The sequence below is a fragment of the Paenibacillus sp. FSL R7-0179 genome (assembly GCF_038002265.1).
Lineage (GTDB): Bacteria > Bacillota > Bacilli > Paenibacillales > Paenibacillaceae > Paenibacillus_AQ.
Genome location: NZ_JBBOCC010000001.1, coordinates 1094835 through 1209062, shown reverse-complemented (window position 1 = coordinate 1209062; position 114228 = coordinate 1094835). Strand labels below are relative to the sequence as shown.

Here is a 114228-nt window from a genome sequence, read left to right as displayed (position 1 = left end):
AGAGAACTTCAGCACCCATAGTCTGTGCATAGAACTGAATAGCCTCCTGCGTGCGTCCCTCCAGGGTGATGTAGGGAGTAAGTTTGACTGTCATTGATTGTTCCTCCTTAAATTCGGAATGGTGTCGCTTATGCGATTCATTAGTATAGACGTTCCGGCCGCGGCAGAATCATCGGTGCTCCGGCAATCCGAAGCGAATAAATAATTCAGCATCTATAAAATGATGAACATGCGCGATCTTCCCCCCGCTCAGCTCAAGCACATGAATCGCCCACGGGACCAGCAATCCGTCTTCTCCTGAGGGAACATACTGGGCAACGGCAGGCCGGTTCCCGTTCACCCGGACCGGTATCAACCGCGAGCCCACACAGTGACTGCGTGTGATCTGGTAGAAGGCCGCGAGATCCGCGCCGCCTTGCACCCACATCGTAAATGGCGGCATCGACAGGCTGCCGTTCTCCTGGAATAAGGCGAGTAGCGCCGCAATATTGTATTGTTCAAAAGCCTCCACGTACCGGGTAATCAGTCCTTCGTCCACTTCATCATCGTCAGCCTGCAAGGCCTCGGACCGGAGCTGTGCCTTCGCCATGGTTGCCCGTGCCCGCTGCATTGCGCTGTTCACTGCAGCCACGGTCATCTCCAGTGCCCCGGCGGTCTCGGCTGCCGACCACCGGAAGACCTCCTGCAGAATCAACACGGCACGCTGGCGGGGCGGCAGCAGCTGAAGCAGTGCAATGAAGGACAGCCGGAGGGTCTCTCTGCTGACCAGGATATTTCCCGGGTCATCCACATAGCCCGGAGCGGGCCAGATCCAGGAATGCTGAGGCAGGCTCTCCCGAGGCTCCGTAATGGCAGCGGCCGGTTCCGAGAGATCCATCGGCAGCGCCCTTCGCTTGGCGCTTCTCAGCCGGTCCAGACAGACATTGGTGGCAATCCGGTACATCCAGGCCCTGCGTGAGGCCTGCTGCCTCATCTGCTCCTGGTGCTTCCAGGCCCGGATCATAGTATCCTGGACGGCATCCTCCGCCTCGAAGATAGAACCCATCATCCGGTAACAATACCCGGTTAGCTCGGAGCGCATATCCTCCAGCCCGTTCAGAGTCTCGGGGGTCGCAGGGGTCTCATAGTTATGATTCATTTCAGACAGCCTCTCCTTCATGATCCGTCCAGCTCTCCCTCCATGAACTGTATGAGGTAATGTTCAGGCTGCTCAAGGAATTCCGGGAAGCTGCACAGATCTGCATACGTCTGATGCTCCACATCATAACAGCCGAGCTGCCCCTTCTTCTGCGGATTCCAGACCAGCACCAGACCGGAATAATTGTCGATATCGGCAGACAGGCGCAGCAGCTTGCGCCGGCCAGCCTTCATCTCTATCGTGTCAGTGAAGCTGAAGAAGTCAATGTACCCAATCTCATACTCATTGGGGACCAGCGTCAGGCGCAGCTCGTCCCCGGTAAGGAATTGGACCAGTTCATCCGGCAGTTTATATTTGGCCAGCTCCGCTTTCTTGTTCGCTGCATTATGGACATCCGGCGGTTCCAGCGATTTCAGGTATTCCGCCATGGCGGTATGCTTGCTGCTGACCGCAATCGTATACGGCCGCTCACCGTCCTTCTCCGTAATCAATATGTCCGCACCGCGCTCAACCAGGAAGCGGACCATGTTCATATTCCCCATCCGGGCAGCCACCGTCAGCGGTGTCGCCCCGTAAGGATAGACCATATCCGGCTTGTTATAGTTAATATCTACTCCTTGTTCCAGCAGATAGGTAAGCGTCTTCAGATCATGGTCCGAGACGGCTTGCCGCAGCACGGCACCAGCATGTTGCCGGATGTCCAGACCCAGCTCATGGATCAGCGGGATATTCTTCTTGTTGCCGTAGTACGCCTGTGAATAGGCACCTGATCCTGTCCGGCTGAGCAGGTCCAGCTTCGCGCCCTGTGCAGCAAGGTAGCGGACGATATCCTCCTTGCCATAACGAATCGCCCGCAGGAAGGCCGGATTCTGGCGGACATTCAGCTTCGCGCCATGCTCCACCAGTAGCTTCACCACCCCGGTCTGCTGCGTAATAATCGCCAGGTCTAGCGGACTGATCGTGGTACGCTTGCTAAGCTCCAGCTCCGCTTCGATATCCCAGCCCGCAGCAATCGCGGCCTGCAAGGCCGAAACATCCCCCTGATAGATCTGCAGCGCCCGCTCCGGCAGTACCTCGAATTTCCCTATGTCCTTCAGGACAATCATCCGCACTCCTCCTTATTCTTCACTCCTATGAATACAATTCGCATCCCTTCGACAGAAGCCACGCTTTCGTCTTGGCGAATACCTGCCCGGCTGTCTGTTCATAGAAAATGGCTACCTCCTGCCCACCCGCCAGATTCAAGCGGATATAGCCCCCCAGCTCCCGATAGAACAGGTAGCAGACGTAAGGATTCACAATGAAGAGATCCGGCGGATGGTCCGCCCGGTACAGGTCCGCCAGCTCTGTAAGCGTCAGCTGGCCCGCTCCCGGCGGCATCCGCAGGAAGATATGCTCGCGGGTTCCCGTCCAAGGCTCATAATAGACACTCTCCTCCTGGCTACGCCCATACATCCGGCGGTAGATGCCGTCCAGAATCAGGGCATAGCCAACGGCCTCTTCCTCTTCCCCGGCCGGCAGCGGAATCGCTTGAATCTGCTCCGCATGACGTGGCAGCCACAGCAGCCCGTTCACCCCCGGATGGACTGCCAGGAAATCACCGTCCACGGTGGTCCCGATAGCTGTACACTCCCCGATCTGCTGTTCCGTTATAGGACTGTCTTGATCATGCTCCCATAACCCGTATCCGGCAAAAGGCCGCAGCACCTCCGGGTCAGGAGCCTGCACATTCATCCAGCCCCGATACGTCCCTTCGCCGTACTGCTGCAAGAACTGGAGGTACGCTGGCGGATACAGAACGGTGTTCTCTGCTTCGAGCTGCTGCCTGTGATGCTCTGACAACCTCTTGGGCTCAGATACAATATACATTCGTCATTCCCCCGGCTTCCTGCGTGAGTTATTCATCAATAATCTTATTCTGCTGCTTCCGCCAGCCAGGCCTGCATCGCCGGAAATTCTGCCCGGTTCAGCCGCAGGGCAATGTCCGTATTCCCCTCATCCGGCGGCATCACTTCGGCAAGCACGCATACGTCCTCACGCGGCTGATTGAGTGCGAACAGCCCCTCAGCATCCAGTAGCCGCATCGCCAGCTCCATGGCCTCCAGCCGCAGCCCGAACTCATGATTCCCTGCGTCAGCCTCCAACACTGCAATGGACGGACGCGCCTGGAAGGACTGCTTGACCTCATCGAAATGCTCATCCCCGAAGCAGCAATAAGGCGAATCGGCATAAGACCATTTGATTAGCCCGGCGATTTCTGCTGCTGGTATGCTGCTGCCTTCTGCCTGTCTGGCCGCCTCCTGCTCCAGGGCTTCCCGCGACCAGGCGGAGAGGCTTGGCGCGTGTCCCTCGCCCGTTGTATATAACGTACAGTAATAGTAACGCTCCCCATTCGCAAAAAGCTCGCGGAACGCCCTCCGGGCCGCCTCCGCAATCTCCGCCGCCAACCGTTCTATTTCCTGCGCTGTATTCATGGCTGTCCTCCCTCTAACTGGCTGCTCCACTAAGGAATTCTAGGAGAACGCTCATCAATCAGCTGCTCCAGGAATCCGGCGAATGTCGGGGCGTATTCCTCGATCAGATCATTCATCAGGTCATAACGCATGACCGGAAATTCTCCCTGTTCATCGGGGGAAGAGGTGTCGAAGTAATACAGCTCATCGCTATCCGGCACGAACAGATCCATGCGATGCGGAAACCGGGCTACCCACCAATCCTCCGCCAGGTTCAGCCTGTGGATATACAGCAGATCCCAGTCGGTATACTCCCTATCCTCAGGAGCAACCAGCGTCAGAATTTGCCCGTCCCCCAGGCTCCCACCCCCATAACGGGTCAGCCACCAGCGGTAAGACGGCGGCAGCTTGAAGCCTAATTCCTCCTCAGCTTCGGCAATCCAGCTCTCCTCGGCCTCATGACCCGGAAACCACCGGATCGGGGAAGGCTTGCTTAATAACTCGGTCAGACGCTCATACATACGTTGTCTCCTCTCTTCCTGATAAGGGATGATTATAGGTTGTCAGGATGAACAGCAGCTGGCGCATCGTCATTCATGCGCAGCAGGATATACTCAATCTCCTCCAGCGGCAGCTTCAAGGTCCGGCTAACCTCATGGAGTCCCATCTCGCGGGAGAGGAGGAGGCGTGCCTGGTGGATTTTCCCTTCCAGCCAGTTATTGGCCAGCATCCAGCATTTCACCCGTTCCAGCAGCTCAGCTTGGGCAGTCTTACCGGCATGCTTGGTATACTTGGCAAGGGATTCTGCCAGATAGCTGTACAGGTGAATGCCCAAGGCCTCGCGCTGCTCATTCTTGGACATGCGCTGGTACAACTCGTAGCTTAGGCTGAGATCCAGATAGAGGGTATGATCCCCGCTGTCAAAACGTCTGAACGTTCTCCGCCCATAGCTATCAGGCAATACCCGGAACACCACAAAGATAGCATAGGGAAACTCGCATGTATTTGCCAGTTCCTCTAACGGCATCAATTCATCTCTAAGTACACCCACACAGGTTCCATGGGTATCCAGCGTAAAACCCAGTTGCATATTAGCACCCCTCCCCCCGCGCTTAAGACATGCTTGAATTATTTCCCCCTTCTATAGGCGTCTGCCAGTTGGACCAGATACCAGACGGCCGCACCGGTCAGGGCCGCGAACAGCAGATTAATACAGCCGAATACAAGAAATAACTTGGCTTTGCCCGGCCCGATCCGCACAGCAGCAATAAGCTGGAGAATCGCAGGGAGCAGGAACATCAGCCAGGAGACGGTGATCAGCTTTTCGGTCTTGAAGCTCCACCATACCGCACTGCATGATAGAGCCAGCACGCCCCAGGTACACGCCAACTTCAGCGCCATCTGTTCCCCTCCCTTTCATGGATAATCCAATAGATCAGCTAGGCCCTGGCTGCCTATGGATCACGAGTCCGTATTGTCTGACCATCCAGGAGTTGCTTAAATCTTCAGCCGCCGCATGGCTTATGCGTGCAGAGGGCTTCTGTTCCTCCATCGCCTCCGGGTCTTGCGCGGAGAAGCGGAGAGGCTTGGTCATTTTTTGAATAGAGCCGGTAATTAGAAATCCCCTCATTTCTCGCAAAAAAACCAAAGCTCTCCGTATCCGGCAGAACCGGCATCGAATAGATGAAGAAGGGGCGCACCCCGCTCTCTTTTCCCGCAGCTGTATAATATTGATAGAAGGCGCGATACGACTCCACCACCTGATTCTGATCATGCTCTGTATGGGTATAATTGGTTAAATAATACCGCATCTGCGTGGGCTCCAGAAGCTCTACAACTCTCTTAAGCTCCCCGGGTGTGATGAAGAAGCGCAGCTTGTAGAATCCGCTGTTTTTTAGCATCTTCTTCTACCATTCATACGTAACAAAGCGCGCTCTGAGCGTCTCTTCATACGGTAACCATTCCGCATCGCACCATAGAGACATTCCAGTAATTTCAGACAGGCGCTCCACCGCTTGCTCCGGGCCCGTAAGGCTGATGAATGCGCCGAAGCTCTCATCTTCAGTCTGCATCCCGAGCACCCGCTGGATATATTCGTCTGCTATACGCTCTTCCCGCAGCTGTTCAATTTCCTCCCGGGTCCACGGCTCACAGAAGATTCGTTCGGCCTGGATCTCCCCCTGCTCAAAGAACGACAGCTCGAAGATCTCCTCATTCATATATGCCACCGTCATCACCGGCTCCTGTAGCAGCCCGGACAACGTTCTGCCTGCCTTTTTCACCGTACCCCATACGAAATAATCGTGAAGCACGCTGATCCAGCCCTCATTACTTTGGCTTACATAGATAACGGCCTTACGCTCCGGTGTGTCAGGATAACCCAGTACTTTGCCATGCTTCCCGGTCAGCTCCTGTAAGGCTTGAAGCGTCTTCTCCAGGTCACCTGACTTGATATGCAGATTTGCAAACGATCTTCCCACGGATGGATGGCCTCCTTTAATGGCTTGTCTATAGTGACTTGACATACTAACATATAAACTAGATTTCATTTATTTTACCAAATTAATGCAAGGAGGAGCTACCTTGAACAAGAAATTCCTCTTGGCCAGATGGCAGGACGACCAGCTCTCTGAAGTGAACCGCTGTCTAGCTGCGATTTCAGGTAAACATAATCTCCATCAAAAGGACCGTTCCTTTCCCATCTCCCCTTATGGACAGACGCAAACAGGACTCAAGGATTACCGGGGAGTTACTCTGACCGAGAGCATACAGTACCTCACTCTACAGGATATTGATTTCTCTTACTCACGTTTCGAGGATGCGGCAACCTTGAACACCTCAACGCTCACCCGTTGTTGGCTGGATGGTGTAAGACTGGACAACAGATTCGTGACCCATACCTTCAATCACTGTTCCTTCCGGGGAGCGAAGCTGAATGGTGCCAGAATGAGCAAGACGTTCCAGGATTGTGATTTCACAGACTGCAACTTAAGCAAAGTGATCGCAAATGATGTGTCCTTCACCCGCTGCCGCTTTGATGGCGCTAACTTCCGCAGTGCCTTATTGTTGTATTGCCGGTTCGAGGAATGCAGCTTTGAGGGGGCGCTGTTTCAAAACGGGTCGGTCGCCGGAAGCCGCTTTGCGGGAGACGCCCGCTTACTCCCTGAGTGGGGAAATACGATACTGGATCATGTTAAATTTGAGGATTGACCACCCCGTCTCCTTTTCTATCATTGGAATGGTCACTTTTGTCATTTTATCTTCTCTTTAATAATGTCTATCATACTTCTCCCAGTAGCTATAATAGCCTCCTCTGCCGGGCGCGGGTTCCATCCCAGAAGACGTTTGGCCTTCTGATTACTCGTTGACATATCCTGGCCCAGAAGAGTAGCTATCATTCTTAGCTTGGGATTGAACAGCGCCGCGGCGCGGACAAGCAGATTGGGCATTTCCCTCGTAGGCACTTGTTCTGCGTCCTGCCCCAGGTGCTTCCGCAGAATCCGGGCTACCTCCAGCGTAGAGAGATTCTCGGCGCTGGAAGCGATGAACCGTTCCCCGCTGGCTTCGGGACGCACCATAGCCAGAATATGCAGTGCGGCTACGTCCCGGACATCCACATAATCGGAATAGATCTTGGGGACCGACTTCAGCTTGCCCTCCAGCATGTTGCGGACAATCTCATTAGAGTGAGAGTAATCCTTGCCCAGAATGGGTCCCATCACACCGACGGGATTGACTGCAGACAGCTCCAGCCCTCTGCCTTCATGGCGGATGAACTCCCAGGCTGCCTGTTCAGCGAGGGTCTTGGATTTTTGATAGGGATGGATGTTCGCGTCTGTATTGGACCAGTCCTCTTCAGTATAAGAGCCTGCATGCTGCTTATGTCCCACTCCAATGGCTCCGAAGGCAGAGGTTAGGACCACACGTTTGACCCCGGCCTCGCGCGCTGCTCTTAGCACCCGCAGAACCCCCTCACGCGCCGGCTGAATCATTTCATTCTCGTCTTTATATATCCGATTAGGCGTTGGAGAAGCTACATGAATCACATAATCCGCCTCCTTCACCGCCTGATTCCAGTTCTTATCCGAAGTCAGATCAGCCTCTATAAACGACAAGTCCTCTATATTAGCCCCGCCGCCCGCCAACACCATGGCCTTCACTTCATCCTGTCTGCCCATAGACCGCAGAGTAGCCCGAACACGATAATCCTTCTCCAGTAATTGCACAATAATATGCACAGCGATGAATCCTGAGCCTCCGGTCACCAGCACTACAGGCTTGTTATGCTCTCCCATAATCAATATCTCCTCCGGTAGACGTTACACTTGTAACGTGTTTTACCCTATAATAAGGCTGGACCTTATCGCTATCAAGCCGTTAACAGGCATGTGTGACAGAATGGAGGAACTGTAATGGCAGCCACCGATCATGCACAATTGATCAAAAAAGACACCCGGGAATGGATCACGATTGCCCTGCTGGAGCTGCTGCGGACGAAAAAAATGTCAGAGGTGACCATCTCGGAGCTTGTCAAAAAAGCCGGGGTCAGCCGGATGGCCTTCTACCGGAATTATGACAGCCTTGAGCAGGTCGTGACCGGATACTATGAGCCTAAGTTTGCCGATATCTTCTATAAAATCGCCCACAAACCGAATCACGAGCAAAAGATAACGGATCTGACCCGCTTTTTCCAAACCTTCTCCGCTGATTTCCGCCTGGCGATTGAAGGCAATTTCACAGGGCTGCTGTATCAGATCTTCAAGCACCATATTGCACAGTTCTACGATGAGCTGATTCCGTTTCCAGACTGGAACGGGGCAAGGCGAGAGTATTGGATTCATTTCATGAGCGCCGGCGTATTTGAGATCTGGATCATGTGGATCAGGAATGGCCAGCAAGAGACCCTGGAGGAGATATCCGCGCTTATCCGGCTTTTTCACAAATAATTATCATCCATTCTAGCCATAATAATGCAGATTCGCGCATCCCATACAAAGGAGCAGTTGATTGTGAAAAAGCTATGGTTAACGGTGTTTACTCTTGGGCTCGTCTTCAGTCTGGCCCAAGCTGCGGTTCCGGTACAGGCGCTCGCGGCCGCAAAGAAGGAAGCTGCCTGCATAAGCCCGCAAGTGGTGCAGCTGAGAAGCGAGATGCAGCAGGTGTGGATTGACCACACCATTTGGACGCACAACTATATTGTCAGCGCCCTCTACAATAACCCGGACCAGAAGGATGTCCTGGAGCGGCTGCTCAGGAATCAGGAGGACATCGGCAATGTCTTGGGGCGTTATTACGGGGAAGCGAACGGCAGCAAGCTGGCCGGACTGCTGAAGGAGCATATTCAGATCGCCGGACAGATTGTCGCGGCCGCCCAGAAGGGCAATGCGGGAGAGGTACAGAAGCTCCAGGCCGACTGGCACCGGAACGCCGATAAGATTGCCCGCTTCCTGAGCGGATTGAACCCGAACTGGCCCGTGAAACAGGTGCAGGATATGCTGTACGAGCATCTTCAGCTTGTCACGGACATCGTGCTTGATATCCTCAAGGCAGACTATCCCGCTTCCATTGCTGCAACCGACAAGAATGAGGTCCATATGATACATTTTGCCGACCTGTTGACTGAGGGGATTGTGAAACAGTTCCCGGAGAAATTTTAGGGAAGCAAATAGGCTTTTCACCATCTCGCAAAGGAGGGTGAAAAGCCTTTTTATTGCGGTCAAAAGATCTTTTTCAGCAAACTGATCCTTTCTTAAAGTGTGAAGCCAAAGGAACACTTATATAATAATCATTTAAGTTTTCTTCACTCATTGCTCGACCACGACCCGGTTATCCGAAGATTCTGTAAAGGAAGGAGCCGGCAAATCACGCTCATAGCTTTGCTCGTGCCCTCTGAGCTTCTTAGCCCGGTACTGCAATCTCCAGCCAATGCGATAAATTTCAGTCTTATAGCGGTTGTATTCACTCTGTTCCAAAGTGGTTCTCTCCCTCCGAATTTATATTACATATGTAAGTAGGGAAATTTCGAGAGGAAAACAACAACCAAATAAGAACATTTGTTCCTGTATATTATACCATTTTTTTATATTTAGTGAAATGGTTGTGAAACAAGAAGGTCAGTTTCCCTATCCTAAAAGCATAAATTGAGGAAGGAATGAATACATGAAGATTGAAGATGTGGTACCTTTGATAACCAATGTAGGTTTTCCGGTCACACTCTGCTTTATTTTGATTCGTTATGTGCTGGATACCATAGGGGAGAAGTTAGAAAAATTGGATACTTCGTTGCATTTACTCACTCAAGCAATTCAGTCCTTGGAGGAACAAGAAAAAACAGGGGATATCAAAGCGGTACGTAAATAGGCGCATTGGTTCAACAGACTTAGGGAGCTGCGTTAGCCGCAACTCCCCTAAGAAAAAACCATTTTTTAATTATTATTTATATTCACAGACACAGTGCTGTAAATGCTTGATTTTAAATTTATACCACTGCTAGATTTATGGAGAAGTTAGTAATTGTTCGAGCATATCCGAAAATGACTTATAGTCGAGCTTACTTACTATAGAATAATTTTGAATCGTTTCTTTCTTACTTTTATCATAAACGTAAACATATTTTTCATTAAGGAATGCGACACGGAAGAGGAGCTTTTGATTTTCTTTTGAATAGATAAACACATCATACTCAGAGGCAGCATCTACTTTATCAAAATTAGATGTTTTCTTTAATTTGAGATTAGACATTGGTTGAAACACTTTTCGAATCTGATTTTGATCAATGACAGTTACATCTTTACTTGGGACCGAATCTGTTTTAAGAGGTATTCGGATAATTTGAAGAGTAACGTTTGTATCATCAATCTTATTGAGTACCGCTTTATCCATAGTTGTAGATAAGCTCATAAAAAAATAAATCCCATAAATAATAATTCCAATAATTACAATTCCCGCTATTATCCAGTTTGACTTACGCTCCTTCATTACAATTCACTTCCTTTTCTAGTATTAATATACTGCTCCACAATCGCCACTTTCCAACTATATACTAATTCAATGAAAAATAGATGCTTTAAATTCATTTCTAGGCTCAATATAGAAGTTACGATAATACGGGACAAAGAGAACCTGATACAATAAGTATCAGGTTCTCTTTGTTAAATAATCTTATACTATTTCCCAACCACTGCCTGAATGTGCTCTCTCGATAACCCCTTTTCCAGAAACAAAACGAATAATTGTACCATTTTGTAAAGAGAATTCAAGGAATGGGAAACGAATTTGAAAAAGGTCGTACCTAGTCAACGGCTGCAAAGTCCGGGCCATTTCAGTCATTGCGGATACCCCATTCTGAATAACTTTCCCTGTATCATTCCCTACTCCACCAAACAAGCTTGCTACAAGACTTGCCACTCCAACAGCAACTCCGGCAGGCGTACTAGTAACAAAAATAAGTCCAAGAATTGTAGCTGAAAATCCACCAAGCGCACCGCTCAAGGATACTGTATCAGCCGAGGAATCACCTCAATGCCCATAAACATAGGAGTAGTTTTGTGCGTCACGCATTTGTTGTAGTTGAGAAAGACTAACCGTTACAGAAGCTGCATATTCACGACTTGTTGCCATAAAGAATCTACCTCCAGATTAATATTTTTTTGAGAATCCAAGGCGCCTTGTTTTGTTTCTCACTTATAGGGATATTTTTTATAACGTTTAACAACTCTTAATCTTTACTTTTTAAGTCTAGAACTCTCTGGAGTCACGCCCAAGCCTCAACGAATTCTTAAAAAACACAGATCCAATAGATCCACGATGCGTGTTCCGTAACACACACAACAAAAAGGCTTTTCTACTCCCCTCAGAAGAGGGAACGCGAAAAGCCTGTTTCTGTGTTTAATGTCTGCGCGCTTCAATAAATCTTCCCCAGCAGTTCGGTAACTTCCTCCAGGGTAAGGCCGAAGGACTTGTAATACTGAATGTCGCTCCCCATCTGCTTCAGGACCATCTCGTTACGAATCCGCAGCATCTCCTCCGGCGTGAATTCGGCGACAAAGCAGCCTTTGCCGGTTACCGTGTTGATCAGCCCGCTCCGCTCCAGCTCCTCCCAGGCCTTCTTCACCGTGATGACACTGACACCAAGTTCCAGCGCGGCCTGGCGGATCGGCGGCAGACAGTAGCCGCTCTCCAGCTCCCCCTGGAGAATCTGCGCGCTGATCTGTTCATGCAGCTGCTGATAGATCGGCTTCTCGGAGGTGCTGGATATCGTTACATTCATAGAATCTCCACTTTCAGGAATCTCTTCGCCGCAATCCGGTAGGCCAGCAGGTTACAGGCAATGAAGATCAGGACGCCGCCGGCCAGAATGGAGAGCTGCAGCCCTGTCCGGTCCAGCCCGGAGCCGTAGAACAGGCTATGCAGCCAAGCATTCTGGATACCAGCCCACTGGACCGCAGCAGCGAACAGGACGGCTGCAACGGTCGATGCCGTGGTCGCTAGACCATACTTATAAGCTGACTTATAGTATATCGGAATGAAGATGAGATTGAAAAGCGCCATCATAATGAAGCACATACCCCAGAAGCCCATATGCGGCGCAAAGAAGAAATATTGCATCTTCGGGTATAGCTGAAAGGTAAATATACTGGCAATCATGGCGACCAGCAGATGCATCAGCTCCAGAATGACAAGTACAGTGACTCTGGACTTCACAATATCGCTCTTGGTCACAGGCAGTATGGTGCTGAACATCAGATCATTCTGGCTTTTGAAGCCGCCGAACATGTTCGGTACCGTGATGAAGCAGAAGTACAGCGGGACCAGGAAATAGAGCCAGCCGGGAATCAGCATAAGGCCGCCCATCAGGAAGGGCAAGACGAAGAACCAGGGATTAACGCCTAACTTCAAATCCTTCAGCACCAGATTATACATATACACCCTCCTTTTTGGCAAAGTAGATCATGATGTCATCCAGAGTCGGGATGGCCGTGTTAAGTGTCCAAGCAGAATCAATATCCCGGGTATGGATCAATCCGGTGAAGCCGAAGGAGTTGGTTTTGTAAGAAATCAGGCGGTCCTTCACCCTGCTCAGGTCAGCCTCGCTCCCGCTAATCAGGCGGTAGGATTCCTTGAACTCATTTTTCTCGCTACTTGCCACAATCTGCCCTTGTTCAATGAAGGTGATGTAGTCGGCACAGCGTTCCAGGTCGGAGGTAATATGGGTGGAGAACAGAATGCTAAGCTCCCCGCTGACAATAAGCTCCTGGAAAATATCGAGCAGATCATCCCGGGAGACCGGATCGAGTCCGCTGGTCGGCTCATCCAGAATGAGCAGCTTGGCGCCATGCGACAGAGCGAGAGTCAGGCTGTACTTAACCTTCATGCCGGTGGACAGCTCAGCGATCTTCTTGTTCTCGTCCAGCTTAAACCGGCTCAGATACTTGTAATATGTGTCATTATTCCAGTTCTTATAGAACTTCTTCGTGATTCCCGTCAGCGTCTTGATCCGGCTGCGGGTGTAGAAGTTAATATCGCCGAAGGCACAGCCGATGTCCTGCTTCAGCTCCATCTCGTGCTCTGCGATGTTCTTGCCAAGAATGTGAATCTCGCCGCTGTCCATCTGAATCATATTTAGAATGGATTTGATCGTCGTTGTTTTGCCGGCGCCGTTCACGCCGATGAAGCCCATAATATATCCCTGCTCCAGTTGAAAAGATACGTCTTTGAGCTGAAAATTCGAATATCTCTTATTTAAGTGTCTAATATCCAAGGCCAGCATAACAACCCTCCCCAATAAATTGTGTATTCCGTGTATACACAATGTATCATGGAGATTTCACAAAGTCAACGGTTCAGTGAAGATTAGGCTGCCGCCTCCGCAGGCTTCTCCTTCGGCTCGCGCCGGAAGAACGGCTTGCCCTTGGACCAGTTAATGAACGGCTGCTCGATGAGATAATACGAGAGAGTCGCCACTGCGTAAGAGATGACCACAACAGACATACTGATGCCCAGCCAGCGCCACACATCCCTGACCCCGGAATAATGGAAATCCTGAATGCCGTACTTCTCGATTAAGGTAATGAACAGATAGTGCCATATGTACAGGCCAAATGACACTTTGGCCGTATACCGGAAAAAGCGGTTATCCAGCACACGTCCGGCGTATCGGCTGAACGGTGCCGAGAACAGCACGATTCCGAACAATATGGCATAGACCGGGAACATATACGGCTGCTGCTGGAGACTGAAGTCGAATTCACCTGCGTGGCGCATCCGCCAGATCAGGAGACCGGCAAGGCCCAGAGCAAGTACTGCAGCCGCATCGAACACACCCAGCTTGCTGAGCCGCTGCATTCTGGAGCGGTGCTGGAGCAAGGCATTCGTAATGCCTGCGGCCAGAATGCCGATGGTGAAGTGGCCGAAGAAGCCGACCGGATTGTAATTCGGCATCCAGAATTTCGCGCCGCCAACCTGGCCGTAGTCCCAGCCCCGGCCCTGCTCGCCCGGCGTGAGCCACTGATGAATGAGCGCATTGGCGGCCAGCACCAGACCGAAGACGGCGACCCAGAACAGGACCGCCTTACCGAAGGAATGCCGCTTGCCGAGCATGAATAACACTGCCATGAAGAGTGGCATCAGCAGATAGCAGATGACCTCGAAGCTGATGGACCAGAGCGGTCCGTTCAAGTCGGAGGGGAAGAACGTGGTGTAGTGGAAGCCCGAGGTGAAGGTGAAGGCTGCTGCAATCCGCCGCCCCAAGTACTCCATCGGAATGTCCAGCCTCCAGGTCAGGAGCAGACACACCAGCAGTGACACGTAGAAGCCTGGCATGATTCTCGCGGCACGGCGCAGAGTGTACGTCCGCAGGCTCGGATACGGCCCGTTACCGAGATACGCACTCCAGAAGGGGAACGACAGCAGGAAACCGCTTAACAGAAAAAACAGACTGACCCCGCTGTTCCCCAGAAGCAGCACGGATTGCAGCTCCTGGAGCCAGGGTTTTTGTGCGGGCATGGTCAGCTTTTGCGACAAGTGATGCAGGATGACTGACAGGCAGGCGATCGCACGAACGCCATCCGCTCCTGTCAGCCGGGTATTGCCCAGACGAATCGTTGACATCAGCTCAAATTCCTCTTTTCATGAGTGAATTCCTGAATATATCGCGCAGACCGGTCTCAGGTACTCTATCTTTCCATATATCAAGGCCAAATCCTTCAACGATTCAAGGCGTCAACGCATAAAATTTTTCAAACCGTGTTTTCTATTCTATTATTGTGAATTATTTGTATTATTGGAGGTTTTAATATAAACAACCGCCGACATTGAGCATAACCGCCTTCGTAAGATAAATGTAGTATAATACACGATAGGTGACGGCCATATGTCACCGTTTCATACCCACATCCAGAAAGAGGGAAGCGGATGGACAAGGTCGAACGGCTGATTACCATCATCATGATTCTGCTCAAAAAAGACATTGTGCCCAGCAGTGAATTCGCCCAATTATTCGGCGTGTCCAAACGGACGATTCTCCGCGATATGGAGACGCTCAGTCTGGCGCACATTCCTATATACACTACTCCCGGCGTGCAGGGCGGCTACGGCATTATGGAAGAATACAAGATGGACAAGCGGCTGCTGAGCAGCTCTGACCTGGAGAATATACTGGCTGCACTCGGCGGGCTGGGGCAGATTCTGATCAGCGGGGATGTAGCCATGACGCTCCGCAAAATAGAAGCGATGGTAAGTCCCACCGCTCCTAAAGGGTCCGTTCAGCTCTCCTTCTATGATTGGGCGGGCCGCGCTGAGCTTGCCGGAGCCTTGAAGCTCTGTCAGGAAGCCATCGCCGGGCGCAGGCTGCTGACTTTCGGCTACACCGACAGAGCAGGCACCCCGACGGTACGGACGGTGGAGCCTTACCAGCTTCATTTCAGCGAATCGAGCTGGTATCTGAAGGGCTTTTGCCTGGAGCGGATGGGGCCCCGGATGTTCAAGCTCTCCCGGATGGAGCAGCTTGAGCGGAGTGAACAGACCTTCAGCCCCAGAGCAGACATGCTGGAGTGGACGCGGAAGGCAGAAGTTTCGCCGGAGTTAACCGAAGTCAAGGCCCTGATCTCACCGTCGGTCAAGGATCAATTCATTGAACGGTTTGGCCGCAAAAGCATTGAACCCTATGACGCGGAACAGCTCCTGGCTACATTCCACATTCCGCAGCACCCGGTCGGATATCAATTCCTGGCCGGCTTCGGCACTCAACTGGAGATTATGGAGCCGAAGGCATACCGTGAAGAATTCCGTAAGTATCTGCTGGAAATGATGAGCCGGTATACGTAGAAATTACTGCGCGAAGAGAGCGTGCTCTTAATTCAGCTCCTTCAGGAAGTCCTCAATCTGATTCATATAGCCCGGCACGGTGATGTGCCGCGGGGCGAACAGACTGATCATGAGCGCCCGGAAGCTGGAATCCGCCGTCTTCTTGCTCAGCATGGAATGCTCTGCCTCCGGGAAGACAGCGACGCTCAGCAGCCCCGGCAGGATCATCTTGCGGTACACCTGCTCCGTCTCCTGCCAGTCGACATGAATATCCTGCTGGCCCAGCAGCAAGAGTACCGGCGAGCGGAACTGCTTAAGATCCTGCTCGGCATCCGACAGGTAATTCTTGCTGACAAAGGTCCACCGCTCCCTCGTCATCGGGTCATCCTCCTTCACCGCAGCCAGATAGTCTTCATAGCTCGCCTTCCGTGCCAAAAGCTGCTGAACCTCGTTGTTAGCCGCCTCTTCCGCTGCGATCTCGGCTTCCGATTCCCCTTGCTTCAGCATCTGCTGCCGGGTATGATAGGCACCCTGGCGCAGCCAGTTAATGGCCGGGGAGACCAGAATGATGAAGGCAAGCGGTTCCTTGTCCGCCAGCTTGGGAATCACCCAGCCGGCCTGACTGGCGCCCCACACCCCGATCCGGTCCGGGTCAATGCCCGGCTGCTTCCGGGCCCAGGCAATCGCTGCACGCGCCTCCTCCACCCGGTCGTCGATGCTCTGGTCCAGCCAATGGCCTGCGGAACCGCCGATTCCCCTTTTATCCAGGGACAAGGAGGCATAACCCAGGCTGGCTAACCGCTCCCATAGCGGTTTGTAGCCGTCATCATGCGAGGCATTAATCGGCCCGTCCCCATGGATGAAGAGGACCAGTCCCAGCTTGCCGGAAGACACGGAAGACCCCTTGGGCAACACCAGCTTACCCGTCAGCTCGCCCTCGGGAGACGCAATCCGGATGGCCTGTTCCATCATCTCAAAGCGGTTCTGCTGCACAATGTACACCCCTGCCCCGCCTACCAGCAAAAGCACTGCCACACATAAATAAATCCAAATTTCCCTGGTTCTCATCATTGCTTTCTCAGTCCCCCTTTTTGAACCAGCACCATGTATTCCCATGCCCGCTCGCCCAATAATATGTCCAGGAGCTGCCTGTTCTGACGGGCACTTGTCTGGAAGGACATCCGCTCATAGAGCTGTCTGGCCCGCGGATTGCTAGCTGCAACATGCAGGCTGAGGCGGTCCAGGCCCGGATCGGCAGCCACAACCTCACCGGCCCAGCCAATCAGCATCCGGCCTACCCCCTTGCTGTGGTGGGCCGGACGGACCGCAAGATCGGTAATATAGCACTCGCCGGCCTCGGGGGAATGTTCAAGTACAGCCAGACCGGTCAGCATTCGGACCATGCCCCTTCTGCACAGCAGACTGGATATAGCGGGTAACGGGGGCAGCCGCTTGCCCCTTACCTCCTGGTTCGCCGCAGACTTATACTTTATCCCAATGCTGCCAACCACCTCGCCTTGCTGCAGGGCCACGCTTCTGGGGGAGAACGGTCCAGCCGGAGCATATTCGAGCAGCGCCTCCAGACCTTCAGCCAGCACAGCCTCATTCAGATGCAGCCGCCTGTGGAATTTGATCCGGAACGCCTGGGCCAGCAGCTGGCTTACCGGCCGGTTATACTCCGGCCGCATCGGCTCTATCGTAATCGGGGCTGCGCTCATAAGGAAACCGTTCCTTGCGCAGGTGCTCCCGGCTGAATCAGCGCCTTCAGCTCATAATGCAGCTTACCCGGAGCGAACAGCGACAGATACGACCGTTCAATCACCACCAGGGGTCCAACCAGCTTGATGGCTTGTGCAACCGCATAGGTCAAGAAATGATTACACTGTTCTTCAAGCTCCTCCTCCTGAATCACACATTGGCAGATCAGATACTCCCCGCCTGGAAGCGTCAGGTCGCCTGGGGCCAGCACCTCCAGATATAAGGTCACGGTATCCTGCTCATCTGCCACATAATAAATATCCGATTCGAACAGATCCGGTATCCCTGCCGCCTGCTCCGCCAACAGCGCCGCACTGAGCTGACTGTGCGCATCCAGCTTCATCATCTCGGTGAGATAGACCTCAGACTGCTGCACCCGCTGGAAGAGCTCCGCCTGCGAGCTGTAGCTCTGCTCCTCCTCCAGCATCTTGCGGATGAACTGCCGCAGCTCCCGAAGACGCGCCAGCTCCTGTTCAATCCCTTCGAGAGAGTGCTCCAGCAGCCCGCGATGCTGCTCCGGACTATAGCTCATACATTCGTTAATCGACTGAACAGGCACTTCAAGCTTGCGGAGCAGCAGGATATGCGCGAGCTGATACACTTGATCCATACTGTACATTCTGTACTGATTCTCACCGGTATACGCAGGTTGCAGAACACCCTTCTCTTCAAAATACCGGATTTGGTGGACCGACACATTCATGAGCTTGGCCAGTTCACTAATCGTTATTTCATTTCTCATCCTAATCACTCCCCGGACTGCGGCTTGGAATATCTCTACGATACACCCTAGGTCTGACCTAAGGTCAAGGGGAGGACTCGAGCTCCCGGGCCAGATGGATAAAAGCTTCAATAGCCGGAGAGAGCCACTTCTCCTCATGCCAGAACATCTGAGTTGCAAAAGATACTGCGGTCAAATCCCATGGCAGGGAGATCAGCTCCCCCCGCTTCAATTCTTCGCTTACGGCCATTTCAGGCAGGATGGCGATGCCCATCCCCAGCTTCGCGCATTGTTTGATAGCTTCTGCGCTGTGAAACTCAAGCTCCGTAATGCCCGCCATCCCCTTCTGCGACAGGCTGCGCTCGAAGAAGGTACGGTAGGAGCAGCCCTGCTCCGTCAGCAGAAAGGTCTCCCCGTGGAAATCCTGGATTGTAAGCACATGACGCGACGCCAGCGGATGATTGGGGGCGGCCAGGAGGCAGAAGCGTTCCTCCCTTATTTTTTCTCCGCAAAATCCGCTCTCGCCCTTCACTTCATCCAGCATGAAGATGACATCGACATCCCCGTCCCGCAGGCTCTGCCTGAGGCTCGGACTCACCAGCGGCAGGAAGATCAGCCGGACTCCGGGATGAAACTGGCGGAACCGGTGCAGCACAGCGGGAAGCCTATAGGTGCATAACGTCTCATCTGCGCTGATTACAATGGTGCCGGTCAGCTCACCAGGCTGCTTGAGGGCGTGCTGCGCCTCCTCCACCATACACAGGATGTTGTCTGCATAACGCAGGAACGTTTTGCCGGTATCGGTTAACGTCACATTTTTGCCGAGCCGGTCCACCAGCTTCACTCCCAATTCTTCCTCCAGGGCCTTCATCTGCATTGTAACCGTTGAGGGAACATAGTTCTGCGCTTCGGCGGCGCGGGCGAAATTAAGCGTGGAAGCCAGCGTATAGAAGGTTTTAAGTTGGCGTAATTCCATTCAATGTCACTCCTTCATTCAAAAAAAATGAACGTTTCATTCAGAAACGTTTCTTTGACTTAACCTTAGCAGCATCGTAGAGTGATGACAAGAACGGCGGCCGATTCCGTGATGAATGTACAAGGAGTGGAAGAAATTGCATAACCGATTGACGATCTATATTCTGGCACTTGCCGTTTTTCTGATCGGGACGATTGAATACATTATTACAGGTGTGATTGAGATGATTGCCGCAGATCTTGGCGTATCCACCTCCGAAGTGGGGCTGCTGGTGACCGTATTTGCGCTGTCCGCAGCCATTATTGCACCGGTGCTCATTGCATTGACCATTAATATGGACCGCAAAAAGCTGCTGCTGACCGCCCTCGGCGTATTCATTGCCAGCAATGGTCTGATGCTGCTGAAGCTGCCTTATGAAGCTATGCTGGGGATACGGATTATTCAAGGGGCAAGCGGGGGCATAGCGACTGTAGTCGCCATGGCTGTAGCTACACGGCTCGTGGAGAAGGAGCGCAGAGGCAATGCGATTGGCATTATTCTGATGGGACTGAGCAGCTCGCTGGTTCTGGGCGTTCCTGCCGGTACCTTTTTCAGCGAATACTTTGGGTGGAGGGCTCTATTCATCATCGTCGGGGGGCTTAGCCTTGTTCCGCTGTTCATCATCTCAGCCAAGGTCCCTGCCATAAAAGAAAAAGAAGCCGTCACCCTGAGGATGCAGCTGTCTGTGCTTAAGGATTCCAGAATTGTTACCGCTCTGGCGATCAGCTTATTGTATGTAGGGGGTTACGCTACACTCTTCACTTATATTACCCCCTACCTTCAGGCCGCATCCTCCCTGTCCGTCACCGAAATCAGCGGGGTGCTCTTCCTCGCGGGGGTATGCAGCTTCATGGGCTCCAAGTTAGGCGGGCAATTGGCTGATTCCAAGGGATCGAAGTTCACCATAATGACAGGACTTCTGTTACAGGCAACCACGCTCCTCCTGTTCTCACTAACGGGCGTTCCTGTGATCATCCTCCTCCTGATCCTGATGCTCTTCATGCTGGGCACCTGGAGTATCTCCCCTGCGCAGCAGCTTCTGCTGGTCACCCTGGTTCCCAGGAACCCGGATATGGCCCTGAGCGTAAATACTTCCTTCATCCAGTTCGGATTCGCGCTGGGATCGGGCTTAGGGGGCTATGTGATCAGCCGTACCTCTGTGCTCCACCTGAACTGGGCGGGCCTCGCCGCTGTAGCGGTGGCTCTGATTCTGGCCATCCGGCTGTTCAAGACTCAGAAGGCTTGATCGCACTTGAAGTACTCAGCCGGGGAGATGACACAGCAAGACAAAGAGGCCATCCCCAGGGATGGCCTCTTTGCATGTATATAAGAGCTGGCAGGCTGGTGGTCAGCTGCACGCCCTCTATTGCTACAGATGGTTGACTGCGGCTGGCGGCTCATGTCCATCTGTTCCATTCGTCAGGCCCAGCGTGTGCGCTGCGGAAGCATGAATGTCGTTCAATAGCTGCGGGTTAGCGGACAAGGACATGCCGTAGGCAGGAATCATCTGCCTGATCTTCGGCTCCCACGCCTTGATCTGCTGCGGGAAGCACTTGGTGATGACCTCCAGCATGACAGAGACAGCCGTTGACGCCCCTGGCGAGGCTCCCAGCAATGCGGCGATGGAGCCGTCCGCGCTGCTGATGACTTCCGTTCCGAATTGAAGCATGCCTTTGCCGGCTGCTGTATCCTTAATAATCTGCACCCGCTGGCCCGCCACCACCAGCTCCCAATCCTCGCCTTTCGCATCCGGGATGAACTCCCGCAGCGCTTCCATGCGCTGTTCTTTGGACAGCATGACCTGCCCGATCAGATACTTGGTCAATGACAGGTTCTTCGCTCCTGCTGCAAGCATCGTAACCAGATTATCCGGCTTGACCGAGGTAATCAGATCGAACATGGAGCCGTATTTCAGGAACTTAGGCGAGAAGCCGGCAAACGGCCCGAAGAACAGGGATTCCTGCTTATCGATCACCCGGGTATCCAGATGCGGAACAGACATCGGAGGCGCACCCACCGCAGCCTTACCGTACACCTTGGCATGATGCTGAGCCACAATCTCCGGCTTCTTGCAGACCATGAACAGTCCGCTTACCGGGAATCCGCCAATCTTTTTGCCTTCCGGGATACCGGATTTCTGCAGCAGGTGCAGGCTTCCTCCCCCGCCGCCGATGAAGACGAACTTGGCGTTATGACGCTCTGTTACGCCGCTGGCGAGATTCTTCACCTTCAGCTCCCAGGAGCCGTCCTGTGCGCGCTTCAGATCATCCACCTGATGATTATATCTAATATCGGTGTTATTGCTCTGCAAGTGGTTGAACAGCATACGGGTCAGGGCGCCGAAGTTGACATCCGTTCCCGAATCGATTTTGGTGGCCGCTATCGGCTGGTCCAGCTTCCGGTTCTTCATCATCAGCGGAATCCATTCCATCAGCCGCCTTGGGTCATCGGAGAATTCCATGCCTTGAAATAGCGGGCTATTTGAAAGCGCTTCAAATCGTTTTTGTAAAAATGCAACGTCCTTCTGTCCTTCCACAAAGCTCATATGCGGCACAGGAACAATGAAATCCTGCGGATTGTGTATTCGTTTCTGGCTTACCAGATAGGACCAGAATTGCTTGGAGAACTGAAATTCCTCGTTCACCTTAATCGCCTTGCTGATGTCGATCGATCCGTCCGGCTGCTCTGTAGTATAGTTAAGCTCGCAGAGTGAGGAATGCCCCGTTCCCGCATTGTTCCATTCCCCTGAGCTTTCCTCCCCGGCACCCGCACGCCGCTCAAACACGGTTATTTGCCAATCCGGTACTAATTCCTTTAACAGTGAACCAAGTGTTGCACTCATGATTCCAGCACCAATTAAAATAACGTCTGTTTTTGTTTGTTGGTTGCTCATATTATACCGTCCTTCTACCCTACGATTTGCAGGAAGGATGCAGGCACTCCTGCTTAGGCGCCATAGCAAGCCAGCGCGGACCAAGTCACACACCGTTTGGATCAATCCTGATCCTAGTTTATCACTAATGAAACTAAATTTTAAGATTTATCTTAATTTTTATAAACTTTTTAATTAATAATTACGGGCCGCATCGAACCAGTTCTGCGCCACTTCCTCTGTTATAGGCTGCCCGATCTGGTGCTCTGACTGGCTGAGCTGCCATACGGCTTCGCCCAGGTCTTCCCTCTCGGTAGTCTCGATGCCCTTCAGTGTATTGAAGCGCAGGGTGAAGGCGGTAATGGCTGCTTCCGCCTCTTCTAGATTGCGGGCCTCCGCCATAGCTGCTTGCGCAGCATCATAGGCTTCGTTCGCCAGCTTGGCCAGACGCTTCGGCCAGGCCGCGAACGGGCGGCCGTATTCGCTCTGCCACCACTCCGGCTTCCTGAGCTGGCTTATGGAGGCATAATCATCCCAAGGGCGGACCTTGGCGCGCGCCTTCATCTGCTGCCGCAGACGTTTGCCTATGGCCTCCTCGACATTGTAGGCGATGAACCGGTCCAGCAACGGCCATGTATCCAGGGAAGGCAGGCCTTCCAGCTCCGGCATGAAACGGAGCTCCAGGCTGGTCAGCCCCGTCAGGCGGGCAAGCGACTCCAGATCGCAGAAGCTTCCCCACAGGCTGAGCGACTCCAGGTTCGGGAATTGCTCCAGGCCGTCCAGCGAGATGGGCTGGCCCAAGGGCGGGCTATTCAGCGTCAGGTTGGTCACACCCTGCAGCTCCCCCAGATCCGGCAGCCGGTACGGCGCATCGCTCTTGCGCCGGCTCGTATTCGGTACTAAGGCCAGAGTAGTGGGCAGATGGCCGGAAGCTGAGAAGCGGGTCAGATCGCCGGACAAGCTCAGGTTGTACAGCTTCTCCGGCAGGACCAGGCTCAGCTGTCCATTTGCCAGAGGGCCCAGTTTGATGCCCAGGGTATAGATATTCGCCCGGCTACCGTCCAGCGAAGCAGCCTCCGGCAGCACCGGGGTCCAGCTTATATTCTCAATAGGCCGCCGTTCCGCCCATTCCAGGAACCTCGCATCACCGCCGGTATAGCTTATATAACGCGGCCATGGCGAGCCGGCCGGGGTGGCGAAGGGCTCGAAGACGGACCAGTTGATGCGCTCATCCGCAGCGACCAGCACCTCTGCCGGCGGCTTCGACTCCCGGGGGCCGATTGATAAGCTGCCCATACCGGGCTTGCGTTCAAGCGTGTGGCTGCCGGGCCCCGTCAGATCAAGGACATACCGTCCGGGTTCTGTAATCGGAGCCGGGGGAAGAGCTTGGTTATCTGTGGACATTTGCTTCATCCTTTCTTCTCGATCCTACCTGTATTCTTAATACTACTAATATTCTCTATACTACCTTTGTTTGCTATACTAACTCAACCATACGACATCGTGGGGTTCACAGCAACTTTGCTGGCCTCTATCCTTGCTTACATTTGCTCCACAAGCCTCCACCCGACGCATTATAATCGGTTTTTCGATTACATTTGCTCCACACGCCTCCACCGAGCGCATTGTAATCGGTTTTTCGATTACATTTCCGTCCGCGCCCCTCTCGCGACGCATTGTAATCGGTTTTTCGATTACATTTGCTCCACACGCCTCCACCGAGCGCATTGTAATCGGTTTTTCGATTACATTTCCGTCCGCGCCCCCCTCGCGGCGCATTGTAATCGGTTTTTCGATTACATTTCCTCCACACGACTCCACCGAGCGCATTGTAATCGGTTTTTCGATTACATTTCCATTCGCGCCCCCCTCGCGGCGCATTGTGGTCGGTTTTTCGATTACATTTGCTCCACACGCCTCCACCGAGCGCATTGTAATCGGTTTTTCGATTACATTTCCGTCCGCGCCCCCCTCGCGGCGCATTGTAATCGGTTTTTCGATTACATTTCCTCCACACGACTCCACCGAGCGCATTGTAATCGGTTTTTCGATTACATTTCCATTCGCGCCCCCCTCGCGGCGCATTGTGGTCGGTTTTTCGATTACATTTGCTCCACACGCCTCCACCGAGCGCATTGTAATCGGTTTTTCGATTACATTTCCGTCCGCGCCCCCCTCGCGGCGCATTGTGGTTGGTTTTTCGATTACATCCGCCCCAGCAAATCCCCCGCCCCGCACATTGTGTTCCGTTTAATACGAAAATAAAAGTACCGGAAAATGCGCAGCAGAACGGGTTTTGACAAAAAAAGACCCACCGCCCCAAAAAAACGTTTCGTTTTTTTTGAAAAAGGGAAGACTATTGGATAGGATTTAATTGCACGCTATATCCTAACTGCTGGATATAGTTCACGTACCTATCTAACGTGTTTTTCTTGGACGTCTCATCGCCTAGTGAGACGTCTATTTCTTGGTATGACCTCTTCTCCCGCATCAGGGCATGGAGGATTCGAATCAGCAAATGCGCGGTGGCGACGTTTGCTTTTTTATCGCCTCTTCTCTTACGTATTCGTCGAAAAAATTGGCCGATCCGGTTCGAGGAGCGAGAGTTCGCCCAAGCCGCCTGACACAAGGCCCCTTTCAGATGCTTGTTCCCTTGCATCGTTTTTGACTTTCTTCGCTTTCCCGCGCTTTCGTTGTTCCCTGGACACACCCCCGCCCATGATGCAAACTGCGCATCACTCGGGAACATTTCCGCGACATGCGGCCCCACTTCGGCAAAGATGGTCACGGCAGACGTCCGCTCAATTCCTGGAATGGAGTCAATTTGTTCAATCACCTCCAGGTACGGTTCTGCCTTCGCCTCGATTCGAGCTTCCAGCTCCGTGATCCTTTTCTCCAAATAGACCAAGTGGTCCCAGTGGTCTCGAATCATCTCGCGGTGATGACGGCGCAACTTGCCATTGAGCGCGTCTAGCAACTGCGGAACTTTCTTTTTCAAACGGGTTTTGACCAGGTTTTTAACGGTCCCTTCGTCGATGACCTCGCCGTCCATGATCTTCTGGAGCAGGCCCCGTCCCGAAACCCCATATAGATCGGACATAAAGGTGGTTAGCTTAATGTTGGCATCCTGCAGGATTTTGTGAATGCGGTTTTTCTCCGCCGTCACCGCCTGCACCATCTTACTCCGGTAACGGGTCAAGTCTCGCAAATCCCGGATGTCTTGTTCGGGCACCATACTGCCTTCAATGAGCCCGCAACGGTGCAATTGCGCTAACCAGCGCGCATCTTGCATGTCACTTTTTCGACCCGGCGTATTCTTTACCCGCTGGGCGTTGGCCAAGACCAGATCACAACTGCCCTCTAAGATGTTCCATACCGGTTTCCATAACACGCCCGTACTCTCCATCACCACCTCCCGACAGCCTTGTTCACTCAGCCAATCTTGCAGGCCTAGCAATTCTTTGGTTGTCGTCCCAAAGGTTTTCAGGTGACATTGGGGTTTCTGTTCGATCGGTCCTTTCAACACGCAGGCCACAACGGTTTCCTGGTGCACGTCCAGACCGGCGCAACACATACGTACAGCATCCATTCCAATCATCCTCCATCGTCAGCTTACAAATCATGCGCTCGAGTGAGTGTAATTTAATACACGTACTTTTGGGGGCTACAATAGGCGATGCTCGAAAAGCGCAATAGAACAGTTTTTCGCACGGGGTGTATCCCAGTAACCGTTTCCGCCCTTTGATTTGTATATGTAGTGTTGACGACTACAGCCTCTTTTAGAATGGATGCGACGGATGCCACCCACTTATTTTCATTCCTGGGGGTGACAAGGTCTCTGTCTTGTCATGCCTGTTTTTCGCATACATTCGCCCATGCCGCAACGCGAACAAGCCCGGGCCGTTACCGGCCCAAGCGTTCATTCTCTATTCAGTTTGGAGTGCAGCTATCACACACTCTGCCCTTCATTCGTCCCTGGCTTGTACATACTCGCTGCTTCAACCGGATTCTCCTTGGCTGTCAGATGCTGCGGAGTGATCCGGCATACCTGCACCGGCCCGCCGTACACAGCCGAACGGTATTTATCGACATGCTGCTTGGACAACGGCCGGTCATAGTAACCGGGCACATATTTGTTCATCATCTCCTGCAAGACCTGCGTAGCCTCATCCAGATCCGTCACCGGCTCAGCCTGCCCGAAGACCATCACGCTCATATAGGCGGTATCCGTCTTGGCGGGCACGGGATTCGTAATCGTTCCATACTCCTCACATACTGTGAAGCATACCTCTGAATTCTCACTCATTACCTGATTGCGTCTTCCATCCCCGGCCCCGTGAAAATACAGTTTTCCGTCCATCCATACATAATTCAGCGGCACAACATAGGGACGATCTCCATCCGCTAATCCCAGAAACCCAATTCTCGCCTGCATTAAAAACTGCTCAATCCTCGCCTCATCCTTACATTCCCTGACCTTGTAACGAACCGGATTCATATCAAACCCTCTCCTCCCCGCGTCCTCCGCGTATACGTTATTCGGTAGTATATCAGCTATTGGACTGTGCTAAAATATCCAAAGAGGACGGTTCCGAGCAATCCATAATGAAGATATGGAACCGAAGCTACGACTAGGAGGGATGCCTTATGATGTTCGTCAACCGCAACGATACAAGCCCGATCTGGCAACAACTGCTGAATCAGGCCATTCATAATATTACACAAGGTATCTGGGCGCCGGGCGAGCTGCTGCTCCCTTCCCGTGAACTCGCCGAGCAGCTTGGAGTCTCCCGCTCCACGGTACAGCTCGTCTACGAGGAGCTACTGAGCAGAGGGTATACCGTAACCTCCCGGCGGGGCGGAACACGGGTCAGCCATTTGAAACCGTTCACTGAAGCGGTACAGGAGGAGCCGATGCCGGATGGACCTGTTCCCCCTTCAATTCCCTTGCTTAACTCAGCGGTAGATCAGCTGCAGGATTGGTTCGGAGGCCAGCAGCCTCAGAAGGTAGAGATTGATTTCACCCCCCACGAGCCTTACGTGGATAGAACCTTCCAGAACCACTGGCGGCAATCGCTGCTTCACGCCTCCGCCGCAATGGACGTAGCCGATTGGTCCTATGGCAATCCCTATGGTCTGCTGCCGCTTAGGGAACAGATTCAACGTTACTTGCTGCTTGAGCGGGGCATACGCATTGAGACCGATCAGATTCTGTTGACCTCAGGCGCCCAGCATAGCCTTGACCTGATTGCCCAATCCCTGCTTACGGAGGGGGATACCGTCTCTGTGGAAGATCCCGGCTTCCCTGCGGCCTGGATGGCGATGAATTACCGGCGGATGCAAGTAGCCCCTGTCCCGGTAGACGGGCATGGTCTTGTGGTTGACCAGATCCATCCGGAATCCAGACTGGTGTTCGTTACCCCATCGCACCAGTGCGCTATAGGCTCCGTGATGTCAGAGCCGCGCAGGCAGCAAATGCTGCATCAGGCTGTGCAGGAGCAGCTATGGATTATAGAAGACGGCTATGACAGTGAATTCCGCTACCGCGGCGACCCGCTGCCCACGCTCTATAGCCAAGCGCCGAATAATACCCTGTATCTGATGAGCTTCTCCAAAATGATCGCCCCGGCCATCCGCATCTCGGCGATTGTCGGCCCGGCCCGGGCCATTGCCCAGTTGGCGCGTGTACAGGAGCTAACCTACCGCCACCTTCCGGTGATGGACCAGCTCACCTTGACCCATTTCATCCAGAAGGGGCATTTCATGCGCCATATGCGCAGAGTCCGCAATGTCTACCGCCGCAGACATGAGGCCATCACCAAAGCGATAACCGCAAGCGGTCTTGGCGAGCGGTTCACCCTGAGCGGAGCAGAGACGGGGCTGCATGTATTCCTTGAGGCGGAGCCAGACTACAATGAGGAAGCCATGACCCGGTTAGCGCTGGAGCAGGGGATTCGGGTATACCCGCTTGCCCATTACTGTCTTCAGAGCCGCAGGAAGGGATGGGTGCTGGGATTCGCCAAGGTGGATGAGACCTTGATCGGGCAGGGGATTCACCGGCTGGCCCGGCTGCTCTTATAAGCGTGCTAAGTTAGGGCTTGTCCTAGCTGAACAGTGAAGTAATGCCCAGTCCAGCGAACAGAAGCAGTCCGATTCCAAGCAAAATGCCGCCTATCAGCGAATACCGTACCTCCCGCTGGAACGATGCTGTGCCGGGTCCCCCCGGTGCCGGCCGACCCGGCTGGGCCATACTCTCCAGACGGGTACGCCGGCCTGTGCGCCGCCGCTGATAACCAATAATCAGTAACACTACCCCGAGCAGACTTAAGAAGCTGCCGGGGTAGACGAATGCCATCCACAGGTTGCCCATAGTACACCTCCCTGTTCGTGATCTTGTTGTATACTTAACCAAGTCACGGTACGCCAAACAGGGAGATGCAGCCAGGCTAGAAGCAGGTGAACGAGCTGACCCGGTTCAAATCAACGCCGTAGTATCCCCAGAAGAAGCCGTTCCATCTGAAGCCTGCGACCGAACTTCTGCCCACGAATACCGGGTAGAACCAGAACTGCTCACCATTATTCAGCCAGATATAGGTGTTGCGGAACAGGCAGCCTCTGATGCCTCCGGGGTCAACCGCATAAGCCGTGACCGCCGGTGCTTGCGGTACGAATTGCGGCGGTGGCGCAGTCGGTGCAGCTACTCCTCCCGGTGCACCTCCTGGCGTCCCCGGAAATCCTCCGGGCCCTCCGCCCGGAATCCCCGGCAAACCTGGTATCCCCGGAGTCCCCGGCCCTCCCGGCAAGCCTGGTCCACCCGGAAATCCCGGTATCCCCGGAAATCCTCCGCCGCCTCCCGGCACTGGTATAAATCCCATATCTATCGCTCCTCTCTCGCTTCATTAGGCATAATCATCATATGCATTCGCGGAGAAGATGCCTGGGCGGATGCCCAGCTGCTATGGGCTTTTAACTGCCTCCTGCTTAGCCGAGGGTAATCGGCACTACAGCTGCAGCTCCATTTTGACGCGGCCATAATAATCCGATAACCCGAACTCCTTGAGCGGAATATACCCCTGCCCTGTAAGGACGTCCTTCTCCCCATGAATCATCAGACTATATCGTAAGGGCGAAACTCATCAATGAACTCCTCCAGCCAATCTTCCGTATAGTCCAGCGCACCGCTGGTGCTTCAGCTGTGTCAGCAGGGACAATTCATGGCCTTCGGTTTATGATACATTTCGCTCTCCCCTAGCTTGCTGCTCCAGCCGGACAACGGTCTCCTCGAACGTTTTGACCGGGCTGTAGCCCAGCTCGTTTTTTATTTTGCCGCAATTATACGCTGTTCTTATAGGGTCTCCGCCCGGTATAATGAACTTCTTGTTCAGGGCAAGCCCGATACGCATCGTAAAATCTTTTTCCGGATAATTTCCGTCAATTGCGTTGTAGCACTGATTCACAGCCGCAGGCTGCGTCGCTGCCAGTACACACATCTCAGCCAGGTTGTCTGCATGCACCCAAGGCGTCAAGTCCTCCGGATGAATCCAGTCCACTTCCCCGGAATCAGCAAGCTTAGCGACCAGTCTGTCGCCCCAGTGCGAGTTGGATTCGGAGCAGATCACTCCAGGACGCAGGATCACACTTGGCAGTCCGTCAGCCATTGCAGCCTGTACAATCCGTTCCGATTCACACTTGGTTGAAATGTAGACCTCCCCGTGGCCGAAGGCAAGACTGCTGGCCTCATCCAGCTCCACCTCTCCATCAAAATGACCATAGACCGATACCGTAGAAATATGCACGAAGCGCTCCACTCCCGCAGATACAGCACCGTGCGCCAGACTCTGGACCCCCTGAATATTGGACGCCTCGGCAATCGCCAGGTCCTCCCCCAGATACGCCGCAGCGTGAATGATAACGTTCACATTTTGAAGCGCATTCTTGATGGCAGCTCTATCTGTCAAGTCTCCGATGACGGGTGTAATGCCTAGCTCTTCACATAGTGCGATCTGGTCCTTATTTCGGATAAGTCCCTTGACCTCCGCTCCCTCGCTAACACATCTTCTGGCAATTTTATCTCCTGCCGTGCCCGTAACGCCTGTAACGAGAACGACTTTATCTCGAAGTCTCATGGAGAACCTCCTTTTAGTAAATACTATCTTTTATCGTCTTCTTATCTATTTTGCCTACGGATGTCCTGGCAAGTGAGTGAGTAATCACTAAGCGGGTAGTCAGCTTATATTCGGCTATCGTTTGGCCGCTCTCATTAACCGGGGCAACTTCTCAGCCGAAATAATCGTCCGGCAAGTGCAGCTCTCTGAGGCAAGCGGCGAACTTTTCCCTGAAATTAGGATTGCCTTTGTATTCGGGCCATATCGCCTTATAGTAAGGCAGCAGCTTCTCGTGCGGAATAACGTCCCAATATGTAATGGTGCTGCGCACCACCTCTGTACCACCACTGCGGAACATTTGTTCAATAATCTCCCAATTCTCCTGCTTGTTCCGGCAATCTCTCACGGCATAGACCGCAGCCGTCTGCATATCCAGGCTGGCATGGCACAGGAAGGGTGCGAAGTCGCTGAAGCTCACAGCATCGCAGTCTTTGAGGATATAACCTGCATAACGTAGAGTTTCTTCGTCGTCAACGTGCTCAAGCCTCTGCCGGATCAGCGGAATGAATTCGGTCCGGTCCTGATTCTTGCCGTGAGTATTCAGAATGGTTAAGGCGTGCAGCGCTCCCTCCGCGTCATCCGACTGCAACAGCTTCAGCAGATAGGGCCTGCCCGCCGCAAAGGACGTTTTGCAGAGCAGCGAGATGGCTGTCTTGGAATCCCGGGGGCTTTGCTCAGCCACATTGTTAAGGAATTCCAGGGTGGACGGGGCGATTCGCTTGAACTTGAACATGGCCTCCAGCGCCTTGACCTGCAGCTTCCCGTCAGGGGTGGTCCGATACAACTGAATGAGCGTATTCTCGTCACCCGGCAGCCGGCTGCCAAACCATGGGTTGTGATAATCCAGAATAATCTCATCCAGCCAACGCTCGTACCAGTCCAGGAAGTTATCTTCATAGACGAAGAAGAACGGGTGGTCGGGATAAAACTCCGAAGTATACACAATCCTCCCCCGGTGCTCCCCTTCCAGCACGAGATACATCTCATAATCGCAGCCCTGGGTGCCGATACACAGCATTCCGCCAAGCGCCTTGTTTCTGGCCTCCTCATATTCTTCATCCGAGATGTCCCGCTCGCCCGTCAGCGGCTCCGTCAAGAGATTCCATTCCTCTGGGGTCATCCCAGGATAAAGTGCCGCCCGCCCCTGAAGTGCCGGAAGCTCGGTATAGGAGGTAGCCTGTGCAAGGGAATAGATCCCGTAATACGGTCCCGCCCCGCCGTTCCCGATCTCTGTCAGGAACCCGGCAAAAGGCTCCGGAAGCTTAATCCCGTATCGGGCCTCCCAATCCGCCAGCTTGCCTGCTGTAAGCTTTTTTTTCAGCTTATATTGATGCGAAGAGGCACCGAATTCCGCAAACTCCGCATCCTTGCGACGGGCCTGTCCCAGCTTCACCTTGATCCGCTCAAACTGCGCGTCCTGCTTCTCTACCTTCATGATGCTCCCTCCTGTAAATTCTAAGAATATCACATAATGACCAGGTCAATTATCTTCCATCATATCACACCCAGCATATATCTCAGGCTCCCCGTCCACTCCCACAACAAATAAGCCCGCCGTCACGATGAAGTGACAGGCGGGCTTATACCCAGGCAACACTTACTGGACAGCGTTAGACAGCTCTGTGAAAATGACCCCCAGAGCAAATGCGCCCGCATCCGGGTAGCCGATGCTGCGCTCGCCTACCGTCCCGGCCCGGCCCATCCGCGCAACGATGGATTTCGTACGTTCCGCCCCAGTGACAGCCGCTTCGGCCGCCTTGGCGAAAGCCTCCTTCAAGGACAGCTTCTGCTCCGCACTGCTCTTCCAGGCTTCGGCACAAGGAATCAGCGCATCGATCAGCGTCTTATCTCCCACGACTGCCCCCCGTCCGAAGGAGCGTTCACCTGTCGCCTGGATGCCCTGAACCGCTGCTTCCAGCATTCCGGCCATCTCCAGTGTATTCAGCGAGGTCCGGCCTGTGGCATATTTGCCTGCTGAGCGGAAGGCTGAGCCCCAGATTGGACCGGAAGCTCCGCCGCAATGCTCCATAATAATCAGCGAGCAGGCCTGAAGGAAGCTGCCGATATCCGAAGCGTGATGCTGCACAAGCTCCTGCCATTCCCGCTTCAATTGCTTGAAGCCCTTGGCGACGCTCATCCCGAAGTCTCCATCACCGGCATGGGCATCCAGCTCACAGAAGGGAGCCTCATTCACGATAATAATCTCGCTCATCTTATCCACCAGATAGATGATGTTCGTAAGCTGCAGCCGTTCATCACGGAGGACAGCGAAGCCCGGATCAGTCCCGGCCGTCAGGCTCACCTCCGCCTGAGACTCCTGCTGCGGAAGAGGGCTGACGTATTGCACCGGCCCAAGCTCACCCGTTAACCGCAGCGCCGGAGTATCGCAAGGCTCAGCAAGCCATCTGCGCAGCTCATCATCCAGCTTCATCAGGCTGATGGAAGCGCCGGCCATATCTATGCTGGTCATATAGTTGCCTACAAGCGATTGGCGGATGATGATTCCCCGTTCTCCCAGACTGCGGATTACAGAGTGATTGAGCAGATACAGCTCCTGCAGAGGCGTTGCGCCGAAGCCGTTGACCAGCACTACCACCTCTCCGCCGCCCGGCTGATCCAGGCTCAGACTGGCCAGCAGGGCAGAGATCATCCGTTCCGCCAGCTCATCGGCGCTCAGCAGCTTTTCTCTGCGGATGCCCGGCTCCCCATGAATGCCGACCCCATACTCCATCTCATCCTCCTGAAGCTGGAAGGTAGGCGTACCCTTGGCCGGAACCGTGCATGAGGTAAAAGCAAAACCAAGACTGCGCACATGCTCTGCCGCATGCTGCGCGGCCTGCTTCACCTCTGAGAGCGGCAGTCCGGCCTCGGCTGCCGCACCGGCAACCTTATGCACCAGAATCGTGCCTGCAACCCCTCTGCGCCCCACCGTATACAGGCTGTCTTCTACTGCAATATCATCATCAACCTTGACATAGTCCACAGCGAGGCCGTCCTCAGCCGCCAGATAAGCCGCATTCTGGAAGTTCATCATATCGCCGCTGTAATTCTTGATAATCAGCAGCGCGCCCTTATGGCCGGTATGGTTGCGGATCGCCTGATAGACCTGAATCTGTGAGGGGGAAGCGAAGACATCCCCGCAGACTGCGGCATCCAGCATTCCCGGTCCGACCAGCCCGGCATGGGCCGGCTCATGGCCGCTGCCTCCGCCGCTGATCAGCGTTACCTTGTCAGGATTCGGCGCAGACCTGGAGATAATTTTGTATTTGCTGTCGAAGGTCAGCTGCGGATGAGCCATCACCAGTCCGCTGCACATCTCACGGACGAGGTTAGCCGGATCGTTAATTATCTTTTTCATACGCGCTGCTCCTTGCTCTTCTTGAAGGCTTCGCCCAACTTGTCAGCAACAGCTATGGCAGCGGCGACTGCTTCAGCGGTAACCGGGAACGGCATCGAATGAATCGACTCCTCCGGGATACACGCCTTGCGGGCCACTTCGATCAGCTCGTCATGGGAGATGGATGCGACACCAATATCGGCCAGGCATACGGGAAGGCCCACAGCGTGGCAGAAGGACAACACCTGATTGATCTCAGCCTGCTGCGCATTCTCCAGAACAAGCTGGGCAATCGTGCTGAAGGCCACCTTCTCGCCATGGTAATAATGATGGGTGCCTTCAAGCGCCGTCAGACCGTTATGGATAGCATGTGCGGCAGCCAGGCCGCTGCTCTCGAACCCGAGCCCCGACAGCAGGATGTTCGTCTCAATAATATTCTCCAGCGCCGGTGTCACCACGTTCTGATCGCAAGCCAGCTTGGCCTTGGCGCCATCCTCCAGCAGTGTATCGTAGCATAAGCGGGCAAGGGCCAGCGCGGCTTTGGTGCCTTTGGCCTCCGTAATCACGCCTGCATGCACTCCGCAAGGAAGCCCCGCATTGACATTGGAATAGGAAGCCGCAGTAGCTCTGGCCTCGAAGTAGGTGGAGAGGGCATCGCCCATCCCGGATACCAGGAAGCGGGTAGGCGCCTGCGCAATAACAGTTGTATCAATCAGCACCACTGATGGGCTGGCTTTGAAGTAAGCATAATCCTCGAAAGCGCCTTCAGAAGTGTAAATAACAGCGGAATGACTGGTGGGTGCATCAGTAGCCGCAATGGTAGGAACGATAATCAGCGCCTCGCCTTCTGCCACACATTTAGCCGTGTCGATGGCCTTGCCGCCGCCAAGACCGATAGTGCAAGCACACTTGTGCTCACGGGCCAGCTCCTGTAGTCTGGAAATCTCCTGCCGGGAGCATTCGCCCTGGAAATCCCCCTTCACAAGGGTAATGCCGAATTGACGGCTGGTGGCATCAAGCTTGGCCTGCACACGCTTCACATCATCCGGGTGCGCAATCAGCAGAGCCGATGTACCGAAAGTACTGACGAAGTATCCCAATTGAAGCAGCTCATCCTCACCTTGTGTGTACTTAGCCGGGCTGATAAAGGTTCTTCTCATTCTTTCATTCCTCCTCGGGTCGTATGTCCTCATTATAGACAAGTGGATAGAGGCGCGCATGGGACAAAGCAAACGAATTAATATGCTGCAAAATAGTATTATTATGTTGTCAGCATCTGAATTATAATTATCTTGTTCTCATTGTCACTGTAGATGGAAAGGGTGAGCCGGATGCAATCCAAATTCGACTTGAAGTATATCATTGATATGGACGAATGGGGCAAGCTTCAGGAATCGTTGTCCCTTGTGACACGCATGGCTATCATTATGGTCGATTATAAAGGCGTGCCGGTTACCGCACATAGCCGCTGTCAGGCCTTCTGCCAGACCGTGCGCAGCGACAAGGAATTCTCAGCCTATTGTCAAAAATGTGACGCGCGCGGAGGTCTGGAGGCTGTGCGGCTGAGCCGGCCCTATATCTACCGCTGCCACTTCGATATTCTCGACATTGCTATACCTATCATTGTCGATAATCAGTACATCGGTGCGCTGATGGCCGGACAGATCCGGCTGGCCGAGGGAAGCGGCCCGAATCTGGAGCAGATTGTATCCCGTCCGCAGCAGGACGCCATGACGGAGGAACGGGCACGCAAGTATGAGCTGCTGCCCGTCATGACCTATGAGGAGGTTGTGGCTACCGCCGACATGCTCTATCATTTGTGCAACTATGTGGTCAAGGAATCGATCCTGAAGCATGAGCTGCTGGAGCGAAGCAGGCAAGTTGAGGCCATGAACCCCCAGGAGTCTAAGCTCCAGCTTGAGCTGCCGCCTTTGCCCGTAGAGCCGCCCTCGGCTCCTAAGACTCCGGCCTCTTTGGGAAGCGCATACAAGACGGAATGCATAAGTCCTACGCTACAGCCTGCCTTGGACTATATGCTTAGCCACCGGGAAGAGAATTTCTCGCTGAAATCGCTGGCACAGCTATGCCATATCAGCCCCAGCTACTTCAGCCGCCTGTTCACCAGGGAGATGGGCGAGCATTTCTCCCTATATGTCGCCCGTATGAAGATCGGGCGGGCGAAGGAGCTGCTGGCAACAACGGATTGGTCAGTCAACGAGATCAGCAATCACTTGAATTTTTGCGATGCCGGTTATTTCATTAAGATCTTCAAGAGATACGAGTCGGCAACTCCCCTGTCCTACCGTGCTTCTCTCCTAACAAATCGAATATAATAGATGTACACTATTCGAGCAGGAGGCTATCTTATGAAGCTGAACGAACAAGGTGTGCTCATCATAGAAGAGGATGATATCCACGACATGTACTTTTTTCTGGCCCATGACGGGTTGACATTCAAGGATTCTTTCGAGATTGGGCTGGAAAAGCATAAGATTGAGCTGTACCCCGGCAGCGTATCTGCTATTGTTCCCCCGCAGGCCATGCCCGAGGACTATGGCTACCCGGAAGAAGACCTTCCCCGTATAGTGGAAGGAATTTATTCAGCCGTCCGGGAGTATGATCCGGGCTTTGGGGTGTGGTAACATCCCTGCTGCCCGGCTATAGCATCAAGGAATAACCAGGCCGTTCTTGAAGGCCAGCTTCACATCATTCTCACGGTAATAGGCGGAATAGTTCCAGGCTTCTCCCTCACTTAGCTTCTGGTAGGTCTGATGAATATTCCGGCGCCAAGGCGACGGCCGGCTGTTGAAGTAATGGGCGAAGAAACGCTGCGCCTGCTCCCCTGTGCCGAAGCACAGCAGGTAGGCCAGCGGACTGGATTCAGCATCGCAGATGCCGGGGAATCCTGCTCCGCAAGCGGCAAGCTGCTCAAGTGCACGGGGACGGTCTGCGAACAGCGCGAACAGCGGCAGCACACGTTCCCCGATCATCTGACCGATCTCGCGCAGGGAGGAGTCCAGCTGTGAGCCTGCAATCTGGAAGACAATGGCGCTTGACGATTTCTGCAGCCTGCACAGTGAGCCGAACAGAACGGTATCGTCCCCTCTGCCAGCCTGCCCGGCAGTCCATTTTTTGAGCTGCTTGCTGGTAATCCGCAGGTTCACCGTCATCCGCACATCGGTGCGGGTATTGTAAGATTCCGGGTGGAAGGATAACTCGAACACGGTGTCCTTGTCAGCCGCTGTTTTTTTCCATACTGTACCCGCCTTATTGGATTTGAAGCCCTCTGCCTGGAGGAACTGCTGTCCGGTCTGCTGGCAGGCCTGAAGGAATTGCGCTTTGGGATCGAGCTTACGGTGGGACGGGTCCTCAGACCAAACTTCCCACTGGGCATAACGTTCGTCCAGCAAGGGCTGCAGGCGGTCATAATTCTCCCAGGTGTTCTCCACATGATAGATGCTTGGGTATTGGTTGAAGACCTCACAATAATCATTAAGATAGCTTCCATACTGAGCAGCGAACGCCGATTGATCGTCATAATAATCGGCGGCGAAGGCATTGCCGCGCTCGTCCAGATCCTCATCCCAGAACTTCCCGTCACAATACTCCACCAGGTATTCCAGCCCCGTGAGCTCACGCTGCTTCAGCCGCTTCAGCGCCTCCGCCGACTCCTCAAGGTGAGATTCACCCGCCAGTCCGCGGCCGAACGCCCAGGTCAGAAACATGCCAATATGAATCCCGCCATTCTCTTCCGGCAGATCCGCCGGATAATCTCCCCCGGAATGCCAATCGATCCGGTCATAAGCCATACGAGTCTCCTTTCGGCCAGCAGCTCTAGCTTCTGGCTTCCCTTCTTAATAAGTATTGGTACACCTCATCATTCGCCAGGTCCCACTCTACTTTGCTTTCAGGAATCTGAGCAAGCGGGGTGGTCAGCAGGGGATGGTCTACTGTAGCGGCGGTTAGTCCCTGGGCCTTTCTTATTTTTTGGATGAGCCGGACCTCATAAGGGATGTAATTCAGACATAGAATTTCTGCGAATTTATGGGGAAGATCCAGGGAGCTGTAGATATGGTAATCGCAGATTTCACCCATTAGGCTACGCAGCAGCTCTTCATCCGTGGTAGACCAATAATCGAGAAATCTCCGGTACACATGCTGCTCCGGCAGCATCGGATACAGCTCCTGATTGATCTGCTCCGTGACGAATAAGTCATGTAACAACGCCATGAACAAATGATGCGTCTCCTTGTGGGCATAGCGCTGCGTATCTTGTTCAAATATCATCTGGAAATAATCTCTGGCCAATTGTGCCAGCTCCTTCATATCCCATAGCAAGGCTAATCCTATGATACAGCCTATCGTTCTTGAAGAGACCTCTTTATACTTGAACAGTCTCCGCAGAATATACTCCTCCCAATAGAGAAACCGGGTAACATACTTCCACCCTTCCGTGTCCCCGTTCAGAATCAGATTTTTGGGATAATCTCCGCCATGTACACCAATTCCAAGCGTCAGGTTTCTGGCAATGGTTTCTTTGTATCCGTCTTTGATGTCGTTCTGGATGCTATCTTTAATTAACGTGTACCATTCTTTGAGTTCTTCTTCAGATACGGTTTTCTTCTGGAGGGTACGAATCTCTTTGTTGAATGCATTCATTATTTTGCGGTGCTCCATCTGCTCACTCCCTGTAAGAGATCGTTAATCCAGGCGGCCCTTTCGGGTGCCGGATTTGTCATCAAGGATAGAATTCAGTACAATGATCAGCATCGGAAGGTACTACCCTAGATTATGATATACAGAAGGTGACACCGCAATGGAAAGTGGAGATTTGAGGATTTTTCAGGCTGTGGCCCGTGAGGGTACGATTACGAAGGCTGCGCAAGCCTTGAACTATGTACAGTCGAATGTGACCAGCCGGATTCAGTTCCTGGAGGCCGAGCTGAAGGTCCCGCTATTTCACCGGTCTAACCGTGGGATGACATTAACGCCTGCGGGCGAGAACCTGCTGGAATACGCGAATGCCATACTTATGCTAATGGACGAGGCTGTAAAATCCACACAATACTCCGAGCACCCGTCTGGTCCGCTTCGGATTGGCTCTATAGAGACGACAGCGGTTATTCATCTGACGACGATGATCGCCGGCTACCATTCCCGCTTCCCCGATGTCCATCTATCGCTCATCACAGGTGAGACGCATGACCTTCTGCACAAGGTGCTTGATCACAAGCTGGATGGGGCCTTCGTCTATGGGCCCATAGACCAGCCGGATATCGGGCATGTTGCAGCTTACGAGGAGGAGCTGGTGCTCATTGCTGAACCGGGGACTAGTGAGTTGCATGAGTTGCTGCACAAGCCCATGCTGTTCTTCGACGTTGGCTGCACGCACCGGGTTAAAGCGGAGCGCTTCCTGCGTGAGAGCGGGCTGCATTCAGTTCAGATCCGGGAGTTCGGCACACTGGAAATGATTCTAAACGGGGTGTCCGCCGGAATCGGCGTCTCCCTGCTGCCGAAGTCCTCGATCCGCAAGGCAGAAGAGGCCGGACGAATCACTTCCCACCGCCTCCCCGAAGAATACCAGAAGCTGGAGGTATGGTTGATCTACCACAGCAACGCCGTACTCTCCAGCGCAATGTCTCGGTTTGTGGAGATGGTGGGCAGGTATAGATAATGATAAAAGGAGTATTTTCCTTGAACGATACACCCAGCACACTTAAACAAATTATCGGAAAAACCGTTAAAGCGATACGACTCAAACAAGGCCTGAGCCAAGAGGACCTTGCTCACGAATGCAACGTAGATCGCTCCTATATCTCTATGATCGAGGTCGGCCGCAACGAGCCGTCCATCACCAAAATATTTGAGCTTTGCAGAAGTTTAAAAGTCGCCCCCTCCGATTTTATTAAAATGGTTGAAATAGAATATAACCGAGGCCGGGAGCAGGATTAAAAGAACACAATCCAACTGAGGATAGAGATGGCCCGCAACCACGACCGCTAACAAGTGGAAAAATGCTACTTAATTCTTCAACATCTGACGCTAACGGGAAATTAAGTGGAAAACCAGCATCTGCTGCCACCGGTTTTGGCACTTCTAGTGAGAATTTGAACATTTAGGTGTTATTTTTCCAACTATTTCTGGAGTATCAGCCATTCGTTCGTTAGCAAGTGTACAAAATCCATCTATTCCCCTTATGCATTCCGATTGCCTACACTCCACCCTCATCCAATGAAAAAGATCAGAACCTAATCTTTCAGGTTCTGATCTTTTCCATCTTTCCGTCATATAGTGCCGATCCGGGAGTCAGCCCTTCATCCTTGCTTCGAATTCGCCATCAGCCAGGCCAGGAATTCCCCGAACGAATCGGCTACCTGCTCAACCTCTTCAAATTCAGGCTCACATCCATGAACAATAGCCCCGCTATCCGTTGCAATGGCATAGAAGGAATAACCATCCTCCACAGACATTACAATCGGCAAGTGATGATCCCACCAGGCCGTGATCTCTGACTGCCAAGCTGAATCACCCGCTGCGGCCTCCAAACTTAGCAGTTCAAATTCGTTCCACCGGAATTCGCTTCCCGCACTATGATTGAACTCAGCCTCACCAATAAACCAGGTTTGCTCATCCGGTGCAACGCACACCTCAACTACTTTTAGAAATTCTAAATACTCTTCGGGTAGTCCTTTATATCGGGAAGTAATGCCGCTATCTAAATGTAGCTGAGAACCGGACTTCCTCCTTATCTCCCAGCCCTGCTCCTCTGCCCAAGTCATAAATTCAACAACATGAGCTTTTCCTTTTCCATTATTCATGTCCAAATGTTACACCTGCCCATCCGATTAAGAAATGGAAACTCCTAGATTAATATACCATTTCCGCAGCTCTGCTTACATCAGCAGGTCATTCCGTTACCTTAATCTGCTCCGTCGCATTCTTTCCCTTCCATCTATTACCATTAGCCAAATGGTATTCTCTTTCTACCGACCCGTCTGTTTTGGTATAGCTGATAGCAAATACCTGTCCTTCTTCAATCAGCATCGGATATTCATCATACGGAAGAACACTACCCAGCAGCGGCAGCTTGCTGGCATCTTGATAAGCCCCCTCCAATCGCCAAAACTCCCGGAAGGCGTAATCCTTAAATCCGCTCAAATCACTCTTTCCAAAATAAGATGCCTCATACTTTTTGCCCTGCATGGTGATTTCATCCACTCTGAGCGGTTCAATATCCTTCACCATCCAGCTCAAATCCTCCGTATGCAGGTTGCCACCATAGTACTTATGTAATTGATTCACCATACAGGGGACCGATTTGGTAGAACGCTCCATTTCATTGACTCCGGTATGCGCTGCGCCGTAAATGCCCATGATGCTCTCGCTGCCCAGCTTTTCAAATTCGCGGATGAAATTCTCGGTCATCTTGTTCTCCCGATATACCTCATCGTGACTACTGTAATACCTCTCGCCCTGCTGGATCGCTTCGGTAGTCAAGGTATACATCTCTGATCCGGTGAGGTTGTTGTCCTCAAGATAAGACATGAACCGCTTACCGGTTATGTCCCATTGATGCCCAACATCTGTTCCGTGGAAAATAGTATCCGGGCATCCGCTTTTTATTTTCCGAAAATAAGTCTTCGTATAGGGCACGTGACCCGGAGTCCCCTCCCAATCCTGATAAAGCTCCTCCAGAATGTCGTCATTGTCCGACTGCATCCACAGGTTCAAGTATTCGGCAGCGTAATAGGACTGCTCCACGAATAGGTGTCTCATCCCCTTGTTGTGGTAATAATCGGACCAAGCTTCGTACTCCTTGTCCATAATCTTGGCTAGTCCATGGGATTCGCCATACAGATAAATCTGGCCGGTCGCTTTGGTCGTTAGCGGGGTGGCGGCAGGCGTTGCCTGGGCCAATTCGGCAGGCTGCGCCGATGGCCTGGCTGGTTGTGCAGACGGATTTGCTTCCTCGCCCCCTAAGGAGTTGCCGCTGCAGGCTGTCAAACTGCTGATTAGAAGGATAGCCATTAGGACAAGCAGCAGAGGGCGGTTACACCTTAATCCAGATTCAACCCTAAACATGAATTTTTTCACATTGTTCATTCATAACAACGCATCCACCTTTCACAATCATTTCTAAATATTGAATAATCTTAATATCGTTTCATCATAAAATACACCTTTCACTTTCCGCTACAGCAAAACGCACAAGCCCTTTGGCTTGTGCGCTCTTGTGCTTTGCTTTTTGCAGGCTCATTTGTACCTTCATTTGCCCTGCGATGCTCTGTACTTCTGCCGCTCCTCCTCATTCTTATCCGCAAAACGGTCATTATGCGAGGAGACCCCGGCCATCTTGGACCCGGTGGGATCGATATATAATTTGGCGCTGTTGACGGCAAGCACCGCGTCATTGAAGGCACCGGCGATCAGCCTTACCTTCCCGGCATGGGTTACAATATCACCTGCGCCGAAGATGCCTGGCATGCTCGTGTGCATGACGGGGCTCACCGAGATGCCGAACTCTTCATGCTCCAGCCCCCATTCGAGGATGGCCCCGCCGAAGTTCCGCTCGAACCCGTGATTCACCAGTACCTCATCCACCTCGAGCTGAACCGTTTCTTGGGAATCCGCATGCTGCAGCGTCACCGATCCGATTCTGCCTTCATGACCGTGCAGCCGGGCTACCGTATAAGGAACATATACAGTAGCCAGAGACTTCATCTCGGTTACCGAGGATTCGAAGGCGCTGAAGTCATCTCTCCGGTGAACGACATATACCTCTTTGGCAAGGGGAGCCATAGCCACCGCCCAATCGACGGCTGAATCGCCCCCGCCGGAGATCAGCACCCTCTTATCCTTGAACTTATTGATGCTCGTCACGGTATAGTGAAGGTTACTCAGCTCAAAGCGGTCAGCGCCTTCCACCGCAAGCTTTTGAATACTCGTAATGCCGCGCCCCGTAGCCAGAATGATGGTTCTGGTATAATGCTTCTCTCCTGAATCCGCTGTGAGTATGAATATACCGTCATCACGCTTCTCCATCTGGACGATTTCCTGCCCGAATACAATACTTGGGTCAAAAGTAGCCGCTTGTCTGATTAACGAATGGATGATCTCCTCGCACCGGACAGGCCCGATCCCGCCAACATCCCACACCAGCTTCTCGGGATAGGTGCGCATGAATCCGCCCAGCTCCTGCTTGGCTTCGATGATTTTCGTCTTCATCTCCCGCATTCCGCTATAGAAGGCTGCATACATTCCGGCAGGGCCCCCGCCGATGATAATGACGTCATAGATATCCTGTTCCATTAGGGCACCAACTTGTCTACCAGATAATCCAGTAGCAGCGGCGTGCCGATCAGTCCTTCACCCACTACAAAATCCGCTGTCTCCAAGCGGTACACATGCCCTTTTTTCACAGCCTCCATACCCTTCCAGATTGGAGAATTCTCCAAGTCCTTCATAGACTGCTCACTGCTGTAATTCTGCATCATGCGTTGTTCCACGAAGATATGATCCGCTTTTAGCTTGGGAAAAATCTCCATAGACATCGGCGTGAACCAATCTTTATAGTCTTTTAACTGCTCTGGAATATGTAGTCCCAGCTCGTTATACAAAATGCCGCTTCCGGGGCTTCCAGCTTCCTGGCCCAACACCCGATATTGATTTTGCTCCACACGCAAGACGAGAATGGTCTGATCCCCTAAAGCCTGCTGCAATTTCTCTTTGGTGTTTTTTATCTTGTCATTATATTTACTTAGGGCCAGCTCAGCCTCCTTCTCTTTATGGAACAGCTTGCCGAGGGCGGCAACACTCTCTCTGACAGTACCGCCGGCCTCCACAGCCACCGTAGGGGCAATTTGGCTCAAGGCTTCATACCTTTTGGTATCAATTGTACCATTATCGACAATAATCAGATCCGGTGCTGCGGCAAGAATAAGTTCAAGATTCTCTTCATATTGCTGAACCTCAATCATTGTCACCTTATTGTCATTGAATAACTTCGGCCGATACTCGGGTTCAATCTCCTGTACAAGTGTAACCATATCAGGGATCACGCCGAGCTCGATCAGATTCTCGGCATAATTCGAGTTAAGAATCAGCATGTTCTTCGGCTTCACAGGAATCGTAATGTCACCGAAGGCACTACTGACGACTCGTGTGGCAGACTCACTTGGGCCTTCTGTAGCCTTCGCCGTGCTGCTGCTTTCCGCTGTGGTGGTTGAACAAGCGACTAAAGTCAGCATTACTAGCATAGACAGTATATAGAGCATAGGTTTTCTCATTACATCATAGCCTCTCTTCTCTGATAATGATTATCACTATCAAATTATAAGGAATAATAAATGAACCTACTATAGCCTAAAATGTCGTAAACATTGGATTATTGTGTCTCAGGAGCCCCGCTGTCCAGCATAGCCTGTTCCATCTGCTGCAGGATTACCCTTTTGCCATACGCGCTGCAGTTATTAATCCATAGCCCGGTATCCACATAGATCACCCGGTTATTCTTCACCGCGTCTAAGGCAGCCCATTGCTCACTGGCCTGTAGCTTAGACAGGCTTAAATCTGCATTGTAGTACTCCATAATACGCTTCTCAATGAATAGATACGTAGGATTGGCCTCCGCTAATTGCTGCAATGAGCATGGATTGAAGCTGTTCTCGTGGGCACGGATAATCTCAGGCATGGTTAACCCCAGCTCCTTGTACAGCAGGGTAGCTGCATCGCTGGAAGCTTCACCAATATAACGGTAGCCGAGCTCTTCAACACGAAGGTACAGAACGGTGGAGCCTTCCGGGAGCTGCCTTTGCAGCTTGTTTCGCAGGAGATCGGCCTGCACAGTAAGCCCGGCAATGAGCTGTGCTGCCTGGGCCTCCCGGTTGAACAAGGTGCCGAAATAGCTGATCCGTGCATTCAGATCGTCCGGCAGCCTCGTTAGGATGGGAGCTATGGCCCGGAAATATTGTTTCAACTCTTCTGATAAATGCTCACCGATAATCAGATCGGGCTCTTGCTCTGCAATGAGGTCCGGCAGAGTGATATACTGCGGCATGGCCAGTAAGGTCACGCCGTGCATATGGAACATGGGTTGTTGATAGTCCGGGGTTAAAGCACTGACAATTACAACAGATTGGGGGATTACCCCTAAGGCTATTGCTATTTCTGCATGTGCCGCGGAGAGAAAGCATATCCGGCTGTCTGCAACCGATGATTTGAACTGCATGGGCGGAAGCCCGGCTACCTGTCTAAACTGCCGGCTGAAATAATGCGCATCCTCAAAGCCTGTCTTCCTCGCCACCTGTCTGGAGGAGTCGCCCGTAAGCAGCAGCCACTCCTGAGCACGATACATCCGGTAACGGATCAGATACTCCACCGGCGTCTTATGATAGAGCTGGGTGAATTTCCTGGAGTAATAGGATGGGCTGTATCCGGCGATTGCCGCCAGTTCATCTCTTGTGATCATTTGATGATAATTCTGCTGCATGTAAATCACCGTGCGCGCCAATCTTTGCTCAAGTGTGCTTTCAGCGGTTGGCTGTTCATGCTGCAATTCTTTTAACAAATGGTATAGAATGTATTGCTTCATGGTGATGCCAAGCGGCCCGGTGCTCCTGGTGAGGGATGAACGGATCTCTGCAACCACCGCTTCAGGCACACTCTGAACATAATAGCCAGCCGCCCGGTCTACTTGCCAGTGGTAAGGAGATTGCATTTCTGTGTCATAAGTATTGAAGCTAATCAAATAGCCCGAGAAATCAAAATGATTGGCAGAGGCCAGCCGGATGACCGAACCCTTCTCAAGAGCAATTAACTGGCCGAAAAGAAGCTGCTCTTCATGCCCGTTGATCGATAGCGTGGCTTGGCCATCACTTACCAACAGGAGGGCAGCCTGATCCAGACGTATTGTGGAGGGGACCGGTAACAAATCTGCTACATCTATAATTTCTGTGCAATGGGCAAGCCAGCCTGGATTAGCGTCATACATAGATATACTCCTTAGGTTCATTATTGATATATAGTAAAGCACCCGCCCTATGAAAGCAGCAGGCGCTTGAAGCAATTTATGACTTCCGCACAGGCCGGACATACTTGAAGTACCGCTCCGGGTTGAAATAGAAGTAGATGATCCGGCCGGGGGCAGGGTCGAAGCAATAGCCAGTGCCTGTATAGTCAAAAGCGGCCATCGCCTGCTCCATCCGTTTCTCGACACTGCGGTTCTCCTGCTCGTAATCAAACGGCCCGTGCTCGAACACAATGTACTCGGCCTCTGGAATATCCGCCATCAGCATCTGCGCGGGGACCTCGCCATCATAATCATAGGGGAGACGTACCCCATAGCACTCTGTACGCGGAAATCCCCAATCGCAGAGCCTGCCGTCCGGGTCATTCATATAGGCCATGATCTGGCCGTTGCCGCTGTTCGTATCGCTTCCGCCGTCATCATCCAGCTTCCCCTTGATACTGTCCAGCAAGCCGCTGATGGTCTCGCAGTCCTGCCCTGGAATCAGGCTCTGCTTCTGCCAGAAATCCCAATACCCGTTGCTCTCGTAGTTCTTAATGTGCAGGAATTTGTGCGCGGGAATGGTTACGAAATAGATTTTAACCTCTTCTGTAGATTTTACCATGCCAACCTCTCCTAGTCCGAAAAAGTAGCGGTCAAACGGGTTGATTTTGGTCCGAAGGACGACAGGATACGGGTGTCTCCGGTACTCGCTTGGGGCCACACCATAGGTCATCTTGAACGCACGCGTAAAAGCTTCATGGGAGGAGAATCCATAGTCGAGCGCAATATCTAGAATGCTTTTTCCGCTATCCCGTACCTCCTTCAGTGCAAAAGCCAGCTTCCGGTGGCGAAGGTACTCCCTAAGCTGCATCCCGGATATCTCTTTGAATTTCCTCGTCGTATGAAACTCCGAATAGCCCAGCTTGTCAGCGAGAGATTGCAGCGTTATGGCCTCACTGTTATGCTGCTTGATGCTGTGGTCCATATCATCGACAATGGTCTGGATCTGCCTGTGCCACTCGTACACCGTCCGCTCACCCCCTCGTTCCAACCGCTCTATAGTCATTCTAGAATACTGGAAAAAGCATTTCTTGATTCTACTTGCGGCATGGGATCAGCTTCATCTCTGTAAGATTGTCCAGATTGATCTCGATCCTCAGCTCATCATGCTCATTCACCGCGATTAATGTCCGGTCTTCGATGCTTAATTGCTTGATCGGATTCGTGGCATCCGAGAAAAAAGCCCAAACTAAAACACCACCTGTATCGGTGCAGGCAATGAAGCCCTCATTTCCCATTTGCCCGTCCCCGCCGTAGATTGTTCCGCCCTCATACTTCAGGCTCGTCCAAGCATCCACGATGGTCCAAGGATCATTATTATACTTCACAATACTCTCAATTGTTGTGTCACACAGGGGGTGGCAGCTCATTGTATGCTCATGGGTATTCGGGTCGTAGCAGGTCTCGATATTCAGAATCGTAATGCTGCCATCTGCGTAAGCCATACAATTAATCCCAGGAAGCTCATGCTCCTCCGTCCAGTGCTTCAGAATTAAGTTACTCATGGCCTTATCCTTTCATTTCGCTGGTTTCCTGTCCATATATCATTTCTGTTAACCGCCCCGTTTTCCCTTCAAAAGAGTAAAGGCCATCCTTCGCAGGACGGCCTTAGTATGTGTCTGAATTAACCCTTCGCTTGCACGGCTATGGGGTAATAAAGATCGAGCTGGAACGCTTCGTTAACAAACATCTCCCCGTTGAACAGGAAGTGCTCCTCCAGCCATTGACCCGGACCCGGCTGATATTTACTGCTCTGCACCCATTCATTTAAGCGGTTCCAGGCTTCGGGGATATCGAGACCGTATAAGCTGGAGACGGCATAGAGACCGCCGCTCACCTGCTTGATCCGTACCTCGCCCGAGGGTTCGGTGTCCTCACCGACCGTAGCCCACATCTCATAACCATGCTCATTCTGCGCGCCGGGCTGATTAAAGCCAAAATAACGGGTAGCTGGAAGCCGGTCTAACCCTTTTTTCTTCACCCATGCATACAGCACATTCCACGCCTCATCCTCCGGCTGATTCCCTGCAGTAGTCTGATAGTACGCCACCTTCACCGGCTTCAATTCAATAAACCGGACCTGATGATCCTCCAGCTTCACTAATTGATGTTCCATTCTTCCTGATTCCTCCGTCTCTATATTCAATTCTCCTTCACGAAACATGGCAGCAACGTCCAGATTAATCCGCTTCGACTGCTCCAATAACAGACCGATGGCATTGCCTTTGGCGACCCCCTGTTCCTGCAATAATTCCACATACCGTTCGAGCAGCTCCCTGAGTACCAGCATATTGCTGATCTCCCGCTGAACCTCCCCCAGTTTATTGCAGAAAACACCGACCGCCCTTGACAGTTCAGATGCTAACAGCACCGCTGAAATGTCCTTCACGGAGAAGCTTAACTGCTTCAGCAGCAGAATCAGTTCAAGCCTCCTGAGCATCTCCTGGCTGTACAGGCGTTTTGCACTGTTAGGCTCCCTGATGCTGGCGATCAGTCCAATCTCCTCGTAGTACCTAAGCGTGCGGCTGGAGATACCGTACCGGACCGACACCTCTCCGATTTTACTCAGCTGAGTGGTAATCATGAATTCTCCTTTCCTATGGCTATGAAGTACTTCATGGCTCTATCCTACAAGTTTACGTGCACGTCAAGTCAATACCTATATTGTAAGGAATTTCTATAAAAGAAACCTGAAGGAATAGTTTCCCGTAGTAAATATGAATTAACCGACATGGGATGTGATTGATTTGACTGGATTTTTGGGTGCTGTAATCATAGCTATTGGATTGGTTATAGCCATTTGGCCTAAGATAGCGTGGTATCTACGGCTGGGCTGGAGGTTCAAAAATGCGGAGCCCAGCGGGCTGGCCTTAGGGGCGGAACGGGTAACAGGGGTGGTCCTGGTAATCGCCGGTTTCATCCTGATGGTATCCAGCTGCTCCTCAGGAAACGCAGAGCGCCGCTGGTCCGAGCAGTTCAAAGAGAAGCTGAACTCGGGGCAGGTACAGGAAATCAGCATCGGCATGATTAACCCCACCTTATTAAGCGAAGAAGAAACGGATAGAATGATCCAAATGATACAGGAGGCTGAGCTTAGACCTTTTGATGCAGGGAATTCATTCGGAGCGAGCAACACAGGGACCATAACCTTTAAAGACCAGACCCGTGTAGACATGGTGATTCTGGGCCCGTCCGGGGGAATCGAGCTGCATCCTGGTGATGCACAGAGCGAATATGAGATTATGAGTGAATCACTGAAGTCGTGGCTGAAGAGTTACGGGAACTAGGTATGGTTTTATACACCAAGAAGCTGGAGGCTCACAAGAGGTCTTCCAGCTTTTTATTTTCTATTTGGTTTCTGCTTCAAGGGTCTCCAGCATCTGCTGCAGGGTCACATGCTCAAATTCCATCTCGCCGATCCGGGGATCGTATCTCCGTCTATGAGCTGCTTATACCTCGCATCCTCAGGGAAGCGGGCGTAATCCGCCCGGAACTGGGCAATCAGAACGTTGGCCCCGGTCCCTGAGCCCTCTATGCCCGACCCCAGCCCTGTCAAAAGATACCTGATCCAGTTCATTCTCTCCCGCTCCATATCCGCATACGAAGGTAAACGGAACACAAGCTCAGCCGCCTTGTTCCGCATCAGCACATCCCAATATCTCCCCAGCACGAATGCCGGATGTGGATCTAACGCCAGTATGGTCCGTTCAATCCCTATTGAAATGTGCTGATCCGCTTCCCGGTCCTGCTGTACCGGTCTGGCCAGCAGATGCAGATGCTGGCGTTCATCGTCTGTCAGCCGCAGGGCTCTGGCTATGTTATTACCTGCCTGCAAACCGTTCCACCGCCTCCTCCGTCACCGGCTGAAAGAGGTTCACCAGGTTGCCGTCGGGATCACGGAACAGCAGCGAACGGTTCCCCCACGGCATCGTCGTCGGCTCCTGTACCCAGTCCCCGACAAGTGGCTTAAGGCGCGCATATTCCGCATCGACATCATCGACGCGGAACTCCATAATGACCGTGCGGTTACTGGCCGCTGCTACAGAATCAGCACCGAATAGCTGCGCTGTCTTGGAGTGGCCGATGGCCAGGGTACATGCGGGCATAACGAATTCGGCAAATACCGGTGCGGGCCGCTGTGCTGTCACCCCTGTCACTTGCTGGTAGAAGTCGACCAGACGATCAATGTCGTCAGTAATGATACGTATCGAAGCGAAATTCATCAGCGTTCATCCTCTCTTGAATGTTTACATGTCCAATGATAAAAAAACGCTACTGACAACGTTATGTCAGTAGCGTTTATTTATTAGGCGGCGCGTTTATAGAACCCTGTGCTGTATGCTGTTTTTCACATACATTCGGTCCGTGTGCCGCGTATCTCCTATCCCTCTACCCTCAGCCTATCCTCAGCGCAATATTCCCGAGCTGCTCCGCGCGCTCCAGCCGCTGAAGAGCAAGCGGAGTCTCCGCTAAGGAATACACGCTATCCATGATAGGGTGTAGCTGATGCTGTTCCATGAACTCAAGCATCGCGGTGAATTCTTCATGGCTGCCCATGGAAGTTCCAAGCACCTGAAGCTGCGGGAAGAATATTGCTCTGGCGGGAATGGTGAGATCATCGCCTGAGCTTGCACCGAACATGACGATTTTACCGCCCGGCTTAATGACCTCGAAGTATTGCCCGAATATCGCTGGGCCCACGCTATCTAAGATCAGATCTACAGGCTGATGCTGAAGCTTCTCCCGCCAACGGCTATTACTGTCTATAACCTGCGTAACCGGTAATTGCAGGGCCTCTGCACGCTTCGCTTCACTTCTGGACGTAACTGTGACCTGCGCTCCAGCTGCTGCCGCCATTAGAGCAGCAAACGTAGCCACTCCGCCTCCAATGCCCGGAATCAGCACATGGTCGCCCCGCTTCAGATTCCCTCTGGTAAATAACGCCCGGTACGCAGTGAGTGCCGCTAAAGGTAACACACCAGCCTCTTCCCAAGACAGGTACGCCGGCTTAGGCACAACATTCTGCTCCGGCACAATGACATATTCAGCAAAAGTCCCGTCTGCAGGGTACCCCAATATGTCAGGCACCACAGGCACCTCATCCGCCCGATCCCAGCCAAGACATGGATTAATGATGACCTCCATCCCCTGAGCCAGGCCGTTTACCCCTTCCCCCGTCTCTTCGATAACGCCAGCTCCGTCTGAACCCAGCACGCAAGGATGAACCGGACCCGGCGTACCTTCTGTAGCAGAAGCAGCAGCTATAATGAACAAATCCCGGTGATTGAGTCCGGCTGTCTTTAGCCTAACCTTGACCTGCCCCTGTTCAGGACGCTTGTCAGGATGCTCCGTATATTGCAGACCTTGCGGTCCAAGTGTAATTGCCTTCATCTTCATATCCTCCTGTTACGCTGTAGTGGCTTCATACAAAGTGTAGGCTGTTACAGCGGTCAGGTAAAATGATTAGAAGAGAAGGTGAGTATCATTAATAATGATATTGCTCTTCTGCGGGGTGAGCTGGAAGCTAACCAGCAACGCAAAAGGCACCCAAGCGGGTGCCTTTTCTTTTTCGGGCGAACTCATTATCCTTAGACTATAAGCTCTGCCCGTTGGAGGCGATAACCTCCTTGTACCAGTCGAAGCTCTTCTTCTTGATTCTGCGCAGTGTGCCGTTCCCCTCATTATCCTTGTCGACATAGATGTACCCGTACCGCTTCTTCATCTCACCTGTTGAGGCACTTACAATATCAATCGGCCCCCAGCTCAGGAAGCCCAGCAGTTCGACGCCGTCTTCCACCGCTTTGCCCGCTTCAATTATATGGTCCCGCAGGTAGGAGATCCGGTAATCATCATGGATGCTCTGGTCTTCTTCAACTGTGTCTACAGCGCCGAATCCGTTCTCGACAATGAACAGCGGCTTCTGATACCGGTCGTAGAGCTGGTTCAGCGTGAATCTCAGACCCGTGGGATCAATCTGCCAGCCCCACTCGGACGCTTTCAGATAAGGATTCTTGACCCCCATTGCCAGGTTGCCCGATACCATCTCCAGCCCAGTCGGATTAGCACTGGCACACCGGCTCTTGTAATAGCTGAAGCTGATGTAATCGACAGTATGCTGCTTCAGCAGCTGTTCATCCTCTGCCGTCAGATCCAGCTTGATGTCATACTCCTTGAACCACCGTTTCACGTAAGTAGGGTAGTAGCCTCTAGCCATAACATCGGTGAAAAAGTAGACCTGTCTGTCCATCTCCATGGCTGTGAGAATATCATCCGGGTGACAGGTATGCGGGTAGTACGGCCCTGCGGCAATCATACAGCCCATCTGCGAGCCCGGAATAATCTCGTGGCAGGCCTTCGCCGCCAGCGCGCTGGCTACATGCTGGTAATGCGCCATCTGGTAGATAATCTGCTTCTTGTTCTCACCTTCCTCGATGACCGTTCCTCCGCCGACGAAGGGAATATGGAGCAGCACATTAATCTCGTTGAAGGCAATCCAGTATTTCACCTTGTCCTTGTAACGTTTGAATACGGCAATCGCATATCGCTCAAAGAACTCAATCAGCTTGCGGTTTCTCCACCCACCGTAATTGTTAACAAGTCCGAGCGGCATCTCATAATGGGATAGCGTCACAACCGGCTCAATATTATATTTTCGCATACAATCAAATAATTGATCATAAAACTGCAGGCCCGCTTCGTTAGGAGTCTCTTCGTCCCCGTTCGGGAATATTCTCGTCCAGGCAATGGAGGTACGCAGCGCCTTGAAGCCCATTTCAGCAAATAAAGCAATGTCCTCTTCGTATCTGTGGTAAAAATCTATAGCCTCATGGTAAGGGTTCTTCTTATCCGGATGCTCATAGGGCGGGTTAAAGATCCCGTTGGCCAGAATATCAGCAATCGATAACCCTTTACCGTTCTCCTGATAAGCGCCTTCCACCTGATTAGCCGCAATCGCGCCCCCCCATAAGAAGCCTTCCGGGAATTGCATATCTGTCTGTTTCATTCTATCTTCTTCCCTTCTATTGGTTTAGACATTAAGTTTCAGCAAAATATCCTTTTCTTTCACAGTGGACGGGCTGACCGCAGTAATGTCTGTGTAGTCACCCGTATTAGAGATAATTACCGGAGTGATGATATCGAAGCCCTCTTGAATAATGCTGTCCCTATCGAATTCAAGAATCAGATCGCCGACATTTACCCGGTCCCCTTGATTTACATGGAGCGTGAAGTGTTTGCCGCCCAGCTTGACCGTATCAATCCCGACATGAATCAGAACCTCTGCCCCGTCGTCACTGGTAAGGAGAACAGCATGCTTCTTTTTGAAGGCCACCGACACCACACCGTTAATTGGAGAGACCACTCGGCCCTCACTAGGCAGGATAGCAATCCCTTTCCCCATCGTCTCCTGCGAAAAGGCAGGGTCGCTGACTTCGTTTAAGCTTTTAACTTCGCCGGCAATGGGCGCATAGATTTGTTCATTTTGCAGCTTTTTAGCAGATACAGGTTCATTAACAGACGGCTCGGGAAGGTCCGCACCGTTCTCTTCTACTGGCGCCTCTGTAACATCCTTGAAGCCCAGAACATAAGCGACAACAGCTGCCACGACAAAGCTGACACACACTGCCAGAATCATCAGCGAAAATTTATGTCCGATATACAGCGGCAAGGACGGCAAGCCGACTTTCCCCAGGGCATAGGCTGCCACCTGGAAGATACTTAAGATGAAGGCACCTGCCGCACTGCCGATGAGCCCGGCAATAAACGGCTTTTTCAGCTTGAGGTTCACACCATAAATTGCGGGTTCAGAGATTCCCATCAGCGCACTGATCGTTGAGGCTCCAGACAAGGATTTCATACTGCTGTTCTTGGTTCTCAGGAATACGGCAAATACAGCACCGGCCTGCGCGATATTAGCAACGGTCATAATTGGCATAATGTAGTCGAAGCCGTTCTGGGCAATCGCCTGGAAGACAAGCGGAATGAGGCCGTAGTGTAGTCCGGTGATTACCATTAGCGAGAAGGTGGCTCCAAGCAGCGTTCCGGCGATTACACCGAAGTGCTCATAGAAGTACATGTAGCCATCGGCAATGGCATTACCCGCATAAATTCCTACCGGGCCAATCACGATTAAGGCGATAGGTGCCACAATTAACAGGATCAGCATCGGCTCCAGGATGGTCTTCAGTACATTCGGTACAATTTTGCGGACAAAACGTTCTACATAAGACATGATCCATACGGTTGCAATAATAGGAATAACAGAGGATGAGTAGGACACCAGCTTGACCGGCAATCCCAAGAAGCTCATAGACGTTATACCGTCAGCCATAAATTTGGCAAAGTTAGGATGGAGCAGCACGCCCCCGATCACAACCGCCAGATACGGATTAACATTGAATTTCTTCGCAGAGCTGAAGGCGAGCAGCATCGGCAGGAAATAGAATACAGCATCTGAAATAATATTCAGAATTTTGTAGAGATCCGTACTCGCCGCTGTGGCATTGAACATGACGATTATAGCCAGCAGCGCCTTGATCATCCCTGCTCCCGCTATGGCCGGAACAAGAGGGTTAAATATCCCTGGCAGTATATCTGCAAAAAACTTGCCGACCGAAGCCTTAATGCCGAGCTTCTTCCCTTTATTGTTACCTTGTTGTTCAGTGTTCTCCTTGGCAGAGCCAGCATTATTTTTGGCAATCTTGCTTAACTCCCCATACACCTTGGATACATCGTTCCCGATAATCACCTGAAATTGCCCGCCGTTAATGTTAACATCCATCACTCCAGGCAGTTCCTTCAGCTTTATTCGGTCTGCAGCCCCATTATCCCGCAGATTGAAGCGAAGTCTGGTCATACAATGGGTATAATCCTGTATGTTGTCTTCCCCGCCTACTAATTTTAGTATTTCTTTCGCCAGCTTTTGTTGATCCATGGTACAGCTCACTCCTCTTCATTTATAAGAAAAATATAAGAAAAACCTAAACCGGTGAAAGAATACCCCTAGCAAAATATAGGGATAGTCCTTTCCCAGTTTAGGTTTTGCCTGCTCCGCAGTAGCAACCCCAAACAAGGGTTATTTTAGATGTACAACTCTTTCAATATGAATCGTTAAATACATGACTTCTTCATTGGTCAGTGTACAATTGTATGTTTTACGGATATAATCCTGAATCTTCCGTCCACACAAGAAGGACTCCTTATACTGCTGCTTGACCATCTCATATAACTCACTGTCGGTATTCTCAATATGTGTGTCATTTAATATTCTTCGGGCGAAGAATTTGAGATGGGTGACGAACCTGTAATACGTTAGCGACTCTTCGTCGTAATCGATTTTGAAGTGATACTTCACGATATTGAGAATTTCATGCACAATCTTGGTGATTTTCACTACATTCGGGATCTCTTCATTCATATGCGCATTTACCAGATGGAGCGCAATATGAGCGGCCTCGTCTTCCGGGAACCGGATTCCCAGCTCCTCATGAATCAGTAACAGCGCTTTCTCACCAATCTCGAATTCATCCTTGTAGAATTTCTTGACCTCCCACAGCAATACATTCTTGATATGGTGTCCCTGCTTGGAGCGTTCGATCGCCGAATGGATGTGGTCGGTCAGGCTAACATAGATGCTGTCATGCAGCCTCTTCCCCAGATTCATTTTGGCGAGATTAATAATACGCTCCGAAATCTCCATATGCGCAAGCGGGATCTCGGATAGAAGCGTCTTCATTTGGTCGGATATACTCTCATTATCCATGAAGACCTTCTCAATTTTGTCTTCCTCAATGAGGTCGCCCGGCTTCTTCTTGAACGCAATCCCCCTGCCTATTACCACCACTTCTTTGTTCTGGTCATTCATAGTAATGATGGCATTATTATTCAACACTTTTGCAATTCTCATAATAACCACCTTTATCGCAAAATAAAAAAAGGCAACACCACAAACTTCACCATATATAAATATAGCTCTGTTAATGGTATTGCCTACATACGTAGTAACAATCCGTTGTCTATTTAATTATGGACCGATTATATCATGGATCAATAGGTTCAACAAGACTTTCTTGCAACCCTTTTCATGGAAAAGATTGCACTCCGCTGTTGCCTTTCAGCCGCCGGCGGTCAATGAAACCCCATCCCCCGTGTATGGTACCACCACAGGATACGGATGACCTCGTCTCCAATCTGAATCTCCTCCAGCTCCTCACTTTCCTCCATCAGCTTCCCCCGCAGGGGTGCAGGGAGGGGCCGGTAGGCCGGCGTAGGCCGGCTCTCATTCATTAGTCTGGGTATCGGAGAATCTGGGGCAGCCTCCAGATGGTAGGCGATAAGCTCGCACAGGTAGGCAAAAATTCGCTCCAGCGTCTCACCGCCTAAATCCCCGGGCATAGCCATTACCCATTCTGTACCCACCGCTTGTCTACTGAACAGGTGAGCCGCAGATAACCCGACTGTCGCGAATCTGGCCACCCCCTTCTCCTCTGCCGCCGGAAAAAAATAAATCTCGATCTGCACTCTCTCGGGCTTCATAAGGGTGATCCAGTATTCCGGTATTTTCCACACTCTGGTATATGCATCTAAGATGACCGTCTTTCGGATATCGAAGGAAAGCTCATTAGCTTTGCTGAATTCATTGGCTATGGCAAACACCCCCCCGTTGACTTGGCACTACACGATGGACTCCAGCCTTGCTACAGATAACCTCCCGTCTTCCATCCGGTACACCTTATCGCAATATTCAAGCATTCGTTCATCGTGTGTAACCATAATCGCCGCCTTACGGCGTGTTCTCACCTCATGAGCAATCAGGGAGACCACTTCATGCGCACGCTTGGTGTCCAGGCTTGCCGTAGGCTCATCCGCCAGGATGATGCCGGGATTGTTGATGAGCGCACGGGCAATTGCTGTCCGCTGCTTCTCACCGCCTGACAGCTCCTCCGGGAAGCTGTTCAGCTTCGAGCCCAGGCCCAGCTCTTCCAGCAGTTTAATGGCGAACGCTTTATCCTCTTTGTTCACCTTCCCTGACATCTTTTTTACGATGAGCAATTGGTCCAGCACACTTAGATAAGGAACCAGATTCGAAGATTGCATAATGAATCCGACTTCTTGCAGCCTTAGATCCGCCAGTTCCTGTGCCGTAAGCTTAGCAATAGCATGTCCATTCAGCTCAGCCTCCCCTTCTGAAGCCTTCAGCAGTGCTCCGGCAATAGACAAGAATGTGCTTTTCCCTGAACCCGACGGTCCGACGACAGCAACGAACTCACCAGGCTCCACGGATATAGACACATGATCGAGTGCTGCGATCCGGTTGCTTCCTTCGGCATAATATTTGGTGACTTCACTCATGTGTAATCCCTTAGTCATTGTCATTATTCAGCCCTCCCGAGCGCCTTGAGCGGATCAATCTTAGTAATCTTTCGAACCGATACCAGCGAACTTAACATAGCGATAACCAGCAGGATCACAGAATACGTCACGACAAGAGTAGTCTCCAGCTTGAACGGCATCCCCTTCGGCATAATGGCTGCTGTTCCATAAGTAAGTAAGACTCCGGCTACAATGCTGGTCAGCGATAGCACCAATACTTGCGATACAATCGCTTTGCTTAAGAATCTGTTACTGGCACCTATAGCTTTCATAATGCCGAATTGATTGGTTTTCTGCATCGTCATTACGTAAAAGAATACCTCAAGCACGAAGGCGGCGATTGCAAGCAGAAAAGCCAGCATCATTAGAATCGTTCCGTTCTCTTCTTTGTACCCTGGCATTCCCTGTACTGCTGCCGACCGGGTAACCGTGTCTATACTCGCGAGCTTGCTGTTCACGACGCCCGGATCGATATCCTTGCCTTGCAGCATAATCGCATTAACAGGCCCGGCAACGCCTTTATCGGAACCAGGAGCTGCGAAGGCAATCTTCCGCCATTCGGCCATTGGAGTGAATACGGAGGCCACGTGGTTATAAGTCTGATTCTCCACGAATCCTATAATCGTTAGTGACTCAGTCGTGCCGTCTATTTGAAAAGTATCACCTATGCCATAGCCCTCATCCTTCATGGTTGAATTCACTATGACACCCGTATGGTTCTCAGCAGATAGGCGTTCCCCTTCCACGACAGACGGTTCCAGGAAGCTTCCCGGGTTAATTCCTATAATCGCGATATCCAGCTTGTCTTCATTCTTGGTGCTGTTTGCCTTCCTCGCTGTTGCCATGCTAGTTCCCATAGGGGCAGCGCCACTCACGTTAGGCAGCAGCTCGACTTCCGCCAATAGTTGATCAGACAGCAGCGATTTGCTCATTGAAGACTGTGATCCTTCCTCGAAAATGACATAGTCTGCCTTCATCGTCTTAAAGGTTGACGCAGCCAGCGTAGATAGACCATTCCCTAAGCCTGATAAGATAAATACCAGCCAGGCCAGGAGCACAAAAATAATGATGATCATTAAAAATTTCATTTTGCTATGCAGCAGTTCTTTTACAGCTAGAAACATTCCCTTCCAACTCCTTATTTATATTATCGACACATGTGTCAATTTGAACCTGCCAATATAACCGACATCTGACACATTAAATTAAACACCATATTCGACACTTGTGTCAAATTGGATTCAACGCGGCAGTCAGCTCTTGGCCCCTCCGATCCACATTTGAAACAGCAGCTTACCCCAAGCGGGAGTAGGGATATTCAGCATATTAGGCGTATCAATCAGGTTAAAGAACACACCAATAAGTACAGGAAGTGGGATATCCTGCCTCAGGTCTTGATTCTGCTGGGCGCGTTCGAATAAGCGGGATAGTTGAATTTTGAGTGTCTGATGTCCTGCCTCAATATATTCAAGATCTCTCGCCGCTGCTGAAGAATTGGCCGTATTGATCTTATTAGCATTGCCCAGAAGCTGATGTAACGCAGACTCCTCCACGTAAATGAGCAGCAGCTGTTCAAGGGCATCCATCGGGTCAGCCTCATCAATGGCTAATGCCTTGTCTACTACTGCTGCCATTACGCGCTTCATACAAGCCGCCACAATCTCTTCCTTATTCGCATAATACTGATAGATAGTGCTTCTCGCCCCTGACAGATGCTGTGAAAGCAGCTTGAGATGAAACCCGTCATATCCATGCTCAAGCACCAATTGTTTGGTTGTGTCCAGCAGCTCTGTCTCTGTAAAAGACTGTTTTCTTCCCATTGCATCTCTTCCGTCCTGTCCTTGGTGATAGATATCATTAGTTTAGCATGGTTAGTGAACATTTCCCAACGGCCGCCGCGGATCAATAATGGAATGCTCGATCTCTTCGATGTAGGAATCAAAGGCCTCCACGCCTTCATTTAAAATTAATTCAGCCTCCTGCGCCGTGACTGGTAGCGCCCATAGGATCTGGGCCCTCTCGCTCCCGACCTGAATCTCCTCCAGCTCTTCACTTTCCCCCCTCAGCTCATCCAGCAGAAAAGCAGTGGTTGTCCAGTTAGCCGGGGCAAGCGGACTCTCCTCCATCACTCTAGGTATCCGCGAATCACCTGCGCTCTCTATATGATGGGCGATAAGGTCACAGAGATAGGTAAATATCCGGTCCACAGCCTCCCCGCCTAAGTCAGAGGCCAGAGCCATCACCCACTCTGTACCCACAGCTTGTCCATTCGGGCGGCGAGTTGCGGCTAACCCGACTGTTGCGAACCTCGCCACCATAGTCTCGTCCGTAGCCGGAAAATAGTAAACCTCAACATGGACGGCTGTAGCGGGCTTGCTTAAGATAATCCGGTATTCCGGCATCTTCCACTCCCGGATATAAGCCCCTAAGATTACTGTTCTGCGGATATCGAAGGAGAGCTCCCTCTCTTTGCTTGATTCCATATAGATAGCAATCACCTTCCCTCTTTTTGATTAAGCTATAGCTACTAAAGTAAGGATCTGTTTCACAAAGTTATCCGTGACTACCCTGTCCGGACGGGACTTCAGGAACACCGTGAGTCCTATTAACGAAATGACCAGTGTCTGCGCCAGATTCTTGGCGTTAATCCCGGGATCAAGCTCCCCTGACTGCATGCCCCGTTCAATCGTTTCCTGGAAGATCACCGAGAGGTACATCTGATGTTCTCTGGTCAGAATCTCAAACCTTTCATCATGGGGAGCCAGCTCCACCATTGAATTAATGCAGAAGCACCCCGTGCTCGGGCTTTTCTCATATTCTTTGGACACCACATCTTCAAAAAAGCTACGGAATGCCTCTTTCACCGAAGAATGCTTGTGCAGACTGCCCCGGACATAGGCTGCATGGGAGCTCGTATATTTTCGCAAGGCAGCTTCAAACAATCCTTTCTTATCTCCAAAGGCAGAGTATAGGCTTGGACGCTGAATGCCCATTCTTGCGGTTAGGTCGCTTAAGGAGGCCGCTTCGAACCCTTTTTCCCAAAACACATGCATCGCTGCTTCGAGCGCCTTATCCTGATCAAATTCACGCGGCCGGGCCATAGAAACCCCTCATTTCATATCGAATGGTATATTACCATTGTATTTGGCGAAGATCCTTCTGTCAATCAGACCTTTCTATATTTCTCCCACCCCCGTTCCCTATTGACAGTTAATTTTCCTTAGCGTTATATTTATCAAGAATTATTATATACCTATCGGTATATTATTATCGGTATGAAGGAGGCGTTAGGTTTGGCGGGTTTTGTGAAAGAACCGAAATTTAATGACTTAGCAGCAGAACCAATACCTGTATCTTTAATGAACCGCAAAGTTGCGATGTTATTTGCCATAACCTGCGGACTGGCGGTCGCCAACATCTATTACGCCCAGCCCCTGCTGGACGCAATCTCTAGTGAATTCGGGATTACCCATTCTTCCGTCGGCATCGTGATTACAGTGACTCAGATTTGTTACGCCATTGGACTACTGCTGCTGGTGCCGCTGGGCGATCTGCTGGGTCGGCGCTGGCTGATTACCGGGCAGATGCTGGTCTCCGTGCTGGCATTGGTTGTCGTGGGTACTGCCCCTACCAGCATGGTGTTATTCATAGGCATTGCTACGGTCGGACTGCTTGCGGTAGTGACACAGACGCTTGTTGCGTTCGCAGCCACCCTGGCTGCCCCGGCTGAACGCGGACGAACGGTGGGTGTGGTGACCAGCGGAATTGTCATTGGGATTCTGCTGGCGCGGACGTTCGCCGGCGTGTTAACGGATCTGGCCGGTTGGCGTTCAGTCTACCTTGTCTCGGCGGGACTCACGTTAATCATGGCAGGTGTATTGTTCAGGGTGCTGCCGCAATCTGAGCCCCGGAGAGAATCCTTATCCTACCCGCAGCTTCTCCGTTCGCTGTTCATGCTGTTCGCAGAGGAACGGCTGCTGCGAATCCGTGCTGTGCTATGCCTGCTGATTTTCGCCGCCTTCAGTATCTTGTGGACTTCCCTGGTGCTGCCTCTCAGCGCTCCTCCGCTGTCCCTGTCACATACTGCGATTGGAGCGTTTGGTCTCGCCGGAGTCACCGGGGCATTAGCAGCAGCACGGGCAGGCCGTCTGGCCGATCAGGGGCTGGGGCAAAAGACTACCGGCGTAGCATTGATTCTGTTACTCATCTCCTGGCTGCCGATCAGTTATACTCCTCATTCGCTGCTCGCGTTAGTCATCGGGATTATCCTTCTTGACCTGGCCGTGCAAGCCGTACACGTCACCAACCAGAGCATGATCCTTAATCTGCGCCCGGAAGCCCGCAGCAGGCTTACTGCCGGTTACATGGTCTTCTATTCAATCGGCAGCGCCACCGGATCAATTGCCTCCACCAGTATCTACGCTTATGCGGGCTGGAACGGAGTGTGCATGCTCGGTGCAACGGTTAGTGCTGTGGCTATGATCTTCTGGGCGTTGACCCGCCGCGTAAAATGATGGATACAACGGTGTTACGTCCACCGGGCCGCTGCCCAAACACCTAGCCGACCAAGCCTGTAATTGTATATCTGTCTGGTATGAAATATCATACAATTAGGCAGATGGATGATTAGAAGGGCAGATGAGCAAGAATGAGCGAATTCCTGAAATTAATGAAGGATGCAAGGTTCAGAAGAACCATGCGGATGATTTTCAAGTTCGCCTGGGATTTCTGGTGGCTGGGCAAGCTGAAGTACTTGATGTCACGGCGGCGCTTTGCAGCCAAGCAACAGGCCTTATACCGCAAGCAGGCAGCATACTTCACGACAACCGCTATGGACATGGGCGGGCTAATTATCAAGCTTGGGCAGCATGTTAGTGCGCAGGTGGATATGCTGCCGAAGGAAGTTATTGAAGAATTGTCCAAGCTGCAGGATTCTGTAGAATTCGTAGATTTCTCCGAGATCCGGCAGAAGGTAGAGCGTGAACTCGGGGTATCCATCAGCAAGATGTATGCTGAGTTCAGTGCGACTCCTATTGCAGCGGCTTCCTTCGGACAGGTCCACCGGGCAACCTTACGGACAGGTGAGCAAGTCGCCGTGAAGGTGATGCGTCCCGGGGTTGAAGACATTATCGCGATTGATTGGAAATCCATTCAGGTCGCAATTTCGTTATTGAAGCGCCAGAAGATGATTACAGACTTCATGGATCTTGATGCCGTATATGATGAGTTTCATGACACGATTATGGAAGAACTCGACTATCAGCAAGAAGGGCGCAATGCCGAAGAGTTCAAGCAGCAGCTAGCCCACCGGAAGGATGTCGTGATTCCGCACATTCATTGGTCCTGTACTACCCCGCAGGTGCTGACCATGGAGTTTATGGAAGGTGTCAAAATCAATGATTTCGCCAAGCTGGAGGCTTGGGGGGTAGACCGGACAAGACTTGCGACGTCGCTGATTGAAATGTTCGTGGAACAGATTTTATTGAATGGCTTGTTTCACGCTGACCCCCACCCGGGCAATGTGCTCGTGCAGCCTGACGGCACCATCGCCTTGATCGATTTTGGAATGGTCGGGCGGATTCCGAAGGATATGAAGACCCAGATGGTTGCCCTTCTGCTGGCCGTATATCTGAAAGACGCCCACGGCGCCATCGATGCCCTGAACAAGTTGAGATTTTTAAGACGGAATGTAGATCTGGAGGTCTTCTCCAGGAATCTTACCTTATTATTCGAACAAATCAACGGGGATACGTTCGATCTGAGTTTTGTGACCTCAGGCGACAATGTGGAGGAATTGCGCAATTTCCTCTACTCCCAGCCTTTTCAATTACCTGCCAATACCACCTTCCTGGGCAAAGCCATAGGCACCGTGTACGGCCTCTGTACCGGACTGGACCCTGAGCTTGATCTGGTCGGGACCGTTAAGCCTTATGTGGAGCAGGTGGTGCGGAGGGATCTGCGGGGAAGTGTTATCTCCAAGGTTGTAGAGGATGGCAAGAATATGCTCAAAGACATCCTTCCAACGACCAAGAAGTTCATGTCGGCCATCGATAAAATGGATAGCGGAGGCTTAAGGGTCAAGCTGGCGAGCTCCCTCGAGCAAAAATTAATTGAGACGCAAAACAAAAATACACAGCGGTTAATCGCCACCATCATTGGCGCGGTATTACTTCTGGCCGGGGTCAACCTGTGGAATGAAGTGAAGCCCATCGTCTCTTATGTATTCGGCACCCTGGGCCTGCTCGTTATGCTCAGCCAGCTCCGGACGAGACAAGGCCGCCGGGATGAAAGACATGCAAGGCAAATCAACGCAATGCGTGAACGTAGCCGATTGGAGAAGCCGAAATCAAAATCGCGTGGATAACGAAATGTGGATAACATTAAGGCTGCGTACGAAACTAAACTGTACAAGTGGAAACGATACCGTCCTTTTAAGGGACGGTACCGTTTCAGCGAGAAATAGAAGGAAAATTCATCATGTGAAACATATAAATTCTATATTTTAAATAATGCTCCTGCAAGTTTTGGATCATAATGCCCCCGTTAGTTGAGCAACAAACTCTCGAAATGTATTATCAATGAATCCAACGGATTCCCGATTTTCACATTTAACTCTTGCTCAACTTTAACGGCTGATTCCACCATAGATAATTGAGCAACAGAAATTTTCTTGTTTTTTTCTGAGGCAAGTATCCCCTTTAGGTACTTTGATAATTCTTCAACGTATTGCTCATTTTTACCTTGCATGATTAGCTCAAATGTATTCTCTATGACACGTGCCTCAATATGAATTGGCTTATCCTGTATAGAAGCAAATTCATTAAGCCTTCTCATTGTCCCTTCGACAGTTGCTGGATTAGTGAATAATAGAACTTGTGGTTCTGTAATATTGCAGACAGAACTAAAGAAGGGCTCATCAATTTTTATTATAGGAATAGATGTATTAAGCCGGTTTTCTTCAAGAAGAGCTATGTAATTAGTACATGTGATAAGAATAACCTCAACATTTGCTTGTGATATCCATTCTATTTGTTCGATGACTTTATTTTTGGCTTGTCCTTCATCGAAATTATTATCTGATGTAATTCTACTCATCAAACCAGGATCCACAAAATGAACCAATTCCAACTCATCAGAGGTAAGAGTGTTTTGAATATACTGGATATTTGAATGGTGGGCGTGTAAACAAGCAATCTTTTTCTTCATGATTTTATCTCCTTAAACCCGTATTTTGAGCAGTCCCGATCCTTAATGATATCATGTTTCCCCACAAAACTGCCCGTTTTCGATACCCTCTCATTTCAATGCCTTCCATCTTTATTTCTACCGGGTAACTCACTCTAGTTGCCAACGCAAAAAACACCTCCAAGGATCTCTCTATCTTACGACAGAGTTCATTCTCTTGAAGGTGTTGACATTCTTTTCTTTTTCACTCTGGAATATAAGGAAGATCCAGCACCTTCGGAACATTGATTACATGCTGCTCTGTATATGTGCGTATGCCTTCAGCGCCATATTCACGGCCGATGCCGGACTGCTTGAAGCCGCCGAACGGGAACCGGACATCGAGCCCCTGCACCGCAGCAGTATTGATCATGGTTGTTCCCGCTTCGAGCTGACGTGCAACGGAGATGGCGTCCGCTTCCCGCCCCCACACCGAGCTCGTCAATCCATAGATGCTCTCATTATGCAGATGAATGACCTGCTCCACATCGTCAAAGGGCAGAATCGGAACGGTAGGACCGAACTGCTCCTCCACCACAATCGGATCATGGTAATCGCAGTCCAGAACAAGCGTGGGCTGCAGGTAATAACCTTGTTCAAACCGCCGCTGGTCGAGAATTTGGCCAAGCGGAATGACCTTAGCCCCGCGCTTCTGCGCATCCTCAATCAGACCCTGCACGTAATTCTTCTGCTTCAGGTTATTCACCGGACCTACTGTCGTATGGGCATCGAAGGGATCACCAATGCGAATCCAGCGGTTGGCCGCCTCGATATATTTGTCAACAAAAGCATCATAGATAGAGCGGTGGACATATACGCGCTTGGCGATCATACAGATCTGGCCTGTAGTCAGGAAGTTGGAGATGACAATCCGGCGCATCGCCCGCTCATCCTGAACATCGAAGCTATCCAGGAAAATCGCCGCATCATTGCCGCCAAGCTCCAGCGTCATATCCTTAATCGTATCCGCCGCCGCTTTGATGATGTGCTTGGCGGTTGCGGTTCCGCCTGTGAAGGCGATTTTGGCGACAAGAGGATTACTAGTCAGCTCAACGCCCACATCGGCAGCCCCATGAACGACATTGATGACACCTGCCGGGAACTCACCCGCGATCAGCTCTGCCACCTTCGCGGCCGCCAGCGGTGCAAATGGACTCGGTTTCAGCACAATCGTATTACCTGCAAGTAAGGCAGGGGCGATTTTTATCGTAGATAACGCAATCGGATAGTTCCATGGACTGATCGCTGCCACCACACCCATTGGATCATAGGACAGGATGGTTGTACCATGGTCATGCTCCTGGACCTCTTCCTGTAGAACGGATGCAGCCTCATTACAAGCGAACTCCATCCACATTAACGAGACATAAATCTCACCATGGGCATCATACAGGGGCTTGCCATGCTCTCTGGACAGCAGGTGGACAATTTCGTTCTCAGCGGCTCTAATCTTCTCTATTGCCTTACGCATCCGGGTAATACGATCCTCAATAGAGGTCTTCTTCCATATTTTAAAAGCCGCCGCCGCCGCTTCAATCGCCTCCACCGCTTGCTCCTTCGTAGTGACCGGGAAATAGCCTACGATTTCAGCCGGGCTCGCCGGATTCTCTTTGGCTGACTGCGAAAGGGACGGCACATGGTGACCGTTAATGAAGGCTTCCACGATAACGGCATCTTGTTCAAACTTCCAGACTTCGTCTGCAATCTCCTTCACATAACGAAGCTTACGCCATTGCTGTTCTTCCGTTAGGATATTGCCTTCTTCTGTAGAGGAGAATCCGCATTGCGGGCTCAAGCACAGCTGGTCAAGGGGCACATAGGTTGCTGCTTCGGCAATCCGGGCTTTAATGTGCTCTTTATCTTCCAGTTCGCCAGTTTTGGAGGTGAGCAGACCCAGTACGATTTTCAAATCCGGCCGGTTCACATATTTCAAGGGCTCGAAGCTGCCTGAACGCTCATCGTCAAATTCCAGGAATAAGCCATCTACGTCCAAGCCGCCAAAAATGACCTCAGAAGCGTAATCATAACCGCCGGTTGAGAAGTAGTTGGATTTATAGTTCCCCCGGCAAATGTGCATCGTTACCACTAGGTCTGCCGGTTTATGGGCCAAGGTTTCGTTAATCATGCGCTGCATCGTTAACAGCTCTTCCGCTGGCTCCAGACCCTTTGCCCGTAGCTTATTGTGACCCGCTTCTGAGAAAAGGTCTGCCCATGCTGTATCATCCAGTTGCAGGTACCGGCATCCGGCATCATAGAAGGCTTGAATGGCTTTTTGATACGCTGCAATCGTATCCTGAAGGAATTGCTCCCGGTCGCTATAACTATTGGCCCCCGGCTCCAGCCGGTAGATCAGCATGTTGGGACTTGGAATGGTTTGTTTCGCTACGGCGTCACCTGCATGCTTCTTGACGAATTCAAAATGCTCCACAAAGGGATGATTCGAGAAATCAACCCTACCCACCACACGGATGCCACCCTTGCGGGTCTGCATATTATGGAACTTAGGTCCGTCGATTTCCTCATACAGTTCAACGCCGTCCAGACCGCCCAGGAAATCAAAATGCCACCAGCTTCTGCGGAATTCCCCATCCGTCACGGCGAACACACCATTCTCCTTCTGCTGTTCAATAATCCGGATAATCTCTTGATCTTCCACCGCTCTTAAAGCTTCATATGTGATGTCGCCTGCTTTATATTGTTCACGCGCCTGGCTTAAGTTCGCAGGACGCAGGAAGCTGCCTACATGATCATTACGGAAGGGTATCATCGCTACATCTCCTTACAACTTTTTAGTGTACTGAGTATAGCATGAGGGCAAGAAATCCAGGTTATATGAAAAAAGCATGATTGGTCATAGCTTTTCGCGATAGCGGATTTATTTCGATTGATGAACCGGCACAGTATAATACTCCCCTAATCGCGTCCCGTCAAGAAAAAATGCGCGGATGAGCGATATAGCGAGGGGACCCCCTCATGATTTCTGAACAGGAATGAAAATCCGGGGATGCAGCGTGATATCGCTTTTTCCAATGGGGCCAGTGTCACGTAAAATAGTCTTCAGATTCATTAGGAATAAGAAAGGGAGATCTGTATGAATAGCGTGGACAAAATCAGTTTTTCACTCTTTTTCGGGGAAGAGCCCGAGGCAGCTTGTTACGGGTATATAGAGCGGAATCGGGACGGCCATATGATTGCGCTCTATAACAGTTATGGTGAGGAGATCGACATGGATGGCGGACATAAATTCACCAGGGTACAATCGCTTGGCAAATTTGATGATGAAGACCGCGATAATTTCTACTCCCTACTAGAAGGCGATGGTGTAGGATAACCCGCGCATCAGACAGATGAAGATTTGGTAATGAATATTCTCTGGAGGTGGAACCGTATTCCGGTATCCCGCCTTTTCTTTGGTGGCCGTATTAATCGTAGTGCAATCAGAGTCATATAATACTAAAACTCCGAGAACTACGAATTAATTGAGCTCCTCAGACAGGAGTGATGGGAGAATTCTGTCAACTGAGGGTTAAAGTAAGCTTCTGCATCCTCGGATTGAAGTTGGCGCAATAATAAACGTTCTGTTTCGATAAGAGGAAATTCTTGAAAGGACTCATTAAAACTCATTTTTTATCTCCACTCTCCATATGTATTTGTCTAAGCAACAGAAATAAGGGAAGACCCATTGAAGGACCTACCAGTAGCGTACCTGCAATCGGCAGCCATAAATACTTCATTCTCTTTCTGTTGCCTTCTAACCAAATGAATCCCATAAGCACAATCGCGGTAACCAAAACATCCATCCATGCAAAAGCTCCGATACGCGTACTGGTTATGGCTTCCCATAGGAGAGGCACATCAAGACCATTGTGCGTGATCCAAGGGATGAATTGCGAATAGGGCAAGACAAGTCCCAAAATAGATAATACTCCGTAAAAGTACTTCACTTATACTAACTCCTTCAGCACATTTTTAGCTACACGTAGCATACCGACGATTTCCTGAACTTCACGCTCTGCTGCGACCCTGCCACCTCCTTAGCAAAGTGTTTTATTATTCTGCACGTGTTAATATATTATAAATAATAGAAAATAATTGAAAACAGTGCAAGATGGGCGAATTTTAAAAAAGGCCTCTGGAGGATGGAAATGAAAGTAATCAATACATTCGTGGTTATTGTTGTTATCATTGCTGTTGCGATTCCGGCGTATCTATGGAACGAAGCCAAAACCGATTTCTCACACAAAAGACAATATGAGCGAAATTGGCAGCTGCAATTGCCTTCCAAATTCAAGGAACTTGATTAATATACAAATCAAGGGGGATTTCGCGGGGAGGGATTGCGTTATACTATTTTTAGAACGAACGAAAAACAATTGTCTTCAATATTAAAGTCAACCGGCGGACGAAAGATGATTGAAGACTATTCCGGGGATACTCTTCAGGATAATGAAAGAGATATTCAAAAATATGTGGAGAACACATTACAGTATTTAGATGTTCCTGAAGATAAAACACCTGATTTTAATGGAGTCTACTTGTGGCAAGATTTCAATTATGAATCTGACCGATTAGTTGTTCTGTATTATCCCAATAAGAACATTTGTTATTTTGTGGAGGATCTGAGGTAAAAGCATCAGCATATTCCCTTCGGATCAGTTAATGTATGGACGAATACACTAACCATTAAATTATGAAAGGGAATAATCATGAAAATAATAACTTTATGTGGCTCTACAAAGTTTAAAGAGGCATTCGAACAGGCCAATGCATTCCTAACACTTCAAGGAAATATTGTAATTAGCCTCGCCTTTTTTGAGCAAAGTGAAGGGTTTGAAATCACTGAGAAACAAGCTGAACTGCTTGGAAATCTACATTTTAGAAAAATCGATCTTTCCGATGAAATATTCGTGATAGATGTGAATGGTTACATTGGAAGTAGCACGAAAAGAGAGATTGAATATGCCAAAGAAAAAGGGAAAGCAATTCGTTACTACTCAAATGGCGGGGTTGGCCTTTTCTTGAAGAACGTCTGAGTACAAACCACCGTGGACCTCACCGGTTCTGTGCTCCCCACTCACATAGCTGCTCCAATACAGGCAGCAGAGTCTGCCCTTTCGATGTCAGCGAATACTCCACTTTGGGCGGAATCTGCGGATACTCCACGCGCTTCACCAGCCCGTCAGCCTCCAATTCCTTAAGCTGCGCGCTGAGAACCTTGTACGTCACCGTTCCGAGCTGTCTCTGCATTTCGTTGAATCGAATCGAAGGCTTGGCGGACAGCAAATATAGAATCGCCATCTTCCACTTCCCGCCGATCACCGACATCGTATAACCGAACGGCGTGTCTTGGATCACCGTTTCCTTGCCCTTCAAATCAGAAATGCCCATGTTCACGCTATCCTTTCGGATAGTAGCCCACTTGTTTGTGCGTACTATCCCTTTATTTCTGCTCAGTCTATAATAGCAAATAGGAGAGTCAGACCTGTTCCGGGTCTGACTCTAAATTCTTCGCTCTATCCTCAAAGCTTTATGGCAGCAGCCCCATATACATAAGCTCGGACGGATTCGCAGGGTTGTGGCCCAAGCCGACCCGGTCTCCCGCGCGCGGAATTTGGATTTTCGATACGAGCGTTTCTAGTGTCTTCTGATACGTGCTCCCATCGTTCTCTGTCACGTTCAACACGAGGACGAGGATCGGATCGAAATTGATGAGCTTTCCCGTATCCTTCACGGATACGACAACTGCGGTTGCGTTAAGCGGCACGGTGCCGCTTGCTGCCAATTGCGCCTGCTTCGCAGTATCCAGACTTTGGTTGATGAGATTCCTGTGTTCTTTGGAGACCATAGTTTTCATAACCAGCCCCGACATCCCTTTGTTCATGGCCTGTGTTGCCTGCTCCAGACGATCCTGCGGTTCCTTCTTCTTCCCGAACAATCCCCACATACGCTTCACGCCTCTCTTCGTTTGATTTGTCGTTGTATCTTAACTGTATACGATTGCCATTAACCCGGACAATAGTATCGGCGACTTACAAACAAGTGAGCGGTAACGCGGGTTTTCCTTCCGATTCACGCTTCTTTTTTTCCCAAATGGGGCTTTCTTGCAAAACTAAGGGCCTTAGACGTTATTCAATACTCCACCCGTTCTAAAATTTTGTATTTAAACCTGACGGGAAGGCCCTCCCCCGCCATTATTTCTTAATAGATAAACCAGCTTCCGGTAGTACATGGACGATTCCTTATAGCGGCGGCCCTCCTCACACACGACCGCCAATGCTTCGTACAGCTGCTCAAGACGCAGCTCGTGATGATTGGATTCGAAATAAGGCAAGCATTCCAGCGCAAGGCTTTGAAATCTCTCCATGTCTCCTTGGGACAACGCCAACTGGCTCTCATAGAAGGTTAGCGCCATCTCCTGATCCGTATTGGTTTGGGAAATTCGCAGCCGCTCGATTCCGTGACTAAGCAATCCCCAATTTTTCTGGGCAAAAGCGGCTTCACACCGGTAAATGATCGTAACTGGCTCAAGCTTCTTCCGGGTCTCCTCCGGCTCATTGGCGATTATTGCCTCAAAACGGGCGATTTCATCCAGCGCTCTATCCAGCTCTCCAGTCATCGTGAGCATAACAATCCGGTTGTTCATAATGGTCGTGATTACATCGCCTGGCTGCTGCAAATAGACGAGGTTGGCTTCGGCCATTGACAGAGAACGCAATGCTTCCTGCACAAGGCCCATTGCAAAACAATAGCCGCTGTATGCCACATACAGGCCGGATAAACGGTGAAACAGCCGATCATCCACGATTTGCTGCATGGTTTGCTCGAATACCTGTTTTGCCTGCTCGAACTGCTTCAGCAGAATGCATGATTCCATCCTGATGTTCTGCGCCATGAGCCATACTTCCGTCCCCGGTTCTACCAGCCCGATTAAGCGGTTCACATCATCCAGCACGTTGTAAAACAGGTTTTTGGAACGGAAATACTGGATTTTGTATAACAGGAGCGCTTTTTTTAAGGGTAATGGCAGCTCGACTTCGTCAGGCTTTCCGTACTTCTCCAAATAATGATTCAGATAGGATTGATGCAAGTAGTCGTAAGCGGTCTGATCGTTGATCTGCTGATAGTAAACAGCTTTCATAAGGGCAGTCGTTAACTCTACGACGAGTGCATCATCCCGGTCGTCCAGAGCATCCACGTAGCTTTCGGACAACGCCCCCTCGGACATCGTCTGGAAAATGTGCTCCGCCCGCTTCAGCGTCTGCTCATCCGAAGTAGCTGCGGCGGTTAAATAACTGACGGGGACGCCTAGACGGCCCGCAATATGCTCCGCCAAATCGTCAGCCAACGGATACCTGCCTGCCAATATATTGGCAAAATGAGCCTGTGTAACAAGTCCCTCCACGAGGTCTTTCCTCGATATTTGCTTCTTCTTGCACAGAAGCTCGATACGTTCCTTGAGCATAAGACACCCCTCTGCCTTCTTGAACCTATATATCACTCCATTCTATCAAATGATCCTTCCCCCTGCCTGATGCGGCCAACGTTCCGGTTCATCAGATGCCGGACCACCCTGGTGTAGACGATTTTCTTGATCGGGCTGAGCCCTTGCGGATGAGCCTTGAAGAAGGCATCGGGGCTGTCGTAAATGCCGAAATCCTGAACGATGCCTTCTTTTTGCACGTAGGTGTCATTCTCGTTCCAATAGATATCCGGATTTTGAAAATTATCTGTTGCAGCGCCATATCCGCAGAAGGAACCCGTACACTGTTCAAATTTCTGCTGAAGCTTGGTCAGATAGGGGACATCCAGTATAAATCCCTCAATATTCAACCACCTATCTTCATATAGCACTTCAACCCAGCTATGAATGATCTCCTTGGGGGACAGCTGGTAATACCACCCTTTCATGGCCCCCTTTTGCAGCCTCTTATCAATAGCAAATCCATGCATACGGCATGGTACGCCCACTGCCCTTAGCAACGCCATAAACAGCACACCCTTTGTATTACACTGGCCGTAGCCATCCTGCAATACGTCCGAGGCCGGAATATCGTCCGCCCGGTTGTAGCCAAATCGGATTTCGTCACGAACGTAATTATATATGCCGAGAATCTGTTCCTTCCTGGACATCGAATCCCACCGGCGGCTGTGAACAATTTGCTGGATCAACAGGTGAGAATAGTTCAGCAATTCCGTTTCCTTCAAGTATGCACTCATGGAACACACCTCCTGCACCCATTGTAAGGTTAATGCAGGCTGGAAACTTTTAAAAAGACGCTATCTTTACGGATATCCTTCGCCGTCATGCCCAGCAACTGCCTGCTGGTAGCAGCTAAGTGGGACGGACTGTCAAAGCCTGCAGCCATCGCCGCATCCGTAATGCTGAGCCCCGCAAAAATCAAATAGACGGCCTTCTGCAGCTTGTGCAGCACCATGTACCCACTAAGCGACATACCTGTATTCTCTTTGAAGAGATGCGACAATCTGCTGTTGGACAAGCCTAACTGCCGGGCGTATTGGCTGACAGAGTGTTCGGAGTCGGTGCAATCTTTGATGAGCTGAATAAACTCTCTGATTCTCGGATCAGCAATAGCGGTGTTCACCTGCTCTACGCCCATTAGCATCAGGAGTTGCCCCAGAAAAGAACGATAGCTGTCCGGGTCCTTAACGCCAGCATATTTCTCTTGCACAAATTCGCGAATGCTGTTCATCATTCCTTGCGGAAATACATAAAATTGCTGCCCCTCCAGAATCCGCTTGAAGCTTGCCGCCAGCTCAGAGGTGCTGTCGATCAGAAGGAGCATCAGCGGGTGTCCTGCCTCTTTTAAGCGATGAACAACGTTTGAATTCATAATGATACCTGGACAACGCAAGCCTTGCCCCGCCACCTCAATGTCAAATTCGCCCGTTAATGAGATCGTCACCTGTAAAAAAGAATGCCGGTGCTCTTCCGCATCAATTGAATCGGACACCACCATCAAATGATGCTCCGCTCCATATAAATTCATCATGTTTGAATCACTCCATTCGTGAACCAGGGCCATAACCCTTTTAAAGCTACCTTAACCCATTACTGAATACCCATGAATAAAATTCTTCCTTTTCAGGCTTAATATATTCATACTCTAGTGAAATCGTAGCACTATCTATAAGTTCAATCGCCTCTTGCATGACTTGTTTTGGTGTTTTTTCTTTAACATCAATCTCATATTCATTAATCAGTAACCGTCTTGACGGAATCGTTAAATACATTTTTTCAAGTAATTCAGTATCTACTAAACCTCCACTCTCACGATTAATCATTTGCTTTAGGTTCTGCTGGTAATCACTACAAATAAGCTTTAAAGTTATGTAGTTGAATCCTTTAAATACTTCTGGAATATCTCTTGTCCTGAGGTCATCAAAATCTAATCCGATAATATTCCCATACCCCAGCTTATTGAAATTCTTCAGAAGAACGACTGTATTTGACCATAGAGTCTCTTCTTCCAATTCTCCAGTAATCTCATAATTCCCATCAAGAGTAAGAAATTCAGGAATCATATTTTGTTCTATATACACACTCCTGTAATGTTGAAAAAGCTGTTTTGCTAATGTTGTTTTCCCTACACCACTTGGACCTATGATAAATATAAAATCTCTCATTTTGATTTATCCACCTTCTATATTTAGATTTCAGTTATTCGAGTTTTTCTTGCCGTTTGGGTATTAAAAGTTAAGGAAAATCCAGCTCCAATCTACAATGACGCTGTATGCAAAGCTTTTCTCTTCCCACAATCATAGCAAGAATCAGGTAAAAATTCTCCTACCTGATCAATCTGAACCGGTAGACCAAGTTCACTAAATATAATCGCTGTCAATTTGAAGGTATTTACAGCGGATAACCTTATAGTGTTAAAATATCGGTATGAAGTATTGAGGGTGAAGTTAGGCATGACTGAGTACAAAAATAACATCTTCTTCGGGAGGGCGATGTCGATGAGGGATGCTTCGGAGGGTCAGCAAAAACACGGGCAGCAAGAGCACAGTGTGATGCTGCCATTGTTCTCCACCACGGACAAGAACGGACGGATGACTACGCTTCAGCCTGGACATCGTATAGGACGGGGGGCTCCATTGCTGCCGTGGTTGCTCGCATCCGCTGTACTATGGGCACTAACAGGCTCCGTGCCGTTCGGCGCTCTGCTCGGCCTGGCACCGACACCGGCGATCAGCATTTTCCTCGGTCATCCGGTCACTGTGATCGTCGCCGTGGTGCTGCTCTTCATCTCGATCAATGCGACCAGCAGTTTGTATTCAAGTGCGATTCAGCAGTTTGGACAGACCAGGATAGCTGGTCTGTTCGGGACGCTAGGGGTCACAGGAGGACTCACCGTAATCGCGGGAGCCCTCCTGCTCTGGACGCTAGCCAGCAATCCGTCGAGCCCCTTCAATCTCGAGGCAATAGCAACGTCGCCGACGATCCCCAAAGAGCTCGGCGCCGTCGTCGGAGCTGCCTTCGCCCTCTGGACCGCCATCACACTCCTGCGGTTGCCCGGCTCTATCTCCCACGCCCGGCGGCGTCAGGCGGACATCGAGCGACTCCGCACGGAGGGTTCGTCGTACACCGGAACGCTGACCGCCGTGAATTTTACTAACAGTTGGCTCTTTCATTTCCCAATATTCACGGTTGAGGTAAATTATATCGTTGACGGTGCTCCACGTGTTGTCTCAGCACACATGCGCACCAGCGCCGACCGCGTTCCTGTCGTCGGGTCGCGAATGAACGTGCTGACCGATGAACGCGGAACCACCCACGTGGAGCTGGACGAGAGTGGAGCAGTGTTCGAGCCGGACGCGAGTAAGTATGCCCCGTCGGATGGTTGATTTTACGGCCCAACTTTTTATACGTCTAACCCCTTGCCGCCAACGGGACGGAGCCGAACCGATTCTGTGCCTGCGATTAAAGGACGTGCGCGCTGAATGACGGCCAGCACTTCTTCGTTCTTGAGAGAGCCGGCATGGGCCTCTGCATCGCTCCACAGCTCCGTGACCCAGATCGTATCGGGATCATCTGCGGATTCATTGATAATATAGAGCTCACAGCCCGCCATATCCTTCAAGCTACGCGAAGCTTCCAGCAACAATGATACGAGTTCTTCCCGTTTCCCGGGGCTGGCCGTCAATTTTCCGTACATCGCAAATTTGTTCATATCCACTCTTCATCCCTTCTGATCCTCTGATTTTATTTGCATCGCTTCGTAGTGTTTAAACATTTCCAGGCTGACCTCAGCCATTCGATCGATTAGCATTTGCGGCTCAAGTATCTTGAGAGACTTCCCATACGGAAGAAGAAAGTATGGTACATAGGTTTGCAGCGACAGTTCTCCCAGCTTAAAAAGAGCTTCGCCGGGCTGCCTGCGTTCGATCAGCGCATGACCAAACAGCCAATGCTTGCACAGTTCGTTAAGCGCGTGTTCGTGTCCCTGAAGCCTTACGATGACCAGCGTCTCGGCTTCGAGCGAATCCGGAAGTAAAGAATGCAAGAGGAAATCCCTCGCCGAAAAGGCAGCCGGACGTTCGAAGCGGGTATCCGCCGCCGCCAAACGGACGATGCGATCCACCCGGAAGCTTCGGATCTCTTGCCGCAACCGGCAAAACCCTGCAACGTACCATATCCCTTTCCAATGCACGATGCCGTAGGGGTCGAGGACCCGCTGGCTTGGCGTAAGCTCCGGTCCTTTGGCATAGTCTATGTTCAGCGACTCCCCTCGGGCTGCGGCCTCCTCTAACCGTTTCAGCAATTCAAGCTCTCTCGCGTCCGTTGGTGTCTGGATAACGGCAAGCCCGCTGCTATGTCTGTTAATCCGCTCAAGCTGCTCTTCATTCGTGTATCGCTTCAGCTTATCGACCGCCCAGGAGAGCGCATCCGTGAACGGATAGCCCGCTTCCCGTGCGAAGACGGATCCATGTACGAGCGCCTTCTGCTCTTCGGCATCGAAGAGCAGCGGAGAATCGACGAATTCACCGAGAAGCCGGTAACCGCAATTCGGACCGGCATCGGCAATAATCGGGGCGCCGCTCGCGCACAGTGAATCAATGCACCGGTATACGGTGCGGACATGAATCTCCAAATCGTCCGCAAGCTGCTGCGCCGTCACCCGCTTCCCCGAACGAAGCAACCATAGTATGGACAGCATATTATCCGCTTTTGACAAACCGTTCTTCACTCCCTAGACCATTTATTTCATTGTAATGGAACTTAGATTAAAGGTGTTATCCCTTTCTCGACCCAAGTATCGTAAGTCGGACCGTAAACATCAGGCACTCGAAGTCCGGCTTGACGCATGAGCACGGTCATCTGTCCGCGATGATGCGCTTGGTGCATGATCGTATAACGAAGGGAACCTCCATTCAGCCAAGCTTCCTCTTGAATCATGACCGACTCGCGCAAGGATTCGTCATTCCACTGCGTTTGAACCGCATTCAGCAGATTCTTGCTGATCCGCCGATACTCCGAAGCTATAAATGCAGCAGAATTCGGAGCTTCTTCGCCGCCAGAGGGAGCTTCGAACGCGAGCCCCAAAGCTGTCATGAAGTGCAGCGACCGAACCAGATGCCAGGCGATTTGTCCAAGCATCCGCCGGCCTTCGATAACCTCCTGTCCAAGAGAATCATCCGTAAGTGCATCCATTACGGCAGCAGTTAATTCCGCCTCGTTAGTCCATTCCGCAGCAAAGTCTTCAATCTTTGTAAACATCTTTTGTTCCTCCAATTCATTATTGGCTAACACACAACAAGCATACAAAAAAAACACTGACAGTTACGGTCAGTGTTTTGGACTCAACCTAAAAAATTTATTTGTTTGCTAAAGTTACGGAAAATCCAGCTCCTCATCGATGACACGGAATATCTCCCCACTCCGCACCGGATACCGGGCATCCAGCTCTTCCCACTGCCGTTTCGGTAAAATCAAAAATTCGTGTGTATCCGAAAAATATGAGGCCTCAAACAGCCGGATTTCATATTTGTCCCGAATCAGCTCCTGAAAGCCGCGAATCGTGATGTAGCGGTCTTGCCCGGTAAAGGTAAGCGCAATCGAATGCACTTGTCCATTGTAGGTAATATCCAGTCCTTTGTCCGTAGACGTAACCTCAACCGTTTCATCTGGAAGCCGTTTACCGAACAACCGGATGATCTCCTCATCCTCCTCCCTCCAATCTACAATGACGCTGTACGCAATAGAAAATTGCTCAAGCTGTTGCTCATCTCCTTCAAATAACAATGTCAGCTCACTGTCGCTTGGCATGCTCATCCCGGTATCCTCCTTGTGTTGACTCAAATAATATACTATATAAATAGAGAATAACCTTGTTGATCAGGTCCAAACCAAATGCTCTACAACTTGGTAGAATTTTATTTTTGCATAATCGATTTCTGATACTCCATAGGATGAAAAAAATAACTTGACCCATTGCTCGCCGAAGTTTCTGATAATGCTCTTCTCCGCTACTGCCAAATCATAATAACGGTCCGCAATCCCGCAATTCCCCAGATCAATAAATCCACTTATAGAATTATTAGCAATGATGATGTTCGGCAAGCTGTAATCACCGTGTGTGAATACTAAATCTTCTTTGAGTTCCCGAGAATAATTGTTGACTTCAAGCAGCAACTTTTCAACATTATCCTCACCAAATTTTCTGTGCAGCTCCGTCGAATCAAATTTAATCCCTCTACTCAACTTGTACTGAATAGTGCTCATCAGCTGTTCAAATGAATGATCAAAAGGACAATCTTCAATTGAAACTGCATGAATTCTCCGAAGACCTTGTGCCAATAAAGAGATTATCTCTTCTGTATTTGAAGAATACTGCTTATCGGAAGCTTGAACGCCTGGCAATTCAAGTGTTAATAAATACTCATAATTCCCGATCATACCGAAATCAATAACCTCCGGAACAGGTAACTTATTATATAACCACAATAACCTTTGGGCTTGTCTTTCTAAAGATTCAGCATGTCCTGCTTCCTGGATTTTCAAATATTTATTTACTCCACTTTTACCCTGAATATAATAGGTCTTCGCTGTATTCACCCAAATCAATGAAGCCTCGTCATCTCCAACCAACTCAAGGAATTCAAAGGGTAACCCTTTTTCGTTCAAAACAGGAACTGTAGAGTTTCCGATTGTCTCATCTGTTGTTTTGAACAAGCATACTGTTAAAGAGCCAGCGAAAGTTCCATCTGAAATACTGGGGCAGATGCCAATCCTCATACCCTTTTAATACACCTTGCTCCAGCCAGTAAGACTCTGATTGCCCGCTTTTTACAGCTCCAGCAACATAAGCGATCATTTTCTCCAAAAAACGTATGACATCTGTGATTCGATCTGAATTAGAGATATCTCCGTGCCCCGGAACGACAGTATCGATCTTGAGATCTTGTTGCATGCGTTTAAGGATGCGTATCCAGGCGTACGGATTACCGTAGGGGATGACCGGAATGGTCTTAGCCGATACCAGATCACCTGCAATCAAGGTTCGCTCCTCTGGAACGTACACCACGGCATCACTTAAAGAATGACCGCCTCCGTAAGACAACACTTCAATGGTTCGCTTTGTTCCCCGAATCACGAGTTTGTCGTCAAAGGTTATCGTGGGGACCACCCTGCGAAGGGAAGGGATCGTATCATACAGCGCATGCTGCACGGAAAGATCATAGTCGATTTCAGTGAGCATATGAGGATCTCTGGGCTGTGAACGTTCATGCTGTAGGCTAGTTATTAACTTACGAATGTTTTGTTGCATGGCATCAATATTCACTTCACCCATATCAGCAAGCAAATCTCTTGTCCACACAGTAGATATCAATTCGCTGTTCATAAATTCCTGATTGCCGTTGACATGATCTCCATGGAAATGTGTATTCACTACGTATTTGACCGGTTTGTTCGTTAATTGTTCAGCAGTATGACGTAACAAAGCAGCAGAATTCGGCAGATTAGTGGTATCCACTACCACGGTTAAATCCCCAAGATCAATAATGGCTGCATTCCCCAGAGAGCCGCTGCCGGGAACCGAAATAGCCCCCCAGACCCCCTCCGATGCTTGCTGAATCGTGAAATACTCGTTGTTCATTGTGACACCCCTTTAGTGTTTGTTCCTGTATTCGAATGAGTAACGTTAACTTACAAGTTAGAGTCAACTGGAAGTCAAGAGTTTATTCAGTACAAGGCTGGGGCGAATGTACACATTGGCTTTGAGCTAGCTAAAAGCTGTATAATATCTTTCAATATCAGCTTTCATAAAGGAGGAACAGAAATCCGATGCTCACCATCAGTCAAGTGTCAGAACAAACAGGACTAACTCCTTATACAATCCGTTATTATGAAAAAATCGGGGTGCTACATGAACCCATGCGCAGTAATGGAGGGGCTCGTGTCTACCAAGAAAGCGAGGTTTCCTACATTCAATGTCTAAATAAACTTAAAAAATTGGGTTTATCGCTTGAGGAGATTACAGAATTTACTCGTGAGGGCTGTGTCATGGATAAAATTCAACAAGGGGAGAAACCTTCTACTTATAGTCCAACTTTAAAAAAGCGGATTGAAATCCTTGAGCAGCATCTGATGGTGCTGGAATCCAAGCGGCAAGAAATTGATTACATGATTTCTCTCGCCGCAGAGAAACTTACCCTATACCAAGGACTTACGAAGGAATAAACACAGCTACAAACATATGAGCTTCATCCTGGTTTAAAAAGAGGGTGAGTCATATATTCTCTTGCTTTAATGCATCAATAATATTCTCCTTTTTTATTTTAGCTCCGGAATAAACTACCGCAGAGCTGACAATGACAAATACACACACAATGACATACAGAATGCTTATCCAGGGCAGGGTGAACCCATAGCTGAATTTGTTCGCAAATGCTTTATAGATCAGAACCATCACGGCGAAACTGACAGGAAGCCCATACAAGAGCGACTTGACCCCATAAAAAACACTCTCATAGTTCAGCATTTTTGCAAACCCCTTTGGCGTCGCGCCTACGGATTTCAGCATGGCAAATTCCCGTTTGCGAAGAGCCAGCCCTGTTGAGATCGTATTAAAGATGTTCGCAACGGAAATCGCAGAGATTAATACGATAAAACCGTAAGAAAAGACGTTCATCAGCAGAATCCGTTGTTCTTCTTTTACTCTGGATTGATATACATTGTAGACATTCAGATTGGTCTCATTCATCGCTTCAATTTCCTGCTGCGTTTTCACCGGGTCCGTGCTTTTCAAATGGAGGTACATCGGAGCGTTAGCCAGCTCCTCGCCGTCTGCCAGCCGCTTCATGACGCGTTCCGACACGATCATATTTAACCCGCCTACGCCTACCGGGCTCATCCCCATCGGTGCCTTATCCGTCAATGCAGCAATTATCACTTGATTTGTCTTCGTTTCTTCCCCGCTCGCTTTAAAAAAACTAGTTAGCTCGATAGGTTGTCCGATATTCGCATATATGGACTTCGTCTGAATATATTTCCCCGTATCTATATCCTTGTAATGAATCCTATCCATCACGATTGCGGCAGGATGATCCAGATCCGTAAGCTGTTCGTAATCTGCGCCTACCGCTCTGGCATAGGCTTGCAGGCTCGAATCATTCAGTGCATAGAGCTTAATGTCGTAAGGGTATTTCCCGTCTTGCAGCATACTCTTATCCTGCTTAACCTTCTCCTGCAACTCGTCGGCGATGCTTGCTGCATCGACCCAAGCGTTCCTGACTAACTCATGACTCACGTTGTATTCCGTGATGCCATCCAGAGATACAAGCGATTGTATCAAGCGGTCATCTAGTTTTTCGCCATTACTGGACGACACTTCAATATCGTAATCGATGCCTTCCAGCGACAATGCCAGAGATTGTGTCAGGCCAGCCGTGAAAAACGATATCGTCAAAAACAAAACGATGCTGATGACAAGCGAAAAAAGAATAACATGATATCTTCGTTTGTTCCTTTTTAAGTTTTTTAGCCCGATTTCTGCTTCAATTCCGAAGAGCTTACGAATGATCTCGGGCGTCTTCACAGCTTTGGCCGTAAGCTTTACGTCAGTGGTTTGGCGAATCGCATCCATGGGAGATACCCTGGATGCTTTAACCGCCGGGAGATACACCGAAACGAAAATCGTCAGCATCGAAACAAGACAAGTCATCAAGAGCAATAACGGCGTGACGATCAGCCTCAGCTTTTCACTGGTCCATAATGCCCCTTCAATCATTGTGTTCAGGAACGAAAAGGTGATTCCGATTCCGGCAAGACCGCATAAGATGCCAATGGGAACGCTGATCAAACCAATGACGATCCCTTCAAAAAATACTGAATTTCGCTTCTGCCTTTTCGTCGCCCCCACGCTCGCGAGCATCCCTAAATAGCGGGAACGTTCCGAGACGGATATCGCAAAGGCGTTATAGATGAGTCCAACCGAACCAATGATAATGATCCCAATAATGATTGCCGATAATGAGAACATCATGCTGGATGAGGCTCCGCTGCTGGACAAGCCATAATAATGAAGCAAATCATTATTATATTGGACAGTGTTAATTTGGTTTTTCTCAGCCAGCTTCTCCGCATGTGCGAACAAGAACGGACTGACCTGCTGCAAGACCACCGACGCATCAACCCGGTCATCCCCCCCGATGATTTGATCATCGACATAGCTAATGATCGTATACGCCGGGGCCCAAGCCGTTTCCGACACCGGACGTTTAATGAAACCTACCACCGTATAATCCCTAATTACGCTATGCTGTAATGTCTCGGTCAATGTGCCGTCTTTCCTGCGAAGCGGTGCCGTCTGATCCAGGGGATGATCGCCCCCTTGTTCGAATCGGTCGCCGACGCGAAGCGTTAGACGATCGCCGATTTCGTACCTCACTTTGCCATTTGTTGCAACAGACTCGGAGATTACAACCTCCTTATCCGTGTGCGGAAGACGTCCTTTGCTTATTTCAATCTGAAATTGTGTGAACCCTTGCACATCATATTCCTTAACGAACAAGTACGGCTTATTGGGATTTTGTCCTCCTTCTAACGGGGCATACCCAAGGTCTCTTGTGATGGCAACCGTTTTGGTTGCATCATCGCCTTTTATCGCCGCAAGCTGTTTCTTGGTTATATCCTGATACTGAACATGCCACTCCCCTGTATCCGAGACCGTTTGTCTGATCATTAAATCCGCAAAGGAAAAAATAAGCGTAATGACAGCGGTCATCATGGATACCGAAATAATTACGCCAAAAATAGTCATAAGTGTTCTTCTCTTGTTCTGCTTCAGATGCCGGATGGTTAATGTATTGACAATATTCATCGCCTGATCACCTCGTTTTTGGCAATCCTCCCATCTTCAATCGAAATGATTCTGTCGGCTTGCAGGGCGATCCGTTCATCATGCGTGATTACGATCAGTGTCTGATGATAGGTCTTATTCAGCATTTTCAATAAAACGATGATCTCGCTGCTATTCCTGCTGTCCAGATTTCCGGTGGGTTCGTCGGCCAGCATGATCGCAGGATTGCCGATGATCGCCCTGCCAATCGAGACACGCTGCTGCTGTCCACCGGATAGCTGATTCGGCAGATGGTTTAACCGATGCTGCAAATTCAGCGTATTCACAAGATCAGCCAATTGCTTTTGATCTACCTTTTGTTGATCCAGCAAGAGCGGCAGCGTAATATTCTCTTCCACCGTCAGGACGGGAATCAGATTGAAGAACTGGTAGATCAGCCCGATTTGCCTGCGTCTGAAGATGGCCAGCTGCGTTTCGTCCAAGGTATACATATCCGTATCCTGAACATACACTTTCCCGCCAGTCGGCCGATCTACACCGCCCAGCATATGAAGGAGTGTCGATTTCCCCGATCCGGAAGGTCCGATAATTGCGACGAATTCACCTTTTTGGACCGAAAAGGAAACATTGTCCAGCGCCTTCACCGCCGATTCGCCCGTGCCGTATATTTTGGACAAATTTTCAATGGTTAAAATCTCCATTTCCATCCCTCCTTCCTTAGAGGCTCAATTCCAGGAATAGACCATCTCTCTATATCCCACATCCCACAGGGTTTCATTCCCCTCAATGGTTATCTTAAGCTCATTAGCCCCGGTGAGATAAAAAATCCTATTATCCGGCTCATGGAGCTGATCTTCTGCAGATACAGACAGGAGCTCATTCCCGTCAACGGTAACCTTAAGGCTGCCCTGAAAATCCTTATGATCAGGAATTCCATAATTCAAGTTAAGATACAGATCGCCCTTATTGCTTAGCGAATAGGTATAGGTTTCCATATTTTTACCTTCGATGCCATACACATTATACTCGGGTGTCACGTCTTGACCGCCAATCTTAAGGCTGCCCTTTTGGGTTCCTGTTATTCGATTTCCGGTACTATCTTCCCATTCGTTTATTGCTACAAAAGGGGCCAACTCTTTGGTGAACACTTGACCCACTACTCCGAAGACCCCCCACACGCCGAGCATTAATACAGCACTGGCAATTGCCGTAGCAGTGATATTTCTCCAGTAGTTTTGTGTACGGAAGCCAATCTTGTAGCCCCCGAATCCAATAGCAGCGCCCACTGCGTTCGTTATGACGTCGTTCGTGTCAAAGCTGCCGAGGAATGTTAGGGCCTGGATGGTCTCCAGCACAAGAATGGACAGAATAAACCCTGTCATGAAGCGAACAAAGCTGGTGCGGTATAACAACGGAAACAGTATGCCAAAAGGTATGAAGGCTGCAATGTTCCCAATACCTACCAAGTCCATCACGGTCGGATGTAGAAGATCGGACAGACCCGGCACTCTAAAAAAATCGTCCGGCAAAAAAATAAAGGTGTACTGACTGGATTGATCTACAGTATCCGCTCTGCCGAAAGCAAAAAACATAAAAAAAAGAATAATCAGGGTGTAGCCTATCGTGATCATAAAAGTAATCTTGCGCTGCTGCTTCATTTGCATGGTTGTACCTCCATCGTTCATCTGATAAATATCATTTTATCTGTCTAAAATGACTTTACAGTGACGATGGAGGTGACAGTTCAGTCACTTACGGAGTGCTGTTAAATCACATGCTTATAAAATTTGATCCGAAACTCTGTACCCTTCCCGCTGTCGCTCGTTACATCAATCACGCCGTTCTGGCTTGCAATGATGCTGTGAGCCATCGCAAGCCCTATACCGATGCTTCCTTCATTAGCATTCTTTCCTTTATAAAAACGTTTGAATATATAAGGCAAATCCTCTTTCGGAATGCCCTCTCCGTTGTCAGCAATAACGATTTCCGTAAATAGCACATTGCCGGAAAAAGTGATGGTAATCGCACCTCCCTCAGGGGTATGCTCCACTCCATTCTTCAAAATATTGATAACCGCTTCAGCAGTCCAATGGAAATCGCCGTTAAAAGAGACGTTGTCATCCCCTGTGATGGAAACGGTCTGTCCCTTAATATCCATCGGAATCATAACCGGCTCCAGTGCCTTTTGGATTAGGGTTTTTATGTGTATTCGATCTTTTTTGAACGGGATCGTTCCCGCATCCATTTTCGCCAGCTTTAATAAGGATGAAACAAGCCAATCGATCCGTTCAAGCTGAATGCGGATATGATGGGTGAACTCCGTTCTTTTGAGTGGAGGCAGATCAGGGGCGCTTAACAGATCTGCCATGACTGTCATAGAGGTGATCGGTGTTTTGAGTTGATGTGAAATATCGGAGATGGCATCGGTCAGTTGAAGCTTATCCTGCTGCAATAGCGAACGATGCTCGGAGAGCATGCGTGTCACCTTGTAAATATCATTCTTTAAGATGCTAAGCTCACCTTCTTGATTATCGCGAGGGTCAAGGGAGGCCTGCCCGCTGCTAATCTCCCGCAAATAGACGGACAGCTTCTCTAGCTCGTAATACCTCCGTTTTGTGAATATTACAGCTGTGCCGGTAAGCAGCACGGATACAATAATAACCAGGGCAGCGGCGGCAGACGAAATGAAAGCAGCAATGACGATCGCCAATAAGCTGATCGAACCCATGACGAGTAATAATAGTAGATTTTCCCGATTACGCAGCATCTAATCACCAACCTTATAGCCTAAACCGCGTACCGTTTTGATCAGAGCCGGCTGCTCCGGATGATCCTCCAGCTTTTCCCTTAGCCTTTTGATATAGACCGTTAACGTGTTGTCATTCACGAAGTCGCCGGCCACGTCCCAGATTTGCTCCAAGAGCTGATTCCTGGTGAGGACCTGTCCAACGTGGTTGCCAAAGATCAGCAATAAGCGGTATTCCAAGGCGGTTAGCGAAATTTCGGCACCGTTTTTATATACTTTGCCTTCCAGCGTATGGATGCGCACATTGTCAATGTCGATGACGGCTCCGGCGTGGGACAGCTTCTGGTATCTCCGCAAGACGGATTTGATCCTGGAGAGAAGCTCTCGAACCCGAAAAGGCTTAGTAATATAATCATCGGCTCCCATATCGAGTCCCATCACGACATTGACCTCATCATCAATCACCGTTAAGAAAATGACCGGAATATCCCGCCGTTCCTTCACCATCTTGCATAATTCATAGCCAGTTCCGTCAGGAAGCTGTAAATCGAACAGGCACAAAGTGAACTGATCGATGTCTTCGGCGAGCACCTTTCGGGCTGAAGCGGCATTATGGCAGAGAACAGCCCGATAACCCTCTTGCTGCAGCGAATATTCCAGTCCCGACGCGATCGTCTTATCATCTTCAACTAATAATATTTTCATCTGGAGGTCATCCTTTACACAATCTCTTTATTGAAATGTCCTCTCGTATCCGTTTCCGGATTAAAGACAGCATGATGCATGGAGCCATTTAATTTGCCTGAGGCGATACGAATGACCTCTACAACCTGCTCTTTAGATTCAACGGTGAAGTTTAACCGGAGCGCCTCGATTCCTTTGAGGTCTGGCAGCTCATCCAGCAGATTAAGCGTCTTCCCATTAAGGATAGTCGCTGTACAATCCTCATGGGATAGGATAGGGAACGTTCCTTGCTCATCTTTTAACTCATAGCTCTTCGTTCTGCATACTTTGCATTGATTCATTTTTCTCATCGGACAATATTTGGTGAACATCAACGGAGCTCTGCCATACACAATCATTTCCAGCGCAGGAGAACCGTCATTTTCTTCAACATAAGCATTCATTAAATCTTCAATCTGGCTCTTATTCATTTCATAAGATAAAGTGACCCGCTTGGCACCTAATTTATATAGTTCATAGCAGCTAGTAGCATTAATAACATTTAGAGAATAGTCCGTAACGAACGGATTGGTTCCTCTGTAGTGATGAATTCCGCCATATCCTCCGATCAGCAGCTGCCCTTCTTGTTCCTGATAATCATTCTGGTTTCTTCTAACCACATTGTCAAAATAAATTTCCGTAATTCCACAGCTCACGCAAGCATCATACTGTTCCTTAGTCGTTACAAAAGCCGTGAGGTATGGTTGTACAGGGGCAAAGCTTATTTTTTCTTTGGCTTCTACAGCCTTGGTTCTTTTCTGCTGGCTGTTAAGCTTTAAATCATATAAGCCCAGGACAATCTCTCTTCTTGCTGCATTTAACAGTTTAGCTGGAATAAACGCATTGCCTTCCTCATAATCGACCTGATTGAGTTCGAATATCGTATCGTTTAATCTGGAGAATTGCTTGATAACCTGGTCTTTGGTGGTTGGATTAGTAATGGCTTCGCCTAGTATTTCCTCACTTTCATAGGAATAATTAAAGCCTAAGCCCTCCGCCTCTATGAACAGCTTTGAATCTGGATATGCATATACTCTAAGATCCAGGTCAAACCGCTTAAATTCTTTTTCCAGTGAGGCTTCTAATTCTTTATTGTAGAAATAATCCTTCGTTTTATAGACCACATCTCCCGCAGACATCTTTTCTTTGACTTTGATATAGCAGACACCATCTGCTGTGTTGATTAAGTCGCCGTCTTTGTTGTACAGCTTGGCAACCGTCAAATTAACATCTTCATTGTCATGATTTATCCGGATGGTATCATTTTGATTCAAAGTACGTGTAAGTGTGATTTCATACCTGTCCTTCTCAATCCTGCTAATGGTTCCAATCTCATAACCAAAGTGATTAGGTCTTGCGATGTTTGTAATATTTCTCCGGTCCTCGTGGAACAAATATCCTTTGGTAAAGGTCCGGTTGAATGTTTTTTTCAGATTTTCTTTGTCTGCTTCGGTGATTTTATGATCTAAGGCCATGCGATATTTGGATACCACATTAGCCACATACGTAGGCACTTTCATCCGGCCTTCTATTTTCAGAGAATCGATTTCTTTTAGATCATGAATGTAATCGATGGTGTTCAAGTCCTTAGTGGATAAAATATAGCTATTGCCTAAAGATGTACCTGTTGTCTGATCCATCAGATCGTATTCCTTACGGCAGGAACCCACACATCTTCCGCGATTTGCGCACCGAAAGCCGCTTAATCCTGACATTAGACAGTTTCCTGAATAAGATACACATAAAGCACCGTGAACGAAAATTTCTAAAGGGATGTCCGCTACTCTTTTGATCTCTTTGACTGTTTCAATCTTAACCTCACGGGATAGAACCACTCTTTTCGCACCAAGCTCTTTGAATAATAAAGTTCCGTCTAGATCGTCTATTCCCATCTGAGTGGAACAATGTGCTTCCATATCATGAAAGTTTTTAACGATATAATCGAAAGCCGTCAGGTCCTGGACGATAATGCCATCCACACCGATTTCATTTAATCCGCGGATCTGCTCTTTCATCTCTTCCACTTCGTTTTCGAACACGATGGTATTCATGGCAACATAGATTTTAACATCCCTCAGGTGTGCATACGTAACAGCCTCTTTTAACGTTTCCAAGTCAAAATTAGATGAGTATGCGCGTGCACCAAATTTTTGCATGCCTAAGTATACCGCATCACAACCATTGGAGATTGCAGCTTTCAAAGCTTCCATATTGCCTGCTGGCGCTAATAATTCAGTCATAAATGATCCTTACCTCCTGCTTCTTTAACACTATAGCCCTAATCCCTGTAGTACAGACACAACAACTACTCAAACTTAGCACCATTGATCATAAAATAAGAACTACACCTTAAGCTACGGCAAAAAGCACAAGCGAGTGGCTTGTGCATGATTCTTGCGGGCTTATTTATTGAGCTGCCTGGTTAAGGGCGCTTAAGAATGTCTCAACGGGTTGTGCGCCAGAAACTGCATATTTTCTGTCAATGACAAAGAAAGGGGCTCCTGTTATTCCTAACTGTTTGGCTGTAGCTTCATCTGAACGCACTTCGTTGGCATATTTGGATGAATCCTGGAGAACGGACATTGATTCTTCCCTGTTCATTCCAACGGATTCTGCAATATCTGCTAATGTAGCATAATCGCTAATCAGCTTGCCTTCCGTGTAATAGGAATAGAACAGCTTCTCGGATAATTCCTTGTCTTTACCAACCGATTTGGCATATTGGGTAAGACGATGAGCATCAAACGTATTGGTGGGCTTCATTTCGTCTAATTTATACACCAGATCCATCTTCGCCGCTTGTTGTCCAAGCTTAGCATTTGTTTCTTTTGCTTGCTCTATACTCATACCATGCTTCTCCGAAAGGACTTGATGTATATTTTTTCCTGAGTACAAGGATGCTTGCGGATTAAGCTCAAAGCTTCTATATTCAATCACCACTTCATTCTGATGAGCGAATTGCTCCAGTGCAGATTCTAACCGCCGTTTACCAATATAACAGAATGGACAAGCATAATCCGACCATATCTCGATTTTCATTTCGAAGCCTCCTTTTTTTGAGCTTATTTGTTATAGACGATAGGCATTTTTCTAATCAATTGGTTGTCGCGGGTGGCAGCGTACATGATTTTAGCAACATTTTCTCTGGAAACCGATAATTTTGCCGGTTTATCACCAAATGAATAGTCATAAGATTGTCCTTTGTATTTAATATTGGGGTTAATAATTCGGACAACTGTCCAATCCAGGTTCGATGGTTTAATGATTCCTTCCATTTTCTTCATCTCTGCATAACCGTTTGGAAGGAAAACTTTGGCCATTACACCTGGAAGTATCGTCGAAAGGTTTTTCTTATCGTCACCCGATTGCAAAGCCGGCGTCGCAAGTGTAATTAACCTTGTTTTGTTATGTTTCTTCATAGCCCTAATCATCAGTTCGTGTCCCTCCGCAATCGGCGTCCCTTTAAGCTTTCGTGACATATCGGATGCCGGGCCTAGTGTGCTGATTACGACATCTGATTTAGCAACAGCCTCTTCAATGGTTGAAGCATTCGAAAGCTCCCCTTGTACAAAGCTCAAATTGGGATGTTTGAGGCTAATTTTGTGGGGATTTCTAACATATGCCGTAACGAAATCTCCGTGATCTAGAGCTAATTGTGTCAGCAGCTGCCCGATTGCACCACTTGCACCAAAAATGGTGATATTCATATTCACACGCGATCCTCAGTTATAAATTCTTCTACTCTGTCTCTCTTGGTATACATGTCGTACCAAATATCAGCGATTTTGTCTTGAACTCCTGAGTTCGGCTGCATCCAGATTCCGATCGAAAGGTGACCCGCATACACACCTTTGTCCGCTAATTCGCTGTTCAAATTAAAGATATAATTACGAAGCCCTGATACTGCAATTCCAACATTGCCCATCATCGGTACCGGGTGGATTGCAGCGCCTCCAGTAGTAAATAATAAGGCACCGCTTTGCTTAGCCAGCATTTCCGGCAGCACTTGCCGAACACTCGATAGCGCACCTAAAACATTAAATTGAAATTGGTATAACGCATTTTCTTCGGTTACCTCTAATGTTGGCGCTACGGTATTGAAGCTCGGCGTTGGACTGTATTCAAGAACATCAATAAATCCGTATTTCTCTTTAATTGCGGCGAAGGCCCCCTCGATTTCTTCTTTATTTAATATATCCGCTTGAAATGGAGCGGCTTCAATTCCCAATTGTTCTAATTCACTAATCAGCTGGTTCAGCTTATCTCCATTTCGGGCAATAAGAGCTACGCGAAAGCCGTTTTGTCCGAATTTCTTCGCAATGGACATTCCTAAACCTGCTCCTGCACCAACAATAGCTATAGTTTTCATTTCATATCTCCCTTTCAATTTAAATTAATGGTCAATAAGATAAATAATGGTCAATGTGTTGTATATTTATCTTGTGTTTATTATGATTAATATAAGGTCAGCATTCAATATTTAATATTTCTGATTTTGAGAGATAACATGCAATTTCAGCTCAAATGTCGTATATCTAACAAAAAATTTAAGGGAATGAGTCCTAATGAATAAAAAAACTGATTTGCGTATCATTCGCTCCAAACATTCGATCAAAAAAGCGTTTATAGAGCTTCTTACGGAAAAGGGATACGAAGGAATTACGATTCAAGATATTGCCGATAAAGCGATGATTAACCGGAATACCTTTTACCTTCATTATCAGAACAAACCCGATTTGTTAAATGCATCTATGGACGAATTAATCGAAGAACTAAAGAGTACACTCAAGCAATGCTCAAGCAGCAAAACTCCGTTAAGCGGTTCTATGCTTGAACAACTAATGCAAACCATCCTGGAGAAAATCCAGGACAATATCCCTTTTACAAAGCATTGTTAGTGGATGAGAATAGAATTTATGGTTTTCAGTCAAAAATGGAGGAAATTATAAAAAACACAGTGGAGGATGGCTTGGATGATGCTCCATTGAAGATTTCAAAGGAATTATTACTCCAATATATCGCATCTACTTTTATGGGTATTGTGGTGTGGTGGGTTAAAAATGATTTTTCCTATACCCCAAAGGAACTCGCTTCTCAATTTGGTAAAATTCTGACTCAAGGACATTTCAAAGCCGCAGGTATTCCAATCAATGATTAAGTGAAAAAATTTGATGTCGGTATATAAAAAATGGCCTTCGGTTGGAAGACCATCTCCTAGATTAAGTTATTGTTTGTTCGATAGTACGTTATCAAGAAATTGATCAGCGTCGCTATTAAACTTCCAATTCACACCGAATTTATCAATTAGCGTTCCAAAGCACGAAGACCACGGATAATTGGTTAACGGCATGGTGACTTGCCCACCAAGGGACAAACCATTAAAGTATTGCTCCAGTTTTTGCTTATCCTCGATGACTAGACTGATCAGAATATTATTCCCTTTCACCAGCTCGCCCGTCACCGCCTTCATGGAAGGCAAAATGTCGGACATCATAATTTTCCCGCCTGCGAATTCGATGGAAGACTCCATGATCATATTTAACTCATTTTCTGGCATTGGGTAGTTTGGATCTTGCGGGATATCCCCAAATCTTACTTTTTTGACTTCAGTTGCGCTTAAAGCCTCCGAATAAAATTCAATCACTTGTTCTGTATTTCCATCAAAGTTTAAATATGCAATAGCTGACATAAAACATAACCTCCCTCTTGTTATAAACGTAGTATAGTTCATAAGAGGTGACAGCTGTATGTCACCGTTTCATGCTAAAGTCAACTAGACTATAATCGTTAGGTAAAGGAGTGAAGATTAAATGATAAAATCATTTTTAATGTTGGGTCAATCTAATATGGCAGGCCGTGGATTCTTGCATGAAGCCGACCCTATATATAATGACAAAATAAAAATGCTGCGTAATGGACAGTGGCAGATGATGACAGAGCCGATTAATTATGACCGTCCGGTTTCCGGTGTAAGCCTGGCGGCATCTTTCGCCGATGCCTGGTCAAATGCCCATTCGGATGAAGAAATTGGTTTGATTCCTTGTGCAGAAGGTGGCAGCTCTTTGAAGGACTGGCATCCCGAGGGCATCCTTTTTCAGCATGCTTTGTCCGAAGCCCGCTTCGCCTTGCGGTCCAGTCAGATCTGCGGAATCCTGTGGCATCAGGGTGAGAGCGACAGTTATCAATCGCTGCATAAAACGTATTACGACAAATTAACCTATATCATCGAGACCCTAAGAAACGAATTGAATCTTCATGAGGTGCCGCTCATCATTGGCGGACTTGGTGATTTCCTTGGGAAGACGGGTTTTGGACAGCAAGCGACAGAGTATAGACAGGTCAATGAACAATTGCAGCGCTTCGCTGACGAACAGGCAAATTGTTATTTCGTAACGGCAACAGAGTTGACCGCGAATCCTGATGGCATTCATATAAACGCAGTCTCGCAACGCAAATTCGGCTACCGCTATTTCGAAGCTTTTTCGAACAAGTGTCATGTCCTAGATCCCCTTCCGGGGGAAGGGCAATCGCTGAAAATGGAGCGCAACTATTCGAAAACAGAACAGATCTACCTTCATAGCATGGATTTGGCTTTGGGTAAAATCTCTTACGCGGAATTCGAGGCGCAGATGGTGAAGGTTATGCAGCCTTGATCCCGTTAGCTTAACGGGTCTACTGATCAGTTGACTTGAAGTATGCTCCAACTTATAGAATCAGTTGTGTTAAGAAAGCCAACTCATTCTAATGTGAAAAGAGGGGTCCATATGGAACGTGTAAAGACAGTCTTAATTACAGGGGCAAACAAAGGCATTGGTTACGAAACGGCAAGACAATTGGGAGCCATGGGCTTTACGATCCTGCTTGGTGCGCGAGACGGCGAGAAAGGAAGAGAAGCGGCAGCAAGCTTAAACAAAGCGGGTGTGAGTGCCCGACATCTTCCGCTGGATGTAACCAACCAACAGACGCTTGATGCTGCGTTCAAGAGCATTAAAGAGGAGTTTGGATCGCTGAACGTTCTGATTAATAATGCTGGAATATCCAAGGACGGGGGCGTCTCCCCCAGTCAACTGGAGATGTCTGTATTGAAGGAAACCTTTGAGACCAACTTCTTCGGCATGTTTGCAGTGACGAGAACCTTGCTTCCCTTATTAAGAGAACGGCCAAACGGCAGAATCGTCAACCTTTCGAGTGGCCTGGGTTCACTAACTATAAATAACGACCCCAAATCGGAATGGTCCCGTTTTAATTTACTGGCCTATAATAGCTCCAAAACAGCCGTTAATGCTTTAACCGTTATGCTCGCCAAAGAATTCAAGGATACTTCCCTTAAGATCAATGCTGCTGATCCTGGTTATACGGCCACCGATCTCAATCGTCATACCGGTTACCGATCGGTCCAGCAAGCCTCCGAAATTGTAGCACGCCTTGCGACACTTCCCGAGGATGGGCCAACAGGAGGCTTCTTTGACGACAATGGCGAAGTTCCATGGTAACCAAAGAATAAGGAGATGATCGCGATTAACTCCATCGAACAAGCTGCGCACGTAACAGGTTTAACGAAAGATACGATCCGATACTATGAGAAAATCGGCTTGCTGGGTATCCTATTTTTAACCAGACTGAAGGCCACGGGAATGACGATAGAAGAAATGAAGCGATATCGGGAGCTTTCAAGCCACGGTAACGATACCATTCCTGAAAAAATGTCTATGCTAGAAATGCATAAGCAAAAGATCCAAAATGAAATCTCTAGATTAATGGAGGTTCAGAAGATCATCGAATATAAATTAGATCACTATCATGAAATCATACAGGATCCGGATTTTAACGATACGGAATTTACTCCTACTCTTAGATAGAAAAGGCAATTGCCATAATCCAGGCTTACTTTTGATACGATTCAGCTTAACGGGTCTATCGGCGAAAAAGAGGGCGGCCTGGAAGGCCGCCACTGTTGTTTATACTATGAATAGATAGGCTTGCTTCATAATGATTCTTTATAATAATTCCTTCAGTACATTTTTAGCCACACGTACCTTCTCCTCATTGACCTCCCGGAGCATGACTACCATATCCTGAATATCACGCTCTGCTGCGGTAACCATAAACTCCTCTCCCTGGTACGCAAACAACTGAAGGATATTCACCTCAAGCGATTCTGCAATCTTATGTAAATTCAATAAAGAAACGTTCTTCTCCCCACGTTCAATCTGCCCTATGTATGAAAAATGAAACCCGCCAATCTCCCCAAGTGCCTCCTGCGACAGGCCCCGCTCTTTCCGCAGAGCACGAATCCGGGCTCCCACCTGCTTCAATATTTCCTTATCCATCACCGTATTCACCTCTCCATGTCCAAAGTGTAGACAAGTTTCCTTAAGGTAAACACCAATTAATAGATATTATTATTTATTATAATACCTATAAGTATTATAATAGGTGTGATACTTTTCCAAAAGAATATTATAGGAGGCTTTCTCTATGGGAAGAAGCTTGCAAGAGAAAATCAATGAGTATACAAAGCTTGCTCAATTTCAGATGAAGTTAGCTGATATTATGAGAAATCACAAGCAATACAAGACTGCGTTCTTTCTCTGTCATTCAGCCCTCATCTCCATGATTCGTGCGTTATACATTTATGAGCATAAGACAGAGTTCGGCTCAGAGATATCATTAAATGATCTCTTACTCCTGATACATACCGACTATCACCCTGGGCTTGAGATTGTGGTGTTTGTGGGTGAACTGAATTATCTCGTTAATGGAGAAGGGAAGGAGTTGGAGATGATAACGGACGAGGATATGAAGAGAGTGATGAGACGGGCGGGCCAGGTTTTGGAGGAGTTGTGTTGGAGGGTGGGGATGTAGAGAGGAGGCCATGATAGCGAGGAAATTACCTTTTTGCACTGATGTGAATTACTTTCCATAATCAAGAAGAGTCAGACCCGCTATATGTCTGACCCTAACTTTCCGCTTACTACTTATGATACGGTTCAGCGCCATGGCTGAAGTCGCAAGTTGTGCATGCTAGTTACAGCGACAAATTTCTTTATTAAAGATATTTATTTGTTACGCCTAGATAGCCTTGGTCTTACGGCAGCTCGGATAATTCCTTTTGGTTTATTGCTTTAAATTCACCAAAAACATTTGGTACTTAAGAATCTATAGTTTAGAACTCTCAGTATAAAACATTGACTCTATCTTCAAAACCATGTAATTTCCACTTCTTTAAGACAATCAATTATAAAGCTTTCAGTATCACATTCAAGATGAATTCGAAATTGCCCATATCTCTCATAGTAATCAAAGAACGCCTCAAGACCACCATTTTTTCCATCTGTCATCCCAATAATAGTGTAACTATTATTAAAAATCATTTCTATTAAAACATAAGATTCCATTTCACTTAAATTCACCTTTACATTATTCTCAAAATCTATGTATTTGGGCTTATCAAACCACTTAAATAAGGCAGAACATTTTTTTATGGCTTCCACAACTTGGCGAAATTCCTGTGGATCTGAAAATAGCTTTCCTACATGAGGATATAATATTGATCCACCCTCTGAACGAAGCTCAGCAACGCCAACAAAAATAAAACTTTTTGATTTTTGTAATGGAATACTTAGTATCGTACCTGCTATATGAACATGCAGATTATTAATATCAACGTATTCTACTGTTATAAATCTTGTTTGCTTCCATCCCATATCTACCAGACCTACTTTAGTGCCTATGGGACTTTCTGTGGGGAAGAAGCTGTTTTTATGCTCATTAAAGAATAATGAGAAATAGATTTGGGATTCCAAAACTTTCCTTTGCTCTGCATAACTTATGGCACAACCAATCAGTGATTGATAGTTAAGCTCATCTCGTAATAAACATTGTTGAAAATAGTAAATTGCATCCTCATACATATGTAAAAATCTATACAATTCACCCTTATGACCATATGCTTTATACATTTCTGGTTCCAATTCTATTGCACGATTTACATGATATAAAGACTCTTTTAAAACCATACTATGCAAATAACATACACTTATATTTAAATGTGCAGAGCTAAAGCTATCATCAAGTTCTAGGCACTTTTTATAGGACATTATAGCCTCGGAATTGGAGTTATTCCTCATATGGCTATAACCGAGGTTATAGTTTGCTTCCGGCGTTTCTTTGCAAGTCAAAGCCAATTCAAACTCAACTATAGCATTTGAATATTTTTCTAGTTGGGCTAAACATTCTCCCTTTACCATGTGAGCTTCATAATATAAAGGATTATTAACTAAAATACGATCGCAATAACCTATTGAGTTAGAATAATCATGCAACATTTCATGTAATAAAGCACATTGAAAGAAAATATTATCCTTATGATAAATCATTGCAAGTGCTGAGTAGATATCCAACGCATCTTGAAATTGTTCTTTCTCGATATGCTCATTAGCCACCAATAGTTGCTCTTTTATAGGTTTCAATACATCTTCCTTTGTTTCTCCCAATATGGACAGAATGCTGGATGGTTCAAAAAACTCCGTATCGCCTGAAATATTTTTACCAGCTTTAATTTCATTATCTTTCATAGAGTATGTGTCCATTACCCTAATTAACTCATCCAAGGTGATTTGATTTCTATGAACTCTTAATTGCTGCATTAATACTTTAAGATGGTTTAAGCAGTCTGGGATGTTAATTTGTTTCTTATTCTTTTCACACCATGTCCATAAGCTGAAAAAAACCATTGAATCAGCACTGTGTTCGGAAACCACTTTAAAATCACTTGATAAAAAGGTATCTTCCCACTCTTCCATGTTACTTTTTTTGAGTTCCACCTTAAAGTCGGTAGTGAATCTTTTTTTTAAATCCGAACCCAAATCAGAATTGATAGCATTCTGAAAGAAATCTCGTTTTCGGATTAATTGCTCGGCATCTTCATAATAATGCGTAGTCACTATAGAAAGCTTATGATGAGGGGCCTTGTAGGAATGCTGGAACAGTTGTTTAATGTCAGCTAACTTTAGTCCATTCTTTTTTACTTGAGCAGCTATAATTGTATCTTCCAGATGCAATGAGAAGTCATTAATCATTTCAATTCCTAAGCTCTTTATAAATACACCTCGGTTTAAACTTTCAAATAGGCAAAATAACGCGCATAAGTCTTGGTAATTGTACCCTAGGGAACCATACGCGCCTCCGGCCAATTGAGGGCTAAAATATGAAGGATTATCCATACTTACCTCCTAGAAAACGAGATCTCGAAACTATGTGCATCCGCTAACTTGTTAATAGCTTGGGGCGGATCAGGCTATTGCATCCATTTATATGTCAGTATGCGTGTAGGAATGAATACTTCATTATATCCCTCTTACTACTGCTGATAAGACCATGACTGATAGGATGGATTCACCACATTCCCTGCAATGGTTATTTTCTATCATTCTCCAAAAAGTCAGAACACTGCTACTATAAATGATCAGGTCAATTATCCCTATAGATACGTATATTTATCCTTCTTATCATATGGAATTTTACCCGTATACTTGGCTTCATTATTCTTCAGCTTAGCGTGGATAACTTCATTTAATATTGAGATCTAATGACTGGGAAAAGAACATTGCGTAAGCCAGTACATCTGATAGCTTATAGGCGATCTGCTCCTTCTTGAATTGAACCTCTACCTCCAAAGCTTCCACTGGAAAATCTGCAGCACTCCAAAATTTCAATACAAATCATTTAGATTGTGAAATTGCTCCAAATTCAGATTTTTACGGAAAGCCAAGATTCGTTGTAATAACTCTTCGTTCCTTTAGATACTCCTATCTCAGCAAATTGAGTTATGAAATCAGTTGAACAACGTTAGTTAAGCAATAATAAACAACGCAAAAAGAGACTGTTCTCTCCTTGCATGGAGATACGCCTCAGAATGGTTAGGTCAAGGCCACGCTTTGGCCTTGAAAACAAGTGCACGTAAACAAGAGCGGTCATCATGCATTAGCTTATGTCCTGCTCCTATCGTTTCCCTTTAACTCTTCTCCAATATTATTTGAAAGACGCCTCATATACCCCATGAATATTGGCGTATTTCAGATAATATCATGTTAAGTTGAATTATTCATTTCCATGTTCATTGTAACTTCTAAATATTGAATCTGCCAACCTTGTCCCAGTAGATACTAATTTAGAAAGTACTCTTATTTGTTCTCTACAGGAAACACTTGTTGTCGGATGAGGATAATTTATTGTATGATCAATTTCTCCCCATATTTCCTCAAATAAAGTTCTGACTTGTATTTCACAAATGATGTTGCTCTCCTCTTTTGGCTTAACTAAATAGTGGACACTAGTATAATAACTTTCTTTTTGTTGGCAATCTATATCAAAACCCTTAAAAAAGGTTACTGATTCAGGATCCCAAGTATACGCCTTGGGAGTTTCTGCAAAATACCAGTCTTTAGAACTAACTTTCTCCAATATTTTTTGTGTATAGTTGGAAATTGATCTTGATATAGATGTAAAATTCGTATACCTGCTAAATCTGTGATTTTTTCGAATATATTATCTTTTGTTACAAGTTCGCCCTTCTCCCATTTCCTTTTAATCTTGTCAGCAAGATGATCTGGATCTTTTAATCTATATTTTACTGAGTGTATAACAGAGGTAGCTGCATTATTGAAGGGGGGCTCAAGTTGAAAAAAGTCCCTAACTGCATTTAGAAATTGTTTAAACTTATGACTATTTTCATCATATGCTTCTATTCCAGTTTTTAATACCGATTCAAGGTCCATCTAAATCCCCCTTCATTAATCTAAAGTATTAATTCTCTCAAGGAAGTCTATAGTAAATGATATATATTTGTCTTTTGTTGCTTCGTATTGGTTGCGGTTACCTCGTATAGTAGATATGTCATCTGGCTCTAAAGTCATTAAGTTAGGAATATTCCACATAGGTTGCTTATATTTTTGAGTAACATTTGGAAAAGTGTTGTGTGAATGCATTATTGAAGTTTTGCCAATAGGATTTTTCAACATTTCTCCCGTGAGATGTTCTCTAACATCTTTCTGTATATGCTCTTCAATAGTCACAGGTATTTTTATAGCATAATCATAATGCGCTTGAGCTAAATCCCAATTGGACCCATTACCATTTGTATATTTCTTTGCATTATAGATGGTAAATCCAAGAAATCGAACAAAGTTTGAAGGAAAATTTGCTCTTTTCTCGTTTGATATTAAAGAGTAAATGGTATCAAATTCTCGCTTCCACCTTGTTAAATAATCACCAATGTTTCTAATCCCGTATAATGAAAACATATCAGGTAAACACGGGATTAAAAAGCCATCAACTGTTGAAATAATAACTTTATTTAAAATACCTAAACTTGGGGAAGTATCCATAATAATAAAATCATAATTATTCTGCTTACTATATTCTTCAGCTAAACTTCTTATTTTAGTCACGGTTCTAATTGCTAACGGGTCACCTCTATATATTCCATTCCATCTTTCTGCTATTTTATCCTCAAACATATGCATACTAAGTCTTCCTGGTATAAGATGAAGACTTTCTGTTATTACAACTGGCGGGGGCAAAGTTTCTAGATCACCAGCGCCCTCTTCAGTTGATTTTAGGAGATAATGAATTGTTCTTGATCGACTATTAATATCTTCAAAGGTTACAACTCCTACTCTATCTTTGCTGGCTTGAAAATCGTCTATGAATGGATCTTCCTCAGCCCATATTTTTTGAATCGCCTCATCTTCTAATCCGCAAATTGTCAAGTTGCATTGTGGATCTAAGTCAATCATTAGAACTTTTCGACCCATCTCAGATAAACAATGACTTAAGTGGTATGCTAACGTTGTTTTACCTACTCCACCTTTATTATTAAAAAGAGATATTATTTTCATATTTTCCTCCAAAATAATGTTAGGGTAATTATCCCATTTTATTATGTTTTAAATCCTATTTATATATCAAACTTACTATTTTCTTAATAAAAATTATATTTATTGCATTCTAAAGTTATTTATCCGTCACTTATGATAAGGTTCACCGTATCACTCTATAGGCGAAACATGATGTCATCACTTTATGTGTATGACATCATCTACCAGAAAAACGAAAGGAACTGATGTTCTCTTTTTCTTGACAACATTAATCTCCATGAGTAATATGAAATAAGAGACGTGAAGCGCACGTATTAGGGACTCCCTTATACGTGCGCTTTTTTGCATCAAAGCTTAAGCTTTCTATAATAAAATTTTTAATTTGAAAAAAAGACTGCGCTATAGTATATTAGGAGGTATGGATATGCATAATATAATTTCTCAAATTAGAAAAAAATTTAACATCTCTCAAGAAGATCTCGCTCATACTTTAGGTGTAAGTTATACTTCAGTAAATGCGTGGGAAGGAGGAAAACGAACACCGCATGGTCGTATGATAAACGTACTCAAAGATCTTCTCAATTCCGATGATCTTTCTGGACTTGGAGTAAACGCTAAATACAAAAATGGATTTGTACGTACTAATGCAGGGTATGTAAGCAGTGTAATTGACTACAATAATAGTCGCGACTACCTTCCATATACTCATAATATAGGGCGTTGGTACGGCTCCCTGCCATCCTTCTTAGTCAGAGATCTACTCAATTTTATACAAACAGATTACTGCAATAGCGGCCCCTTGTTGGCAAATTTTAGCGGAAGTGGGACCGTAGCTCTAGAAGCTGCATTAAGCGGAGTAACTTGTTATGCAACTGATATAAATCCAATGGCAATTGCATTGAGTAGCTTAAAAACGCAACTCACAACAAAACCTTCCATCGCGAAGCTAGAAGCGGCCTTTAATTCTATATCGTTAAACAAGATCATCCAACTAACTGATTCCGCCTCTACTAAGGATAATCTCATCATCGGAGAGAATAGATGGTTATCGGATGAAGCTCGGCTGGCTGTGCAAGAAATTATTTCCGGGATCTCGTTGCTTGAAGACAGCGTTTTACAAAGACTATTCGCCGTGTCGCTTTCGTCTATTATTGTTAATTTCTCCAATATAGACAAAAGGTGCACAAATCATTATGTATTTAAGGACAATGGTAACTTTTCACGCCACAAACTAGAAAATGCTCTGTGGGAAGAGGTCCTTGAGTACATAAATGCAATAAGTGAATTGGAAGATGTTCCAGACTACAAAAGTCCTGAGATAATGTATGGAAATGCGTGCTCTTTAGATTTTGAAAATGAGTCGATGGGAATCGTTTTTTCTCATCCTCCTTATGGTACGACAATTAATTATTACTCTATTAATCGTATGCCTATTTCAGTCCATGAACTTATTTCATTTAAAGACATTCCTCAACAAGTTGTCACTACTGCTGATTGCAAAAAAAATGATATCTCTTCCGGTACTTTATCAAGATTTAATTCATTTACTGACAATTGGGTAGGTGAAGCCTATCGAGTGTTAAAACCTGGTGGCATATTCGTCTCAATTATTGGTGACAGTAGAGACAACGGTAAATTGTCGCACCCATTTACTGACATAATAACTCGCGGTGAATCTCACGGTTTTATAATGAAAGAATTGTTTATATGGGTTACAAATCATAAAGCCGGTATGCATGTAAAACGCAAAGGCAATCATATTGATCACAACTATATAATTATAATGGAGAAAAAATGAGACAAGTTGAACCAATAAAGGATAGTATTAAGGCTATTCAACACGAGCCCGAGTACACAGTGCACAGATATTTCGCGCGTCGTCCACATAACGTTATTAACAACATTATTCAACACTATGCTATCGAAGACAATTCACTTATTTTTGATCCCTTTGGTGGCGGCGGAACTATGCTTTACGAAGCTTTAGTATGTGATCATAGAGCAGTTGCATCTGATACAAGCGATTTGGCGGCCTTCATAATTGAACAAGAAGCATTAATGCCAAGCGCGGACTTGAATACACTAACAGATTTTATGGACAAACTAATGCAAAACTTATCTGATACATTTTCCGGAATGTATTCATTTAAAGGTAAAGAGATGTATTGGTTAGAATGGTCTTCACACACATTATGCCCTAACTGCACCTCAAAAGTTTTCTTAAGTCCATTTAATACTGCTGGCGGCGGCGTTTATTCTTGTCAAAACTGCGGCACAAATTTTCGTCCTAGCCGCGTTCATGCAGATAGTATATCACCCATGGAAATTTGTTGTATGACCAAAGGTTCATTAAGAAAAGGAAAAGCTTCAGAACAACATAGAGTATCCACAGATTCTGAATCTTTAACCAAGTATTATGAGACCCTTTGTGAAGAACTTTGCACAATTGGCCTAGAAGATGCCTTAAAACCTAAAACAGCAATACCTGACTGCAATTTACAGCGTGAAAGCGCATTGCATAAAAAAGGCTTTCTATATTTCGAACAATTTATTCCTAAAGCGTCACGTGGTGTTATAACTTATATAGGCAACTACATCATCAATTCAGAACTTGAGGATGTTCAAAAAAGACAAATGCTTTTTGTCCTCTCTGCTAGTCTACGTTACTGCTCTCGGTTTTCGACTTTAAACCAAGCTTGGCGTGGAGAAAGGCCGATGGAGTGGGCAAAGTCAAACTTTTGGACACCATATACATTTATTGAAGTAAATCCAATAGTCACTTTTTATGAAAGATGGCAAAGTTACGTAAATGCTGTTCAAACTGCTAGTAAAAAATTTTCAGTTTCGCCAACACAGGGAAATCCTTATGATGTATTTTTAAGACAAAAAACTTTTTCTGTTAGAAATGCTTCATCAGAAACCGTCAGTGAGCTCCCTGACAACTGCGTAGATTTGATAGTTACAGATCCCCCTTATGGCTCATACTTACATTACGGTGAACTTTCTGCCTTTTGGACTACTTGGTTAAGTAAGTTCATTAGTGATATAAAACCTATTCCTGATAGAGTTCCTGAAGCAGTACCTGCCAGAAAAAAAGGTTATCCAGGTTGGAAAGATTTTAGTGAGTATGAAGCTATTCTGACTAATGTTTTTACTGAATGTTATCGCCTTTTAAAAGACAAACATTATTGTGTTGTCACTTTTAACAACAAGGAACCCGAAGCATGGATCGCCTTCTTACGATCAGTAAAAAGAGCAGGTTTTCTATTGCCTGCAAAGGGTATAATCTTTCAAGATGGAGTAGCAGCATATAAAAAAACTATAGATTCTAGAAGAGGAGGCGCAATATTTGGCGATTTTATATACAGCTTCTATAAAGATACAGAAAACATTCCCGTTGTAAATACTAATCACACTAATTGGCGTGACAATGTAGACCAAAGTTTAAATATATTGACCAATAATTGTTCCGAAATAAGTAACGTCAGTCTTTATACAAATATTTATCTTGAGTTTTTACCAGAACTGTATAACGCCCTAGATGTAAACAGTAATGATGATAGCTATATTTTTGATTTAAATTTTAAAAATTTCGAGTCAAAAATAAATGAATACTTTGAGTATAAGGACGGGGTTTGGTGCAAAAAAATGAAGGGCTTTTAAAAGCCCTTCATTTTTACATTACCGTTATTATCGACAATAAAATGAACAATATCAATATTCTGAAATTCGCCCACCTTTTTACCTTCTGCATAGCCAATTCCTAATTTTAGATTATATAAAGAAGTATCAACACCATAATTATTGGCTAACTGCTGATCATAATTAAATTCCATATATGTTTTTTTAAGCCTAAGCAATTTATCTATATCGTTTTCTCCATTCAATTTGTTGCCTTTATATAAAATTCCAGACAATGTTAGCTTACATTCAACAAAAAAAAGATCTTTTCCAAGAGCAAACATAATATCAGGTTCATCTCTTTTTTTTGAGACCGGATCAATGAGACAACATTTTTTGTAATCATATACACTGCTGCCGGGTGGACAAGCTGCAAAGACAGTTCCGTCTCCGTCTTCCACCCAGTCAACAATTGCTCGCCACACTGTAAACTCAGTCATCAGTCATCTCCTAACCAAAATTGCACCAGACGCGACATTTCGCATCCACCCACCTAATACCACTGCATCTTCAAGAATAATAAAGTCAGAAAACTCCATCAATATATTAAGCCCTGTAGGTCGATTAACCGCATTACGTATGTAAGCATCAACCTCAATAGGTAATTTAAAGGCCAAGTTCATTATCCTGTCCTTAGATGTCTGTCCATGATCATATCTCATATATAGTATATCTAGCAATGTCAGATATCCTGGGAAGGGATGTTCTGGTCCAGTTTTTTGTTTATTAGCTGTCCCCTGATAAACAAAGGTGTTTTCCCTTGCCAATACCATTTTCACCTTCTTCTTCTCTTTGGATGCAGAGAAGCGTTTTCCAAAAGATGAATATATGGCTTCTAATAAACTCGCAGTGTCTTCCACGATACATGACGTTGGAGGATCTATAGCTGTTGTTTTAACGATTCCTTTAGTGAAACTATCCCCATGGGGGAAAATCTTTCTAAATGAACTATTCTGAGAATAAGAAGTAACCGGTGTACATGATTTCATCATTTCATTCTGAATTTTAGAAACCACAGCATCTCCTACCAAAAGTTTTTTTCCTGACTTCAAATAAAGTTTTAAAGTATATTCCACGAAATCCGCCAATTCTGAATGCCTTGTCAAATCATTAGTAGGCATCAACGATGTAGTATCTGTAGGCCAAAACATTGACAAAGATGGCACTTCAAATATTTCAGTCGCGCGTAACTGTGCAAGAGGCGTTCGAACATTCAGATACCTTGGATTAGGATCTGACGTGCTTCTTCTTGAATATTCTGGATAATAAAAAAGAGAAGGAATTCCCATTTCTGCGGCACGAAGCAAACAAGAAAATCTTTGTGGCATATTATGCCCAGAAGGATTCATTTGTGTCGCTTCAACACTTAATAAGGGTTCTCCATCAACTGTCAACACAAAATCTGGCCTTGCATATTCAACCAAGGCCAATACTTTGGAATACGAACAATTATCATAACTTTTCCTCATTGTATTTGCTATTAAATAAGGAGAGTTCTTAAGCCAAGAGTGCCTCTCATCTACCTCATTTTCATCATGATACCACAATTCTGCTAATGGCATTGAATGCCCCCCTATTGTCTTTGTAGATATTGTTTTTACTCTCCAACGTTTAAGTCTTGGTTGGTCTTCTGCAAATAACATACTTAGATTAAAATGCTTGGAGTTCGGACCCTATAGTTGTCTGATCTTTAGGAAGAACGCTCAGCCATATGTTCATATCCATATCAACGATTTTACAAAAGTTCAACCAATTTCTTATAGTCGGATAGGGTAATCATTTTGTAGCTCAGTGAATTTTTTTATTACTTCGTTGTACTCCCCCTGTTACAATTCCCCTAAGCTCTCATTGTAATAATAATGAATGAGTCTATTGTACCAGCTTAGTGGCATTATTTTCTATATCTAATCAAACGAATTAAAACTTTTGCTCATATCGCATTCTTTTGGGTTATATTTTCTAATATAATTCGTTACATTTATTGTGATTTCTTTCATTTTTCGACTCATCCATATTGCCTTACTCAAAATGATCATCTTGAAGTATTTGAGTCTGGCTTTGTATTTAATGACTTTATTAGAACGTTGGGTACGGTGAACATAAGGGCATGAGGTCTCCATGTAGGAAGGATTTCAACAACGTATTGAGTAACTGAGATGAATTAATCTTGACAGAAATATAGTTTTGACGACTTACTTCAGTAGGATGTAGAAGAGAATTTCTTTATGTTTAAAATTCTCTTTATAATATTAGGATTTACCAATAAGGAGTCCATTTGAAGTTACATGTCATTTTTCTTAAGTTTTTATCCTTAAGGAACATTCCTTCTTCAAATTTTTGCAAAATGCTCCATAGCATAAGCTTTGATCAGTTTTACAACTTGCTTTTCTTTAATGGCGACTAACGTTGTGGCCTTGTCTGCAAAATTGTTGATAGATGCACCAAGCAAGTAGCAATCGTTGTCAGCAAAAATATACCGATCATGAAAGTCCTTGGCCTTTCGCCACTCAAAATCACCTCTCTGCGCTTTAAACTTCTCCGCTGCAACAGGAGCGTCGCCTTGCATTTTAGATGTTAAAATTTTTATTGGTATATCTTTATGTACGTTCTCCAGCATCAAAAACAAATCGGAGTCGATATAATTATCTACGATAAACAACTCTTTTTTGACATTTGTAAATATATTCTTGATTGTATTGAACGCATCAAACTGCCTTCCTTTTTCAAAAAAGATCGTGCTTTGCTCATCTTCCTCCCGCTCGATTCCGAGCGAATCCCAAGATTGATCGAACCATTGCCGCTCCTTTGGGTCCAGTGTTCTCCACTTGGGCTGTTTCAATCCCTCTTCAAGAATAACTTGATCGTAAAAATCACCAGATTCCTTATAATAAATTTGAACCTTATCTTCTATAATCCCAAACCCGACATCAGAGAGATATTCCATTTCTATTTTTGAAGCCAGTTCTTCAATTTTACTCGTTATGCTGTTATAACCGTATTCATGGACCAACAATAGATAGGGAATATTCGACTTCACAAAAAACTTAAATTGAGCAAATCCAGTTCTATTCCCAAAGCTTACGTTATCTTGTGAGATTATCATTTTTTCTTCTGCAAAGATTTTCTTTCTACTTTCAGAAGTTAGTCCATAGCTGGACTTATACAAACAACTCAAGATATAGTGTTTAGAACTGGGTCCCCACCGTTGTCTGTACTGCACAGAATCATAATATGACCTACCAAAATAGTCGTAGTTTAGTCTCAACTGTCGGTTACTGAGTGTGCTGAGAATAGGGTCATGACCAGTATATCTACTGCATATAAATTCCACCAATAACTTATATTCCACCAAAGACACATCATTATAATTCTGCGCTATCTTTTTCATTAAGAGATCGTATTCTTTCTGCTTAATTGTACTCATAGTAGCTCCCATTAATTTTTTATTTACCCCATATATTGTAACATACTGTAACTATCCACTATGAAGATTTAAATCTACTATACATAATTCTTAAAGACGAGTTTACTGCAAATAAAGCTTGGCCTGAGCCTGAGTATTAAATAAGTATAACAAAAAACGAAGGTGCCATTTCATTTAATGGTGCCTTCGTTGTTATTAAACTGAAGTATAACAAATCTTATCTCGATTGCATTCTCATAGAAATTAACTCGTTACATCCCTTGCTCTTGACTCCAGTTTATCTTTTATACTCACAATATTAGCGGTGTAAGAAACTTCAGTCTTCAGATATCCTTCTTCCAATCCCAGCAACTCTTCCACTTCTTCCCGCAGCAAGCTCAGACCATAGTGTTTCGAAAGTTTTTGCATGAATGTATCCCCGGATATATAATCATTTTCGATTAATAGCTCTATAGCTTGCTTCATAGACACTGGATCTCTCAGGTCCTTAACATCATCCAACGGCTCTTTTGTTCTCCACCCTTTATGACTTATGGATCGCTGCATGTACTGATAAGTTCCTTCATTTATTGCCCCCAGCTTGTAAGCCCGCATCACCATTGCTCCTATGGAGACACACCACTTTTTCTTAAGTAGTTTATAGTACATAAGATCATTAGGATGAATGGACACGTCTCTAAGGAAGCTTTCTCTCGGTAGAAGAAACGCTGCTGCAAAATCATTAGCTTCCTGTTCTATTTGCTTAAACTCTTCCTTGCTCAAATCATCAATGTTTAAATATGGATCATGAAGAACTTTATGGCCTAGTTCATGAGCCACATCGAATTGACGTCTGTAAAAAGATTTTTTGTCATTCCCTAAGACAATTGAATAATATTGTTTTCCTTCTATGGTATGTTGGGATCCAAATGCATCAATCGTCCTTTTCCCTAACATCAATGAAGAGATAACAAAACCTTTAGTCTCCAATAGGTAAATAATATCTTTAACTGGTTTATCACCAAGAGACCAAGCTTCCCTAACTTTCTCGGCAACTTCTTCTACACTTTCAATATCTTGATCGGAGAAATCAGGCACATCTAGTTCGGGAAAATCCACGTATTCTTCTAATAAGGCGCGAATAATAGTTAAGTACTTGACTCGATCATATTGCATTTCTCTCTCTTTTTTTCCAGTGGTCAACAATGATCGAAAGTATGTGCTGCCTGTTTTTACCTCGACAGAAGTCTCATAAAAATACTCTTTAGGAAATTTCAAAATGTTTGTTATAAGCATTAACGAATCTAAGGTAGGAATTGCCTTGTCATTCTCATACTTGGATATCATCTGCTTACTAACACCTAGTTCATCAGCTAAATCAGTTATGGTTAGACCACGGTAAATCCTTCCCTCCCTTAAACGGGAACCGTTAAATTGTCTTTGAATCATCGAAATTCCTCCTTGTATCGAGGAATATTAGCTTTTATCTTCCTCTTTGATATCTATTTCATCCGGTCTCTTCGTTGCAATTTCTTGATCGAAATGATCTTTTCTTTTCTTAACCGATTGTTTAACTTTCGGAATAACATCCATATCATCCACAGCTTCTTCATGTAAAACAATCAGATCGCTATATTCGTCTCTAGAAACATACATTGACCAATCAACTTTATCAACCAGCTCAAAATACCTATTGAATAACCTGGCTTCTACACCCACTATCTTTTTATCTACTTCTTGAGCTACTACAAATATTACCTGGTTAACCAAAGGATATTCTTCACCGAGTATCTTTTGTACTTCCATAAGTCGTTTATTCTCATATTCCTCTGTCAGCGTAGTTTCAAATAAGGTCAATTGTTGATCCTCGAACTCTAAAGGTCCGCTATTCAGTGAGACAAACGCATGAAAATAATGTATTTTGTTTTTCCCGAAATTCCTTATTACTACGTCTAAATTCTTTTCCTTTGAAAAAATATATAAGCTACCTGTATCAATATCCAACGCACAAATAAAGGTCCAGATGCCCCTTTTTCTGGTGAGGACAACCAAATCGTTAAGCAGGGCCGCTTGTTTAATGCGGTCAAAACGTATATCCCATGATCCCCCATTTTTAAAGTTCCCCGTACCCATACCGTACTCTTGCTTTATCTCGTCTATAACAATATCTGTTCCTTCGGTAAAAGATTTCACTAACAATTCAGCCATATGCCCATTTAAACCCAATTTATTTAGCATTATTACTCCACCTCCAGCGCATATATATTTTAAGTTAGTTTAACTTTACTACATATTGCCTTAAAAAGTAAACCAAAAGATTCATAAAGTCATAATTATTCTCTTTTGATCTCATTCATAGTATCCTTTACTCTTCAATAGTTACATACCTATATTACAAGTTTAAATTTGTGTCTAAAGAAAATAGAAATATATATTATCAAATTGAAGACTACCTTGTGTAGCCTATTCTATTTATGGAGGCTTAATTATGCGCACAATTCAAACCCAGCAAGACCTCACTTCTCTGTCTTCCTCTACCCTTAACCCACCTCTCTTATCCCACATCGAACACTATTTCAGCCAATTGAAGGAAATACACGGCGACACTGAAGACACCCTCTTCTCCCTTCAAAAGCACGGCTATATTGTTATCCTGGAGCCAGGTGACAATCTATACGATCTGAGCATTGTCGGACTAAACCCGGAGGATGCTGGACTACTCGGTAGCAGTCCAGAGTATGTTGAAGCCATTAATCTCAATGGGCTCACGTTGTACAAGATTGTGGTGATGTATACGGACGACTACCTTATGACCTTCTTCACGCTAGCCGGTTGGCACGATGACGTAATCGAAAGGTGGCTACGGCAAGAAGCTGGAATAGGTTGGTGGGCAGATGAGCTAATAGCAAACAAGCTCAGGAATTTGTTTGAACGAAATGATCTCAATCCTGAAAGCCAATCCGGAAGCAACGTCTGGGTTGCTTTAGCCGCAACTCTTTCAATCAACGAGAAAACACCCGCCAATATAATCCCCGATTACGCCCAACCATTTACATTCAATAGTGATCCATTTTCTCAAAGTAATCAGCCGCATATTGTCCGCGCCGTTCTACGTACCACAGACCCGGATACCGGAACCAACGATTATGTAGATGGGAACACATTTTTATTTCGGGTCAACGAGGCAACAGATCATGCAGAACTTATGTATGAAGAGGACGCTTTTGTTGACACGCCGGATTTCCAAGGTGGCAATGTTCCTGATGCCTATCGCTGGGTATGCGAGTTGGCCAAGCCTTTCTATATACGTCTGAAAGATCCTTTCCTCACTTCAGCGCAACGCACTCTCCTCAATGGCCACGATCAAGACGAGCCGATCCCCGATCTCACAGTAACGCCAGCCACTCCTCCATCTTCTGATACGATCGAACTCTCTCCTGAAGATTTCGAAGGTCTCTTCTAGCTCCCCAAAATACCGCCATTTTCGCCATTTCCGAATACTAAATGAATAGGGGTCCTGTCCAGTGAATCTTTCTCTCAGTGAAAGCAAGAAAAAAGCGCTCTATGGCCTCATCACCCAGCGCTATGATGTGCATATGTCCCGCTTCCCTTACGCCAAATACCCTTCCGAACCGCTTAACGAATGGCGGAAGCAATTTGCTGATGCTCCGCATGTCCGCCCCGACATGATCCGTTCTGCCCTGAACTGGCGGTGTGGCTTCTGGCAGCGTAGCAACGCTCCTTTTCTACAAAAGAAAATCGCAATTACCGCCATCAAGTCATGGCCTGAGTTTACTGGACAAGCAATAACTGATCACGCTGAAATTTTAGCCTTCTGGACGGACAAGTTCAGTAATGACACGCTCGGCTTTGACGCTGCCGCCTTCCTATTGCACCTTTTATATCCTACTGACCTGGAAATGGCAGATAGGCACCGATTGTCGGCTATGCGTGATCTTCTTGCCGAAGTCGGACACGAAGTGCCACCCGAAGCTTCTGCTTCCGACCTCACTTCCTTGACGATTTACACCGAGTTTTTTCGTAGCCTCTTGCCCAAAATGCAGGCGCAGCACGGCGAACAATCCGCTGTCAAGCTCGACCAATTCCTCATGGCCTATGGTAATCGGGAAGCGCTGACCAAGCTTTCTGAGAAGTTCGGTCCCAGCGTCGAACCAATCGTTTCCTTTGTGGACTGGAATGATCTGACCACCGAACGTTTCCTGCCGAGTGCAATACTTGGTCGCTCCAATGCTGACATCCTCTTCGCTTGCCTCCTACTTGCTTTGGAGCTTTATCCTGAAAAGGCAACCGAACTAAAAGTTGAGAGTGTTGTCGAGCTTCTCCCGCTAGGTAGCGGTGGAGTTTGCAACCCTGCAAGCTATCATTACGCCATGATCGCTATGTTTGGGGGACAAAAGGGACGAGACTTCTTCGTATTTGAAGATGAGGCTCTTTCGAAGAGTTTTACCGAGCAGGCCAATCATTCTACGCGTGACATGCGCTTTTACAAAAAACATGGAAACGCCAAAATCACTGTCCATTCTAAGTATGTAAAAGGCTAAGGTTATGAAAGTAGCTCGTCCTTTCCGCCATAGACGTAAAGGACGATATGGGCGGTATTTTTCGGGGAATCCATTGAGGTTAACACTGATTCTAAACTATACAAGGAGAGAAGTTAATGAACATGAATTACAACCGCAAGGGTAAGCTATTCGAAAAGGAAGATACCCTACTTCAACAGGTAGAGTCAGCCCAGCATCTCTTGACGAGCATTATCAGTTTTATTGAAGCAGAGGCTGGTCAGGTTAGAAAAGTTACAGCACTCTCTGTAGCGCTGGAGGCTCACCGACAGTTTGCTCAAATCGACCGAAAATTACTGAAATTCCGATTGGAGCATATTTTCCGTTCCTCTCCAAGAAAGCGCTCATAAGACCAAATAAAGGGGCGAATCGGAGCTTTTCAGCATCCCTTCGCCCTCCTGTGATCTGTTATTTCTTCTTGCTCTCCTGATCCAGGGTATGGAACATATCACGCACCATCCGCTGGACCAGCTTTACTTCCTCTGGACTACGCTCCCTTAGCAGGGAAAGATGAATATCCAAGGCGAACTCCTTGTCCAAAACACCATCCACATCCTCTAATTGACCAAATTTTAGCGCTTCCGAGGGGTCGGCCTCCAGGGCTGACATGATCCTCTCCAGGGATTTTAGCGATATATTCCGCTTCCCCCGTTCTACACTACCAATGTATGTATCATGAAGCTCCGAAAGCTCAGCGAGCCGGGCCTGTGACAGTCCCTTTTGCGAGCGTATTTGCCTAATACGCGCTCCTACAAGCGCCAAAAAATCCGTCATTCCCTACCACCTCTACATACAGCGTAAGGAATAGACCCACAGTCAAACAGAGCACAAAACTAAATAATTTACTATAAAACTGACTTATAAGTTTGTATAATTGAATTATCTCATCTATATGTATTTGTATTCCACTTTTAGTAAGTCTATTAATCATGAATTCCGGAAAGGAAAGTGAACATGTCACGTTTAAAACTTATTCAGCAATACCCGTTGACAGATAGTAGGCTATCCGTATATGAAATTGTCGGCTATATCCTAGTTGTCTGCAAGGAACTGAGAATGGAGAATTACCAAGGTGAGCATCTCGCGGCACACACTGCCCTTCGAATTGCTGACACTAACCCTGAGCAAGCCGATGAAGCTTACAACCATGCAGAATGGATCAGTAAGAAAACACCAGGCGTTGGGGAATTACTGAGATGGGGCAAGGCTAAAAGCAGCATGAAAGGACCTGTCTCCGAAAAAATTCTAGAAAAAATCGCCGATGATACTGAACTCGATGACTTAACTGTTACTGAGATCCAAGCCTTTGGATACATAAGTATCGCTGCGATTGATCTTCATTTCTTGAAAAACCAGCTTACGCCGCTAGAAATGGAGTTCAATTATCAGCTTCGTATAATTGAACCCGATGCAGCACTTGCCGTGGGACTTCACTTTCTCGGGCTTGAGATGGAGGAGGGCTAGTATACCGGAGGCAATGAACATAGCCTACCTAACTTTAGTTTCATCTCTCGCCATCACACCTTTATACGCAAGGAGTAGATTATATTGACCAATACAAAATTAGATAGACTACGAACTTACTTTTCAAAGTACAGCCTGCTTAGCCTTATCCTGCTGACGGCAGTTCTCCTGTTGACTGCCTGCTCGGACAAGTCTCCCAGCGACAGCAAGCAAGTGAAGGTTGTCCGAAATTTCATTGCTGACATCATGACTTATAATCAGGATCACGACATAGACTTGAGCCAGCGAGCTGTCAATTCAGATCAGTTCTGGTTTTACGCTGAGCAAGCCGGACTTACGAAGCAGCTTTCTTCCAGCTACCTCAATCCCAACAGTTTTAACAAGGCATACACCGAAGGTTCTAAGGTTGAGGAGAACCTTCTGGACTATTTCCGACCAATGATTAACTACCTGGAAGGATACACCATGGACGACCTCGTGATTACCTACAATGAGGAAATGGAAGTGATTACCGTCTCCATCAAGCCGGATCGCGTCGAGAAAGGTATCTATTTTCTCGACGATCCGAAAACTCTGCTCTTTTTCACCTTCTATGTAGATAAGGTCAAGGAAGATGGCATTAAAATTATCTCAATGGCTTGCGTTCAGCCCAAAGCCGTCATCAATAGATATGAATGGTACACGAAAGATGCTCTACAGGAGCTTAAAGAGCTTGCTGGCGTAATCCCTTCTTCCAGTTCCGGCAGTTCCGATAAACTGGCTATCACACCGAGTCCTTCATCTGTATCTGAAATCACTCCTACCGAACCGCCGCAAAACGAAATGTTAAATGAAAACCCTGCTGATTTCGACGAGCCTGTAGAAGGGGATGCGCCTGAAACGGAATCCCTCATACGCTCAACAACAGGAAATTCCCTCGTGGACATAGAGTGGATTCCCGGAAATCCTGATGTAACTATACCAATCAGGTTTGGAACTACTGATGCTGAATTGATCTTAGGGCAA

124 protein-coding genes and 1 pseudogene (2 of these 125 running past the window's edge) are annotated in these 114228 nt (G+C 47.7%); 33 read left to right on the top strand and 92 right to left on the bottom strand.

What is annotated here, in order from left to right; all coding sequences use genetic code 11:
* The 10 genes from MKX63_RS05365 to MKX63_RS05320 form a co-directional block, all read right to left on the bottom strand.
* A protein-coding gene (locus MKX63_RS05365) for a VOC family protein (protein WP_341015761.1) crosses the window boundary here: on the bottom strand, positions 1-94 show its 5' end (the start). 326 nt of this gene lie to the left of the window's left edge; the window shows 94 of its 420 coding nt (coding positions 1-94); it begins with the start codon at positions 92-94; the stop codon falls past the left edge of the window.
* A 75-nt stretch (positions 95-169) separates the two neighbouring features.
* The gene (locus tag MKX63_RS05360; RefSeq protein WP_341015760.1) at positions 170-1138 is read right to left on the bottom strand and encodes a sigma-70 family RNA polymerase sigma factor; all 969 of its coding nucleotides are present in this window, start codon (positions 1136-1138) and stop codon (positions 170-172) included.
* 17 nt (positions 1139-1155) lie between these two features.
* Positions 1156-2244 carry an ankyrin repeat domain-containing protein gene (locus MKX63_RS05355; RefSeq protein ID WP_341015759.1) on the bottom strand — a complete coding sequence of 363 codons (1089 nt, stop codon included), beginning with the start codon at positions 2242-2244 and terminating at the stop codon, positions 1156-1158.
* A 25-nt stretch (positions 2245-2269) separates the two neighbouring features.
* The gene (locus tag MKX63_RS05350; RefSeq protein WP_341015758.1) at positions 2270-3007 is read right to left on the bottom strand and encodes a hypothetical protein; all 738 of its coding nucleotides are present in this window, start codon (positions 3005-3007) and stop codon (positions 2270-2272) included.
* 44 nt (positions 3008-3051) lie between these two features.
* Complete coding sequence (locus MKX63_RS05345; RefSeq protein WP_341015757.1) at positions 3052-3612, bottom strand: DUF4303 domain-containing protein; 561 nt, start codon at positions 3610-3612, stop codon at positions 3052-3054.
* A gap of 29 nt (positions 3613-3641) precedes the next feature.
* Positions 3642-4112, bottom strand: a complete 471-nt coding sequence (locus MKX63_RS05340; protein WP_341015756.1) for an SMI1/KNR4 family protein — start codon at positions 4110-4112, stop codon at positions 3642-3644.
* Between the two features lie 32 nt (positions 4113-4144).
* Entirely contained in the window at positions 4145-4681 is a 537-nt protein-coding gene (locus MKX63_RS05335) for a hypothetical protein (RefSeq protein ID WP_341015755.1), read from the bottom strand.
* 38 nt (positions 4682-4719) lie between these two features.
* Complete coding sequence (locus tag MKX63_RS05330; protein ID WP_341015752.1) at positions 4720-4992, bottom strand: hypothetical protein; 273 nt, start codon at positions 4990-4992, stop codon at positions 4720-4722.
* A gap of 104 nt (positions 4993-5096) precedes the next feature.
* Positions 5097-5492, bottom strand: coding sequence for a hypothetical protein (locus MKX63_RS05325; protein ID WP_341015749.1), 396 nt, complete (start codon positions 5490-5492; stop codon positions 5097-5099).
* Between the two features lie 6 nt (positions 5493-5498).
* Positions 5499-6071: a hypothetical protein gene (locus tag MKX63_RS05320; protein WP_341015747.1), complete on the bottom strand. Its 573-nt coding sequence runs from the start codon at positions 6069-6071 to the stop codon at positions 5499-5501.
* Between the two features lie 103 nt (positions 6072-6174).
* Between MKX63_RS05320 and MKX63_RS05315 the strand changes: the two genes are divergently transcribed.
* The gene (locus MKX63_RS05315; RefSeq protein ID WP_341015745.1) at positions 6175-6801 is read left to right on the top strand and encodes a pentapeptide repeat-containing protein; all 627 of its coding nucleotides are present in this window, start codon (positions 6175-6177) and stop codon (positions 6799-6801) included.
* A gap of 41 nt (positions 6802-6842) precedes the next feature.
* Here MKX63_RS05315 and MKX63_RS05310 read toward each other — a convergent pair whose 3' ends face one another.
* A complete protein-coding gene (locus MKX63_RS05310) occupies positions 6843-7886 on the bottom strand; it encodes an SDR family oxidoreductase (protein ID WP_341015744.1) in 1044 nt (347 codons plus the stop codon).
* A gap of 117 nt (positions 7887-8003) precedes the next feature.
* Here MKX63_RS05310 and MKX63_RS05305 point away from each other — a divergent pair, with 117 nt between their 5' ends.
* Together MKX63_RS05305 and MKX63_RS05300 are read left to right on the top strand one after the other, a co-directional pair.
* Positions 8004-8537, top strand: coding sequence for a TetR/AcrR family transcriptional regulator (locus tag MKX63_RS05305; protein WP_341015742.1), 534 nt, complete (start codon positions 8004-8006; stop codon positions 8535-8537).
* Between the two features lie 63 nt (positions 8538-8600).
* On the top strand, positions 8601-9248 hold the full coding sequence (locus MKX63_RS05300; RefSeq protein ID WP_341015741.1) for a glycosyltransferase: 648 nt from the start codon (positions 8601-8603) through the stop codon (positions 9246-9248).
* A gap of 147 nt (positions 9249-9395) precedes the next feature.
* Here MKX63_RS05300 and MKX63_RS05295 read toward each other — a convergent pair whose 3' ends face one another.
* Positions 9396-9563 carry a hypothetical protein gene (locus MKX63_RS05295; protein WP_341015739.1) on the bottom strand — a complete coding sequence of 56 codons (168 nt, stop codon included), beginning with the start codon at positions 9561-9563 and terminating at the stop codon, positions 9396-9398.
* A 187-nt stretch (positions 9564-9750) separates the two neighbouring features.
* Between MKX63_RS05295 and MKX63_RS05290 the strand changes: the two genes are divergently transcribed.
* Positions 9751-9951: a hypothetical protein gene (locus MKX63_RS05290; RefSeq protein ID WP_341015737.1), complete on the top strand. Its 201-nt coding sequence runs from the start codon at positions 9751-9753 to the stop codon at positions 9949-9951.
* A gap of 135 nt (positions 9952-10086) precedes the next feature.
* Here the strand turns inward: MKX63_RS05290 and MKX63_RS05285 are convergent, their stop codons facing one another.
* The 6 genes from MKX63_RS05285 to MKX63_RS05260 form a co-directional block, all read right to left on the bottom strand.
* On the bottom strand, positions 10087-10569 hold the full coding sequence (locus tag MKX63_RS05285) for a hypothetical protein (RefSeq protein WP_341015736.1): 483 nt from the start codon (positions 10567-10569) through the stop codon (positions 10087-10089).
* 183 nt (positions 10570-10752) lie between these two features.
* Positions 10753-11082: a hypothetical protein gene (locus MKX63_RS05280; protein WP_341015734.1), complete on the bottom strand. Its 330-nt coding sequence runs from the start codon at positions 11080-11082 to the stop codon at positions 10753-10755.
* 412 nt (positions 11083-11494) lie between these two features.
* Positions 11495-11860: a GntR family transcriptional regulator gene (locus tag MKX63_RS05275; RefSeq protein ID WP_341015733.1), complete on the bottom strand. Its 366-nt coding sequence runs from the start codon at positions 11858-11860 to the stop codon at positions 11495-11497.
* Complete coding sequence (locus tag MKX63_RS05270) at positions 11857-12513, bottom strand: ABC-2 transporter permease (RefSeq protein WP_341015732.1); 657 nt, start codon at positions 12511-12513, stop codon at positions 11857-11859. The genes MKX63_RS05275 and MKX63_RS05270 overlap by 4 nt, the downstream gene beginning before the upstream one ends.
* Positions 12506-13360: an ABC transporter ATP-binding protein gene (locus tag MKX63_RS05265; protein WP_341015730.1), complete on the bottom strand. Its 855-nt coding sequence runs from the start codon at positions 13358-13360 to the stop codon at positions 12506-12508. Before MKX63_RS05265 ends, MKX63_RS05270 begins: the two co-directional genes overlap by 8 nt.
* A gap of 83 nt (positions 13361-13443) precedes the next feature.
* A complete protein-coding gene (locus MKX63_RS05260) occupies positions 13444-14700 on the bottom strand; it encodes an acyltransferase family protein (protein WP_341015729.1) in 1257 nt (418 codons plus the stop codon).
* Between the two features lie 303 nt (positions 14701-15003).
* Between MKX63_RS05260 and MKX63_RS05255 the strand changes: the two genes are divergently transcribed.
* Positions 15004-15915: a helix-turn-helix transcriptional regulator gene (locus MKX63_RS05255; RefSeq protein WP_341015728.1), complete on the top strand. Its 912-nt coding sequence runs from the start codon at positions 15004-15006 to the stop codon at positions 15913-15915.
* 27 nt (positions 15916-15942) lie between these two features.
* Here MKX63_RS05255 and MKX63_RS05250 read toward each other — a convergent pair whose 3' ends face one another.
* From MKX63_RS05250 to MKX63_RS05235, 4 genes are all read right to left on the bottom strand, one after another.
* Entirely contained in the window at positions 15943-16965 is a 1023-nt protein-coding gene (locus MKX63_RS05250; protein ID WP_445323478.1) for an alpha/beta hydrolase family protein, read from the bottom strand.
* Positions 16962-17612: a GNAT family N-acetyltransferase gene (locus tag MKX63_RS05245; RefSeq protein ID WP_341015727.1), complete on the bottom strand. Its 651-nt coding sequence runs from the start codon at positions 17610-17612 to the stop codon at positions 16962-16964. Before MKX63_RS05245 ends, MKX63_RS05250 begins: the two co-directional genes overlap by 4 nt.
* Positions 17609-18394 carry a MerR family transcriptional regulator gene (locus MKX63_RS05240; RefSeq protein ID WP_341015725.1) on the bottom strand — a complete coding sequence of 262 codons (786 nt, stop codon included), beginning with the start codon at positions 18392-18394 and terminating at the stop codon, positions 17609-17611. The genes MKX63_RS05245 and MKX63_RS05240 overlap by 4 nt, the downstream gene beginning before the upstream one ends.
* A gap of 64 nt (positions 18395-18458) precedes the next feature.
* A complete protein-coding gene (locus MKX63_RS05235) occupies positions 18459-19349 on the bottom strand; it encodes a LysR family transcriptional regulator (RefSeq protein WP_341015723.1) in 891 nt (296 codons plus the stop codon).
* Positions 19350-19485: 136 nt separating this feature from the next.
* Between MKX63_RS05235 and MKX63_RS05230 the strand changes: the two genes are divergently transcribed.
* Positions 19486-20634: an MFS transporter gene (locus tag MKX63_RS05230; protein ID WP_341015722.1), complete on the top strand. Its 1149-nt coding sequence runs from the start codon at positions 19486-19488 to the stop codon at positions 20632-20634.
* 123 nt (positions 20635-20757) lie between these two features.
* Here the strand turns inward: MKX63_RS05230 and MKX63_RS05225 are convergent, their stop codons facing one another.
* From MKX63_RS05225 to MKX63_RS05205, 5 genes are all read right to left on the bottom strand, one after another.
* Positions 20758-22281, bottom strand: a complete 1524-nt coding sequence (locus MKX63_RS05225; protein ID WP_341015721.1) for a malate:quinone oxidoreductase — start codon at positions 22279-22281, stop codon at positions 20758-20760.
* Between the two features lie 174 nt (positions 22282-22455).
* Positions 22456-23664, bottom strand: a complete 1209-nt coding sequence (locus MKX63_RS05220) for a hypothetical protein (RefSeq protein WP_341015720.1) — start codon at positions 23662-23664, stop codon at positions 22456-22458.
* A gap of 78 nt (positions 23665-23742) precedes the next feature.
* Entirely contained in the window at positions 23743-24447 is a 705-nt protein-coding gene (locus MKX63_RS05215) for a hypothetical protein (RefSeq protein WP_341015719.1), read from the bottom strand.
* Positions 24448-24616: 169 nt separating this feature from the next.
* Positions 24617-25834, bottom strand: coding sequence for an IS110 family transposase (locus MKX63_RS05210; protein WP_341018523.1), 1218 nt, complete (start codon positions 25832-25834; stop codon positions 24617-24619).
* Between the two features lie 375 nt (positions 25835-26209).
* Entirely contained in the window at positions 26210-26758 is a 549-nt protein-coding gene (locus tag MKX63_RS05205; RefSeq protein WP_341015717.1) for a pyridoxamine 5'-phosphate oxidase family protein, read from the bottom strand.
* Between the two features lie 149 nt (positions 26759-26907).
* Here MKX63_RS05205 and pdxR point away from each other — a divergent pair, with 149 nt between their 5' ends.
* Positions 26908-28341, top strand: a complete 1434-nt coding sequence (gene pdxR, locus MKX63_RS05200) for a MocR-like pyridoxine biosynthesis transcription factor PdxR (protein ID WP_341015716.1) — start codon at positions 26908-26910, stop codon at positions 28339-28341.
* A gap of 22 nt (positions 28342-28363) precedes the next feature.
* Here pdxR and MKX63_RS05195 read toward each other — a convergent pair whose 3' ends face one another.
* The 6 genes from MKX63_RS05195 to MKX63_RS05170 all read right to left on the bottom strand — a co-directional run bounded on the left by MKX63_RS05195 (position 28364) and on the right by MKX63_RS05170 (position 34922).
* Positions 28364-28630 (bottom strand): hypothetical protein, encoded by a 267-nt coding sequence (locus tag MKX63_RS05195; RefSeq protein ID WP_341015715.1) that lies wholly within the window; start codon positions 28628-28630, stop codon positions 28364-28366.
* 76 nt (positions 28631-28706) lie between these two features.
* Complete coding sequence (locus MKX63_RS05190) at positions 28707-29135, bottom strand: collagen-like protein (protein ID WP_339221218.1); 429 nt, start codon at positions 29133-29135, stop codon at positions 28707-28709.
* 351 nt (positions 29136-29486) lie between these two features.
* Entirely contained in the window at positions 29487-30386 is a 900-nt protein-coding gene (locus MKX63_RS05185) for an NAD-dependent epimerase/dehydratase family protein (protein ID WP_341015714.1), read from the bottom strand.
* 151 nt (positions 30387-30537) lie between these two features.
* A complete protein-coding gene (locus MKX63_RS05180; protein ID WP_341015712.1) occupies positions 30538-31860 on the bottom strand; it encodes an SMI1/KNR4 family protein in 1323 nt (440 codons plus the stop codon).
* A gap of 162 nt (positions 31861-32022) precedes the next feature.
* Entirely contained in the window at positions 32023-33783 is a 1761-nt protein-coding gene (dhaK, locus tag MKX63_RS05175; protein ID WP_341015711.1) for a dihydroxyacetone kinase subunit DhaK, read from the bottom strand.
* The gene (locus MKX63_RS05170) at positions 33780-34922 is read right to left on the bottom strand and encodes a glycerol dehydrogenase (RefSeq protein WP_341015710.1); all 1143 of its coding nucleotides are present in this window, start codon (positions 34920-34922) and stop codon (positions 33780-33782) included. The genes dhaK and MKX63_RS05170 overlap by 4 nt, the downstream gene beginning before the upstream one ends.
* Before the next feature lie 189 nt (positions 34923-35111).
* Here MKX63_RS05170 and MKX63_RS05165 point away from each other — a divergent pair, with 189 nt between their 5' ends.
* On the top strand, positions 35112-36095 hold the full coding sequence (locus MKX63_RS05165) for a PocR ligand-binding domain-containing protein (RefSeq protein ID WP_341015709.1): 984 nt from the start codon (positions 35112-35114) through the stop codon (positions 36093-36095).
* Positions 36096-36128: 33 nt separating this feature from the next.
* On the top strand, positions 36129-36404 hold the full coding sequence (locus MKX63_RS05160) for a hypothetical protein (protein ID WP_340026514.1): 276 nt from the start codon (positions 36129-36131) through the stop codon (positions 36402-36404).
* A 24-nt stretch (positions 36405-36428) separates the two neighbouring features.
* Here the strand turns inward: MKX63_RS05160 and MKX63_RS05155 are convergent, their stop codons facing one another.
* On the bottom strand, positions 36429-37571 hold the full coding sequence (locus MKX63_RS05155) for a DUF7832 domain-containing protein (protein ID WP_341015708.1): 1143 nt from the start codon (positions 37569-37571) through the stop codon (positions 36429-36431).
* A 25-nt stretch (positions 37572-37596) separates the two neighbouring features.
* Positions 37597-38421 (bottom strand): hypothetical protein, encoded by an 825-nt coding sequence (locus MKX63_RS05150; RefSeq protein WP_341015707.1) that lies wholly within the window; start codon positions 38419-38421, stop codon positions 37597-37599.
* A gap of 157 nt (positions 38422-38578) precedes the next feature.
* Here MKX63_RS05150 and MKX63_RS05145 point away from each other — a divergent pair, with 157 nt between their 5' ends.
* Both MKX63_RS05145 and MKX63_RS05140 read left to right on the top strand, forming a co-directional pair.
* A complete protein-coding gene (locus MKX63_RS05145) occupies positions 38579-39436 on the top strand; it encodes a LysR family transcriptional regulator (protein WP_341015706.1) in 858 nt (285 codons plus the stop codon).
* Between the two features lie 20 nt (positions 39437-39456).
* Positions 39457-39714: a helix-turn-helix domain-containing protein gene (locus MKX63_RS05140; RefSeq protein ID WP_341015705.1), complete on the top strand. Its 258-nt coding sequence runs from the start codon at positions 39457-39459 to the stop codon at positions 39712-39714.
* A gap of 362 nt (positions 39715-40076) precedes the next feature.
* On the opposite strand, the gene MKX63_RS05135 is transcribed toward MKX63_RS05140, so the two are convergent.
* The 8 genes from MKX63_RS05135 to MKX63_RS05100 all read right to left on the bottom strand — a co-directional run bounded on the left by MKX63_RS05135 (position 40077) and on the right by MKX63_RS05100 (position 48413).
* Positions 40077-40580: an SMI1/KNR4 family protein gene (locus MKX63_RS05135; RefSeq protein ID WP_341015704.1), complete on the bottom strand. Its 504-nt coding sequence runs from the start codon at positions 40578-40580 to the stop codon at positions 40077-40079.
* An 88-nt stretch (positions 40581-40668) separates the two neighbouring features.
* Positions 40669-41790 (bottom strand): hypothetical protein, encoded by a 1122-nt coding sequence (locus tag MKX63_RS05130; protein ID WP_341015703.1) that lies wholly within the window; start codon positions 41788-41790, stop codon positions 40669-40671.
* Positions 41791-42027: 237 nt separating this feature from the next.
* Complete coding sequence (locus MKX63_RS05125; protein WP_341015700.1) at positions 42028-43071, bottom strand: NAD(P)/FAD-dependent oxidoreductase; 1044 nt, start codon at positions 43069-43071, stop codon at positions 42028-42030.
* Positions 43071-44009, bottom strand: a complete 939-nt coding sequence (locus MKX63_RS05120; RefSeq protein ID WP_341015699.1) for an ABC transporter substrate-binding protein — start codon at positions 44007-44009, stop codon at positions 43071-43073. Before MKX63_RS05120 ends, MKX63_RS05125 begins: the two co-directional genes overlap by 1 nt.
* Before the next feature lie 137 nt (positions 44010-44146).
* The gene (locus tag MKX63_RS05115) at positions 44147-45751 is read right to left on the bottom strand and encodes an AraC family transcriptional regulator (protein ID WP_341015698.1); all 1605 of its coding nucleotides are present in this window, start codon (positions 45749-45751) and stop codon (positions 44147-44149) included.
* Positions 45752-45827: 76 nt separating this feature from the next.
* A complete protein-coding gene (locus tag MKX63_RS05110) occupies positions 45828-46796 on the bottom strand; it encodes a helix-turn-helix transcriptional regulator (protein ID WP_341015697.1) in 969 nt (322 codons plus the stop codon).
* Between the two features lie 70 nt (positions 46797-46866).
* Positions 46867-47334 carry a hypothetical protein gene (locus tag MKX63_RS05105; RefSeq protein ID WP_341015696.1) on the bottom strand — a complete coding sequence of 156 codons (468 nt, stop codon included), beginning with the start codon at positions 47332-47334 and terminating at the stop codon, positions 46867-46869.
* 119 nt (positions 47335-47453) lie between these two features.
* Complete coding sequence (locus tag MKX63_RS05100) at positions 47454-48413, bottom strand: effector binding domain-containing protein (protein WP_341015695.1); 960 nt, start codon at positions 48411-48413, stop codon at positions 47454-47456.
* Between the two features lie 163 nt (positions 48414-48576).
* Here MKX63_RS05100 and MKX63_RS05095 point away from each other — a divergent pair, with 163 nt between their 5' ends.
* Entirely contained in the window at positions 48577-49116 is a 540-nt protein-coding gene (locus MKX63_RS05095) for a DUF6199 family natural product biosynthesis protein (protein WP_341015693.1), read from the top strand.
* A gap of 104 nt (positions 49117-49220) precedes the next feature.
* On the opposite strand, the gene MKX63_RS05090 is transcribed toward MKX63_RS05095, so the two are convergent.
* The 12 genes from MKX63_RS05090 to MKX63_RS05035 all read right to left on the bottom strand — a co-directional run bounded on the left by MKX63_RS05090 (position 49221) and on the right by MKX63_RS05035 (position 60300).
* Positions 49221-49664 carry an MmyB family transcriptional regulator gene (locus MKX63_RS05090; protein ID WP_341015691.1) on the bottom strand — a complete coding sequence of 148 codons (444 nt, stop codon included), beginning with the start codon at positions 49662-49664 and terminating at the stop codon, positions 49221-49223.
* Positions 49651-50052: a VOC family protein gene (locus MKX63_RS05085; protein WP_341015690.1), complete on the bottom strand. Its 402-nt coding sequence runs from the start codon at positions 50050-50052 to the stop codon at positions 49651-49653. Before MKX63_RS05085 ends, MKX63_RS05090 begins: the two co-directional genes overlap by 14 nt.
* 172 nt (positions 50053-50224) lie before the next feature.
* Positions 50225-51220 carry a zinc-binding dehydrogenase gene (locus MKX63_RS05080; protein WP_341015688.1) on the bottom strand — a complete coding sequence of 332 codons (996 nt, stop codon included), beginning with the start codon at positions 51218-51220 and terminating at the stop codon, positions 50225-50227.
* A 202-nt stretch (positions 51221-51422) separates the two neighbouring features.
* On the bottom strand, positions 51423-52832 hold the full coding sequence (locus MKX63_RS05075; RefSeq protein ID WP_341015686.1) for a 6-phospho-beta-glucosidase: 1410 nt from the start codon (positions 52830-52832) through the stop codon (positions 51423-51425).
* Between the two features lie 24 nt (positions 52833-52856).
* Positions 52857-54761, bottom strand: coding sequence for a beta-glucoside-specific PTS transporter subunit IIABC (locus tag MKX63_RS05070; RefSeq protein WP_341015685.1), 1905 nt, complete (start codon positions 54759-54761; stop codon positions 52857-52859).
* 141 nt (positions 54762-54902) lie between these two features.
* Positions 54903-55733, bottom strand: coding sequence for a BglG family transcription antiterminator LicT (licT, locus tag MKX63_RS05065; RefSeq protein WP_341015684.1), 831 nt, complete (start codon positions 55731-55733; stop codon positions 54903-54905).
* A gap of 221 nt (positions 55734-55954) precedes the next feature.
* The gene (locus tag MKX63_RS05060) at positions 55955-56362 is read right to left on the bottom strand and encodes a hypothetical protein (protein WP_341015683.1); all 408 of its coding nucleotides are present in this window, start codon (positions 56360-56362) and stop codon (positions 55955-55957) included.
* Positions 56363-56500: 138 nt separating this feature from the next.
* A complete protein-coding gene (locus tag MKX63_RS05055) occupies positions 56501-57196 on the bottom strand; it encodes an ABC transporter ATP-binding protein (protein ID WP_341018522.1) in 696 nt (231 codons plus the stop codon).
* Positions 57197-57201: 5 nt separating this feature from the next.
* Positions 57202-58323: an ABC transporter permease gene (locus MKX63_RS05050; RefSeq protein ID WP_341015682.1), complete on the bottom strand. Its 1122-nt coding sequence runs from the start codon at positions 58321-58323 to the stop codon at positions 57202-57204.
* A 129-nt stretch (positions 58324-58452) separates the two neighbouring features.
* Positions 58453-59019 (bottom strand): TetR/AcrR family transcriptional regulator, encoded by a 567-nt coding sequence (locus MKX63_RS05045; RefSeq protein ID WP_341015680.1) that lies wholly within the window; start codon positions 59017-59019, stop codon positions 58453-58455.
* A gap of 51 nt (positions 59020-59070) precedes the next feature.
* Positions 59071-59682: a suppressor of fused domain protein gene (locus MKX63_RS05040; protein WP_341015678.1), complete on the bottom strand. Its 612-nt coding sequence runs from the start codon at positions 59680-59682 to the stop codon at positions 59071-59073.
* Positions 59683-59712: 30 nt separating this feature from the next.
* Positions 59713-60300 carry a TetR/AcrR family transcriptional regulator gene (locus tag MKX63_RS05035; protein ID WP_341015675.1) on the bottom strand — a complete coding sequence of 196 codons (588 nt, stop codon included), beginning with the start codon at positions 60298-60300 and terminating at the stop codon, positions 59713-59715.
* A gap of 258 nt (positions 60301-60558) precedes the next feature.
* On the opposite strand from MKX63_RS05035, the gene MKX63_RS05030 reads away from it, so the two are divergent.
* Both MKX63_RS05030 and MKX63_RS05025 read left to right on the top strand, forming a co-directional pair.
* Complete coding sequence (locus MKX63_RS05030) at positions 60559-61713, top strand: MFS transporter (protein ID WP_341015673.1); 1155 nt, start codon at positions 60559-60561, stop codon at positions 61711-61713.
* A 134-nt stretch (positions 61714-61847) separates the two neighbouring features.
* Positions 61848-63563 carry an ABC1 kinase family protein gene (locus MKX63_RS05025; protein ID WP_341015671.1) on the top strand — a complete coding sequence of 572 codons (1716 nt, stop codon included), beginning with the start codon at positions 61848-61850 and terminating at the stop codon, positions 63561-63563.
* A 179-nt stretch (positions 63564-63742) separates the two neighbouring features.
* On the opposite strand, the gene MKX63_RS05020 is transcribed toward MKX63_RS05025, so the two are convergent.
* The 3 genes and pseudogenes from MKX63_RS05020 to MKX63_RS05010 all read right to left on the bottom strand — a co-directional run.
* Positions 63743-64405 carry a hypothetical protein gene (locus tag MKX63_RS05020; protein ID WP_341015669.1) on the bottom strand — a complete coding sequence of 221 codons (663 nt, stop codon included), beginning with the start codon at positions 64403-64405 and terminating at the stop codon, positions 63743-63745.
* A 223-nt stretch (positions 64406-64628) separates the two neighbouring features.
* Positions 64629-66137, bottom strand: coding sequence for an aldehyde dehydrogenase family protein (locus tag MKX63_RS05015; RefSeq protein WP_341018521.1), 1509 nt, complete (start codon positions 66135-66137; stop codon positions 64629-64631).
* Positions 66111-67190 (bottom strand): annotated as a pseudogene (locus MKX63_RS05010) (5-methyltetrahydropteroyltriglutamate--homocysteine S-methyltransferase); the annotation flags it as partial. The pseudogene MKX63_RS05010 and the gene MKX63_RS05015, both read right to left, overlap by 27 nt.
* Positions 67191-67514: 324 nt before the next feature.
* On the opposite strand from MKX63_RS05010, the gene MKX63_RS05005 reads away from it, so the two are divergent.
* The gene (locus MKX63_RS05005) at positions 67515-67754 is read left to right on the top strand and encodes a hypothetical protein (protein ID WP_341015668.1); all 240 of its coding nucleotides are present in this window, start codon (positions 67515-67517) and stop codon (positions 67752-67754) included.
* Between the two features lie 289 nt (positions 67755-68043).
* On the opposite strand, the gene MKX63_RS05000 is transcribed toward MKX63_RS05005, so the two are convergent.
* The gene (locus MKX63_RS05000; protein ID WP_341015666.1) at positions 68044-68367 is read right to left on the bottom strand and encodes a DUF2834 domain-containing protein; all 324 of its coding nucleotides are present in this window, start codon (positions 68365-68367) and stop codon (positions 68044-68046) included.
* A gap of 201 nt (positions 68368-68568) precedes the next feature.
* On the opposite strand from MKX63_RS05000, the gene MKX63_RS04995 reads away from it, so the two are divergent.
* The 3 genes from MKX63_RS04995 to MKX63_RS04985 all read left to right on the top strand — a co-directional run bounded on the left by MKX63_RS04995 (position 68569) and on the right by MKX63_RS04985 (position 69456).
* A complete protein-coding gene (locus MKX63_RS04995; RefSeq protein WP_341015665.1) occupies positions 68569-68727 on the top strand; it encodes a hypothetical protein in 159 nt (52 codons plus the stop codon).
* Positions 68728-68832: 105 nt separating this feature from the next.
* On the top strand, positions 68833-69051 hold the full coding sequence (locus MKX63_RS04990) for a hypothetical protein (RefSeq protein WP_341015663.1): 219 nt from the start codon (positions 68833-68835) through the stop codon (positions 69049-69051).
* Between the two features lie 78 nt (positions 69052-69129).
* Positions 69130-69456, top strand: a complete 327-nt coding sequence (locus MKX63_RS04985) for a hypothetical protein (RefSeq protein WP_341015661.1) — start codon at positions 69130-69132, stop codon at positions 69454-69456.
* A 19-nt stretch (positions 69457-69475) separates the two neighbouring features.
* Here MKX63_RS04985 and MKX63_RS04980 read toward each other — a convergent pair whose 3' ends face one another.
* From MKX63_RS04980 to MKX63_RS04955, 6 genes are all read right to left on the bottom strand, one after another.
* Complete coding sequence (locus tag MKX63_RS04980; protein ID WP_341015660.1) at positions 69476-69811, bottom strand: winged helix-turn-helix transcriptional regulator; 336 nt, start codon at positions 69809-69811, stop codon at positions 69476-69478.
* Between the two features lie 139 nt (positions 69812-69950).
* A complete protein-coding gene (locus tag MKX63_RS04975; RefSeq protein WP_341018520.1) occupies positions 69951-70367 on the bottom strand; it encodes a hypothetical protein in 417 nt (138 codons plus the stop codon).
* 216 nt (positions 70368-70583) lie between these two features.
* Positions 70584-71885: a helix-turn-helix domain-containing protein gene (locus tag MKX63_RS04970; protein ID WP_341015657.1), complete on the bottom strand. Its 1302-nt coding sequence runs from the start codon at positions 71883-71885 to the stop codon at positions 70584-70586.
* 32 nt (positions 71886-71917) lie between these two features.
* Positions 71918-72628, bottom strand: a complete 711-nt coding sequence (locus tag MKX63_RS04965) for a transglutaminase-like domain-containing protein (RefSeq protein WP_341015654.1) — start codon at positions 72626-72628, stop codon at positions 71918-71920.
* 41 nt (positions 72629-72669) lie between these two features.
* Positions 72670-73434, bottom strand: a complete 765-nt coding sequence (locus MKX63_RS04960; RefSeq protein WP_341015653.1) for an AraC family transcriptional regulator — start codon at positions 73432-73434, stop codon at positions 72670-72672.
* A gap of 46 nt (positions 73435-73480) precedes the next feature.
* A complete protein-coding gene (locus MKX63_RS04955) occupies positions 73481-74068 on the bottom strand; it encodes a hypothetical protein (RefSeq protein WP_341015651.1) in 588 nt (195 codons plus the stop codon).
* 288 nt (positions 74069-74356) lie between these two features.
* Between MKX63_RS04955 and MKX63_RS04950 the strand changes: the two genes are divergently transcribed.
* A complete protein-coding gene (locus MKX63_RS04950) occupies positions 74357-75289 on the top strand; it encodes a hypothetical protein (protein ID WP_341015649.1) in 933 nt (310 codons plus the stop codon).
* Positions 75290-75306: 17 nt separating this feature from the next.
* On the opposite strand, the gene MKX63_RS04945 is transcribed toward MKX63_RS04950, so the two are convergent.
* From MKX63_RS04945 to MKX63_RS04920, 6 genes are all read right to left on the bottom strand, one after another.
* Complete coding sequence (locus MKX63_RS04945) at positions 75307-75615, bottom strand: putative quinol monooxygenase (RefSeq protein WP_341018519.1); 309 nt, start codon at positions 75613-75615, stop codon at positions 75307-75309.
* A gap of 9 nt (positions 75616-75624) precedes the next feature.
* Positions 75625-76620, bottom strand: a complete 996-nt coding sequence (locus MKX63_RS04940; RefSeq protein ID WP_341015648.1) for a helix-turn-helix transcriptional regulator — start codon at positions 76618-76620, stop codon at positions 75625-75627.
* Positions 76621-76664: 44 nt separating this feature from the next.
* Entirely contained in the window at positions 76665-77162 is a 498-nt protein-coding gene (locus MKX63_RS04935; protein ID WP_341015645.1) for a DinB family protein, read from the bottom strand.
* Between the two features lie 114 nt (positions 77163-77276).
* Positions 77277-77717: a hypothetical protein gene (locus tag MKX63_RS04930; protein ID WP_341015643.1), complete on the bottom strand. Its 441-nt coding sequence runs from the start codon at positions 77715-77717 to the stop codon at positions 77277-77279.
* A 63-nt stretch (positions 77718-77780) separates the two neighbouring features.
* On the bottom strand, positions 77781-78617 hold the full coding sequence (locus MKX63_RS04925) for an APH(3') family aminoglycoside O-phosphotransferase (RefSeq protein ID WP_341015641.1): 837 nt from the start codon (positions 78615-78617) through the stop codon (positions 77781-77783).
* Positions 78598-79542, bottom strand: coding sequence for an MBL fold metallo-hydrolase (locus MKX63_RS04920; RefSeq protein WP_341015639.1), 945 nt, complete (start codon positions 79540-79542; stop codon positions 78598-78600). The genes MKX63_RS04925 and MKX63_RS04920 overlap by 20 nt, the downstream gene beginning before the upstream one ends.
* Before the next feature lie 188 nt (positions 79543-79730).
* On the opposite strand from MKX63_RS04920, the gene MKX63_RS04915 reads away from it, so the two are divergent.
* Positions 79731-80126: a MerR family transcriptional regulator gene (locus tag MKX63_RS04915; RefSeq protein ID WP_341015638.1), complete on the top strand. Its 396-nt coding sequence runs from the start codon at positions 79731-79733 to the stop codon at positions 80124-80126.
* Positions 80127-80175: 49 nt separating this feature from the next.
* Here the strand turns inward: MKX63_RS04915 and MKX63_RS04910 are convergent, their stop codons facing one another.
* The 9 genes from MKX63_RS04910 to MKX63_RS04870 form a co-directional block, all read right to left on the bottom strand.
* A complete protein-coding gene (locus MKX63_RS04910; protein WP_341015637.1) occupies positions 80176-82767 on the bottom strand; it encodes an FtsX-like permease family protein in 2592 nt (863 codons plus the stop codon).
* Positions 82764-83447, bottom strand: a complete 684-nt coding sequence (locus tag MKX63_RS04905; protein ID WP_341015636.1) for an ABC transporter ATP-binding protein — start codon at positions 83445-83447, stop codon at positions 82764-82766. Before MKX63_RS04905 ends, MKX63_RS04910 begins: the two co-directional genes overlap by 4 nt.
* 24 nt (positions 83448-83471) lie before the next feature.
* A complete protein-coding gene (locus MKX63_RS04900; protein WP_341015635.1) occupies positions 83472-84410 on the bottom strand; it encodes a VanZ family protein in 939 nt (312 codons plus the stop codon).
* Positions 84411-84511: 101 nt separating this feature from the next.
* A complete protein-coding gene (locus MKX63_RS04895; protein ID WP_341015634.1) occupies positions 84512-85513 on the bottom strand; it encodes a sensor histidine kinase in 1002 nt (333 codons plus the stop codon).
* The gene (locus MKX63_RS04890) at positions 85514-86197 is read right to left on the bottom strand and encodes a response regulator transcription factor (protein ID WP_341015633.1); all 684 of its coding nucleotides are present in this window, start codon (positions 86195-86197) and stop codon (positions 85514-85516) included.
* 14 nt (positions 86198-86211) lie between these two features.
* Complete coding sequence (locus MKX63_RS04885) at positions 86212-88455, bottom strand: U32 family peptidase (protein WP_341015632.1); 2244 nt, start codon at positions 88453-88455, stop codon at positions 86212-86214.
* A 166-nt stretch (positions 88456-88621) separates the two neighbouring features.
* Entirely contained in the window at positions 88622-89254 is a 633-nt protein-coding gene (locus MKX63_RS04880; RefSeq protein WP_341015631.1) for a DsbA family oxidoreductase, read from the bottom strand.
* A gap of 23 nt (positions 89255-89277) precedes the next feature.
* Positions 89278-89922: an NAD(P)-dependent oxidoreductase gene (locus tag MKX63_RS04875; protein WP_341015629.1), complete on the bottom strand. Its 645-nt coding sequence runs from the start codon at positions 89920-89922 to the stop codon at positions 89278-89280.
* A 2-nt stretch (positions 89923-89924) separates the two neighbouring features.
* On the bottom strand, positions 89925-90584 hold the full coding sequence (locus tag MKX63_RS04870) for an SDR family NAD(P)-dependent oxidoreductase (RefSeq protein WP_341015627.1): 660 nt from the start codon (positions 90582-90584) through the stop codon (positions 89925-89927).
* Positions 90585-90780: 196 nt separating this feature from the next.
* Here MKX63_RS04870 and MKX63_RS04865 point away from each other — a divergent pair, with 196 nt between their 5' ends.
* Positions 90781-91113 carry a TetR/AcrR family transcriptional regulator gene (locus MKX63_RS04865; RefSeq protein ID WP_341015626.1) on the top strand — a complete coding sequence of 111 codons (333 nt, stop codon included), beginning with the start codon at positions 90781-90783 and terminating at the stop codon, positions 91111-91113.
* A complete protein-coding gene (locus MKX63_RS04860; protein WP_341015623.1) occupies positions 91113-91373 on the top strand; it encodes a TetR-like C-terminal domain-containing protein in 261 nt (86 codons plus the stop codon). The genes MKX63_RS04865 and MKX63_RS04860 overlap by 1 nt, the downstream gene beginning before the upstream one ends.
* Positions 91374-91439: 66 nt before the next feature.
* Here the strand turns inward: MKX63_RS04860 and MKX63_RS04855 are convergent, their stop codons facing one another.
* A complete protein-coding gene (locus tag MKX63_RS04855; protein WP_341015622.1) occupies positions 91440-91904 on the bottom strand; it encodes a VOC family protein in 465 nt (154 codons plus the stop codon).
* Between the two features lie 121 nt (positions 91905-92025).
* Between MKX63_RS04855 and MKX63_RS04850 the strand changes: the two genes are divergently transcribed.
* The 3 genes from MKX63_RS04850 (at position 92026) to MKX63_RS04840 (ending at position 94074) form a co-directional block, all read left to right on the top strand.
* Complete coding sequence (locus tag MKX63_RS04850; RefSeq protein WP_341015621.1) at positions 92026-92868, top strand: sialate O-acetylesterase; 843 nt, start codon at positions 92026-92028, stop codon at positions 92866-92868.
* A gap of 111 nt (positions 92869-92979) precedes the next feature.
* Positions 92980-93708 carry an SDR family oxidoreductase gene (locus tag MKX63_RS04845; RefSeq protein WP_341015620.1) on the top strand — a complete coding sequence of 243 codons (729 nt, stop codon included), beginning with the start codon at positions 92980-92982 and terminating at the stop codon, positions 93706-93708.
* Between the two features lie 15 nt (positions 93709-93723).
* Positions 93724-94074, top strand: a complete 351-nt coding sequence (locus MKX63_RS04840) for a MerR family DNA-binding transcriptional regulator (protein WP_341015619.1) — start codon at positions 93724-93726, stop codon at positions 94072-94074.
* Positions 94075-94212: 138 nt separating this feature from the next.
* Here MKX63_RS04840 and MKX63_RS04835 read toward each other — a convergent pair whose 3' ends face one another.
* Entirely contained in the window at positions 94213-94548 is a 336-nt protein-coding gene (locus MKX63_RS04835) for a helix-turn-helix domain-containing protein (protein ID WP_341018518.1), read from the bottom strand.
* Between the two features lie 145 nt (positions 94549-94693).
* Here MKX63_RS04835 and MKX63_RS04830 point away from each other — a divergent pair, with 145 nt between their 5' ends.
* On the top strand, positions 94694-95080 hold the full coding sequence (locus MKX63_RS04830; RefSeq protein ID WP_341015617.1) for a hypothetical protein: 387 nt from the start codon (positions 94694-94696) through the stop codon (positions 95078-95080).
* Between the two features lie 335 nt (positions 95081-95415).
* Here MKX63_RS04830 and MKX63_RS04825 read toward each other — a convergent pair whose 3' ends face one another.
* The 4 genes from MKX63_RS04825 to MKX63_RS04815 form a co-directional block, all read right to left on the bottom strand.
* Positions 95416-97440 carry a tetratricopeptide repeat protein gene (locus MKX63_RS04825; RefSeq protein WP_341015615.1) on the bottom strand — a complete coding sequence of 675 codons (2025 nt, stop codon included), beginning with the start codon at positions 97438-97440 and terminating at the stop codon, positions 95416-95418.
* A gap of 877 nt (positions 97441-98317) precedes the next feature.
* Positions 98318-98680, bottom strand: coding sequence for a hypothetical protein (locus tag MKX63_RS32535; RefSeq protein ID WP_445323476.1), 363 nt, complete (start codon positions 98678-98680; stop codon positions 98318-98320).
* Positions 98605-98994 carry a hypothetical protein gene (locus MKX63_RS04820; protein ID WP_341015612.1) on the bottom strand — a complete coding sequence of 130 codons (390 nt, stop codon included), beginning with the start codon at positions 98992-98994 and terminating at the stop codon, positions 98605-98607. The genes MKX63_RS32535 and MKX63_RS04820 overlap by 76 nt, the downstream gene beginning before the upstream one ends.
* 15 nt (positions 98995-99009) lie before the next feature.
* Positions 99010-100116, bottom strand: coding sequence for a ParA family protein (locus MKX63_RS04815; protein WP_341015611.1), 1107 nt, complete (start codon positions 100114-100116; stop codon positions 99010-99012).
* 403 nt (positions 100117-100519) lie between these two features.
* On the opposite strand from MKX63_RS04815, the gene MKX63_RS04810 reads away from it, so the two are divergent.
* Together MKX63_RS04810 and MKX63_RS04805 are read left to right on the top strand one after the other, a co-directional pair.
* Positions 100520-101893, top strand: coding sequence for a DNA (cytosine-5-)-methyltransferase (locus MKX63_RS04810; protein ID WP_341015610.1), 1374 nt, complete (start codon positions 100520-100522; stop codon positions 101891-101893).
* Positions 101890-103758: a DNA methyltransferase gene (locus tag MKX63_RS04805; RefSeq protein WP_341015609.1), complete on the top strand. Its 1869-nt coding sequence runs from the start codon at positions 101890-101892 to the stop codon at positions 103756-103758. The genes MKX63_RS04810 and MKX63_RS04805 overlap by 4 nt, the downstream gene beginning before the upstream one ends.
* Here MKX63_RS04805 and MKX63_RS04800 read toward each other — a convergent pair.
* The 5 genes from MKX63_RS04800 to MKX63_RS04780 all read right to left on the bottom strand — a co-directional run bounded on the left by MKX63_RS04800 (position 103755) and on the right by MKX63_RS04780 (position 109417).
* The gene (locus tag MKX63_RS04800) at positions 103755-104216 is read right to left on the bottom strand and encodes a hypothetical protein (RefSeq protein WP_341015608.1); all 462 of its coding nucleotides are present in this window, start codon (positions 104214-104216) and stop codon (positions 103755-103757) included. The genes MKX63_RS04805 and MKX63_RS04800 overlap by 4 nt on opposite strands.
* Before the next feature lie 3 nt (positions 104217-104219).
* Complete coding sequence (locus MKX63_RS04795; RefSeq protein ID WP_341015606.1) at positions 104220-105338, bottom strand: hypothetical protein; 1119 nt, start codon at positions 105336-105338, stop codon at positions 104220-104222.
* Between the two features lie 767 nt (positions 105339-106105).
* The gene (locus tag MKX63_RS04790) at positions 106106-107200 is read right to left on the bottom strand and encodes a hypothetical protein (protein WP_341015604.1); all 1095 of its coding nucleotides are present in this window, start codon (positions 107198-107200) and stop codon (positions 106106-106108) included.
* Positions 107201-107443: 243 nt separating this feature from the next.
* Complete coding sequence (locus MKX63_RS04785; RefSeq protein WP_341015603.1) at positions 107444-108628, bottom strand: helix-turn-helix domain-containing protein; 1185 nt, start codon at positions 108626-108628, stop codon at positions 107444-107446.
* Between the two features lie 27 nt (positions 108629-108655).
* Positions 108656-109417, bottom strand: a complete 762-nt coding sequence (locus tag MKX63_RS04780) for a DUF5986 family protein (protein ID WP_341015601.1) — start codon at positions 109415-109417, stop codon at positions 108656-108658.
* A gap of 250 nt (positions 109418-109667) precedes the next feature.
* Between MKX63_RS04780 and MKX63_RS04775 the strand changes: the two genes are divergently transcribed.
* The 3 genes from MKX63_RS04775 to MKX63_RS04765 all read left to right on the top strand — a co-directional run bounded on the left by MKX63_RS04775 (position 109668) and on the right by MKX63_RS04765 (position 112109).
* A complete protein-coding gene (locus tag MKX63_RS04775; protein ID WP_341015600.1) occupies positions 109668-110642 on the top strand; it encodes a hypothetical protein in 975 nt (324 codons plus the stop codon).
* A 61-nt stretch (positions 110643-110703) separates the two neighbouring features.
* Positions 110704-111741: a hypothetical protein gene (locus MKX63_RS04770; RefSeq protein WP_341015599.1), complete on the top strand. Its 1038-nt coding sequence runs from the start codon at positions 110704-110706 to the stop codon at positions 111739-111741.
* Between the two features lie 116 nt (positions 111742-111857).
* Positions 111858-112109: a hypothetical protein gene (locus MKX63_RS04765; protein ID WP_341015598.1), complete on the top strand. Its 252-nt coding sequence runs from the start codon at positions 111858-111860 to the stop codon at positions 112107-112109.
* Positions 112110-112167: 58 nt separating this feature from the next.
* Here MKX63_RS04765 and MKX63_RS04760 read toward each other — a convergent pair whose 3' ends face one another.
* Positions 112168-112533, bottom strand: a complete 366-nt coding sequence (locus MKX63_RS04760; RefSeq protein WP_341015597.1) for a helix-turn-helix domain-containing protein — start codon at positions 112531-112533, stop codon at positions 112168-112170.
* 180 nt (positions 112534-112713) lie between these two features.
* Here MKX63_RS04760 and MKX63_RS04755 point away from each other — a divergent pair, with 180 nt between their 5' ends.
* Both MKX63_RS04755 and MKX63_RS04750 read left to right on the top strand, forming a co-directional pair.
* A complete protein-coding gene (locus MKX63_RS04755; RefSeq protein ID WP_341015596.1) occupies positions 112714-113223 on the top strand; it encodes a hypothetical protein in 510 nt (169 codons plus the stop codon).
* Positions 113224-113307: 84 nt separating this feature from the next.
* Positions 113308-114228: the 5' portion of a hypothetical protein gene (locus MKX63_RS04750; protein ID WP_341015594.1), read on the top strand. It continues 402 nt past the right edge of the window; 921 of the gene's 1323 nt are visible here — the first part of the coding sequence; its start codon is at positions 113308-113310; its stop codon lies off the right edge, out of view.

Excerpts from the sequence above, each read along its gene's own strand:
- MKX63_RS05225 (WP_341015721.1), bottom strand. The coding sequence starts at position 22,281 with ATGAGCAACCAACAAACAAAAACAGACGTTATTTTAATTGGTGCTGGA.
- MKX63_RS05075 (WP_341015686.1), bottom strand. The coding sequence starts at position 52,832 with ATGAAACAGACAGATATGCAATTCCCGGAAGGCTTCTTATGGGGGGGC.
- MKX63_RS04870 (WP_341015627.1), bottom strand. The coding sequence starts at position 90,584 with ATGAAAACTATAGCTATTGTTGGTGCAGGAGCAGGTTTAGGAATGTCC.
- MKX63_RS05340 (WP_341015756.1), bottom strand. The coding sequence starts at position 4,112 with ATGTATGAGCGTCTGACCGAGTTATTAAGCAAGCCTTCCCCGATCCGG.
- MKX63_RS04970 (WP_341015657.1), bottom strand. The coding sequence starts at position 71,885 with ATGCTCAAGGAACGTATCGAGCTTCTGTGCAAGAAGAAGCAAATATCG.
- MKX63_RS04840 (WP_341015619.1), top strand. The coding sequence starts at position 93,724 with ATGATCGCGATTAACTCCATCGAACAAGCTGCGCACGTAACAGGTTTA.
- MKX63_RS05195 (WP_341015715.1), bottom strand. The coding sequence starts at position 28,630 with ATGGGCAACCTGTGGATGGCATTCGTCTACCCCGGCAGCTTCTTAAGT.
- MKX63_RS05215 (WP_341015719.1), bottom strand. The coding sequence starts at position 24,447 with ATGCGCCGCGAGGGGGGCGCGGACGGAAATGTAATCGAAAAACCGATT.
- MKX63_RS05290 (WP_341015737.1), top strand. The coding sequence starts at position 9,751 with ATGAAGATTGAAGATGTGGTACCTTTGATAACCAATGTAGGTTTTCCG.
- MKX63_RS04820 (WP_341015612.1), bottom strand. The coding sequence starts at position 98,994 with ATGGACCTTGAATCGGTATTAAAAACTGGAATAGAAGCATATGATGAA.
- MKX63_RS05125 (WP_341015700.1), bottom strand. The coding sequence starts at position 43,071 with ATGGAACAGGATATCTATGACGTCATTATCATCGGCGGGGGCCCTGCC.
- MKX63_RS04850 (WP_341015621.1), top strand. The coding sequence starts at position 92,026 with ATGATAAAATCATTTTTAATGTTGGGTCAATCTAATATGGCAGGCCGT.
- dhaK (WP_341015711.1), bottom strand. The coding sequence starts at position 33,783 with ATGAAAAAGATAATTAACGATCCGGCTAACCTCGTCCGTGAGATGTGC.
- MKX63_RS04830 (WP_341015617.1), top strand. The coding sequence starts at position 94,694 with ATGGGAAGAAGCTTGCAAGAGAAAATCAATGAGTATACAAAGCTTGCT.
- MKX63_RS05045 (WP_341015680.1), bottom strand. The coding sequence starts at position 59,019 with ATGGGAAGAAAACAGTCTTTTACAGAGACAGAGCTGCTGGACACAACC.
- MKX63_RS04930 (WP_341015643.1), bottom strand. The coding sequence starts at position 77,717 with ATGAGCATGCCAAGCGACAGTGAGCTGACATTGTTATTTGAAGGAGAT.
- MKX63_RS05085 (WP_341015690.1), bottom strand. The coding sequence starts at position 50,052 with ATGAATTTCGCTTCGATACGTATCATTACTGACGACATTGATCGTCTG.
- MKX63_RS05160 (WP_340026514.1), top strand. The coding sequence starts at position 36,129 with ATGAAGCTGAACGAACAAGGTGTGCTCATCATAGAAGAGGATGATATC.
- MKX63_RS05155 (WP_341015708.1), bottom strand. The coding sequence starts at position 37,571 with ATGGCTTATGACCGGATCGATTGGCATTCCGGGGGAGATTATCCGGCG.
- MKX63_RS04960 (WP_341015653.1), bottom strand. The coding sequence starts at position 73,434 with ATGATGAATTTATATGGAGCGGAGCATCATTTGATGGTGGTGTCCGAT.
- MKX63_RS04815 (WP_341015611.1), bottom strand. The coding sequence starts at position 100,116 with ATGAAAATAATATCTCTTTTTAATAATAAAGGTGGAGTAGGTAAAACA.
- MKX63_RS05100 (WP_341015695.1), bottom strand. The coding sequence starts at position 48,413 with ATGATTACCACTCAGCTGAGTAAAATCGGAGAGGTGTCGGTCCGGTAC.
- MKX63_RS05235 (WP_341015723.1), bottom strand. The coding sequence starts at position 19,349 with ATGGAATTACGCCAACTTAAAACCTTCTATACGCTGGCTTCCACGCTT.
- MKX63_RS04890 (WP_341015633.1), bottom strand. The coding sequence starts at position 86,197 with ATGAAAATATTATTAGTTGAAGATGATAAGACGATCGCGTCGGGACTG.
- MKX63_RS05030 (WP_341015673.1), top strand. The coding sequence starts at position 60,559 with ATGAACCGCAAAGTTGCGATGTTATTTGCCATAACCTGCGGACTGGCG.
- MKX63_RS04985 (WP_341015661.1), top strand. The coding sequence starts at position 69,130 with ATGAAAATAATAACTTTATGTGGCTCTACAAAGTTTAAAGAGGCATTC.
- MKX63_RS04775 (WP_341015600.1), top strand. The coding sequence starts at position 109,668 with ATGCGCACAATTCAAACCCAGCAAGACCTCACTTCTCTGTCTTCCTCT.
- MKX63_RS05190 (WP_339221218.1), bottom strand. The coding sequence starts at position 29,135 with ATGGGATTTATACCAGTGCCGGGAGGCGGCGGAGGATTTCCGGGGATA.
- MKX63_RS05120 (WP_341015699.1), bottom strand. The coding sequence starts at position 44,009 with ATGCTGACTTTAGTCGCTTGTTCAACCACCACAGCGGAAAGCAGCAGC.
- MKX63_RS05135 (WP_341015704.1), bottom strand. The coding sequence starts at position 40,580 with ATGAATAATGGAAAAGGAAAAGCTCATGTTGTTGAATTTATGACTTGG.
- MKX63_RS05330 (WP_341015752.1), bottom strand. The coding sequence starts at position 4,992 with ATGGCGCTGAAGTTGGCGTGTACCTGGGGCGTGCTGGCTCTATCATGC.
- MKX63_RS04905 (WP_341015636.1), bottom strand. The coding sequence starts at position 83,447 with ATGGAGATTTTAACCATTGAAAATTTGTCCAAAATATACGGCACGGGC.
- MKX63_RS05050 (WP_341015682.1), bottom strand. The coding sequence starts at position 58,323 with ATGTTTCTAGCTGTAAAAGAACTGCTGCATAGCAAAATGAAATTTTTA.
- MKX63_RS05145 (WP_341015706.1), top strand. The coding sequence starts at position 38,579 with ATGGAAAGTGGAGATTTGAGGATTTTTCAGGCTGTGGCCCGTGAGGGT.
- MKX63_RS05275 (WP_341015733.1), bottom strand. The coding sequence starts at position 11,860 with ATGAATGTAACGATATCCAGCACCTCCGAGAAGCCGATCTATCAGCAG.
- MKX63_RS05020 (WP_341015669.1), bottom strand. The coding sequence starts at position 64,405 with ATGAAGAAAAAGATTGCTTGTTTACACGCCCACCATTCAAATATCCAG.
- MKX63_RS04900 (WP_341015635.1), bottom strand. The coding sequence starts at position 84,410 with ATGCAAATGAAGCAGCAGCGCAAGATTACTTTTATGATCACGATAGGC.
- MKX63_RS04805 (WP_341015609.1), top strand. The coding sequence starts at position 101,890 with ATGAGACAAGTTGAACCAATAAAGGATAGTATTAAGGCTATTCAACAC.
- MKX63_RS04895 (WP_341015634.1), bottom strand. The coding sequence starts at position 85,513 with ATGCTGCGTAATCGGGAAAATCTACTATTATTACTCGTCATGGGTTCG.
- MKX63_RS05350 (WP_341015758.1), bottom strand. The coding sequence starts at position 3,007 with ATGTATATTGTATCTGAGCCCAAGAGGTTGTCAGAGCATCACAGGCAG.
- MKX63_RS04810 (WP_341015610.1), top strand. The coding sequence starts at position 100,520 with ATGCATAATATAATTTCTCAAATTAGAAAAAAATTTAACATCTCTCAA.
- MKX63_RS04885 (WP_341015632.1), bottom strand. The coding sequence starts at position 88,455 with ATGACTGAATTATTAGCGCCAGCAGGCAATATGGAAGCTTTGAAAGCT.
- MKX63_RS05060 (WP_341015683.1), bottom strand. The coding sequence starts at position 56,362 with ATGAAGCCCGAGAGAGTGCAGATCGAGATTTATTTTTTTCCGGCGGCA.
- MKX63_RS05185 (WP_341015714.1), bottom strand. The coding sequence starts at position 30,386 with ATGAGACTTCGAGATAAAGTCGTTCTCGTTACAGGCGTTACGGGCACG.
- MKX63_RS04915 (WP_341015638.1), top strand. The coding sequence starts at position 79,731 with ATGCTCACCATCAGTCAAGTGTCAGAACAAACAGGACTAACTCCTTAT.
- MKX63_RS05255 (WP_341015728.1), top strand. The coding sequence starts at position 15,004 with ATGGACAAGGTCGAACGGCTGATTACCATCATCATGATTCTGCTCAAA.
- MKX63_RS04785 (WP_341015603.1), bottom strand. The coding sequence starts at position 108,628 with ATGATTCAAAGACAATTTAACGGTTCCCGTTTAAGGGAGGGAAGGATT.
- MKX63_RS04990 (WP_341015663.1), top strand. The coding sequence starts at position 68,833 with ATGATTGAAGACTATTCCGGGGATACTCTTCAGGATAATGAAAGAGAT.
- MKX63_RS05360 (WP_341015760.1), bottom strand. The coding sequence starts at position 1,138 with ATGAATCATAACTATGAGACCCCTGCGACCCCCGAGACTCTGAACGGG.
- MKX63_RS04765 (WP_341015598.1), top strand. The coding sequence starts at position 111,858 with ATGAACATGAATTACAACCGCAAGGGTAAGCTATTCGAAAAGGAAGAT.
- MKX63_RS04780 (WP_341015601.1), bottom strand. The coding sequence starts at position 109,417 with ATGCTAAATAAATTGGGTTTAAATGGGCATATGGCTGAATTGTTAGTG.
- MKX63_RS05325 (WP_341015749.1), bottom strand. The coding sequence starts at position 5,492 with ATGCTAAAAAACAGCGGATTCTACAAGCTGCGCTTCTTCATCACACCC.
- MKX63_RS05355 (WP_341015759.1), bottom strand. The coding sequence starts at position 2,244 with ATGATTGTCCTGAAGGACATAGGGAAATTCGAGGTACTGCCGGAGCGG.
- MKX63_RS04800 (WP_341015608.1), bottom strand. The coding sequence starts at position 104,216 with ATGACTGAGTTTACAGTGTGGCGAGCAATTGTTGACTGGGTGGAAGAC.
- MKX63_RS05265 (WP_341015730.1), bottom strand. The coding sequence starts at position 13,360 with ATGCTGGCCTTGGATATTAGACACTTAAATAAGAGATATTCGAATTTT.
- MKX63_RS04945 (WP_341018519.1), bottom strand. The coding sequence starts at position 75,615 with ATGAACAAATTTGCGATGTACGGAAAATTGACGGCCAGCCCCGGGAAA.
- MKX63_RS04865 (WP_341015626.1), top strand. The coding sequence starts at position 90,781 with ATGAATAAAAAAACTGATTTGCGTATCATTCGCTCCAAACATTCGATC.
- MKX63_RS05335 (WP_341015755.1), bottom strand. The coding sequence starts at position 4,681 with ATGCAACTGGGTTTTACGCTGGATACCCATGGAACCTGTGTGGGTGTA.
- MKX63_RS04845 (WP_341015620.1), top strand. The coding sequence starts at position 92,980 with ATGGAACGTGTAAAGACAGTCTTAATTACAGGGGCAAACAAAGGCATT.
- MKX63_RS05035 (WP_341015675.1), bottom strand. The coding sequence starts at position 60,300 with ATGGCCCGGCCGCGTGAATTTGATCAGGATAAGGCGCTCGAAGCAGCG.
- MKX63_RS05345 (WP_341015757.1), bottom strand. The coding sequence starts at position 3,612 with ATGAATACAGCGCAGGAAATAGAACGGTTGGCGGCGGAGATTGCGGAG.
- MKX63_RS05055 (WP_341018522.1), bottom strand. The coding sequence starts at position 57,196 with ATGACTAAGGGATTACACATGAGTGAAGTCACCAAATATTATGCCGAA.
- MKX63_RS04825 (WP_341015615.1), bottom strand. The coding sequence starts at position 97,440 with ATGGATAATCCTTCATATTTTAGCCCTCAATTGGCCGGAGGCGCGTAT.
- MKX63_RS04980 (WP_341015660.1), bottom strand. The coding sequence starts at position 69,811 with ATGGGCATTTCTGATTTGAAGGGCAAGGAAACGGTGATCCAAGACACG.
- MKX63_RS05285 (WP_341015736.1), bottom strand. The coding sequence starts at position 10,569 with ATGAAGGAGCGTAAGTCAAACTGGATAATAGCGGGAATTGTAATTATT.
- MKX63_RS05170 (WP_341015710.1), bottom strand. The coding sequence starts at position 34,922 with ATGAGAAGAACCTTTATCAGCCCGGCTAAGTACACACAAGGTGAGGAT.
- MKX63_RS04975 (WP_341018520.1), bottom strand. The coding sequence starts at position 70,367 with ATGTGGGGATTGTTCGGGAAGAAGAAGGAACCGCAGGATCGTCTGGAG.
- pdxR (WP_341015716.1), top strand. The coding sequence starts at position 26,908 with ATGATGTTCGTCAACCGCAACGATACAAGCCCGATCTGGCAACAACTG.
- MKX63_RS04855 (WP_341015622.1), bottom strand. The coding sequence starts at position 91,904 with ATGTCAGCTATTGCATATTTAAACTTTGATGGAAATACAGAACAAGTG.
- MKX63_RS04950 (WP_341015649.1), top strand. The coding sequence starts at position 74,357 with ATGACTGAGTACAAAAATAACATCTTCTTCGGGAGGGCGATGTCGATG.
- MKX63_RS05080 (WP_341015688.1), bottom strand. The coding sequence starts at position 51,220 with ATGAAGGCAATTACACTTGGACCGCAAGGTCTGCAATATACGGAGCAT.
- MKX63_RS04935 (WP_341015645.1), bottom strand. The coding sequence starts at position 77,162 with ATGTTTACAAAGATTGAAGACTTTGCTGCGGAATGGACTAACGAGGCG.
- MKX63_RS05180 (WP_341015712.1), bottom strand. The coding sequence starts at position 31,860 with ATGAAGGTAGAGAAGCAGGACGCGCAGTTTGAGCGGATCAAGGTGAAG.
- MKX63_RS05250 (WP_445323478.1), bottom strand. The coding sequence starts at position 16,965 with ATGATGAGAACCAGGGAAATTTGGATTTATTTATGTGTGGCAGTGCTT.
- MKX63_RS05040 (WP_341015678.1), bottom strand. The coding sequence starts at position 59,682 with ATGGAATCAAGCAAAGAGAGGGAGCTCTCCTTCGATATCCGCAGAACA.
- MKX63_RS04910 (WP_341015637.1), bottom strand. The coding sequence starts at position 82,767 with ATGAATATTGTCAATACATTAACCATCCGGCATCTGAAGCAGAACAAG.
- MKX63_RS05310 (WP_341015744.1), bottom strand. The coding sequence starts at position 7,886 with ATGGGAGAGCATAACAAGCCTGTAGTGCTGGTGACCGGAGGCTCAGGA.
- MKX63_RS04955 (WP_341015651.1), bottom strand. The coding sequence starts at position 74,068 with ATGAGAGATTTTATATTTATCATAGGTCCAAGTGGTGTAGGGAAAACA.
- MKX63_RS05270 (WP_341015732.1), bottom strand. The coding sequence starts at position 12,513 with ATGTATAATCTGGTGCTGAAGGATTTGAAGTTAGGCGTTAATCCCTGG.
- MKX63_RS04995 (WP_341015665.1), top strand. The coding sequence starts at position 68,569 with ATGAAAGTAATCAATACATTCGTGGTTATTGTTGTTATCATTGCTGTT.
- MKX63_RS05305 (WP_341015742.1), top strand. The coding sequence starts at position 8,004 with ATGGCAGCCACCGATCATGCACAATTGATCAAAAAAGACACCCGGGAA.
- MKX63_RS04795 (WP_341015606.1), bottom strand. The coding sequence starts at position 105,338 with ATGCCATTAGCAGAATTGTGGTATCATGATGAAAATGAGGTAGATGAG.
- MKX63_RS05240 (WP_341015725.1), bottom strand. The coding sequence starts at position 18,394 with ATGAGAAATGAAATAACGATTAGTGAACTGGCCAAGCTCATGAATGTG.
- MKX63_RS05105 (WP_341015696.1), bottom strand. The coding sequence starts at position 47,334 with ATGAGTAACTTAATTCTGAAGCACTGGACGGAGGAGCATGAGCTTCCT.
- MKX63_RS05130 (WP_341015703.1), bottom strand. The coding sequence starts at position 41,790 with ATGGCTATCCTTCTAATCAGCAGTTTGACAGCCTGCAGCGGCAACTCC.
- MKX63_RS05260 (WP_341015729.1), bottom strand. The coding sequence starts at position 14,700 with ATGTCAACGATTCGTCTGGGCAATACCCGGCTGACAGGAGCGGATGGC.
- MKX63_RS05210 (WP_341018523.1), bottom strand. The coding sequence starts at position 25,834 with ATGTGTTGCGCCGGTCTGGACGTGCACCAGGAAACCGTTGTGGCCTGC.
- MKX63_RS04760 (WP_341015597.1), bottom strand. The coding sequence starts at position 112,533 with ATGACGGATTTTTTGGCGCTTGTAGGAGCGCGTATTAGGCAAATACGC.
- MKX63_RS04875 (WP_341015629.1), bottom strand. The coding sequence starts at position 89,922 with ATGAATATCACCATTTTTGGTGCAAGTGGTGCAATCGGGCAGCTGCTG.
- MKX63_RS05115 (WP_341015698.1), bottom strand. The coding sequence starts at position 45,751 with ATGTATGACGCTAATCCAGGCTGGCTTGCCCATTGCACAGAAATTATA.
- MKX63_RS05005 (WP_341015668.1), top strand. The coding sequence starts at position 67,515 with ATGAATAGCGTGGACAAAATCAGTTTTTCACTCTTTTTCGGGGAAGAG.
- MKX63_RS04790 (WP_341015604.1), bottom strand. The coding sequence starts at position 107,200 with ATGAGTACAATTAAGCAGAAAGAATACGATCTCTTAATGAAAAAGATA.
- MKX63_RS04920 (WP_341015639.1), bottom strand. The coding sequence starts at position 79,542 with ATGAACAACGAGTATTTCACGATTCAGCAAGCATCGGAGGGGGTCTGG.
- MKX63_RS05150 (WP_341015707.1), bottom strand. The coding sequence starts at position 38,421 with ATGAATGCATTCAACAAAGAGATTCGTACCCTCCAGAAGAAAACCGTA.
- MKX63_RS04755 (WP_341015596.1), top strand. The coding sequence starts at position 112,714 with ATGTCACGTTTAAAACTTATTCAGCAATACCCGTTGACAGATAGTAGG.
- MKX63_RS05070 (WP_341015685.1), bottom strand. The coding sequence starts at position 54,761 with ATGGATCAACAAAAGCTGGCGAAAGAAATACTAAAATTAGTAGGCGGG.
- MKX63_RS05220 (WP_341015720.1), bottom strand. The coding sequence starts at position 23,664 with ATGTCCACAGATAACCAAGCTCTTCCCCCGGCTCCGATTACAGAACCC.
- MKX63_RS05205 (WP_341015717.1), bottom strand. The coding sequence starts at position 26,758 with ATGAATCCGGTTCGTTACAAGGTCAGGGAATGTAAGGATGAGGCGAGG.
- MKX63_RS05025 (WP_341015671.1), top strand. The coding sequence starts at position 61,848 with ATGAGCGAATTCCTGAAATTAATGAAGGATGCAAGGTTCAGAAGAACC.
- MKX63_RS05245 (WP_341015727.1), bottom strand. The coding sequence starts at position 17,612 with ATGAGCGCAGCCCCGATTACGATAGAGCCGATGCGGCCGGAGTATAAC.
- licT (WP_341015684.1), bottom strand. The coding sequence starts at position 55,733 with ATGAGAATTGCAAAAGTGTTGAATAATAATGCCATCATTACTATGAAT.
- MKX63_RS04880 (WP_341015631.1), bottom strand. The coding sequence starts at position 89,254 with ATGAAAATCGAGATATGGTCGGATTATGCTTGTCCATTCTGTTATATT.